Here is a 115,066-nt window from a genome sequence, read left to right as displayed (position 1 = left end):
ACGCAATTCATCATTTGTGAGATTCGGATGTTTTGATAGAATGACTGCCGCAGCACCAGCTACATGAGGTGATGCCATAGACGTTCCACTCTTATATCCATATTCGTTATGAGGAATGGTACTTAATGTTGAAACGCCTGGTGCTGATACTTCCACTTCCTCCCCAACAGAGGAATCAAAGGCTCTTTGCTTTCGTTGATCCACTGATGCGACTGCCATGACAGAGCTGTATTTGGCCGGGTAATCTATCGTATTAAGTGACCCGTAGCTCCCAGCATTTCCTGCAGATGCGACAATGAGAATCCCGTTGTCATATGCTCGATCGACCGCTTCTTTCAGCGCCTCCGATTCACTTGCTCCCCCCATACTAATATTGATGACATCCATCTCATTCTCAATCGCCCATTCAATGCCTTTAATGATCCAGCTATAGTAGCCGTCACCATTTTCATCTGCCACTTTCACCGCATAGATCGAAGCTTTTGGTGCCACACCAACGACGCCTACCTTATTATCTAATGCTGCGATCGTGCCTGCAACGTGGGTTCCGTGTTCATGCGGGTCAACGAGCGGATCGGACTCTGTTGGAACAAAGCTGACACCACCAGTTACATGTAAATCTTCATGCTTGCCGTCAATTCCACTGTCAAGAACGGCTACTTTGACATTTTGTCCGGCATATCCTCGTTTATGTACCTTCTGTGCTTTAATGCTTTTGATACCATAAGGGACGCTTTGACCGCTTGTTTTTGCTTTTTGGTCTTCCTCAATAAAAGTAACTTCTTTTGCTTGATGTAGTTTTTCTTTTGATGCTTCGTTCAACGAAACTTTCATCATATCTATTTTATCTATTGATTCTTTCACATGACCGCCAGCTTTTTCAACAAGCTGTTTTTGTGTTTTGTCTTGAACGGAAGAAGAAAAACCGATCATATACTCTTTTTTTGCTTGATCCTTTGCAGATACATCTGATGCGCCGAATGTCATCGATGCCAGCAGCATACTTGCCATACAAAGCCCTGCTCCAAATGATTTGACCTTCACGATACCCACTCTCCCTTTCATTTCTTTTTGTCATTTAACTACATTTTTAGACAAAAAGAAACGACCGTTTGTCCTATTTTTTAAAATTTTTCCAATTATTTGATCTACTTGTCACAAAAAAGCAAAATAAAAATGCTTATGATCCTGTTCATAGCGATCATAAGCATTCCTATCTTTATGCTTTTTCATCATATGCTGCAAGGCTTCTTGTTTTGTTTTTGTCTTTCTTTCGTGTGTACTAAAATGCGGCATATTTCCTCTCGATTGTTCTGGATTTCGACTGTGCTGCCTTTGAAGGTGTTCTCTCTTTTTCTTTGCTTTACTTTTTCCCATTTCGCAAAACCCCTTTCGTTGTCGTTATGATACATGAAAGCACCTAAAAAAGATAGACGTATACACGTCTATCTCAAATTGTTGACAAAAGGCTAAAATGTACTTGATTTTAGCCTTTTGTCTTCTTTTCAGCGTGATAGAAAACCTTTGCAGTCTAGGAAGGACGAGCACCGGAGCAGAGCGAATTTGACATTCGTGAGCACCGGAGCGCAGGACTGACAAAGAATGCGAGGGTTTGTCTACACGCTGAGATAGACGTATACACGCCTATCTTTCTTTTCTCACCATATCAAGATGCGGAATTCCATCCTCATCATAACAATCTGAGACAGCTTCAAAGCCAAACGATTCGTAGAACGATTTCAAATAAGCCTGTGCTTGGATTTTAATCTTTGTTTCGCCTAATTCACTGAGCTTTTTTATCGCCTGATCGAGCAGGATCTTCCCGTAACCTTTTTTCCGGCCGGTCTTCGTCACAAGGACACGGCCAATGGATGCCTCTTTGTACATGATCCCGCTTTGGAAAATGCGGCAATAAGCGACAATCGTGCCGTTCTCTTTGGCGATGACATGCAGCGCCTCTTGATCACGATGATCAATTTCAGGATAAGGACATGTTTGTTCTACAACAAACACATTTACCCTTTCCATTAAAATCAAGTAAAGGTCCTCTTTAGACAGTTGTTCAAATGTGTGACATGTCCATTTAAGTTGATTCATGATTGATATCCACCTTACCGTAGACCCCGCCTCCGCCAGCGATCAGTCCAACTTCACCTCTTCTTGCTTTGATGATGTAATCGGCTGTTTTCTCAGGCAGGACCGCTTTTAATTCTTGTTCTGTTGCTTGATGAAGAATATTCATCTCTGTATGAAAGACAGCTTTTAACTTTTCTAACGTTTTGGCTCCAACACCCGGAATAAAATGAAGGGGAAGCTGGTGAACATAAGGAGGCCTTATTCCTTTGTCACTTTCTTGGTCAGCAAGCTCCTTTAACCGCTCACTCACCCCTTTTGTCATTCGGGTATGGCCGCATGCTTGGCACTTTTCTTGATCCTGACTGTCAGGTCTTACCCCGCATTTCTCACAGGTCGTATGATAATACTTTCCGAGCCGCGGAGCGAGCCCATAATTTCCAGTGATGTTTCTGCCATCTTTTCCTTGAAGCGCTAGCTCAAATTCAGCAAAGGAGGCATGATCCATTCGGATCTTCGTATATTCCCGCGCAATTTTCCCTAAAGAATGGGCATCTGAATTTGTTAAAAAAGGATAACGGTTTAGCTCACTTAGCTGGGAGGCCATAGACGTATCACAGCTAAGGCCAAGCTCAACAGCATCAATGAGTTCTGGATCGAATACTTCGGTTAAAGACGTATTGACCCCTTTGCCGTATAAACTTTTATGCGGCGTAAAAATATGGGCAGGAATAAATAATCCCCCTAGTTCCTTCACCTTATGCTGAAGCGTTCTCCCATCCACATATAACCGCTGTGAACTCAAATGCACATTTTTCATATGAAGAGAAAGCCATGCGGAAAACTCAGACATTTTACGAAGCGTGGGCATAAAGGCAAGCACATGAATCGGACCTTTTGATTGGTCATCATTGATTTCTAGCTCACTGCCTAAAAGCAAAACGGTCTTTCCAAATGATAAACCGCCATCGCTTAGTTCAGTGTATATGCCTTCCTCTACACCTTCTATCAATTCTTCTAGGACTTCAGGAGATTGCGCATCAATCACACCAATCATCCCCATCCCTTTACTTTGAGACGCTTCAATGAGAATCTGGTCAATGGTCAGTGACCTTGCACCTGTAATTTTGACAGCCCTGCCTGTTCTTGTTCGACCAATATGAATATGGATATCTGCAAAAAATTCCCTCATTTTGTAGACTTAAGTACCTCTTGCAATTGTAAGTATTGAATGGCATAGGCTGTTTTCGCATCATAAATATGTTGTTTTTCGATGAGTTGCAGCGCTTCTTCTAGTGAAACTTCCATCACTTCAACAAATTCATCCTCATCCAACTCGCGTTTTTCTTCAAGCGGGACCAGCTGATCGGCAAGGTAGATATGAACAATTTCATCCGCAAACCCTGGTGATGTATAAAAGGCTGTTAGCTTTTGGAGCGCCTGAGTAGTATAGCCTGTCTCCTCTTCCAATTCTCTCAGTGCTGTATGTGCCGGCTCTTCTCCTTTTTCTAATTTTCCAGCCGGAATTTCAACGATGGCTCTCTCTAGTGCTTTACGGTATTGCTTGACCAAAATGATTTTATTCTCGTCTGTACGTGCAATGACTGCTACTGCACCTGGATGTTTAATGATTTCGCGTTTGCCTGGTTTTCCGTTCGGCAATTCTACATCTTCAAGAACCAAGTCAATGATTTTTCCGTTATATAATGTTTTTGACGATAATGTTTTTTCTTCAAAGTCCTTCAATTTTGTCAGCTCCTCGTTCTACTTTCACTTTTTACTTCATTCATTTTAACATAGATGTTTTAGGAGAAGCCAAAATGCGGATGCCTGCTTCAATGCGCCTTTTGAAATCACCTAGCTTGAATTCCAGAATTGTTTCACTTAATGTGAAAGGATAGGAGTGTGATTGAATTGAAAAAAAGACGAATTGGCACCTCTGATCTCTTGGTTAGTGAGGCGGCACTAGGATGTATGTCCCTCGGGACTGAAAAAGAAAAAGCGCTCTCTTTATTAGATGAAGCCATTGATCTTGGGATTAACTATTTGGATACAGCTGATTTATATGATTTTGGAACAAATGAGGAAATTGTCGGGGAAGCCATTAAAAACAGACGCCAAGATTTGATTTTGGCCACAAAAGGCGGCAACCGCTTTGAAAAAGGGAAATCTGGATGGGACTGGGATCCTTCAAAAGCATACATAAAAGAGGCAGTGAAACAAAGTCTGAAACGACTTCAAACAGATTATATTGATTTATATCAATTGCATGGCGGCACAATTGACGATCCAATTGACGAAACCATCGAGGCATTTGAAGAATTGGTTGAAGAAGGTGTCATTCGCTATTACGGCATATCGTCGATCCGTCCAAATGTCATTAAAGAATACGCCAAAAAATCAAACATCGTGAGTGTGATGATGCAATATAGTTTACTCGATCGCCGCCCAGAAGAATGGTTTTCTCTTCTTGAAGAACAAAGCATTAGTGTCGTGGCAAGAGGTCCTTTAGCAAAAGGATTATTAACTGAAAAACCCTTTCGCAAGCAAGTGCGGCGATTCAAAAGAACGGGTATCTTGACTATTCATTTGAAGAGCTCCAGCAAATCATTCCTTCGTTAATGAAAGTCGCTTATGACCTATCACTGACAGAGCTGTCCATTCAATACTTGCTCAAGCATTCTGCAGTCAGCTCTGTTGTTTTTGGCGCAAGCTCGGTGAAACAGTTAAAAGAAAATGTGGCAGCGGCAAATGCACGTTCATTAAGCGATCAAGAAGTAAAAGCTTTGTCATATTTCACAAAACAGTCTGTGTATGAGACGCATCGTTTGAATCAATAGAAGACAAATGGAAGAACAGCTTGCCACTTATGTTTTGTTTTAATGTACAACCCTATTGGTGGTGCGATTCTGAAATGAAGTGATACGAGGGAGTCAGACGTGTTTTCAGGCTCATGTAGTATGTTTTCATCTCAATGATATAACATAAAAAAGGGAGCATCGCAGCTCCCTTTTTTAACTTTTATACTTTCTCCAGTCTAAATGACTTTCATCTAGCAGCTCTGAGAAGCTTTTATTTTTTTCTTTTTCTTTCTGTTGCCGAAGGAGGTCTTGTCGTTTTTGTTCTTCTCTTTTTTTTGTCTCAGCGGCCAGGTTCTGCTTCATTTGAAGGAGCTGCTGTTTCACATCATCCTTTATGCCGTCCTTTAGCTTTACTTGATCTTGATTGGTCTTTTTCACTTTGCCTCTCTCCTTTTGTTTTAGTGTATCATCCGTTTTATTTGCTCAGCAAGAGTCACGCCAAACTCCCAACATGTGGTATGATCTTCATAGAAACCCTTCGGAAAGGAAGAATCAGCTTGAAGAAGAAATGGCTCGCTATACTCGCCTTGGTATTATTTCCACTCGCTGCAATCGGCATTTTTTTTACCAATAAAATGATGTATATACGAAAATTAACGGATGAAGAGCTCATGAAACGAGAATCAGATGAAGGGCACTATCATCACGAGGAGTTTCAACAGCTTCAAAAAGAGAAAGTTTGTATTCCTTCAGCATTTGGTTATGATCTTCATGGCTATTTTGTACCGCTCCCTCATACAACACGCACCATCGTTCTTTGTCACGGGGTTACAGTCAGTTTGATCAATTCCGTGAAGTATATGAAATTATTCCAAAAGCTTGGATGGAATGTGCTGCTTTATGATCATAGAAGACATGGGATGAGCGGCGGAAAAACAACGAGCTATGGATATTATGAAAAAGAAGATTTGGCTCAAGTCGTCAAGTGGCTGAGAAAAAAACTTGGGGAAAAAGCAATCATTGGGATACACGGAGAATCGATGGGCGCAGTCACAACTTTATTATATGCTGCAAAACCGGATGCAAGCGCCAATTTTTACATCGCTGATTGTCCTTTTGCTTCTTTTGAGGATCAGCTTCTGTATCGATTAAAAACGGATTTTCGTCTTTCAGGACAGTGGATTCTTCCACTAAGTAATCAAGTGTTGAAATGGCGGGACGGATACAGCATTCGGCAAGTTTCTCCACTTGATGTAATCGATCAGGTGAAAGAACCTATCCTTTTTATTCATAGCCTCCATGATGACTATATCCCTTGTGAGCAAAGCGAGCAGTTATACGCACGCAAAAAGGGTGATAAACGGCTATTTATTGCGCCACATGGTGCGCATGCGATGTCTTATAGTGACAATAAGGAAGTCTATGAACAAGAGGTCGAAGCATTTCTGGAAGCATTTCAATTCAATCAAAATGAAAGAGGAGAATGAACAGCCGTTCGTCTCCTCTTTTTGCTAACTTATACGATAGTCACCACTGTTGTATGGTGTCTGCCCGCCAGCTCCATATGGCTCTCTTCCGATTGCTGCTGACTCATGACCGATAATCCTGCAGTTGCTGCCAATAAAAGAACTATCAAACTCATTTTCATATAAATGACCTCCATTTTGAATTTTTGATATGGCTTGAATTTTCCTTTCGTAATACCGGGTAGAAACTTCAAATAATCCAAGCTCATTATAATAATGTGCCGCATCAAGTGCCAGTTCCTCAATATCTGGGTATAAGCGCTTGTCCTCCAACAAATCTAATGTATCGTCTATGATTTTTATTTCTGCATCAACGTATAATGCTTTTAAAAACTGAAACTTGCAGATGTAAATTTCATCTTCTAAATCACAGGCTTTCATAATACCTTGTTGATAGAGGGTTAACGACTCTTCTATTTGTTTTTGTTTAAACAGGATTTGGGTCAGCATAAATAGTGGGTCTAGAGAGCGATTCAGATGGGTTAAATTCTCCTTTTCAAACACTTCAAGAGAGTCTTTGAGATAGCGACTTGCTGCAGCAAGATCGTTCATTTGGTAATAGCAGTTACCTAAGTTGAAAAGGGCCGAACCTATGACTCGAGGGTTTCCAATTGAGCGTGCTCGCTTTAGAGCATTTTTAAAGTAGGGCAATGCATGTTCATAGCATTTCAAATCATCATAGTTTGCACCGATGACAAATTCACAGTGGATGATTCTCAGCGTGTACGTTCTGTAGGCAGAGTACGTATCTAACGCTTGCAAAGCATAGTGCATCGAAAAGTGGGTTTGTTTCATGTGGTAGTATATTTCTGCTAATTTAAAATAAAATTCTGCTCTTTCTATATCATCTGATATGAGATTGAGCTTTTTTTCTGCGGAACGGTAATAAGCAATGGCACTCAAATAGTTTCTCTGTTCAAATTCAAACATTCCTGTAAAAAAATGAACATAGTATTCAAGCATATCCGTTAATTTGGTCTGCGAATGTTCAATTGTTTCTAGAAGCTTCTTAATCTCCTCATCATTCGAGGCTTTTTTTGCCGGTTCAAAATATTCAAGCATGACCTTATGTCGAAAATCCATCAGCTGGTAAAAAAGCAGCAAGTTCTGATCTTGCTCCATCTCAAGGATTTCCTGCTCGATCTCGGCCTTTAGCTTCTCTGCTTTCATGACATGAAATCCGCAAATCTGCCTATACCATTCGTTTATTTTGATTCCAACCTGAGGCGATGACAGCTTGAGCTTCAATTCACCTTAGCACCTCCCTCCTCATATACGATACATGTTGTATTCTATCATATTTCCTCGAATGGAAGAAATATGAAATGTCGTTTTTCGTAAAGTTTTCGGTATCCCGCAATAACCGCTTCCATTGCCGGTTTTTCGGCATTTACAGCCTCTCCTTTTCTCTTTCTACTTTTCTCATTTTGTCGAAATGTTTGTTAAAAATGACTTTTTATCGTTGAAAAATCTCATTTTTCAAATTAGACAGTTCTCCTGTTTGATGAGATGATGATGGCACAAAAAAAGCCCTCTTCAGCAAAGGGCTTATAACACATCTGTTACGTGTTCCATATTCTCTTTTATCCAACTGACTGCTAATTCAAGCGTTGGAAATTCTTCCGTTTCAAATGTGACTTCATCTTGGAGAAGCCAGACGTCCTTTTTTACTGAATCCATTCCACCGATTGACCAGTGCAAAAGGCTATATGGATGATTATTATTTAAAAACGACACCCACGTTTTATTTTGTGCCGTATTTTGTATCACTTTCAGCTTTTGATCCACTACTTTTCCACCTTACTTTACAAGTATACCCATTCTCGGGCTGAGTATTTGTTGAGGACTTTTCAACATAAGTGTATTGGCTTTTTCATTAAAATCAATCGTCATTTCCTCGTCAAAAAACACCTTTTGTGCTGTGTGTATATATAGTTTTAAATCTTGGCTATTTTTAAGTGGTTCCCATTCACCTGTTCTTTCACTTGTTAACCAAAGCATCGGTACGCCACTCACTGCACAGCCACAACCTTCTGAATCGTAGCGAAGCAGTAACTCCTTCGTTTCGTTTCCTGTTTGCTGTTTTTCTATATATGTTTTAGCCAGTTCTGTGATGTGAATATACATGGCGAACATCCTTTTTAAATTGATGCTTACATTGTAACACATAAAACACCATAAAACATGACACACGACTAAATCCGAAAGTCACACTCTTTGAAATACACCCTCTTCTCACTAGGATTATATCTATCTATTGGCTCTTTCTGCATCCTGTTTTTTAGAATTATACTGATGACGCTATCCATTTTAAAAGAAGAAACAGGAGGTTTTAGATCGTGAAAAAAAGATTATCTCTCTGCTTCATCGGGGCGCTGATATTGATGTTGAGTTTCACTATGCCAAACATGAAAGCGGCATCTATCCTTGATGAAGTACGAGAAAGTTATGCGACTTATACGGGATCTGGTTACTCAGGGGCGCCGCTTTATTAGATCCTATTCCCTCTGACATGAAAATTACAGCTTTAAATCCCCATGACTATAACTATAAAGGGGTAAATGCGGCACTTGCAGGGGCTTACCTTGAAGTAACGGGGCCAAAAGGAAAAACCGTTGTGTATGTAACCGATAAATATCCAGAAGGAGCAAAAGGAGCTCTTGATCTTTCTCCTAATGCCTTTACCAAAATTGGCAATATGGAAGATGGGAAAATCCCGATTAGTTGGAAAATTATAAAAGCACCGATTAGCGGAAATGTAGCTTACAGAATAAAAGAAGGTAGCAGTGAGTGGTGGGCTGCGATTCAAGTGCGCAATCATAAATATCCGGTTATGAAAATGGAATATTACAAAGATGGACAATGGGTGAACATGGAAAAGACAGACTACAACCATTTCCTTGGCTTTCATATGGGGTCTACATCTCTTCCTGTTCGAATCACAGATATCCGCGGGGTCATAGTAAAGGATCAATTACCCGCTCTTCCGTCTACTGCTGCTTCACAGGCCTATATTGTAAAAGGCAATGTTCAGCTTCCTAATTAACGAGGAGAAGAGGCAGCTTATTTAAGAGCTTCCTCTCTTCCTTCTCTATCCCAGCGATATGCCTCATTTTCTATTTCTTTTATGATTTCATTCTTTCCTGCCATATAGCTTTGTATATCTTCCGGATACTGATTTGCTAATTGTTCCTTGACAGACGCATACGCTACAGCTCGTTCTGGGTGGACTCTTAAGTAATCTCGAAACAATAAATGTCTTTTCACATCAGGATGATTTCTTTCATAAACATGGACATGATGCGTACGATTCAAGCCACCCTTTTGAAAAAAACGTCTCCCTTTTATACCATTTTCACCGAGCACTTCGTATCCAAGGTGTTCAAATCTCTCTTTTTTCCTATCAATCTCTTCTATATCGCTTACTTCTATTAATATATCTATAATTGGTTTGGCAACAAGTCCTGTAACTGACGTGCTGCCAATATGGTATCCTTCTATCCAGCTCTTTTGAATGATTTGCTTGAGTCGCTGCTTTTCTTGACGGAATTCTTCATGCCATTCTTTTTTGAATTCGACAACCTCAACCTTGCGTCGCGGTGTCCATTTCATTTTTGATAGGGTGAGCTCTTTTGCCACATGAATCACATTTGTTTCAAAAAACCCCAATTTTTCATATAGCCTTTTTGCAGGGGTGTTTTCTTGCCCTGTGGTCAGTTCTATCGGGACATTCTTCTCCATAATTGTCGACATAAGTCTTGTTCCAATACCCTGCTTTAGCGCTTTTGGATGCACAGCCAATCGACTAATGATCAAACAATCTTTCAGCTCTTCATAAGAGGCTACACCTAATAAGAGATCATGTTGCTGAAAACCAATAAATTGCTCTTTTGCTTTCATGACATCTTGAATGGTCTCTTTTAATGGCGGAAGATCAGCATAACCAATTTGTTCAGCTTCTTGTTGGTATGCAGCTAGTTGAATATGTAAGATCTGCTTTGCTACATCACTTATTGTGTGATCTAAATGAACAATCATTTCATCGCCTCCAGCTTCTTCACAAATAACACACGGTCTTCATGAATGCCATCGTAATCTGAAAAGACTGAGATGCCATCTACTGTTTTATCTCCCTTTTCTATCTGAAACCCGAGTTTTGTATGATAAGCAATGGAGACTTTATTGATAGGAGCTGTGACAGCTTTAATTGTTGTTCTTCCTTCCTTTTCAGCCGCTTCATAAAAAGCTTGATAGAGAATTTTACCTATCTTTAATTTACGGTGATCTGGGTGGACGCCAACAAAGTGAATATAGGCTTCATCCGAATGAGATTGTGATAAAAAACCAACCAAAAAGCCGATCAGCTCTCCCTTTTCAACGACAACAAAACTTGTTTGCTGGAAATGTTCAAAAAAGAGCTTTGGCAATTTTGCACGCAAATCTCTGCCTCCCCACCAGCTTTGAATGACGGATGTGACTGCGTAAAAATCTGACGGTTTCACTTGACGTATCATGATGGCCTCGCCCCTTTTCCATTTTGGCTTTCCTTGCTTGAATCGTTTTTTTCTCAAAAATATGATTGTTTCAATAGTCTACCTGTCTGATCAAATGATTGTAAAGACAGTATGCCCGTCTTTTTTCATGTTCACTTGTTGGTTCTTCGTCTTTCAGCCGCCATCTCCTTTTAAATCTTCACACTTATTTCAAAAAGTTCACTTTTTGTGCGAAAGTTTCATTCATTTGTTATGTTAAGATGGTTCATATAGGAAATGGTACAAATGTTTATTGGAGATGATGAGATTGGTTTGGGTTGTTATTTCACTTGTTGTGTTTAGTCTTTTAAAGCTGCTTGTCACCTCTTTGCCTTCTGGTGTTGTTGAGCGCCTTTTTAGCCGCTACGCCGTACATGCTAAAGTAACAAGTGAGCAAACAAATATTACTTTTCAAGGTCGTTCGCTTGATAAGCAGCGAGCAGCTGAAGTCATTCAACATTTTAATGATGCGATCTTTATTGAACGCTATTATATTTACCCTGGTGATGAAGAACGCTTTCTTCATCCGAATGAAGGGCCAGCGCCGCTTACTATGCAAACAAAGCATGGGAAACATGATGTCACCCTTTATCTGTTCCATTATGATGACCATGTGGATGTGGTTCGGCAGTTTACACATAAGCCAAAGAAAAAGCTGATGGCTTATCGTCTGCGTTCTGAACCGCTCCAAACATTCCACAACATGGCACATGCCTAACAATCGTTGCAGCAGACGAGACGAAGTGTTCACCACTTCGTCTTTTTTGTATGGACAGCTTTTGAATGATTTACCAGTATGAATTTCACCTCATGTTGTTTACAATAGATATAGAACATACGTTCTAAGAGGTGAAGTACAATGAATGAACGAGCCATTCTGCTTGTGGATATGCAGTCATTTTATGCATCAGTTGAGAAGGTGGAGGCGCCTCATTTGAAGAATGTGCCGCTCATTGTCTCTGGAGATCCAGAACGAAGAAGCGGAGTCGTTCTTGCAGCCTGCCCTCTCGCTAAGAAACGTGGCGTACAAAATGCATCAAGGTTATGGGAAGCACAGGAGAAATGTCCTGAAGCAGTGGTCGTACGTCCACGTATGCAGCGCTATCTCGATGTCTCTGTCATGATTACAGAACTGCTTGAACAATACACAGACCTTGTCGAGCCATATTCAATTGATGAACAGTTTCTTGATATTACAGGCAGTCTTACACTCTTCGGCTCTCCACATGAGATCGCTCAACATATACAAACAACGATTATGAACCAGACTGGCATTTACGCACGTGTGGGCATCGGCCCTAATAAAGTGCTCGCTAAAATGGCCTGTGACCATTTTGCCAAAAAAAACACATCCGGCATCTATGAACTGAGTGCCGACCGGGTTGCCGCTGATTTATGGCCGCTTCCAATTGGGAAATTATTTGGCGTCGGCAAACGAATGGAGCATCATTTGAAACGAATGGGCATCAGTACCATTGGCACACTTGCTGCTTATCCGTTAGACCAATTAAAAAAACGCTGGGGAATCAATGGGGAACTTCTGCAGCGAACAGCTTTAGGACACGATCCCTCCCCAGTCACTATTCACACACATGATCAGCAAAAAGCCGTTGGGCATCATATGACCCTTCCCCGTGATTATGCATCTTTTGAGGAGATCAAAGTCGCTCTTCTTGAATTGAGTGAGGAAGTCGCTAGGCGGGCACGTTTTAAGCATTATCTCGGTCAAACGGTGTCTGTTGGTGTAAGAGGGGCCGATTTTTCACATCCAACAGGCTTTCATCGACAAATGAAGCTTCATTCACCGACACAGTATGGCTCAGATATTGCAGAGGCAGCGATTCAGCTATGCCAGCAGCACTGGGATGGCCAGCCCATTCGCAGTGTAGGCATTACCCTCTCACAGCTGCAGCCTGACAGCCACTATCAGCTGACTTTATTTGATCATCATTTGAAGAAAGATCAACTCAGCAAAGTATTTGATGAAATCCATCTGAAATATGGACCTGCGGCATTGCTGCATGCTTCGTCACTGACAAGCGCAGGGCAGGCATATCACCGCGCCGAAAAAATTGGCGGGCATTACAAATAACGGAGGCGAACAAGCATGAATCCCAATAAATTAACACCTGGATACAACATCATGTGGGAATCAAGCCGAATGATGCTACCAGAGCACCGGGAGCAACTACTTGCTCAAAAACGAAAGAAAAAAGAATATACACCTCTACCGCTCAGCTCCGATCAGCTAGAGGAAATGAATGTTTTGATCACACAGTCGATTACCGAGGATCAAGCGATTTGCGTGACATATGTCTCATCCGGCATGAAAGCACAGTTTTGGGGCTGGGTGAAAGCCATTCATTATGAAACACGCCAAATGACAATCGTGAATGACGAAGATGTTCTAAACCTTTCCTTACATCAAATTATTGCCATCGATCTCAATTGATTTTCGCAAAACGAAAACATGATCATTGAAAAACACGCTTCGTTTTTCTGAAAAAATTATGATCCATCAAGGCTTAAAACCTTGAAAACGAGGCATATGCTCTTCGAATGAACGGAACGGTTCAAGCTTCTCTGTCATTTGACGGATGACTCCTCCATCAAATTGTGTATTTAATTTGCACAATTTTTCATGTATGATTGGAACATCTTACAAACTCAGGGGAAACACAGCATGAAAAATAACTTACGCACTTTACATCCACTTAGTTGGACGATCATCATCGGCACGATATTTGGCCGAATGGCGACATCCATGAGCATTCCCTTTTTAGCCGTTTATTTGACACAAGTCAAAGGCGCCTCAGCCTCTTCAGCTGGATTGATCATTGCCGTCAGCTCTCTTATTGGGATTGTTGCGAGTTTTTACGGCGGCTATGTTTCCGACCGAATCGGCAGAAAAAAGGTCATGCTTTTATCCATCTTTGGCTGGACACTTGTCTTTGTTGGCTTTGCGTTTGCAGATGCCATTTGGGTCTTCTTTTTTATGAATGCTTTAAATGGACTGTGCCGGGCGCTGTTTGAACCAACGTCTAAAGCACTCTTATCCGATGTCACCCCATCGAGCATTCGGTTGTTTGTCTTTAACTTACGGTATACGGCCATTAACATTGGTGTCATTTTCGGCCCGCTGCTTGGCTTATATCTCGGGTCATCAAAAACGACTTTTCCATTTCTCGTCGCTGCCCTCATTTACTTGTTGTACGGGTTAACGCTGGCATGGCAATTTCAAAAGCACCCAGTGGCTGCTCCAGAAAGCACCAAACAAATCGGCGTTAAAAAAGCTCTTTCCATTATTCAGAAAGATACGGTCTTTAGCATCATCCTCATTGGCGTTACTTTATGTTCATTTGGCTATTCACACCTAAGCTCAACACTGCCTCAATATTTATCGGCATCCCCTATGATTGAGGATGGCCCTAAACTGTTTGGGTATCTTTTATCCTTAAACGCAGTGGTTGTCATTGTCGTTCAGTACCCGCTGATTATGATCGCTAAGCGCTATTCAACGATTTTGTCGTTAACGACTGGGAACGTGCTTCTAGCAGGCAGTTTGTTTGCCATTGCTTTTTCACAAAGTCTCGGTACGCTTGCTTTCATCATTGTCGTGTTTACGATTGGTGAAGTGCTGCTCTTTGCGATGATGGATCTGTTTGTAGACAATATTGCAAAACCTGAAGTGAAAGGGTCATACTTCGGCGCAATGGGGTTTTCTCAGCTCGGCAGCGTCGTCGGACCGTTTGTCGGAGGATTGTGTATTGACTTATTTGGCGCAGCCCATCCCCTTTCTATTTTTTCAGTCTTGGCGATTGTCACCGCTGCAGGCGTTCCATTTTTATTCATCGGATACTACCGCCTAAAAAAACGAACGGCGGCTGCCGTGGCTGTGAAAGTAAGAGGAGGTCATTAAAAAACCGCTCTCAATTGAGCGGTTTCAGCGTGTAGACAAACCCTCGCATTCTTTGTCAGTCCTGCGCGCTGGTACTCACGAATGTCAAATTCGCTCCGTAAAAGTAGCTGTCCTTCCTAGACTTCAAAGGTTTTCTATCACGCTGAAAAGAAGACAAAGGGCTAAAATAAAGTTCATTTTAGCCCTTTGTCAACAATCTAAAACCGCTCTCAATTGAGCGGTTTTCTTTATACCCTGCGGATGGCGATCTCTTCCACCTTATGCTGATCGCCTTTTTTTAAAATCAAATCGGCTCTATATTTTGTCGGCAAAATATTTTCATATAAATTTGGCCGGTTCACTGTATTCCAAATCGTGCTTGCCATCTGATCTGCTTCTTCATCCGTCAAATCTTTGTATTGATGAAAGAAGGATTCAGGGTCTTGGAAGGCTGTTTCCCGCAGCAAACGGAACCGTTCTTTATACCAGCATTGAATTTGCGTCTCAGCGGCATCTACATAAATCGAAAAATCGAAGTAATCTGATACAAACACGCGCGGCTCATCCTTCAGATCATCCAGTGCCGGTGATTGCAACACATTGATCCCTTCAATGATGACAATATCTGCATCTTCTACTGTTTCATACACCCCTTCAAGACGGTCATAGGTCAGATGTGAATATACAGGTGCATGCACAGTTTGTTTCCCTGATTTTAATTCATTTAAAAACGAAAGTAGCGCTTTAACATCATAGCTTTCCGGGAAGCCTTTCTTTTCCATCAGCCCCCGATCTTTTAACTCTTTTTGAGGATACAAAAAGCCGTCCGTTGTTACGAGACTCACCTTCAGCCCATCTCCAAGCCTAGATAAAAGCGTTTCAATAATACGTGCTGTCGTGCTTTTTCCGACGGCCACACTTCCTGCAATCCCAATTAAAAAAGGGATTTTCGCATGATGCGGGTAGTTTAAAAAAGCATTGACATGCTGATTTTTTTGTTTTTCTGCAAAGACATGTAATGTCAGAAACCGAATAAGCGGTATGTAAATATCTCGAACTTCTTCTAGCGATAAGTAGTCGTTTAATCCTTGAAGTGCTCTCACTTCTTCTTCTGAAACAGATACCGGCATATATTCTCCAAGAGCGGCCCATGCCTCTCTCGTATGGCGTGTATATAATGTATTAAAATCTAGTCGTTCGTCACCCAAAGTCTTTCCCACCAATCTAAACTAAACTCATAACCAAAAAGACGATAATCCGATTGTAGCTTAAAATGAAGGCGCTGTCTTTATTTTTCAACGAAAGTTTGCTTCTTTTGCGAAAAAAAAGCATTAAATAAAGGAAAATGAGGGTAAATAAGAGTATTCAGTTTGATAGATAGAAGGGAGCACACCAAATGAAATATGTGATGATTGGCGGAGATGCAGCAGGAATGAGCTGCGCTATGCAAATATATAGAGAGGATCCAGACGCGCAAATTGTAGCTTTTGAAAAAGGAGAGATTTTCTCATATGGACAGTGCGGACTCCCCTACTTGATCGGCGGTCTCATTGATCATCACAGAAAACTCATCGCACGCAGCGCTGACACTTTTCGTGACAAATACGGAATTGATGCCAGATGCTTACACGAAGTGATCTCAATTGACCCGGAGCAAAAAACAGTATCGGGTATTCATTCTAAAACAAAAGAACCCTTTACAGAAACGTATGACCGCCTGTTAATTGCGACAGGAGCAAGCCCCGTCACACTTGATCTAGACAGCCATTCATTAGAAGGTGTCCACGTATTAAAAACAATCCCGCATGCGCTGTCTATTTTAGACAATCTAAAAAAAGACGTCACACATATCACGATTATCGGCGGAGGATATATCGGTTTAGAAATGGCAGAAAATTTAAAAGGGCTAGGCAAAGACGTTCATATCATTCAGCGGGGTGCAACACTTGGCCCAGGCTTTGATCCCGATATGGCAAAATATCTGAAAGAAGAAGCGGACAATCAAGGCATTCAAGTAGTACTTGGTGAAACAGTGCAAAAGTTAAAGGGCAAGAGACATGTAACAGCTGTTCAAACAGACAAACAGACCATTGAAACAGATATGGTCATCATTGCCGTTGGCGTCACTCCGCAAACATCCTTTTTAGACAGCACAGGAATTCAGCGACTTCAAAATGGTGCAATTGTTGTGAATGAATACATGCAGACCAATGTACAAGATATCTATGCGGCGGGTGACTGCGCAGCAACCTACCACCGTATCAAAAAGGAACTGGACTATATTCCGCTCGGTACGACAGCAAATAAACAAGGAAGAATCGCAGGCTTTCATATGACAGGAACAAACCGTGCGTTTCAAGGTGTAACCGGCACAGCGGTGATGAAATTTATGGACGTGACAGCAGGGCGAACAGGTTTATCAGAGAAAGAAGCAAAAGACGCGGGCCTTCCTTTCTCCACCATCACCATCGACAGCACTGACCACGCTGGATATTACCCAAATGCAGAGAAGATGAAAGTGAAACTGATTTACAGAAGCGATGATCACACCTTGCTTGGCGCACAAATCATCGGTAAAGAAGGTGTTGATAAACGAATTGATGTCATGGCAACTGCTCTTTATCAAGGGCTGACTGTGACAGACCTTGAAGATTTAGATATTAGCTATGCCCCTCCTTTTAACAGTGTATGGGACCCACTTCAGCAAGCGGCAAGACGAATATAGAAAAAGGAGTGAAGCCATTGACCATTCAACAAATTGCTACTATTGAAATTCCTGTGACTAATATCCCCCGGGCTGTCTCTTGGTATGAACAGATTTTAGAGATGATCGTTCTACATCAATCAGAAGAAGCCGCCATGCTCACTTTTACTCATGGCGAGGGACCTTCTTTTTATCTCGTCAAAACAAAACACGAGAAACGAATCTACTTTATGAACTCTTTTACAGGAGTTCGGCATAGTATGATCGATTTATTTGTGAAGGATTTAAAAAACTTTCACCAGTATTTAAGCGAGCATGAAGTGACTGTATCGGATATTCAAATATTAGCTGACCCAGACTTAGGCGGTTTTAGCTTTGAAGATGTTGATGGCAATGTCTTTGGCGTCACCAATATTAAGCCCCATCAAACAAAAAAAGAAACCAGCCTGTGACCGGTTTCTTTTTTTGTTATTTTTTCATCATCGCTTTACGTGCTGCTTTTTCAAATAAAAACGGGAATAATTGATACAACTTACTGCCAGCATTCATCCATCCTGGTAAATTAATCTCTCTTTTTTTCGTCATCATGGCGGATACGACCTTCCCTGCTACCTTGTCAGCACTGAGCATCATAAAATCAACATTTTTCACATATTCACCACTGCGGTCTGCAATGGTAAAGAAGTCTGTGGCAATCGGTCCTGGATTGACGGTTGTGACATGAATTCCGCTGTCTGCCAGCTCCATTCTGAGGCTGTTTGAAAATCCGAGAACCGCATGCTTTGATGCGGAATAGATGGCGGATTTAGGGGTGGCAATTTTGCCTGCCTGTGACGCAATATTGATAATATGTCCCTTCCCTCTTTGTTTCATCTCAGGAAGGACCTTTTTTGTGCAGGCAATTAAACCAAAGACATTGACCTCAAACATCGACACCATTTCCTCAATGGATGCGTCCTCGACGAGATCGAACACACCAAAGCCGGCATTGTTCACCAAAATATCAACAGCACCCACTTGTTGATAGGCTTGATCAATGTCCTCAAGCTGACTGACATCAAGCTGAACGATGTGACATACGCCGCCAGCACTTATAATCTTTTCTTTTACACCTGTGAGCTTTTCAATTCGTCTTGCCGACACAATGATTTCTGCTCCTTCGGCTGCTGCCAAGTACGCCATCTTTTCACCAATACCGCCTGAAGCACCTGTAATCCATATTCTCTTTCCTGTTAGTCGCCCCATTTATTTCACTCCTTCAATTGCTCGATAGTAGAGGGTTCCGTCTTTTTGCACTTCTTCAATATGTCCAGCCGCTAAAAGCACATCAAGCTGCCCGACTGTCTCAGACATTGTCAGAAATAATGCTTCTTCATACAGGCCTGGAAATAAGGTGCGACAAAGATGAAAGGCGGTCATTTCCTTTCGTTGAAGCAGCTGATACATCGTATTTGCCCGTTTTTCCTGTTTTTTAAATCTTTCTTCGATCAATTCGTGATGAGAGGTAATGAGCTGGCCATGCCCTGGATAAATCGTCTGAATGGGCAAATGCAATAAACGCTTGAGTGATGCTTTATATTGAAGCAGCGATTTTTGACGTTCTGTTCCTTTCACCGGTGCTTCCATTAACGGATTGGAAGAAATGGTCGTAAGCAGCAGATCACCGCCGATGAAATTCCCTGTTGTTTCATCTAAAAAAGAAAGATGAGATTGTGCATGTCCTGGGGTCTCCAGCACTTGGAAATGCTCATGTCCCTTCAAACGATCACCTTCTTTTATGACGTCATCGACATGTGCCGTACATGAATATGTATAGGACTGCCTCACCATTCTTTCACACTCACCTTGACGAAGTGGGACACCTAACTGCTGAAAAAAATCATTCATAAAATGGATTTGACGCTGTTTAAACGCTGCATCCTGACTAATATAGGGCTCATTCAACTCGTGTCCGATGACACGGACATGAGGTTTCATCAGATCTAAAAGACCGACATGATCTGCATGATGATGTGTCAAAACCACTTGATCAATATCATCTATTGATAAATGATGTTCCTTTAATTGCGTGACAAAGGCATGCTGCGCCTCTTGTGTCATCGGTCCGCAATCGACTAAGGTCACGGCATCGCCTTTTAATACATATGCATGGACATCCCCAACCGCAAACGGTGTGGGGATGGATAATTGAATCATTTCTTCTTTCACTTTTAAACGTCATCTCCTGATTTTTGTCTCATAGATCATCTGAACTCACTCTTCTTTATTCATTGTATCTTGCAAAGGGCAGACTGTCATGCGGTTTAGATGGTCAATTTTTTTATCTCTCCCTATTGACACAAACTTGTCCATCGTTGCATAATGAACAACAAATATAAGATGCGCGATGACAAGGATTAGTAAGCAAAATAATGATGCAAGAGAGTGAGGTCCGCCGGCTGTAAGACTTCACCATCCTCTTATTTGCTGAACCTGCCCTTTGAGCTGTTAGGCAAACCTAAACGTTTCCCGCGTTAAGGGACTAGAGCTGAGTATGTATGATTGCATGCTAATTGAGGGTGGTACCGCGAAAAACCTTTCGTCCTTTGCAGACGAGAGGTTTTTTTATTTTCTACAAGGAGGAGCAGCTTATGAGTAAAATTGGATTTATTGGTGCAGGCTCAATGGCCGAGTCTATGATTAAAGGTCTTTTAAAGAGCGGCATTATGTCAAATGAAGATATCATTGTCACAAATAAAACAAATGAAAAACGATTAGAAGAATTACATGCACGTTATGGAGTCAAAACAGATTTCGCTCGTTCCTTTATTTATGAAGAAGCCGATATGCTGGTGTTTGCTTTAAAACCAAAAGATGCGGAAAGTGGCATTTCTGAAGTAAGGCCCCATTTAAATGGACAGCTGATTATTTCTATTTTAGCGGGCATTTCTATTGAAACCATTCAGCATTATGCTGGCGCAAAAACGGCGGTGGTTCGTGCCATGCCAAATACATCAGCGGCCATACAACAATCAGCTACTGGCATTGCTGTCAGTGATGAAGTCACAGAGGCGCAAAAGGAAAAAGCAGTTCAGCTGTTTGAAACGATCGGTCATGTGACGGTTTTAGATGAATCACAGCTGAATGCGGTCACAGCCATTGCCGGCAGCGGTCCTGCCTTTATTTATCATTTGATTGAAGGAATGGAGCGAGGTGCATCGGAACTTGGGATGGACCAAGAGACAGCGAAATTGCTCATTTGTCAAATGATTGCAGGCGCTGCAAATATGCTTCAGGATAGCGGTAAGGAACCTGCTGAATTGCGCAAAGAAATTACGAGCGAAGGTGGAACGACAGAAGCAGGACTTAATACCCTTGCTTCCTATCAATTTGAAGAAGCGATTGTCGATTGTGTGAAAACAGCGACAAAACGCGCAGCAGAATTAAACGACATGTTTTCAGCGAGTACGTATAAGTAAGTGAGTGAGAAAAGCACCTGCCTTGATGACAGGTGCTTTTCATCTATCACTCGATGCTCTCATGGACATGATGGCTTTGATTTGATCGAGGTGATGAATTTCATGTAAAGCAATGGTTTCAGCTAAAATTTGGACTGTCATCATCCCTTCTTCAGGATGGAGACCTGAAAAATCCCATGTATCCTTTTCTAATCGCTGTAGTGTTTTGTTTCTGCTCACTTTTAAGCGCTCGATCAATGCACTGACCTCTTGTGCGGTATACGTTTCATAAGCTCTTCCCTTCACATATATCTCTGGATCATATGATGCGAAAAGCGTGTGCTCATTTGATATTGCCTGCTCTATCCGCTCTGACCAGACTTCTTCTGTATCATACAAATGTCCAACAATTTGTTTAATCGACCACTTGCCTTCCCCAAAAGATTCATCTAATGTAGCCTCATCACATGTCCATACTAACTCCTCAAGCTTACGCAAACTCTCATGAAGTGATCTCATGATCTCTGTTTTTGTTAGTACTCCTGTTTTCACTCTCACAATCCCCCTTCAAATATATGTAAGTATTATTCTATATCATACTCTATTTCTTTAGACAGAAGGTGATTGATATCAAGAAAAGCCCTATCATGACGATAGAGCTTTCACTTAATTCTTTTCTAATAAAGCATGAATTGTTGATTGTAAGAGCGACGGCAAAACGCCAAAAGAGAATGGGACATGCAGCCGTTCTGTCCATTTGTGCGCATCCTTTCCTAATGGACCAACGTTGATGACAGGAACGTTAAGAGCTTCTTTTTCTCCTTGTGGTAACGAGTAGCCTTTTTGGTATAGCGGCATGTTGGCTGTATAATCGTCTATATCTTGATTTTCAAGCTGTAAGTAGCTTAAATCAGATAAACCAGGAAAATATTTGACTTCTTCTACTTCGATTCCATAGATCTCTTTTGCTTCTCTTTGAATCTTCTTTAAGGTCTTTTGAATATGCAGATCGCTTGTTGAAGAAACAGATGGGTAAAATGGCGGACTATAAAACAACACAATCAGTGCTCCATCTTCCTTACAAAGGGTCGTCAGTTCTGATACAATTTTGGTTGAAAAATCACGATCCCCTAGCTCACCCCGGTTGGCAAAGGCGTAGTTGACAATTCGCTCGACCTCCTGCTTGCCGGATCGTTCAGCAGCTTTTTCGTACAGCTCATGATACGTTAACACCGTGATGTTTGTATCGATGGGTGTAAAATGTTTAAAGCGTTGAAATGCAGCGGTTTTCTGTTTGAGATTGGCTTCGATTTGGGCTGCTGCTTGTTTCGCAGTTTCATAGAGGAGCCCGTGAAGCTCTTCACTAGAGCGGTTCATCATCAGCACATTAAATAAAGAAACAGCCGTGTGAGGCGTTTGAACAGAGTAAGCTTCTTTCAAATCCTTTTGCATCAAATTGGTCGGAGGCGGTGTCACTTCACCATCTACTTCCTCACAATAATCACTATTCAGTTCTAACAGCCTGTTTAATTCAGATACCATAAAATTTGCATTTAATCCTGAGAAGGGCTCACCTACATGTGTTTCAATTCCTTTGCAGAAAAATCCCGCAAGTACCTTCCCTATACTACCTGTATAGATGTATTGGTGCGCATCCCCGGGATACTTTTCAAACATCGGCTCACTGTTTAAACACGCGGTATACTCAAGGTCATACTTCTGCTTGAGCTCCTTTAGTTTCGGAACAGCCTCCAGCATTCCCTGTGAATTCACTTCTTCATCTGGCACTGTGACGAGCAGAATATTTCCTTCAAACCTCCCCGCCATCGCTCTTTCTAGCATGGAAAGCTGGACAGTCAGGCCTGCTTTCATATCCATGGACCCTCGTCCAAACAGCCAGTCACCTGAAGCTAAATCCTCTCTTGCCCTTTTTGGAAGAAGTGCACTTTTTTGAGAAAAGGACGCCATTAACTCTTCGGGCTTACACGCCATATTTTGAAATTCTCCGTAATCCTCTGTATCGACGACATCAAAATGACTGAGGAGTAAAACAGTACGTGGCAGCGTACTTCGTTTGACAAGTGCCGTTAAAAAATACCGGCCATCTTTCATTGGATGCAAAGCCAAGTGATCAGGATGCTGCTCAAAATATGGACGCTCCCTCAGCAAGTAATATAAATATTCCGCTAATGCGACTTCTCCCGTTGTACCAGATATGCTTTCATACTGCATAAGAGCTGTGAGTAGCTCCTTTAGTTCACTTTCCGTTTGCCATTTCATCCGTTTATCCCCCTTTGATGTCCATATCTTTCATTATACAAAATCATGTTCAAAAGCTATATGGTTTGAGCACCTTTTATGACGAATGTTTGAATGGCTGTTATAATCGGCTATACCATTCTATGAGGAGGCGAAGGTAATTGGAAACAAAGCTTTTTTCACCTTGGACATTAAAAGGTGTCACACTCAAAAACCGCATCGTCATGTCCCCGATGTGTATGTATTCATCCTATGACCGTGATGGAAAATTACAGCCTTTCCACTTTGCACATTATATTTCCCGTGCGCAAGGTCAGGCCGGATTAATTATGGTCGAGGCAAGTGCTGTTTCACCTGAGGGAAGAATTAGTGATCAGGACCTCGGAATTTGGAGTGATGAGCACATTGAAGGGTTTGCCTCATTAAACGAACAAATCAAAGCGTACGGAACAAAAACGGCCATCCAGCTAGCCCATGCAGGACGCAAGGCTGAGCTAGATGGTGACATTCTTGCTCCATCCAGCATTCCATTTGACGAGCAATCTAAAACACCTCTTGAGATGTCTATCGATCAAATAAAAGACACAGTTCAGGCGTTTCAAGATGCCGCTGTCCGCGCCAAGAAAGCTGGATTTGACATCATTGAGATTCATGGTGCGCATGGCTATTTGATTAACGAATTTCTCTCACCGCTTGCCAATCACCGGACAGATGAATATGGCGGTTCACCAGAAAATCGTTATCGCTTCTTGAGAGAAGTGGTTGATGCAGTCAATGAAGTGTGGGATGGACCATTATTTGTCCGTGTATCCGCTTCTGATTACACAACAAAAGGACTAGATATTGCAGATTATATTGGCATTGCCGCATGGCTGAAAGAGCAAGGAGTCGATCTAATTGATGTGAGCTCAGGTGCTGTGGTGCAAGCCAGTATTAACACATTCCCCGGCTACCAAGTCACCTTTGCTGAGAAAATAAGAGAAGGTGCCGGCATCCAAACAGCCGCTGTCGGTATGATCACATCTGGTATACAGGCCGAAGAAATTTTACAAAATCAGCGTGCTGACTTGATCTTTATCGGCAGAGAATTTTTACGGGATCCGTATTTCCCAAAAACAGCCGCTAAAGAGCTTCGTACATCCATCGAAAGCCCGCGCCAATACGATCGTGCTTGGTAACATCTTTAAGCAAAAAGGTGTCTATTTTTTGAAATAGGCATCTTTTTTGTTTTTAAGAGAAACATCTTTGCCTTTTGTGCCGTCTTTTAGCTAAAGAACCACTTAGAGGAGATGGAAGAATGAACTCGGCATTGATTGAAAGAACGTATCATATAGATGGACATCACTTTTATACAAGGCATCGTCAAGGGAAAAAGGAAGCCACCATTATTTTTGAAGCAGGATATGGAATTTCAGGCGATACGTGGGCGAATATCGCTCGTGATATTGACCCAGAGCTTGGTGTTTTCTTATATGACCGTTTAGGCAATGGAAAAAGCAGCGAAAGCAAAGAAGGAAGAACTTTGCATGATCTTGCGGATGATTTAGATACACTCTTACATCAAGCCAATATTCAGCCGCCATTTCTCATTGTGGCGCACTCATTTGGCTCTCTTGTCAGCCGCTTATGGGCAAGCCGCAGAAAAGAAGATGTTATCGGTATGGTCCTTCTAGACCCAGCAAGTGAGGAGCAAGAGCAGGTCATTCTGCCGCTCTTATCAAAGGAAGAACGCACTTCATATATGACGCAGTTCACAGCAGAATGTACACATGAGGACTTTGAGCAAATGCTGCGTACGACCAAAGAGGAGCAAACGCATTATGGGATGATGCCCCTTCTTGTCATTTCATCAGGCAAAAGCCGCTTGTTTCATCCAGCACATGAAGCTTGGCTCAGGCTTCATAAACGAATGCTCACATTGTCATCCCAAAGCGGATGGATTCAGGCGCAGAACAGCTCGCACTATATTCATCACGATGAACCACATATTGTGCAGCTTGCGATTTATGATGTATGGTGTGCAGCAAAACAGCCTGCCACTTATTATCAAACAGCCAACTAAAAACAAAAACTCCTTGACCGGACATCAGTCAAGGAGTTTTTTCATTATACCGTTGGTGCTGATTGACTTTTCTCAGACAGCAGCTTTTCAATGCTGACAAGCTGAACGCATAACGTAAAGATGTCAATCGCCTGCTCTAGTTCTTCAAGCGTTGGGAACGTTGGCGCAATACGGATGTTACGATCAAGCGGGTCGTTTCCATAAGGATATGTCGCCCCTGCACCTGTTAGTGTCACACCGGCTTCTTTCGCTTTTTGCACAACAGCTTTTGCACAATGATCGAGTGTATTTAAGCTAATAAAATATCCGCCATTTGGTTTGTGCCACTCAGCGATGCCTGTTCCACCAAGCTTTTCATCAAGGATCGAAAGAACGAGGTCAAATTTCGGCTTAATAATCGCTGCATGCTTTTTCATATGTTCCTTCAATCCTTCTGGATTCTTGAAGAAACGAAGGTGTCTTAATTGATTGATTTTATCTGGCCCAATGGTTTGAACTGATAACTGTTTTTGAATAAAGCTGACGTTGTCCTGACTAGATGCCATCAGTGCAACACCCGAGCCTGGGAACGTAATTTTAGAAGTAGAGGCGAACATAAACACACGGTTTGCATGTCCTGCTTTGTCTACTGCTTGAAAAATATCTTTTAACGTATCAGGCGTATCTGTTAGATGGTGGACTGCATAGGCATCATCCCAAAAAATACGGAAGTCGTCTGCTTTTGTCTGCATGGAAGCAAGACGGTCGACAACCTCATCTGAATACGTAATGCCGTCAGGGTTGCTATATTTCGGTACACACCAAATCCCTTTGATGGCTTCATCTTCTGCAACCAATTTTTCTACCTGATCCATGTCAGGTCCATCCGACTTCATATCTACCGTAATCATCTCTATGTTAAAATGCTCACAAATGGCAAAATGACGATCATACCCTGGGCTTGGTGCTAGGAATTTTACCTTTGGAAGCTTGCCCCAAGGTGTTTTGCTGCCATATACGCCGTGAGTCATGGCACGGGCAATTGTGTCATGCATCATATTTAGGCTAGAATTACCGCCAATGATGATTTGTTCTGGCTTCAGATTGAGCACACTTGCAAAAAAATTCTTTGTTTCAGGAAGGCCTGTCAAGCCGCCATAGTTTCGCACATCTGTACCATCCTCAGCTGTCATTGCATCCTTTGATGTCACGACATCGAGCATGCCCATAGATAAATCGAGCTGTTTTGGTGAAGGTTTCCCTCTAGACATGTCTAAGTGTAAGTTTTTACTTTTGTACGTTTCATACTCTTTTTGTCGTGCTGCATATAGGTCATTTAATTCTGCTTCACTTAACGCTGTAAAACCGCTCATCTTTGATTGTGCCTCCCGTATTCTTCATAGTGTAATTCGTCATTTGTTTTTTCTTCACCATTTTACCACTACCTGAAAAAGAGCGTCATCATAAATATCAAAAAAATCACACAACTATTTTTGACGATTCATCCAATTTTTACAGGGTACGGTCAATAGGAAAAGAAAAGAAATCATGTGCAGCTTCAGTCAGCGGGAATATATCGCGGGCTTCTTTGAGTAATTGTTTCATTGACTCTTCCCCTTGGTACCGTGCACTAATATGAGTCAAAATCAGTCTTTTTGCGCCTGCTTCCTGCGCTGTTTTTGCTGCCTGTTCTGTCGTACTGTGATAATAATTATAGGCTAGTTCTGCATCTTCTTTCCCAAATGTTGCTTCATGGACTAACACATCCGCATTCTTGGCAAGCCTTGTTATATTCTCGCACAAACGGGTATCTCCTGAAAATGCAACGATTCTCCCTTTTTTAGGGGGTTCCAAATAATCGGTTCCATCAATCATTCTTCCATCTTCGAGTGTAACGGTTTCCCCATTTTTCAACTTCTGATACAAAGGTCCAGGTTTTACACCGATTTTTTTTAGGTCTTCGGCTTTTAGTGCACCGGGTACATCTTTTTCCACGACCCGATAACCGTAAGCTGGGATCCCATGAGACACTCGTTTTGCTTCTACTTGAAAGGTATCATCTTCAAAAACGATCCCTTCCTCTATTTCTATGATATGCAGCGGATAAGTCAAATGCGTTTGCGTCGCTGAAAGTGCCGCGTTTACAAAAGCTTTAATGCCGCTTGGACCATATATCGTCAATTTATCCTCTCCGCCTTGAAAGGACCTGCTGCCAAGCAGACCTGGGAGACCATATACATGATCACCGTGCATATGCGTGATAAAGATCTTCTCAATTTTTCTTGGTTTAATCGTTGTATGTAATATTTGATGCTGCGTCGCTTCTCCGCAATCAAAAAGCCACACGGCTTTTCTCTCTTCTAAAAGCTTCAGCGCAGTGCAAGTGACGTTTCTTGTTTTTGCAGGAATGCCTGCACCTGTTCCTAAAAAGAGCAGTTCCATTACGATTTCCTCCTACAGCCGGTATACAATCTCTTCATTCATATAGAATACATGAAGACAGGATAAATGTGAATTCAGCGGAATTTTTGAAAAAAGTCAAACTTGGGCAGAAAAAGTCGAATCAAATGTTTGCTTTACGAACAATGAACCTTTAAAATAAAGAAAATGTACATACATTCTCGGTTTTTACAACAATGCTACGAATAAAGTGAGGTACTTTTCGTGAATACAGAAACTAACTATCCAAAAGCAGTCATTGTCATTTTTGGCGCAACAGGAGACCTTGCAAAACGCAAGCTCTACCCTTCTATACATAGACTTTATCATAGCGGAAAGCTTGGAGATCAATTCGCCGTTGTAGGTGTTGGACGTCGTCCTTGGTCTCATGAAGACCTAAGAGCTGTGGTAAAAGAATCAGTCTCTTCTGATGATGCAGAAGCAAAAGCAGAGGAATTTATTTCTCATTTCTATTACCATGATTTTGATGTTTCAAGTCCCGCTTCCTATCAAGCACTGAACACACTTCTTTCTGGTCTTGAAGATACATACAGTATCCCGAATAACCGGATGTTCTATTTAGCGATGGCACCAGAATTCTTCGGAACCATTGCGAAGTTTTTAAAAAGCGAAGGCGTATCAGAAACGACTGGATGGTCTCGACTTGTTATTGAAAAACCGTTTGGTCATGACCTGCCTAGTGCCAAAACATTAAATGAAGAGATCCGAGATGCATTTACAGAGGATCAAATTTATCGTATTGACCACTACCTCGGTAAACAGATGGTGCAAAACATTGAGGTGATTCGTTTTGCGAATGCGATCTTTGAACCGCTTTGGACAAACCGCTATATTTCAAACATTCAAATCACATCGAGTGAATCATTAGGTGTCGAAGACCGGGCGAGATATTACGAGAGTTCTGGTGCACTGAGAGATATGGTCCAAAACCATATGCTTCAAATGGTTGCACTACTAGCCATGGAGCCGCCGATTAAGCTCAATACAGAGGAAATCCGTAGCGAAAAACGGAAAGCATTGCGTGCGCTTCGTCCTTTCTCGAAAGATGAAGTGGATCAATTCTTTGTCCGCGGACAGTATGATGCAGGAACGATTGATGGCAATATGGTTCCTTCCTATCTTGAAGAGCAAAATGTGGACCCAAACTCCAACACAGAAACATTCGTTGCAGGAAAACTTCTCATCGATAACTTTAGATGGGCCGGGGTACCATTTTACATTCGTACAGGAAAACGTCTAGAAAAGAAATCCACTCAAATCGTGGTGCAATTTAAAGACATTCCGATGAACCTGTACTACGGAAACGGGAATTCCATGCATCCAAACTTACTTGTGATTCACATTCAGCCAGACGAAGGCATCACCCTTCACCTGAATGCTCGCAAGCTTGATGGCGGAACGTATGCTAAACCAATTAAGCTTGACTATCAAACAAATTACAACGACATCATGAATACACCAGAAGCGTATGAAAAGCTAATTCATGACTGTTTGCTAGGTGACGCAACAAACTTTGCCCACTGGGATGAAGTGGCACTGTCTTGGAACTTTGTTGATCCAATTTCAGAAAAATGGGCTGAAACCAAAACGTTAAAACCAAATTATCCTGCTGGTTCTATGGGACCAAAAGAAGCAGATCAGCTTCTTGAAAAAGATGGATATCACTGGTGGAATATATAAAATAACAAAAAAGAGCAGTCTCCCGATTGAGGGGGTTCTGCTCTTTTTTTAAAGTCGTGTTTTCGTAATTTCAACCGTTGAAAAATCAAATTTATCATAGCGATGATGGCTAAAGGAATATTCAAACGGCCGACCTGTGTTTAAATAAGCCACCTGCTCCACTTCTAGCACTGGATCCGTAGGGTCACAGCCTAAATATTGCTGATCAAGCTGATCTGATTTAGCCGCTCTAATTTTTTTGTGCGCTCCTGCCACTTTTAAATGAAGTGTGTTTGTAATGTAGCTATAGATAGACCCCAATAAAACCTCTTCATCTATTCCCTTAATGACATTGACAGGCATAAAGGTTTTTTCTAATACATATGGCTCTTCTTCCACCAAACGGAGCCGAATAATGTCATAGACGGGTGTGCTTGAGTCAATGGATAAATGAGCTGCCACCTCTTCACTTGGAAAATGCACATCAAAGCGAATGATTTGGCTCGTCACGTTTTTATCTGCCATCACTTTCGTGAACCCTTTATTTTCATGACCTGATACGTTGATCGCACCTTGATTTAGCGCTGCCTTCACAATAAATGTGCCATGACCTCTTTTTCTAAAGAGCAGACCTTCCGCCACTAAAAGATCGAGCGCACGCTTCATCGTCATTCTGCTGCATTTAAATTCAGCGGCAAGCGAGTTTTCATCTGGAATGGGTTGATCTTCTGGATAATATGCTGTTCCTATTCTTTTTCTAATTTCTTCTGAAATGAGTTCGTACTTTGTCATCTCACACCACCAACTGACTTGTTTTTTCATATCCTATTATAGCGCTTTCTAGCCTTCCTCTCATTCTACACTAAGCCTAGTGCGCTTAAAAGGTTCGAGCCACTTTCATTTCAACCCTTTCATCTTTACATAAGAAAAATACTTGCCCTTTTCAAGGAAAGAGCAAGTATCTTGATTAGAAACCATTATTCTCTGAAACCGATTGAAACCAATAGCCACTTTTTTTGATGGTACGTTTCCCGTCTTCCTCAAGGTCCACTGAGACAAATCCATAGCGATTTTTATAGGCATTCGACCATGACCAATTATCCATAAACGTCCACAGATGATAGCCTTTTACATGACTTCCTTCTTGAATGGCTTGATGCACCCATTTAAGATGCTCAGAAATAAAATCAATGCGGTAATCGTCATGAATCATTCCTTCTTCATCCTGAAACCGCTCTTCTCCTTCGACACCCATTCCATTTTCAGAAATAAAGCATTCAATATTCCCATAGTCTGTCTGGACTTTTTTCAATATATCGTAAATACCCTTTTCATAGATTTCCCAGCCGCGGTACACATTCATTTTTCTGCCCGGCATTTCAAAAGAATCGAAATAATGGTCTGGCATAAATGGTGCATCAGGGTGAGGCATATGTTCCTTTGCTTTCACTCTTCTTGGCTGATAATAGTTGATGCCGAGAAGGTCGATCGTGTTCTCTTGAATGAGTTCAAGGTCTCCTTCCTCCATAGCCGGCATCAATCCTTCTTTCTTTAACACGTCAACTAGCTTTTCAGGGAAATGTCCTTTCACAGCTGGATCTAGGAAGGACCGGTTAAAGAAGGCGTCAGCCATCTCAGCTGCTTCGACATCCCGCGGATTCTGGCTTCGCGGATACGAAGGAGTAAGGTTCAGGATAATGCCTATTTTCCCCTCCTGCTTCATCTCTTTATAAGCCGCAATGGCCTTAGCATTTGATAAAATCTCATGAAATCCAACTTGCACTGCCTTTTGGAAATCAACTTCGTTTGGATAATGGAAGCTATACATATATCCACCCTCTACAGGAACAATCGGCTCATTATGGGTAAACCATTTTTTCACCCGGTCGCCAAATAGCTGAAAACACAATGTCGCATAGCTGACATAATCGTCTACGACCTGCCTGTTTACCCATCCTCCCGTCTCCTGAAGCGCCATTGGCATATCAAAATGATACAAGTTCACAAACGGTTCAATGTCACTCGCTATCAGTTCATTGATCACATCATTATAAAAAGCCACAGCTTCTTCATTAACAGCCCCTTTTCCCTCAGGTAAAAGGCGTGACCATGAAATAGATAGACGAAACGAGTTGTGCCCAATCTCCTTCATGAGGCGGATATCCTCTTTGTATTTACGATAAAATTGCGAGGTTACACCTGGACCGACGCCCTGAAAAAAACGATTCGGCTCTTTTTCAAACCAGTGATCCCAAATGTTTGGTCCCTTTCCATCTCCTGGATAACTGCCTTCTGTTTGCGTAGCAGAGGCAGAAGATCCCCACCAGAAACCTTCTGGAAATGTATATGATTGACTGTTAGTTTCCATCGACATGTATTGAGTCTCCTTCACCTTTGATGTTTGTTTGTTTCGTTTTTTCTGTCGTGACTATTTTTTCATTTTTCACATTCATACGATCAATAAATTTTAGGAACGGGAACCAAATGACAAACACAATCATTAAATTAAACAGCTGAAGCAGACCGCCCGCTAATGAATTTGTTGCCATGACTCCGCTAATAAAGATCGGTACTGTCCATGGAATATTCACGCCTGTCGGAGGCGGCACAATACCTGCGGCCATCGCAAAATAAGAAATACAAGTAATCACCATTGGTGCCAAAATCCATGGAATGAGAATAAGCGGGTTCATCACAATCGGTAAACCGAAGATAATGGGTTCATTGACGTTAAATAAACCTGGTCCTAAGCCGAGCTTTGCTACTTGTTTCAATTGCTTACTTTTAAGAAAAATTAAAATCGTAAACACAACAGCTAGCGTCATACCGGTTCCACCCATACCCACTGTATAGATTTCGATAAACTGCTTGCTGATGATGTTCGGAACCTCACCTGTTTTTGTGTAGCTTTCTAGATTTTGAATGGACAATGTATTCCAAATCGGGTCCATGACAGAGTTGATAATAATTTGGCCGTGGAGCCCAAAGAACCAAAGAATTTGTATAAAGAAAATAGCGATCAAGGTCGGAATGATACCGCTTCCAAGTCCGACAAGCGGCGCCTGAATCGCATTGTAAATCAAGTCATGCATGTTGGTTTTGAACCCTTGTGTAATGATGATATTGATCAGTAAAAAGGTTGTGAGTGTCAAAGTAGCCGGGATGAGTGCAGCAAAAGACTTAGAAACAGCTGGCGGAACCCCTTGCGGCATATTGATGACAAATTTCTTTTGGACAAAATAGCGATAAATTTCAGCAGACAAAAAGCCTGTGATCATTCCAAGGAACATTCCCTTTGCGCCCAAACGATCGACTGGGATGACGCCTGCAATGGATGCACCGCCCTCTTGTTCTAGTAAAAATGGCGTAAGGAGCAGAAAAGAGGCTAAAGCGATCACACCGCCAAAGACAGCTTCCACATCATAGCTTTTCGATAAATAGTAGCCAATCCCAAATACAACAAACACACTCATAATGCTGATGGTCGCACTAGGTGCAATATTCAGTGCAGACTGAACACCTTCCAGTGCTGTTTGACTCATGATCTTATCTAAAAATGGCAGATTCATTAATACGACCATGATGGAACCAAAAATCGTTAATGGGAACGCAAGCATAAAGGCATCCCTTAATACCCCTAGATAGCGATTGTTGTTCAATCTCCCAGCAATCGGAACCAAAATCGCACTTATTTTATCAAACATTGGTTTCCCCCCTTGTTTACACCCTTTATTGTTTCAGTGATTGCAATATCGGTAAGAGCTCTCCCACAAGCTCTTTTATCGTCATCGTTGACATGAAATGATCTTCGGCATGCATGAGCAGCAAGGAGAATGAAATCGTTTCTCCGCTTGCCTCTTGCTGTACCATTTGAAAATGGATATCATGTGCATTCCGCAAATCATCTTCCGCTTCTTTGAGAAGGTCAGATGCTACTGTTTCATGACCTTCTCTAAATTGTTTAAGAGATTGAAGCAATTTGCTTCGTGCATTTCCGCTGTGTAAGATCAATTGAAAACTGATTTGTTCTTCCGTGAGTCCTTCGAGTGTTTTCTTTTCCATCCTTTAAGATTCCCCCATCAATGAAACCGCTTGTTCATACGCTTTTTGTCCATCTGCTAGCCCATACGCCTGCATATCAATGACCTCTACTTCAATCCCATATTTTTGAGCTTCTTTTTGAAGATCCCCTTTTAAAAAGCTCATTTGCGGTCCAATTAATACAACATCGGCATGTGCCATTTCTTTTCTCGCTTGGTCTTGTCCGACTGCCCAAATCTCTGCTTCTTCCCCTATAGACTCAGCATGTGCCTTCATCTTTGTGACTAGTAAACTCGTAGACATACCTGAACTGCATGCTAATAAAATACGTTTCATTTCTCTCACCCCATTGTTGTAATAAAAGCGCTTCCAGTTAATATTATATATTTTTATTTTTAAATGTCTAGACATTTAATTATATATGTCTGTATTTTATTTTAAAAATGACCGTACCAATACTCACAACAAGCTTTCAGAACAAAAAAGATCTCATCCAGATATGAACGAGACCCCTTTTCTTTTAAAAAATACTCTCCGAATGAACCATAAAGTAGCTTCTTCTTCAGAAGACAGTCTTTGAGAACTTTGTTAAAATAAGTGCGAATGACTTAGCTCATTCAAAAACTCAATTTTTCATCCCATAAATCATGAGAAGTAACTGCCCAGAGATGGAAACAGTTTCTATTCCCACTCAATTTGATGGATAGGTAAACGTCTTTTGCTGCTACTTTTCGAATCTATTCATATCTTTTCAATCAAAAGGAGTGGATATCATGGCAGTCACTCATTTGTGTGAAGCCTGTAAAAGAAACGAGATTGATGTTGTAAAAATTTCTGATGAACCAGCTCAGCCTTATCGATTATGCAATGATTGTCACAGGCGGCTCTTAACCTATTCTTTACGGCCAATTGAATGGTATCACTTAGCGATCATCCACTCTCCAAAGAAATTTTTATTGCACGATGATTTTTATGAAGAAGACGGAGAGGCTTGTCAGCCAGAAGAAGATGTATTGGTCACAGCAGAAGAGAAAATACCCACATTACAAGCGGTTCAACATGATTTGGAGTCTTTATTAGATTTCTCAATCACAAGATGGTTTCTTCAATACGATGTCATCAATGCCCTGAAAAAACACGATACACAAAAAATGTTGATGTCTGTAAAAGCTAGATTTTATGGAACGGAAAATCATGAAGTCAAATCAAGAATGCTGGAGATCGCAGCTGATGTTTTAGGTACTGCAGCTTCGGATTGGGTAAGAGAGCTTTGGGAGAATGATGCCGATAAATTTTTTCATCCGCTTTCTTGGGCAGCAACCAGTTGTTTACCAGCCGAGGAAGGAATGAGACGTATTTTTGATCAATTGACATGTGTAAGTGAAAAGGAATTGCCAATGATGGCTCTCTCCAGCCTATATCGTTTCCGTTCACATCACATACTTGATTGGATGGAGTCTCATTGCTCCTCTTTTAACGACAGTTGGGGCAGGTTGGCATCAGCATGCTTTCCAACATGGCTCAGAATGAAATCTTGGCTAAACAAAGGAAGACCTTTCAGTTTAATTGCACTCGATACAATGGCGAACTGTCTAGCAGTTAAAAACGATCCATTTATCGAGGAGTTATCTCCTAAAATACTTCGTACAGATATCAATGAAATAGAACCCATTTTATATGATTATCTTCAAAAAGATGGCGTTCCTAGTGTCAAAACGAAAGTAGGCATCATCGTGAAGAACAAAGAAGCCATATTTGAAAAAGGCGAATAAATGGATAAAAGCGTGTGCAATGTTTATGCTCACGCTTTTCACTAGCATGACAACATACTAGATCATAATTTGATGTTGTGTTATCCTCTGAGCCCAGCCCGTAATCAACATATGCACGATTATCCTTTTCCTGCTTGGAATCCCGGGTACTTGGTCATACCGCCGTCTACATATAACGTCAACCCTGTCACATAGCTCGCTTCTTTTGATGCAAGCCAGACAGCACATGCTGCCACTTCTTCAGGCTTTCCGATATAGCCAATTGGTATCAGCTCAATGACGCCCTTTTTCAATGCTGGATCATCAAATTTTTCGGCATTGATCGGGGTATCAATTGCGCCTGGTGCAATGCTGTTTACACGAATTTTTTTAGGGGCATATTCTAGTGCCAGCGTTTCCGTCAAAAGCTTGGCGCCTCCTTTACTTGCTGCATAATGGACAAAATGAGGCCACGGAATTTGCTGGTGGACCGACGACATATTAATAATCGACCCCTCGATCCCATGTTCTGTCATATACTTTAATGCATCACGGCAGCCTAAAAACATACCTGTTAAATTGGTAGACATCACTTTGTTCCAATTATCTAGCGTCATTTCTGTTGAAGGAACTTCATTTTCAATTCCTGCATTATTAATCATGACATCAAGACTGCCATATGTATTTACAGCTTGATCAATCATCGCCTTCATATCCTCTTCTTTTGATACATCCCTTGAATTTTGACAGCCTGTCCGCCACTTTTTTGAATCTCAGCAATCGTGTCGTCCGGGTTTTCTTTATCTGAGAAATAATTGATCACTACATTGGCTTTTTCTTGTCCAAACCGGCGCGCCATCGCCTGACCTATCCCTGTACCTGCTCCTGTGATGAGAACTGTTTTTCCTTCCAAATCTGGATACATTCGCTTAAAACCTCCTATTTTGTAAAACCTAGTAGCACACCACCTGCGATAATCATCAAGCAGCCTGCAATGACAAAGCTTGTTTTAGATGCTTTCTCTTTTAATAAATAAATACCGCCTAAAGTCGAAATGACAATTCCTGTTTGAGACATGGAAAAACTTACTGCTACGCCAATGAGTGGAATCGCCAAAAGAAGCCCTAGATTTCCTGTCGACCACACAAGACCAGCAATGATATTTCTGAACGTATATTTGCTAAACGGGTCTTGCTTTAGACTAATCGCTAACGATGAAAGCAGCATGCCGACAGATTGCGGAACGAGCGCAGACCAACCATCTATATGAAACCATCTTAAAATGACGACATATCCGACGTAGCCTACGGTTGAGATGAGCAAAATGATGATTCCCTTTTTAAAATTGCCGCCCTCGTTTCCGCCACTCTTTTTTTGACCGAGGGATGTCATGACAACGCCAGCAATAATAAATAAAATGGCACAAGAACCAATAAGTATGACCGTCATGGTCTGCCATTCTTTGAAGACAATGACACCAAATAATGTCGTGCTCACAAGCTGCATACCCGTTGATAAAGGAACAGCCTTTGACACCCCTAGAAAGGCGACACTTGAAAGCTGATTCATTTGCCCAATACTCCAAAAGATCCCAGAGATAACGGAAACCGCAAAAATAAGCGGTGTCAGTTCCGGCATTTTGATCAAATAGGCGCCGATTGAAAACAAAAAAGCGCCAAGGGTAATGCCGAGTGTTTGCTGATAGGCATTCCCGCCAAGTTTGACACTGATGAGAACAATACTTCCCCAAAATATCGCTGGGAGAAGTGCATATAAAATGCCCACTTCTATCCCTACTTTCTGTTCTTTTTTACTTAGCATCCCTCTTTTTCGGATTTTTAGCCGAATAGATGTAAACACAAAAAAGACCTTACCAAGGTAAGGTCTTTTGAGGTTTTATACTTATTTCATCCATTCAGTATGGAAGACGCCTTCTTTATCTGTGCGCTCATACGTATGTGCGCCGAAGTAGTCACGCTGTGCTTGAATTAAGTTAGCTGGAAGGACAGCTGTACGATAGCTATCAAAGTAAGCAAGTGCACTTGAGAATGAAGGAACAGGAACACCTTGTTCTACTGCAAGTGAAATCACTTTACGAAGTGATGATTGATAGCTTTCTACGATATCCTTGAAGTAAGGATCAAGCAATAGGTTTTTCAATTCAGGGTTACGGTCATATGCTTCTTTGATTTGCTGCAGGAAGGCTGCACGAATGATACATCCACCACGGAAGATCATCGCAATTTCACCGTATTTTAAATCCCAGTTATACTCTTCAGACGCTGCTTTCATTTGCGCAAAACCTTGTGCATATGAGCAGATTTTACTCATGAAGAGAGCTTTTCTAACAGCTTCGATTAATGCTTGTTTATCTTCAGCTGATTGAGTTGGCTCAGGCCCTTGAATTAATTGACTTGCTTCCACACGCTCATCTTTCATCGCAGAAATAAAACGTGCGAAAACAGATTCCGTAATGATTGGAAGCGGGACACCTAAATCAAGTGAGCTTTGGCTTGTCCATTTTCCAGTTCCTTTTTGGCCGGCTTTATCTAAGATGACATCTACTAGTGGCTGGTTCGTTTCCTCATCCACTTTTGTGAAAATGTCAGCTGTAATTTCAATTAAATAGCTGTCAAGCTCGCCTTTATTCCACTCTGAGAATACTTCATGAAGCTCCTCTGCTGATAATCCAGCGACATGCTTCAAGATAAAATATGATTCAGAGATCAATTGCATGTCTCCGTACTCGATACCGTTATGAACCATTTTGACATAATGTCCTGCTCCATCTGGACCGATATACGTTGTACAAGGCTCACCATCTACTTTCGCAGAGATGGCTTCTAAAATTGGTTTCACTAGCTCGTGCGCTTCTTTTTGACCGCCAGGCATGATAGAAGGACCTTTAAGTGCGCCTTCTTCACCGCCAGAAACACCTGTACCAATGAAGTGAATACCACTTTCCGCAAGCTCTTGGTTACGTCTTTGAGTATCCTTGTAATATGTATTTCCACCATCAATTAAAATGTCACCTTTCTCTAGGTGAGGAAGTAATGATTGAATGGTTGCATCTGTTGCTGCACCCGCTTTTACCATTAAAAGAATTTTACGCGGCGTTTCAAGCGATTGAACAAATTCTTCAATGCTGTATGTGCCTACAACGTTTTTCCCTTGTGATTCTTGAAGAAACTCTTCTGTTTTGCTGCTAGATCTGTTATAAACGGACACGGAGAAACCGCGGCTTTCAATATTTAGGGCAAGGTTTTTCCCCATAACGGCTAGTCCAACGACACCGATTTGTTGTTTTGACATAATTCTGACGTCCCTTCTAACACACTATATTGATTACTGCTGAAATGATGTACCCTTTGAAATTACCACAACATCACCTCTTTTATCAAGTTTTCAGGCTAGTCATTTCCTCTTTCGTCCTGAAAAAAGTCTTTATTAAAACTTGTACCACTTGTTTTGCTCTCTTTTTCCTTAATGGTCACCCCTCTTTGAATGAGTGGTTTACCGTATTTTTCTTTCAGTCCGTCTAAAAGAGATTGGAGCGGTTCGTCTTTTGCATCTTCTGTATAAGAGAATAAATCAAGCTGCTTGACGGCTGATTTTCGTTCCACAAGATCGGTCCCCGTCACACCTAAAAGTCTTACTGGCTGGTCATTCCAATGCTTTAGGAATAGCTGCTTTGCCGCCTCAAATAGATCTTCCTTTCGATCAGTTGGATTCGTGAGTGTGACGCTCCGTGTGATATTTTTCCAGCTTGCATACCGAATCATAATGAGCAGCCGGTTCGCCATCACTTCTTTTCTTCGTAATCTGGCACTCACCGATTGCGACAGTTTTTCTATTAATGAGACGAGTTCATCTGTATCATCAGAATCGTGAGGAAGAGTGGAAGAATTGCCGACAGATTTAAATTCGTATATTCTTTCTGGGTCGACAATGCCGTCATGCTCTCCGTTTGCTTTTTGCTTTAACCTCGGTCCATTGATGCCTAATAACTCTTTCAGCGCATATTCATTCGCTTTTGCTAAATCTTCAATAGTATGAATTCCGATGGTTTTCAGCTTATCTGCCGTTTTCTGTCCAACCCCATGCATGTCACCTGCAGGGAGCGGCCAGAGCATTGTCGGGACATCTCGTTTACGCAAAATGGTAATGCCCATTGGCTTTTTCCAATTAGACGCCATCTTCGCTAGAAATTTATTCGGTGCAATGCCAATACTCGATGGAAGCATGAGCTCTTCTACGAGCCTCGTTTGAATATCATGAGCGGTTTTTACGGCATGCTCAGCATAAGGTGTATCGGTTAAATCAATATAGCCTTCATCAATTGAAACGGGTTCAACTAAGTCACTATATTCTCTTAGTATGGTAAACATTTCTTGTGAGGAGCTGCGGTACCGGTCGAAGTTGGGTGTACGCACAATCAGTCCCGGACATAGCCGCTTCGCTTCCCAAAGTGGCATCGGCGGCTTCACCCCGAGTGCTCTTGCCTCGTAGCTGCAGGTTACAACTATGCCTTTGCGCTCTTTTGCATTTCCGCTAATGGCTAAAGGTTTCCCTCTCAAAGAAGGATCATACGCCATTTCTACCGATGCATAAAAACTATTCATATCAATATGAAAAATGATTCGCCCCTTCTTTTGAGAATCAGCCATTTGCTTGCCTCCTTAGGTGATCTACTTTCCTTCACTTCACCGTGATTTCACCTGTTTGTTCTATTAGACATTTCATATGGTGTATAGTACACTGTGAGTAATGAAATGGATGTGATAATCATGATTATTGATACATTCAATGAAGTCTTTTTCCTTGTTGAATTCTTTACGATTATTCTTCCAGCGCTGACCGCCATCGGTATTGCTTTCTTATTAAAAGACTGCCGAATGAACGAGCACCTCGGAGGACATCGTTTAGAAGAGTTGGACGCATCTTGTTTGAATCGAACAGACTTTCTGTTTATCATATATGATCGCATTACAACTTGGATTAGTAAAGTCATTCGAATGAAAAGATCATCAAATGATGATGAAGACCATTCGCTTCCTCTCTCTTATTAGATTTTATTATTGAGGAGGAAACGAATTGAAACGTTTATTGACTATTTGTACGACTTTATTTTTGATGATGGTAGCGTCACCGGCATTTGCTGCGAGTGCGCAAACAAATACAAGCTCTGATGGGTTTTTCCATCATTATTTTGTTCAGCCTTTTTCTGAGTTGATTATCTGGCTTGCGAACTTTTTCCATGATGACTACGGTTTATCCATTATGTTCGTGACATTGATTGTCCGGCTGCTTATTTTCCCGCTTTTTGCAAACCAATTTAAAAAGCAGAGAGTGATGCAAGAGAAAATGGCACTCGTTAAACCTCAGATTGACCAAATACAAAGCAAATTGAAAAAAACGAAAGAACCTGAAAAACAAAAAGAACTGCAAATGGAAATGATGAAAGTATATAAAGACAACAATGTGAACCCGCTGGCAATGGGCTGTCTGCCGATGCTGATTCAAATCCCAATTGTTCTTGGCTTTTACTCGGCAATTCGCTCAACACCTGAGATCGCAACGCATTCGTTCTTATGGTTTAACTTAGGACAAACTGATCTTTTGGTGGCAATCTTTGCAGGGGCCATGTATTTCTTGCAATTTTATGTCACACAAAAATTCGCAAAGCAATCAGGCACCCAAACAGAAGCTGCACTGAAACAAGCAAAAATCATGGGCATGATTTTCCCAGTCATGATGCTGTTTCTATCAATTAATGCTCCCGCTGCTCTTCCTTTATATTGGATGACAAGTGGACTTTTACTCACCATTCAAACGATTATTTTAAATGTGATGTACCAAAAATCAAAAACAAAAGCTGCGGCAAACGATTCAATTAACCCAGCAGCTGAATAAATTATAGCCCCCTTACCTAAACATGATAAGGGGGCTATATTTGTCTTCTGTAGAGCGCAACAAATAAAAGATTCGTGAGCTCCGGCACGCAAAATGACCCCTTATCCATGGATAAGGGGCCTTTGTTTATGCCAATTCCTCTTTCAATCGCTCAGGCAATTGATCAAGATCCTCAATTTTCCCTAGAAACTTATTAGGGTCCACTTGTAAAATCATCTTGTTCTCTCTCTCAACGACGCCGAAGAAATATTCAGATGCTTTTGTGTTCATATGAAATGGCTTGATCTCACTTAGCTCGATATCAATGATATCTTTTGCATCAGAAACAAGGCAGCCAATCATTTGATCGTTTAATTCAAATAGTAGAACCTTAGACTGTTCGGTTACATCCAGAGGTTTTCCGTGCAGCATGACACCTGTGTCACTGACTGGAATGACCTCTCCTCTTAACGACATGAGTCCTTTAATCTCTTTTGGAAGGTTCGATACTTCTTGTAAATAAGGGACCTTCTCAATCGAGCGTATATGCTCTACGCTGATACCAAAATCCTCTTGTCCCACTTGGAAAATAATGATCTTTTGCGTGCTCACAGAGTCTCCTGCCTTTACGATGGATTTGTCGTTTCTTCGATAATGGCGAGAACCATTTCAGCTGTCTTGACTAATTCTTCAATCGGCATTTTCTCATTTTTCGTATGAATATCTTCATATCCAACAGCTAGGTTGACGGTCGGGATGCCGTTTCCAGCAATGACGTTTGCATCACTGCCTCCCCCGCTTGTCTGTAGTTCTGAAGGACGGCCAATTTTCGCAGCCGCTTTTTTCGCCACTTCAACGACTTGATCGCCGTGTGAGAATTTAAAGCCTGGATACATGATGTCAATTTGTACATCGGCACTTCCGCCCATTTCTTTAGCGGTTTTTTCAAAGGCTTCTTTCATTTTCGCTACTTGCGCTTCCATTTTTGCCGGTTCTAAAGAACGTGCCTCTGCCAAAATATCCACTTGATCACAGACAATATTCGTTTGTGTTCCGCCTTCAAAGCGGCCGATATTCGCCGTTGTTTCTTCATCAATACGGCCAAGCGGCATGCTGGCGATCGCTTTTGATGCAATCGTAATCGCAGAGACGCCTTTTTCAGGTGCCACACCTGCGTGAGCTGTTTTTCCGTAAATGGTTGCGCGTACTTTCGCCTGTGTTGGCGCAGCCACGATAATGGTACCGACCTTGCCATCTGAATCAAGGGCATAACCATATTTTGCTGTCATCAGTTTCGGATCTAACGCTTTTGCTCCTACAAGTCCTGATTCTTCACCAGCTGTAATGACAAATTCAATCTTGCCATGCGGTACATTTTTCTCTTTTAGGACACGGATCGCTTCAAACATTGCAGCAAGCCCTGTTTTATCGTCAGCACCAAGAATGGTTGTGCCATCTGTCTTGACATAGCCGTCTTCAATGACTGGCTTAACACCATTACCTGGTACAACTGTATCCATATGAGAAGTAAAATAAATCGTATCTGCCTCTTGATTCCCTTCAAGTGTGCAAATAAGATTGCCTGCTCCGTGGCCGGTTGTCTCTTTTGAATCATCTTCAACTACAATAAGCCCTAAACCAGTAAATTTCTCTTTTAGGACTTCAACAATTTTTTCTTCATGTTTCGTTTCTGAATCGATTTGAACAAGTTCTAAAAATTCGTCTAATAAGCGTTTCTCATTGATCATGATGATGTTCCTCCTCTTATAGCGGCATGTTTCCATGCTTTTTTAACGGTCTATCTTCTTCCTTACTGCGAAGCAGGTCAAATGAGCGAATGAGCCGTTCTCTCGTTTCATCTGGCATTAAAATATCGTCGATTAATCCTAATTGTGCTGCCTTCATGACACTAGGTTCATTGTCCACCTCACGCAAAGCAGGATGAACAATTTCGTCTGCAAACGATTTTCCCATGACATCAATTTCTGCCTCTGGCCATGCATATACAAAGTCAGCACCTAATCCCTTACTATTCATCGCAACGTATGCACCGCCAAATGCCTTTCGCAAAATCACAGTGATCTTTGGAACGGTCGCCTCAGCGTACGCATACAGAAGCTTTGCGCCGTGGCGGATAATGCCTGCATGCTCAGCTTTCTCCCCTGGCAAAAAACCAGGAACGTCCACAAGGGTTAAAATGGGAATATGAAATGCATCGCAAAATCGAATAAACCGAGCCGCTTTATCAGCAGCATTGAGGTCAAGGCTTCCTGCCAGCACCTTAGGCTGATTGGCTACAAGACCAATGGAAGACCCTTGTAATCTGGCAAAACCTGTGACGATATTTTTGGAGAAACAACGCTGCGTTTCAAAAAATGAGCCGTGGTCGGTGATCGCTGTCACCACTTGTTTGACATCATAAGTACGTGATGGCTCCTTTGGCAAGATGTTCCCAAGATCGCTCGCATCATGCTTTTGCACCTTACGATGAATGACAGGCCGTCGTTTCGTTGGTATGTACGTTAAAAGCGTTCGAACTGCTTTTAACACGTCTTTCTCATCTTTCCCTGTATAGTGCACATTCCCACTTGTTTGATGCTGAACTGCTGCACCTCCAAGCCGGTCAGGACAGACCGTCTCTCCTGTTGCTTTTTCTATCACTTTCGGTCCAGTTAAAAACATATGAGCTGTTTGCTCCGTCATGAATACAAAATCCGTCAGTGCAGGTGAATAAACTGCACCTCCCGCACAGGAGCCTAAAATAACGGATATTTGTGGAATTTGACCAGAGTACAGCACATTCCGTTTAAAAATCTGACCGTATCCCTCTAATGATACCACACCCTCCTGAATTCTCGCACCACCTGAGTCTTTTAGACCGATAACAGGCATTTGATTTTTAGCAGCCAAATCCATTAAAGCCGCTATCTTTTTCGCATGCATGTCCCCTAGTGAACCCCCGTACACGGTCGCATCTTGTGCATATACGCCTACTTGTCTCCCATGAATCAGTCCCGTCCCAGTGACAACGCCATCCCCTAAATGTTCTGAGCGGCAGCCTTTAGCGAATGACTGAATTTCCATAAAGCTTCCTTCATCAAGAAGTTCATGAAGCCGCTGCCGAACAGTCAGCTTTCCTTTGTTTCGGTGAGCCGCTACTCGTTTTTCACCACCGCCCCTTAAAGCTTTCTCGCGCCATTCAGTCAAGTCATTGAACGATTCATGCATCTTCCTGTTTCTCTCCTTTCAAAGGCTCACACAATTCAATTAGCACACCTGACGTTTCTTTTGGTGAAATAAACGCAATGCGCTTTCCGTTCGCACCATTTTGTGCGCCCTTTTGAATGAGCTGCATGCCGAGCTCGTCAAGTTGACTGAGATCAGCCTGAATGTCACCTGACTTTAATGCAATATGATGAAGCCCCTCTCCTCTTTTTGTTAAGAAGGTATGTAATGTGCTGTGATTTGATATCGGTTCAATCAACTCAATGTGCAGATCACCTAGGGAAGCAAAAGATACTTTGACCCCTTGATTCGGAAGTACTTCTATGTCTGAAAATTCCCAGTTAAACAGCCTAGAGAACGTACGTGCTGTTTTTTGAATAGAAAAAACGGCAATGGCAATATGATCGATTTGATTCATCCGTTCACTTCCTTTGTACATCACTTGTCGCCTGCGTAAAAACGAGCTAGAATAAAGAAAGGTGCGCTCGTCGCAAAAACATTTGATTATAGGGGTGCGATATGTCTCAGAAATTCATGAAATTTATGGTATTGCTCATGATTAGCTTACTGTTAATTTCTTCACTTTTAGCAGGAGCGGCAGCCTTTTTATAAAGTGTTGATAAAAAAGCAGACAAGCAGGTGATTCGTTTTTTAACGAATGGCCTGTTTGTCTTTGGCCAGTTTTTCAAATGCATCGCTTGATTTCGTGATCCATACTTTTGTACCAACTGGAAGCTGATCAAATAGCCGTTCTACATCTTGATTATGAAGACGTACACAGCCTGCCGTAATAAATTTCCCTATCGATGTCTCATCACTTGTTCCATGAATTCCATAGATTCTCCCGTCGGTTCCTCGCGCATCAAATCCAATCCACCTTCGGCCGAGTGGGTTATTCTTTGCGCCGCCTTCAATATTTTTTCTTCTGTAATAAGGATCTTTCGCTTTGATCATAATTGTAAATTCACCTTCTGGCGTTAAATCAGCTGTTTTGCCAGTAGAAGCCGGGTAGACTTTTTGAATTTTCCCATGATCAATATACGCAAGCTCGTTCGTTTGTTTATTAATAATGACATACGGGTCTCCTGGAAGCGGGTTTTGCCCGAGCGGCCAGATGGGTGAAAGGGACATGGTCAGCACAGTATAAAATAAAAGACGCATAGGCTCCTCCTTTTTCATTAGATTGACCAATGAAGGAGGAACTCATGCGTCTTTATTCTTTCATCCCTTTAAAATAACTTTTCAGCACCAAATATTGTTCCATTTCCCCGAGAAAATGAAAGAGTGCGGCTCTAGCTTCAAATTCTTCACGTGTTTGCGGAAGCGGCAGTGCATCAAACTCTTCTTTCATATCAATCAGGCGTCTTAAGAACTTATGCGCCGTGTTCCCTGGGTGAATATGTTCTCGTAAATCTCTAATATATTCTGCAATGATTTGCCCATGCTCCGTTGTAACAGAAATGGACGTAATTTTCGGAAGCACCCGCTCAATGATTTCAAATTGCTTTTGTCTCATGTTGAAATAATGATAATACAGATTTTCATGTCTTAAGACATGGTTTTCAACATCACGGTATGCAAGAGCTTTCGCTTCTTTAATCAATTGATGCGTCTCTGGTATTTCTTTTCCTGTCCAGTCTTGTTTTCCGGTCATTAAATATTGCTCGATTTCTTCAAAGATTTTCGCAAAATTCGCTTCAATCTGTTCACTGTATTGTTTCAGCTTTTTATCAACGCTAGGCATATACAGGTTCATAATGAGTGCGACCCCTACACCAATGGTGATGAGTAAAAGCTCATTCAAGATGAGATGAAGCGTAATGCCTCCAGACATATACAAATGAAGGATAATCACTGAACTTGTGACAATCCCTTCTTTAATCCGAAGCAAGACCGTTGTTGGAATAAAGACGAGCAGCATCAGTCCAATGACGAAAGGATGATACCCAATCAGATCAAAAAACAAATAAGAAAATAAGATGGCAAGACTGCATGCGGCAAAGCGGGCCCCAGATGCGAGGAGTGACCTTTTTTTCGTCACCTGAATACATAGGATCGTAATAATGCCGGCAGCTGAATAGTTTTGCAGACCGAGCATTTGTGCAATGTAAATGGCTAGAGCTGTTCCTAATGCTGTTTTCAGCGTTCGGTAGCCGATTTTAAACATGATGTGATTCACTCTTTTCTGTCTACTTTTGTGAAATGATGAACTTTTTTTACTTTCCCCATTATAATCAAAAAAAGAAGGAGATGTTAAGTCTCCTCCTCGTTTTTTTCATTATAATATTTTTTGTAAGAAATCTTGAGCACGCTGTGAAGACGGAGATTCAAAGAATTCTACAGGATTGGCATCCTCTACAATTTTCCCATCATCCATAAAGATCACACGGTCTGCCACTTCTTTTGCAAAGCCCATTTCATGTGTGACGATCATCAGCGTCATCCCAGATTGAGCGAGCTCTTTCATGACCTCTAATACTTCCTTTACCATTTCTGGATCAAGAGCAGACGTCGGCTCGTCAAAAAGCATGATATCTGGTGTCATTGCAAGAGCACGTGCAATGGCGACACGCTGCTTTTGACCACCTGACAGCCGGTTCGGATAATCATTTTTTTTCTCTAAAAGTCCTACCTTTTTTAAAAGATCCTCTGCCTGCTTGATGCTGTCTTCCTTCGATTGGTTCTTTACATTCATTGGCGCATACGTAATATTTTCTAGCACTGTTTTGTGCGGGAATAAGTGAAAATGTTGAAACACCATACCAATATTTTCGCGCACTTTTAGTGCATTTGTTTTTGGATTGGTAATTTCCGTCCCCTGAATCGTAATCACTCCAGAAGTCGGTTTTTCAAGTAAGTTAATACAGCGAAGAAATGTTGATTTTCCTGAACCAGACGGCCCGATGACAGCTACCACTTCGCCTTCTTTAATCGTGGTATCAATCCCTTTCAACACTTCATTTTTACCGAAAGATTTTGTGAGTTTCTCTATTTTAATCATTTGATTTTAACTTCCTTTCCACCGATTTGCCGACGAAGGTAAGAATAAGCACGATGACATAATAGATGAGACCCGCAAAAATAAGCGGTTCAAGATAGTTATAGGTGACGGCACCTGCTTGATAGGCTCGTCTCATGACATCGCCAAGTCCAATGACTGTGACAATCGCTGATTCTTTTGTCAGTGTAATCGTTTCGTTCACAAGTGCTGGTGAAATATTTTTGAATGCTTGCGGAAGCAATAAGTCCTTCATCATTTTAGCATACGGGATACCTAAAGCAACGGCCGCTTCTTTTTGCCCTTTATCAATGGCATTGATTCCTGCACGAATGATCTCAGAAACGTACGCCGCCGAGTTTAGTGAAAAGGCGGCTACAGCTGCCCAGTATTGATCAATTTGAAAGCCGAGCAGCTGGGGAAGACCAAAATAAATAATCAAAAGCTGAAGCACAAGCGGTGTGCCTCGGAAGATTGACGTATAAAAATCGGCTAGCCAGATAAGCGGCTTAAATACACTAATTTTACAGAGCGTTAATAAGATTCCTAAAATAAAACCAAGGAACAATGATACCACAACAATAGAAAGCGTTACTTTAAGACCTTCTAAAATAAAGGGCATCTGAGGTATTACATCTTTAAAATCCATCATGATATTCTCCTTTTTTTCCTTCAGATAAAATCAAAGAATAAAACAGGAAAAAAGTTCAACACATGTTGAACTTTTCAGCGCTTTCTACTTGATTTTCATGAATGACGCTGATCCTTTTCCTGACTTACTTTTCATCAGCAAACCATTTTTTAATGAGTTTATCAAGTTCGCCATTATCCTTCATTTCTTTTAATGATTTATTGAATTTCGCTGTTAAGTCGCTATTTTTTTTGAATGCAATGGCTGAACCTTCGTTTGAGCTATTCAATCCAAACGCTTGGAAATCTTTTTCCTTTTTCAAGTAGCCAGCCGCTACTTTATCTTCAATAATGGCTGCATCAAAACGGCCTGCCTTAATTTCTTGAATGATATCAGAGATTTTATTACGATCTTCGACCGTTAAGTTATATTTCTTTTGCAATCCATTTGCTTCATCTTGCTGGATAGAACCTAATTGAACGCCAACCGTTTTGTCTTTTAAATCTTTCTCTGTTTTCATACCGCTAGATTTTTTTGATACAACCAAGTTTTCAGCATTGTAGTAAACATCTGAGAAATCAACTTGTTTTTTACGCTTTTCAGTAGGTGTCATACCTGCAAGCACAATATCAGCTTTATTTGTTTTAAGAGCTGACACGAGGCTTGCAAAGTCCATATCTTGAATTTCTAGCTTGTAGCCGTTCTTTTTCGCTAGAGCTGTAGCAAGGTCGACATCAAAACCGATAATTTTATCACCATCTTTTGATTCAAATGGCGGATAATCTGCTGAAGTCGCCATAATGAGTGTTTTGTCGTCTCCTGATGCGTTTGAATTATTAGAAGAAGTTCCGCATGCTGCTAATGCAGCTGCAAGACCAGCTGTCATAAGTAATAATAACCACTTTTTCATATGATAATGCCTCCTAGTATTTAAAATCATGAGTAGATTTGAATATTTATTCACTATAATGTATTTTAAACACTTTCTTTTTGATATGCAATAGTATTTTGCTAAAATTATTTTGATTCGTATGTCATATAAAACAAAAAAACAGACCGATCAAAAGACCGGACTGCCTCTAAATGATTCATTCAAAAGTAACATGTTACACTTCTTCGCAATACTCATCGAAAGCGGCTTGAAGTTTTGACACCACTTCCATCGGTTCATGTCCTTCGATTTCGTGACGTTCGACCATTTTAATGATCTTCCCGTCTTTTAATAGAGCAAATGATGGTGAAGATGGCGGGAAGCCTTCAAAGTATTCACGTGCTCTTGCGGTTGCTTCTTTGTCCTGTCCAGCAAACACTGTGAGCAATTGATCTGGACGCTTATCGTAATGAACAGAATAACCAGCCGCTGGTCTTGCAATACCGCCTGCACAGCCGCACACTGAATTCACCATAACAAGTGTCGTTCCTTTTTTCGTTAGCGCTTCATCAACTTCTTCAGCTGTTGTCAGCTCCGTATAGCCTGCCTGTTTAATTTCTTCTCGTGCTTGTTTCACGATATCATTCATAAATAAATTAAAATCAATATTCATAACCGTCCACTCCTTCTACGTACCAAACCATTTTAACTACATCATATCAAGGAAAACGCCGGCGGGCAAATGTCTTGTTTCGTCCCCTTCACTTTTTTCAAACGTCGTTTATGACCTGTGGAATTGGGGAAAAGTGATAATAAAGTGATGAAAGGGAGAACTGCGTGATGGCACAATTCAAAAAAGCGATACTCATTTATAACGGAAATGCTGGACAAAAAAACATGGAAAAAACACTAGGTCAAACAGTGCCTCTTCTTTCTTTACATATTGATGAACTCATCCTTAAGCCTACAAAACAGCCGAATGATGCCTATCATTTCTGCCGCGAGATGGATGAGTCGATTGAATTGTTGATTATACTAGGCGGAGACGGAACCGTCCATGAATGTATGAATGGAATTGGCGGTTTAGAAAAAAGGCCAGCTGTAGCGATCTTACCTGGCGGGACGTGCAATGACTTTTCTAGAACGCTGGGCATCCCTCAGCAGATGCCAAAGGCCGCTCAAATGGTGATAGATGGCACTGAAAAAAAGGTCGATTTAATCAAAGCAGAGGATCGATACCTTTTAAATTTTTGGGGGATTGGTCTCATCGCAGATACCTCAAACAATATTAATGATAAAGAAAAAGCTGTCCTCGGAAAAATCAGTTACTTCACGAGCGCTCTTCGAACCCTTCAGCAGACAGAACCTTTCTACGTACGCATTGAAACCGAAGAGGAAAACTGGGAAGAAGAAGCTGTGATTGTCCTTGTCATGAATGGGCACTTTATCGGTACAAATAAAATAGATCTGCCAAATGCTTCAATTGATGATGGAAAAGCCGAAATTTTAATTTGCAGAAATACGAGTTTCTCTGCTTTAAAAGAGATTTTTTCAATGAACCGCGAAGAGCTAGAAGATTTTAAAGGTGACCTGTCTCTTATTCAAGCATCCCGCATTCATATTCATACAAAAGAGGAAATGGATGCAGATACAGATGGTGAGGTATATATGACTGCTCCTTCTTCCCTTGAAGTATTAAAACAGCATTTGACCTTTATTGTTCCAGCAGAATAAAAAGCGCCTGCATCATTTCGATGCGGGCGTTTTTTTGATATAACGTCTGTATAAATATTCAAGTGCATACCCTAGCAGTGTACCTATAAGAAGGGAAATGCCTAATAAACTATTGGCGACTCCTTTAAATCCACCTATCATCAACAAGCAATAGGCGATTTGAAAGATTGAAACGATTGATATGATTAGCAGTAAGCGTTCAGGATGATTGCGTGATTTGGAAATATACCGAAGAAAAGCGAACGCAATGGCTGTGATAAACATCAGACCAATCGTAAGAAAAGCAAAGAAATCTAATCCAGACATCTCATCGCTCCTTTCTGATTGATATGGAAATCCCCCTCTCATTGTGAGAAGGGGACATATAAATGAGCTTAATAGACGGACGTCTCTTCGTCAATGCCTTCAAGAATTTGTTTAATTCTTTGCAGGAATCTACCGCATACAAGACCATCGAGTACTCTATGATCTAATGAAAGACAAAGATTCACCATATCTCTTGCGGCAATCATACCATTTACAATCATCGGGCGCTTTACAATAGATTCTACTTGTAAAATGGCTGCTTGCGGATAGTTAATGATCCCCATTGATTGAACCGAACCAAACGATCCTGTGTTGTTCACAGTGAAAGTGCCGCCTTCCATGTCACTTTGCTTCAGTTTGCCTTGTCTGACCTTGAAAGCAAGTTCATGAATTTCCTTGGCGATTCCCTTAATCGTTTTCTCATCCGCATCTTTAATCACTGGGACAAAAAGAGCGTCATCTGTCGCAACAGCAATGGAGACATTGATCGCTTTCTTTTGAACAATTTTATCACCAGCCCACATGCTGTTCATTTCAGGGAATTCCTTTAAGGCCTGAGCCACTGCTTTGACAAAGAACGCAAAGAACGTCAAATTAAAGCCTTCTTTTGCTTTGAATTGATCTTTTAGCTGATTTCTTCTTGTCACAAGGTTTGTCACATCCACTTCCATCATCGTCCAGGCATGTGGAATTTCATGCTTGCTTCTTAGCATGTTTGCGGCAATCGCCTGTCTAATCGGAGTGACCGGCAGTTCAACATCTCCAGGCATTGAAGGGATGGAAGGAGCTGCTTTTGCTTGTGACGGCTTTGCAGGTTCTGTTTGACCCGTACCTTCACTCACAGGTGCTGCCGTTTCTTGTGCGACTCCACTTTCGATAAGCTTCAGCAAATCTTTTCTTGTGATTCTGCCGCCAGCTCCCGTTCCATGAACAGCCGCTAAATCAATTCCGTGCTCATCTGCTAAACGCAGGACTGCCGGAGAGTATCGTTTCTTTTGACTCTGATCCACATTTGTTTGGTCAGGTTCTGGTGCTTCATCTTGCGCAGGCGCCTCTTCTGTTTTCGCACTCTGCTGCGCACTGCCTTCTACTTCAATTTCACAAAACACTTCTCCTACTTGAAGTGTATCACCCTCTGCAGCCGCTAGTTTAGTGATTGTTCCTGTATAGGATGACGGAACTTCTGCATTTACTTTATCTGTCATGACTTCCGCAATCGGATCGTATTTATTCACATGATCGCCAGGTGAAACGAGCCATTTGCTAATGGTTCCTTCTGTTACACTTTCACCAAGCTGAGGCATTTTCATTTGTTCAGTTGCCACTTTGAAACCCTCCTCTTTCTTAAAACGCCGCTAGTTCTCTCATTTCAGCTTCTACCTTATCCGGATTAACCATGAAGAATTTCTCCATTGTCGGTGCATAAGGCATTGCAGGGATATCAGGTCCTGCTAGACGTTTAATTGGCGCATCTAAATCAAACAAGCAGTGCTCTGAAATGATGGCCGCTACTTCACTCATGATGCTTCCTTCTTTTGTATCTTCTGTTAACAAGAGTACTTTCCCTGTTTTTGATGCCGCTTCAATAATCGCTTCTTGATCAAGCGGGTACACTGTACGTAAATCGAGAATATGAGCAGAAATTCCGTCCTTCGCAAGGCGCTCTGCTGCTTGGAGGGCAAAATGAACACAAAGGCCATATGTAATGACCGTAATGTCATCGCCTTCTCGTTTCACATCCGCTTTTCCAATAGGGAGCGTATAATCCTCTTCAGGCACTTCTCCTTTAATGAGACGGTATGCACGTTTGTGTTCAAAGAACAATACAGGATCTGGATCACGCACTGCGGCTTTTAACAACCCTTTGACATCATAAGGTGTAGAAGGCATCACAATCTTTAAGCCTGGCTGATTGGCAAAAATGGCTTCGACCGATTGTGAATGATAAAGCGCCCCGTGTACGCCGCCCCCGTAAGGAGCACGAATGACCATTGGGCAGCTCCAATCATTATTGGAACGATATCTAATTTTTGCAGCCTCTGAAATGATTTGGTTGATGGCTGGCATAATAAAATCCGCAAATTGCATCTCTGCGATCGGACGCATTCCATACATAGCAGCCCCAATACCTACACCTGCAATCGCTGATTCGGCAAGAGGTGTATCCATGACGCGCGCTTCTCCAAATTGCTCGTAAAGACCCGCTGTTGCTTTAAATACGCCGCCTTTTTTCCCGACATCCTCTCCGAGCACAAACACTTTCGGATCTCGCTCCATTTCTTCTTTCATCGCTAGTGTAATAGCGTCTATATATGACATAACAGGCATTTTTCTTCCCCTTACTCCGCATACACGTAACGAAGTGCGCTTTCTGCATCGGCATAAGCTGCATTTTCCGCTTCATCAGTGGCTTCGTTTACGATTTGCATGATTTCTTTGGTCATGTCTTCTTTCATTTCAGAAGTCATGACATTTCCTTCGATTAAGTACGTTTCATATTGAATGAGCGGATCTTTCTTTCTAGCTTCGAGCACTTCTTCTTTTTCTCGATAGCTAGAATCATCGTCATCACTTGAATGCGCAGTTAACCGGTAAGAAATGGTTTCGATCAATGTTGGGCCTTCGCCTCTTGCCGCACGGTCTCTCGCTTCTTTGACCGCTGCATACACTTCAAGCGGATCATTTCCATCAACCGTCACACCTGGCATTCCGTACCCTATTGCACGATCTGAAATACGCTCACATGCCACTTGTTTGTCATACGGGACAGAAATCGCATACTTATTGTTTTCACACATGAAAATAACAGGCAGCTTATGCACTGCAGCAAAGTTGGCGCCTTCGTGAAAGTCTCCTTGGTTTGAAGAGCCTTCACCGAACGTGACAAAGCTAACAAAATTCTTTTGCTCTAGACGCCCGGCAAGTGCGATGCCAACCGCATGAGGAACCTGTGTTGTCACAGGCGATGATCCAGTCACAATTCGGTTTGATCTTTGCCCAAAATGACCTGGCATCTGTCTCCCGCCTGAGTTTGGATCGTCTTTTTTCGCAAAACCAGACATCATTAAATCTTTCGCCGTCATCCCGAATGCAAGGACAACCCCCATATCACGGTAATAAGGTAAAACGTAATCCTCTTCCCTATTGAGGGCAAAAGCGGCACCGACTTGCTGCGCTTCCTGTCCTTGACAAGAGATGACGAATGGAATTTTTCCAGAACGGTTTAAAAGCCACATCCGTTCATCAATTTTTCTTGCTAAAAGCATGGTTCTATATATGTCAATCGCTTGTTCATCTGATAATCCTAATTCCTGATGACGCATGTTACTCATCATGTTTCCCTCCTTGATTAAAAATGGATCGCCTTTCCGTCAACAGCCAGTGCTGCCTCGCCAATTGCCTCTGACAAGGTTGGATGCGGGTGGATCGTCTGTCCCACTTCCCACGGAGTTGCATCTAATACTTTGGCTAATCCAGCTTCAGATATCATATCTGTTACATGAGGACCAATCATATGAATCCCTAAGATATCATCTGTCTTTTGGTCAGCAATGATTTTGACAAATCCATCAGACTCTCCAAATACAAGCGCTTTTCCGATGGCCATAAAGGGAAACTTCCCAATCTTGACTTCGTAGCCTTGCTCTTTTGCCGCCTGTTCAGTCAGTCCAACGCTAGCGGTTTCTGGGTGAGAGTACACACATTTAGACACGAGCGTTTCATCAAGCGGCTTTGGATCTTGACCAGCCATATGTTCTACTGCAATCATGCCTTCATGTGATGCGACATGCGCCAGCTGAAGACCGCCAATGACATCACCTATTGCGTAAATATGCGACTCTTTGGTTTGGTAATGCTCATTCACGACAATGCCATGATTTTCTGTCTGGATGTCCGTGTTTTCAAGACCTATGCTTTCCACGTTTGGCACTCGGCCAACTGAAAGAAGCAGTTTCTCTGCTTCAAACGACTGAGTGTCTCCACCTTGTTCCACTTGGATCTTGACCAGATTCTCATGCTTTTCTGCAGTATCTGGCAGAACCTTCGCATTTGTCACTAAGGTGATGCCCTTTTTCGTTAAAAGCTTTTCCATTTCTTTAGAAATATCTTGATCCTCTGTTGGCAAAATGCGATCTGCAAATTCGATCACTGTGACTTTTACGCCAAAATCGTTAAGCATGGAAGCCCATTCGATCCCAATCACGCCTCCGCCGACAATCAGCATGGACTGAGGGAGTTCTTGCAGTTCAAGTGCTTCGTCTGATGTAAGGATGTGTGTTCCATCCGCTTCAAGTCCGGGCAGGACGCGCGGTCTTGATCCAGTCGCAATGATGACCTGCTTAGGAATCAGCATTTCATTTTCATCGCCATTCGCCATTTCTACCGAGATGGTGCCTGGCATTGGCGAAAAAATCGAAGGGCCTAAGATACGGCCTATTCCTTCGTATACATCAATTTTCCCTTGTTTCATTAAATGTTTGACGCCGCCTGCTAATTTGTCGACAATCTCTGTTTTTCTTTTTTGTACGCTTGCAAATTGTAAGGCAATTCCGCTTGCTTCAACGCCAAAATCAGCGGCACGTTTGACCGTTTGATAGACTTCTGCACTTCTAAGCAGCGCTTTAGATGGGATACAGCCTTTATGAAGACATGTTCCACCGAGCTTTGATTTTTCTACGACTGCTGTTTTCAATCCAAGTTGAGAGGCACGAATGGCCGCTACATAGCCGCCTGTGCCTCCACCAAGAATGACGAGGTCATATTCAGTTGCCATGACTTGTCACTCCTTTCTCCGCCTTTTGATCATTTGGGTATTCTTTTGGTGATTCTTCTTCTTTTAAAATGCGAAGCGCCCCTTCTGCTAAGGATTGCAATTCATTTTCACCTGGGTACACAACAACATCTGAAATCCAGTCAATGTATCCTCTAATGCTTGACGTAATTTGTTTGCTGTAGGCAAGGCCGCCTGTTAACACAATGACGTCTACAGCTCCTTTTAAGACCGCACTAGCCGCACCAATTTCTTTGGCAATTTGATAGCACATCGCTTCATAAATAAGCGCCGCACGCTCATCGCCTGATTCAATCATTCGCTCTACTTTTACTGCATCTGTCGTGCCAAGATAGCCCGCAAGACCGCCTTCGCCAATAATGCGTTTGAGCATTTCCTCTTGCGAATATTCACCAGAAAAGCATAAATTAACAAGGTCACCTGTTGGGAGAGTACCTGCCCGCTCTGGGCTGAAAGGACCCTCACCATGAAGACCGTTATTCACATCAATGACTTTTCCTTTTTGATGTACACCAATCGTAATTCCGCCGCCCATATGGGTAATGATCATGTTCAAATCTTCATAACGTTTTCCAAACGAAGCAGCCGTTTTTCTTGCGACTGCTTTTTGATTTAACGCATGAAAAATGCTTTTCCGCTCAATTGTTGGCAGTCCTGAAATACGAGCAATTGGCTGTAGTTCATCTACGACTACGGGATCAACAATAAAAGCTGGGATGTTAAGACCAAGTGCAATTTCTCGGGCAATGATTCCGCCTAGATTAGAGGCGTGCTGGCCAGCATACCCTTCTTTTAGATCTTCAACCATTTGCTCATTTACTTCATATGTGCCACCTTCAATCGGGCGAAGCAGACCACCGCGTGCGCAAACTGCATCAAACTTTGAGATGTTCATCCCCTGTTCATGCAGTGTTTTTAAAATGGTTTCTTTACGGAATGAAAATTGATCAATGATATGAGGAAACTGCTTGATTTCCTCATCTGTATGTCTTAATGTCGTTTCAAAAATAGATCGTTCATTATGAAACACACCGATTTTTGTTGAGGTAGAGCCAGGATTAATCGTGAGTATACGCCATTCTTTTGTCAGCAAAAACAAAACCTCCGTTTCAACTCATTCATCCATTTAGCGACGACTTAAAATATGTTGACCATTTTGCAGGAATTGGCTTCTTGATTTGCGCATTCTTTCAATTCGCTCTTCAGCCAATCGGTCTGCCGCTTTATAAGTTGGAATGGCATCACGGTTAGAGATTTCAATCACTCGCTCAATGTTTTGGTAAATGCCTTCTACTTTTTTCATTGCACGATCGGCATTATAGCCATAAAGCTCATCTGCAACGTTAATCACACCGCCTGCATTGATCACATAATCCGGTGCGTACACAATGCCCATTTCATGAATAAGATCTCCATGATGTGTTTCTCTCAGCTGGTTATTCGCTGCACCTGCAATGACTTTTGCCTTTAATTTAGGAATCGTCACATCGTTAATGGTTGCACCGAGTGCACATGGTGCGTAAATATCACATTCTTGATCATAAATATCATCAGGGTCTACCGCTTTTGCACCGAAGTCTTCTACAGCTCGCTGAACTGAGTCTTTGTTGATATCAGTAACGATAAGCTGTGCGCCTTCTTCATGCAGGTGTTTACATAGGTTGTAAGCCACGTTTCCAACACCTTGAACGGCAATTGTTTTTCCTTCTAATGAATCTGTACCGAATGCTGCTTTTGCAGCTGCTTTCATGCCTTTATATACACCGTAAGCAGTCACTGGAGATGGGTTTCCTGAAGAACCAAATGCAGGAGAGATGCCTGTGACAAAGTCTGTTTCTTCATGGATAAGATCCATATCTTCTACCGTTGTACCGACATCTTCAGCGGTGATATAACGGCCATTTAATCCTTGAATGTAACGGCCAAAAGCACGGAACATTTCTTCATTCTTGTCTTTTCTCGGATCGCCAATGATGACCGTTTTACCGCCGCCAAGGTTAAGCCCTGCCGCCGCATTTTTATAAGTCATACCTCTTGCAAGACGCAAGGCATCTTCGATCGCTGCTTCTTCATTTTCATATGTCCACATTCTTGTTCCGCCGAGTGCTGGCCCAAGTGTTGTATCATGAATGGCAATGATGGCTTTTAAACCAGACTGTTCATCCTGACAAAATACAAGCTGTTCATAATCGTATTGTTCCATATATTTAAAAAGTTCCATTTTCTATTCCTCCTAATACTTTCACTTAATTTGATGTACAGATGGCAAGTGCAATTGAATAGAGCTTGCTTTCAGCTGAATCAGACCGGCTTGTTAAAGCAATCGGTGCTTTCGCTCCTGCCACCACAGCTCCCACTTTTGCATGAGCAAAGTAGATGAGAGATTTATAAAGAATGTTACCTGCTTCAATGGTTGGCACAAGCAAAATATCTGCATGACCAGCCACATCACTCGTAATATTTTTATGAGAAGCTGCCGTTTGAGAAATGGCATTATCTAAAGCAAGCGGCCCATCAATCAGACAGCCAGAAATTTGACCTCTTCGATTCATTTGCGCAAGGCTTGCAGCTGTGAGCGTCGAATCCATCGCTGGGTTTACGACTTCTACCGCTGATAATACCGCCACTTTGGGCATATCATTTCCGACAGCTTGTGCGACTTGAACGGAATTCACCGTAATTTCTTTCAGCATATTTAAATCAGGCGCAATGTTCATCGCAGAGTCCGTTACATAGATAAAACGGTCAAAGCCTGGTACTTCGAAAGCTGCAACATGTGAAAGGACACTCGCTGTCCGAAGCCCATACTCTTTATTTAGGACAGCTTTTAACAGTACGGCTGTCGGGACATGACCCTTCATGAGAATATCTGCATGATTTTCACTTACTGCCTGAACGGCAATTTTGGCAGATTCTTCGGGTGAATCTGAATGAATAATATCTATCCAGTCTTCATTGATCTCATGCTGTTTGACTAGCTCCTTTAGGTTGCGTTTGTTTCCAACCAGCAGGAAGCGAGCGACTTTTCGTTCGATTGCCATTTTGATGGCATGAAGCACTTCTTCGTCTTCTGCATGAGCCACAGCCGCTGTTTTATTCTGCAACTGCGAGGCTTTAATAATCAGATCGTCAAGCTTCATACTTGCCCACCTTTCCTTGTGCTCGGTTCCTCTTTTTATATGCAAGTTCCGTGCCAGCTTGAAATGTGTGAAAAATAAGCCTTTCCGCAAAGAAATTATGCAATTTCTTGCAGGTTACGTGCATGTTACTGCATGCTATCTTTTGCAAGATGATACTTATCCATTTTATAGTAAAGATTTCGAATGCTGATCCCTAACGTTTTCGCTGTTTTTGTGCGATTGAATTGATGTTTTTCAAGGGTTTGTTTGATCAGCTGCGCTTCAAATGCTTCTACAGCCTCTGAGAGCGTCTCCCCTCAAATTGACTAACAGCCAGTTCCTGCTGCTCTTTTTCCTCATGCTCGTCTGACTCCATGAAGGCGATATGCGCTTCATCGATCCATTCTTCTTGCGGATTCAAAAAGATCATCGCTCGTCCAAGCACATTTTCAAGCTCTCTCACGTTGCCTGGCCAGCTATATGATCGAAGTCTATGAAGCGCACGATCTGTTAAGCCGCTGACGTTTCGCCCATAGTCTAAATTGATCTTCTGGATGAGGCGTTTACTTAATGATTCAATATCTTCGAGACGCTGTCTGAGCGGTGGGATCGATATCGGGTATCTATTCATTCGATAATATAAATCCTCTCTGAACTTCCCTTCTGCCATCGCCTTTTCAATATTGACATTTGTCGCTGTGATCACACGCACATCGACCGGTATCGCTTTCGTTCCGCCTACCCGAACAATTTCTTTTTCTTGCATGACACGCAGCAATTTCGCTTGTGTACTTGGCGTCATTTCACCGATTTCATCTAAAAAGATGCTGCCTTGATTGGCTTCTTCAAACAGCCCTTTTTTCCCGCCTCGCCTTGCACCAGAAAACGCTCCTTCCTCGTAGCCAAACAGTTCTGACTCTAAAAGAGTTTCTGATAAGGCAGCACAGTTGACACGGACAAAGCGGTTGTACTTGCGATCACTTTCATTGTGAATGGCATGCGCAAACAGCTCTTTCCCAGTACCTGATTCTCCTCGGAGTAAAATGGTTGCCGGCGTTTTTGCACCCAGCTTTGCCTGCTCAAGCGCGACAAGCATTTGTTCACTTTCTCCAATAATGTCTTCAAATGTGTACTTTGCTTCAAGTGTTCGGATGAGCTGTCTTGCTTTATTTAATTCATTCGTCAATGATTGAATTTCGGATACATCGTGAATGACCCCGACACTGCCTTTTAGAATGCCGTCAACAATAACAGGTGCTACATTGACGATGACATCTTTTTTGTTTGGACCAACCTTCATTCTGACACCTCGAACAGGTCTTCTTGTTTCAAGCACCTTTAAGTGCATGCTTTCCCCTTCGGAAATATCAGCTCCTGCTGGTTTCCCCACGACCTCTTTATCCGATAAACCGGTCATTTTCGTATAAGCACGGTTGATCAAAATACCTTTCCCCTGCTCATCGACAACCGATATGGCTTCATCTGATGATTGAATAATCGCCTCAAGCATCGTTCTTACTTCTTTGAGGTTCGTTACTTCCTCCGCAAGCTCCACCGCATCTGTTATGTCTTTAAAGATCGATAAAGCACCTAACATTCTCCCCGCGTCATCAATAATCGGCAGACGGGTGGTCACAATTTGAATTTGCTGATTCAAAAATTGCTTTTGGTTAAATTCCGGCTCCCTTGACCTTAATATATCGGGAAGTTTCGTGTTCGGAATCACTTCTCGAATGTGACGGCCAATCGCATCCTTTTGCGAACACCCCACCATTTTGGCAGCCGATCGATTAAACAGGACCACTTCTTCATCCATATTAATAAAAATCATGCCATCATTCGTTGCATTAAAAATGCGGTCATGTTTATAGGTTTGTTCCTTCAATATTTGAATAAGCTGTTGTTTCTCTGCCATTAATTCTGACATGACATATGCCATCGAGCTTGGCACAATCACAGCATGCTCTGGTTTTTGTTCAATTAGTTCCTTCAGTACAGCAGAACTGCCTGTGGTTTCAATGATGATATCAATGTCATCTTTTATGTATTCTTTCCAATCCGTCGTCGTCTCAATTCCATTCTTTTTCGCTTCATCCATCCCCGGTGCCTCGAGATCAAGGTCGGCGATCGCAATGATTTGAACCGTATTTGTTTTCAGCAATGTTTCAAGCAGTGCTGATCCACCTTGTCCTGCACCGACAATCAAGACTCTCTGCATCCCGTTACCCCTTTATATGAAAAATTTTGCACACCATATTTTTCCGTTGCAAAAAATTGCACAACACCTATATTACCACGTTTTCCTTTCTTGACAAAATATTTTTTGAATTAGACAATGGAAGTAAATGACGTTTAAGGGGACATTTGATGGGGAGAATACTGGCATTAGTGATTATTTTAATACCTGGAGCCTTTGCAGCACTTGGCATTAAGCTGCTGCGTGACACTGTTTTCGGCATCATCATTGCACCATTTCCATATTTATGGCTGCAAGGAATTGCAGGGTTGTTATTTTTAGGGGAGGTCTTTATGTTGTTGCAGGATTTATTTTATATAGAGACCGTAAACGAAATAAAGTAACAACTCGTTTTAAGCAAAGGTAATCATGAAAAAGACCCGCTGTTGATAGCAGGTCTTTATTTCATTTCTTCTCTTATTTTGACGGCTCGATCAGGAAAATCAGTAAAGATTCCATCAACACCCAAGGTCAACATATTTTTTATTTGCTTCTCACTGTTTACAGTAAACGGTCTGATCACTTGTTGGTCCGCATGGAGAGCGGATACAACTTCTTTTGTCACCCCAGCACCCTTTATATTCGGATGGTACCCCTTTGCCGGGATTGTTTTTAAATACATCTCCGGCTGATGAATCACATCCATCGTGAGGACCGCCAGTTCAATGTGCGGCATCAGCTTGTGAAAAAGAGCTAAGCTGCCGTGATGAAATGATGAGACAAGCACTCGATCCTCTATTTGAAAGTGCTCAATTTGCTCTTTTACTTTTTCTTCAATCCCTGGATATCGATAAATAGAGTTTTTTAATTCAATGTTGATCATAAAGGATGATCTCTGCGTCACTAACTCTAATACTTCTTCTAAAAGAGGAATGGTGACCGCACCCGTTTCTTCATAGAAAGAATGACTGGCATCTCCTCTTTTTAACTCTTCATATGTATAGTCTTTCACTAACCCTTTCATATTGGTCGTTCGGTTCAGTTTTTCATCGTGAATAACAGCCAGCCTGCCGTCTTTGGTGAGCTGAACATCAAGCTCAATTCCATCCGCTCCAGAATGGAGTGCGTGCTCAAAGGCAATCATCGTGTTCTCTGGATAGTTTCCTTTAAAGCCTCTATGCGCAAAAATTTTCGTCATATGCCACCTCTAAATATGATGATTACCTATATTATGACGTGTCTTTTTTCGTTTTGCCAGTTTGAGCACATAAAAAAACCTCTTCTAATAAGAGAGAAGAGGTTGACAGGTAAATTCGATCACGTAATCGCTCTGATGGCTTGCTCTGTCGTCTCTGCGTCAAGAGCAAAAAGGGAAGAAACAACTGCGACTGCTGTAACGATTGTTACACCTAACAACAACTTTTTCATAAGATAACCTCCACTTTCTTTTGAAGTATTTGCGCATCGAATTTCTTTTCAAGAAAACGAATGGCATTTTGATAATCATTTCGTTCCTTGAAGTATTTCGATATTTGTTCAGACAAATCCTCAAGCTCCACATATAATCTATTTTTTTCTATGTAGTCTAATTTTTCAGAGAATACGTCTGCTGCTCCACTATTTTCGCACATCAAATCCAAAATTTCAAATTTTACTATATATTCATTATTTTGGATATCGCAGCTATATTGAATCCCCTCTTTAATATATTCTTTCGCCTCATGATCTCCTAAATGAACTAAGGCATTTGCGAGAACATATAAAGATTGGATGAAATAATGGCTATTGTCGCGATGAATTTGAATGCTCATCCCTTTTTTGGCGTATTGCGCACTTTTTTCATAATCAGGTTTTGCGTAATAAAGAACCGCTAAATTGTGATAGCACTTCCCAATCAGCACTTCATTGTTAATGCGCTTACTTTTCTCAAGTGCCTCTTGGTACTTTTCCTCAGCTTCATCAAACTGTAGTAAATCAATACAGTTGCTCGCATGTAAGATCAAGCTGTCAATCGCCTGTGCGGTATATTCTTCATGCGCTTTAAATGTATCAATGGCTTTTTTAATATGATTAATGGAAATGAAATTTTGCTTCAGTTCGTAATAAATGGAAGCGACTTTATGATGAAAAGTTCCGACTTCAAGATCTTCATTCACACGTTTTAGCCGCTGCTCAGCAATCTTATAAAAACTAATCGCCTCATCATATTTTTTGACATAGGCAGCATATTGGCCTTTATAAAAGTAAAAATAAAAATTAATAATGTCATCTGCTTTTTCATCCAGCGTTCCGACACTTTTCATAATCTTATTGGCTTTTTCAATATTTCCAAGTAACATTTCATGTCTGCCGTCGACTAGCTGATAATAAAGAAGAACTTCTCGATCCTCATCTGTATTTTTTAGCAAATTCTGAATTTTCTCTTTATAGACAGCAGATTTTTCTAGGTCATTCTGAGAAATGACCCTCGTCCACTTGCTAATTTCGTTCGCAACCTCAGCAGAGTGGATTTTCAGCTTTCCCATAACCTCACCCTCTTCTTTTCATTATTATAGCATAGTAAAAGAATGTGAAAATTATTAAATTCGACAATGGGAATATTCAGTTCAAATGGCACAATCTCTAAGAAGCCAGTGACTTTAAAACGCCAACCAATCAGGTCAATAGAAATAGAACTTTCGATCTCATTTACTTTATTTACTAATTACATAAGACCTTTTCCTCTCATCCTTTTTCTTACGAATGAGCGTTTTCTTCTTCTATAAGCCAATTGATTAGCGTAGCTGATTACCACTATTTTATGTCCTATTCATTTCTTTCATGCTTTATTTTTCATTTTATTCTGAAAATAAAGCGACCCGTTTGTCCAATTTAAACATTAAAGATGATTTTATCAACATAACCATTTTTTAGCAATATTTTACAAAAATAAAAAAACGCCTCATTGAAGAAACGTTTTTTTATGGACGTTGATTTTAGCTTGCTCTATGCTCTAAACGCAGACGATCAGCCACCATCGCAATAAATTCTGAATTGGTCGGTTTGGCTTTTGACATGCTGACTGTGTAGCCAAAGAGTGACGAAATGGAGTCAATATTCCCTCTGCTCCAAGCCACTTCAATGGCATGACGAATCGCTCGTTCTACCCTGCTGGCTGTCGTGTTAAATTTCTTTGCAATGTCTGGGTACAATACTTTTGTAATACTGCCGAGTAGTTCAATATCATTGTACACCATCGAAATGGCTTCTCTTAAGTATAAATAGCCTTTAATATGAGCTGGCACGCCAATCTCATGAATAATCGTCGTAATGCTCGCATCTAAGTTCTTACGTTTCGGTTCAGGTTTGCTGCGAAGGACACTGTTTTGGATAGATGAAGATCGATGGCTGACTTGTGTGCCGTTTCCACTGACTTGACGAATATGACCTACGAGGTTTTCCATATCGAATGGTTTCAAAATGAAATAGGATGCGCCCAAATCGACTGCTTTTTTCGTTACGTCTTCTTGTCCGAAAGCCGTCAGCATAATGACACTTGGCTGTTTAGTCATTTCATTGTTTTCACGGAGGCGTTCCAGTACAGCAAGACCGTCTAAATGAGGCATGATAATATCTAAGAGGAGAACGTCGGGCTCTTTATCTTTAAATAATGTCAGACATTCCTGACCATTATACGCCACGCCAAGTACTTCCATATCTTCCTGTCCCTCAATATACTCTGTCAAAAGGCCAACAAGTTCTCGATTGTCATCAGCTACACACACTTTAATTTTCTCCACGTTCTTTCCTCCCCAATGTCGATTCCTTAGTCTTTTGCATTTCTCTTCTGAGTGTTCAATTCGACAAAACCATGCTATCCCCTTTAAAAAAGTTTAATTTTCCGAATAATAGAGCATTATCTAGCTTTTTCTACGTTTTTCTTAATGAATCGACGATTATTGCAATTTGACAACACACTGTTTTCCATTTTGTCGAAAAATCTCTTTTTCCTTATTTTATAACATGATGGAAGAGAAAGAAAGGGTAGAAAAAAACTGCCGGAAGATTCGCGGCAGTTTTTCATCAGCTTGCTTTTTTGTTTTTTTGATAAAGGTCAATTCCTGCTTCTGACAGCATCCATTCAATGTGTACGCCGTATCCGCTTGTCGGGTCATTGACGAACACGTGAGTGACCGCTCCAATGACTTTGCCATTTTGGATGATCGGACTACCGCTCATTCCTTGAACGATCCCGCCCGTTTTGCTTAATAAGCGTTCATCTGTTACTTTAAGCACCATTCCTTTTGTTGCCGGGAATTTTTGTGGTGTTGTGCTGACGATTTTAATATCAAATTTCTCTACTTTATCATGGTCCACGACCGTTAATATTTCGGCTGGACCTTCTTTTACTTCATTTGATAATGCGACTGGAAGTGGTTTGTCTGCTACATGATTTTCAAGTTTTTCGGTTAACGTACCAAATATACCGAATGGACTGTTACGTGAAATATCACCTATCGTTTTTCTTTCGGAAGAAAACCTGGCCAATTTTTCTCCAGGGTTGCCTCCTGTCCCTTTTTCAATGGATGTGACAGTTGATCTGACAATTTCACCATTGTCGACCACGATTGGTTTTTTTGTATCCATGTCAGAAATCACATGCCCAAGGGCGCCATATTTTTTAGAAGATGGTTCAAAGAAGGTCATCGTCCCGATTCCTGCTGCGGAGTCACGAATATAAAGACCAATTCGATAAGTACCTTCACTTGAATCTTTAGCGGGTGTTAATGTCGTTTGAAAGGTTTTATGGTCTCTTTTTATGAGTAAATGAAGGGTTTCCCCCGTTTTTCCGGCTTTCTGAATAAATGGGGTGAGGTCATTCATCTTCTCCATTTTCTGACCATTGATCTCAATGATCATATCCCCTGATTGAATGCCTGCAGCTTCACCTGGTGATTTTTTGCCGTCTGCTGTTGTGATTTGATGAAAACCGACAACGAGAACTCCGACAGAGTGGAGTTTGACGCCAATGGATTGTCCTCCAGGAATGACTTTTAATTCGGGAAGAACATCGACTTTTGTTTTCTTAATAGGAAATCCTTTAAAATCATAAACAATTTCGGCTTTTCCCGCCTTTTGTCCCGTTACTTCAAGTTGATTCTTTTTCTCTGAAAGACTAAAGGCTGATGAAGAAGCATTGGCTGACGCTTCAATGGATGTATCAATCGAATGCTTCTCGTGTTCAAATACTGCGACAGTTGTTGGAATGCTGATATATTCCTTCACTATGCTCATAAACCCTGTACTTATTAAAGAAACAAGGAGAATCACACCAATGGCTTTTCTCATCTTTTCGGGCATTCATTTTTCACTCTCCTCGCTCCTTACCCACACCAGAACATTAATGTTTTGGCTACATCTTTACTTTTGCCTTCTTAGCGAGGATTTATAACCGACACCTTTAGAAAATGATTGGATAAATTGATAAAAGAAAAAGACAATTTCATGCGTATATACGGCGAATATGAGACAATATAAAAAAGGCAGCTGTTGTTTCAGCTACCCTGTCGTTTTGACATCATTTGCTTGGTGCAGTAATTCTTTTGCATGCTGTTTTGTGAGCTCAGTGACTTCTACACCAGCAATCATTCGGCCAATTTCACTCACTTTTTCATCATCACTGAGTGGTTTGACGTTCGTCATTGTTCTGCCAGCTTTAGCGCGTTTAGAAATAAAAAGATGTGTATCAGCCATTGCTGCGACTTGCGGCAGATGGGTAATACAGAGTACTTGTGAGCCTGCTGCTACTTTATAAATTTTTTCAGCAATGGCTTGTGCGACTCTGCCGCTAACGCCCGTATCCACTTCATCAAATATAATGGACGTCACTTCTTGTTTCGCTGAGAAAATACTTTTCACTGCCAGCATGACACGTGAAATTTCTCCTCCAGATGCTACTTTTGACAAAGATTTCATCGGTTCACCCGGATTTGTTGAAATGACAAATTGCGCTTGATCTATGCCGTTTTTCCCGAGCTGTACGGGTTTTCCATCTAAAAGCGGGCAGTCCGTACTGCCAAAAGGTGCATATCGAATCGAAAAAGCGGTATCAAAAGAAGACTTCTCCATATATAAATCCTTCAATTCAGCTTGAATGTGCTTCGCCAGTTTTTTCGCCCATTTTTTACGGAGCTCTGACACGTTAAGCGCTTCAAGCAATGCATCCCGGCTTATCGCATCAAGTTTGTTTTTAAGTGTCTGCAAATGGCTGTCTCGATTTTGGATTTGGTCTATCTCCTCTTCAATCTTAGCCGCATATTCTAAAATTTCCTCAACGGTTGTGCCGTATTTTCGCTTCAGCTGCTTCATCTCATTTAGTCTAGACTCAATAAAATCAAGACGGGCTGGGTCAAATTCTAATTGATCAAGCATGCTGCGCATTTGAAAAGTAGAATCTTCTAATAAATAATAGGAGTTTGACACTTGCTCAGAGAGCTTTTTCAGATCGTCGTTGATCTCAGAAACTTGCTCAAGCTCGCTTGAAGCCATCCCAACCCAATCAAGTCCTCCCTGCTCATTACGCAGAGCATTATATGCGTTTTGAAGTGAGGAAAAGATTTTTTCAAAATTGCTGATTTGATGACGTTCCTCTTGAAGCTTCTCATCTTCCCCAGGCTCTAATTGTGCCGCTTCAATCTCTTCCAGCTGAAATTGCAATAAGTCTAACCGGTGAACCATTTCCTGTTCATTTTCAGACAGCTGTTTGAGTTTTTGCGCCGTCTTCATATATTGATCATACGCTTCTTGATACTGCGAGAGAGCAGGTGCAATTTCTTCTGCTCCAAATTGATCAAGCAAATGTAAATGATTTTCATCTTCCATTAACAGCTGATTATCGTGCTGTCCATGTATATCAAGCAAAAGCCGGCCAACTTCTCTTAAAAGCGAGATGGTGACAAGCTTACCATTAATGCGGCAAATGCTTTTCCCGCTTTGATTGATATCACGGCGAAGAATCATCATTTCATCAGATGCATCAATTCCTTGCTCCTCGCAAAGAGCAAATACAGGATGATCTGCTGGTACAAGAAAAAGACCTTCCAGCTCTGCTTTTTTTTCACCATAACGGACAAATTCGGATGATCCTCTTCCCCCTACGAGAAGTGAGACAGCGTCAATCATGATTGATTTTCCGGCACCTGTTTCCCCTGTTAGAACTGTGAGTCCTTTTTCAAACGAAACCGTTAACTCCTCAATGATTGCAAAGTTTTTAATGGTTAGTTCTGCTAACACTCATTTGACACCTCTTTTTGTAAACCTGATCTCTTTATAGAAGTTCTAAAATTTTAGACGAAACGGTATCCGTATCATCTGGCGTGCGGCAAATGATTAAGATGGTATCATCCCCACAAATGGTTCCCATAATTTCTTCCCAATCTAAATTATCCATTAAAGCACCGATGGCTTGAGCGTTCCCAGGCATTGTTTTTAGAACGATTAAATGACTGGCAGCATCCATTTTAATAAATGCGTCCATTAAGGAACGCTTTAATTTTGATAGCGGGTTAAACCGCTGATCTGCAGGAAGGCTGTATTTATATGTTCCGTTATTTGTTGGCACTTTGACTAAATGCAGTTCTTTGATATCTCTTGATACGGTCGCCTGTGTGATGTTATATCCATCCGCTTTCAAAATATCGACTAATTCGTCTTGTGTTTCGATTTCTTGGCTTGCGATAATTTCTCTAATCTTAATATGTCTTTGACCTTTGTTCATTTTGACCCCCCTAGACGTTAGAATCTCAGTTTGTCTTTACGTTCTATGTTATATGATGCACACTTCAAAAAACAAGCATTACGTGAGAAACGGTCAATTCTGATCTTTTGACCATGTAAAAAGGAATAATAGCGAGCTATTATTCCTTTCAGCATGTAGACAAACCCTCGCATTCTTTGTCAGTCCTGCGCTCTGGTGCTCACGAATGCCAAATTCGCTCCGCGCCAGTACTCGTCCTTCCTAGGGCTGCAAAGGTTTTCTATCACGCTGAAAAGAAGACAAAGGGCTAAAATCAAGTTCATTTTAGCCCTTTGTCAACAATCTAAAAGGAATAATAGCGAGCTATTATTCCTTTTGTTTCAATAATTCATGTGTCAGCCGGCTCAGGACTGTTTTTCTTTTCTTTCAATACGGCATGGGCTTCTTTGACGACTTTTTCAAGTTCAGATACTGGAAGTGCCGTATTCTCTTCTTGATCGGGATGCAGGACCAAGTGGAGGAGAAATTCGATATTTCCATCTCCGCCTGTAATGGGTGAAAACGAAACATCCTTTACATCATAGCCTTCTTTTGCAGCAAATTGATTCATTTCTTCTAGCACACCAAGATGTACAGAAGGTTCTCGCACAATGCCTTTTTTTCCAACAAGCTCTCTGCCCGCTTCAAACTGCGGCTTCACTAGCGCAATACAGTCGCCGCCTGGGATAAGAATATGCTTTAATGCGGGCAGAATGAGTTTGAGCGAGATAAATGATACATCAATAGATGCAACCTCTGGTAATCCTTCGGTGAAATCTGCCGGAACAGAATGGCGGAAGTTGGTGCGTTCCATGACGATCACCCGATCATCCTGTCGTAATTTCCACGCAAGCTGATTGTAGCCAACATCCACAGCATAGGATTTGACTGCTCCATTTTGGAGTGCGCAATCTGTAAATCCCCCTGTTGATGAGCCGATATCAATTAAAAGCTTTCCTTCAACGGTTAAATCAAATTCTTGAAGTGCCTTTTCGAGCTTTAGCCCACCTCGGCTGACATATTTCAGCGGATTCCCCTTCACAGTCAGCGGGGTATCACGAGCGATTTTTTCTCCTGGCTTATCCAAACGGTTTTCATTTGAATAAACGATCCCTGCCATAATGGCGCGTTTTGCTTTCTCTCTCGTTTCCATTAGTCCTTGTTCGACTAATAAAACGTCAAGTCGTTCTTTCTTTGATGTCATGATCCAATTCCTTTTCTTGGTGCTGCGGGAAGCAGGTCACGTAACGTTTCAGCAACCTGCGTTTTCGTCAGTCCAATTTCCTCAAGTAGCGCATCGACACTTCCATGCTCAATAAATTCATCTGGAATGCCCATACGTTCTACTTTTATATGAGACGCTTTTTTGTCGTGAATATATTCTAATACGCTGCTGCCAAATCCACCTTGAAGCACCGCTTCTTCTATTGTTAAAATTGGCAAACCTTCAGACAGTATCTCATTTAACATGCCTTCATCAAGAGGCTTAATGAAACGTGCATTGACAACACGGATTGATTTACCTTCTTTTTGCAGTTCTTCTGCTGCCTGCAGCGCCATTTTAATGGTTGTACCGAATGTTAAAATGACAGCATCTTTCCCGGGACGAAGAACTTCCCAAGAACCAATTGGGATGGTTTTCAGCTGTTCATCCATTTTGACGCCTAGTCCATTTCCACGCGGGAAGCGCATGGCGATTGGACCATCATCATATTGAATGGCTGTGTTGACCATATGCTGTCCTTCATTTTCATCCTTTGGCATCATGAGAACCATATTCGGCATATGACGCATGAAAGCAATGTCAAACACACCTTGATGTGTTTCTCCATCTGCACCGACAAGACCTGCACGGTCAATTCCAATGAACACATTGAGATTTTGACGGCAAATATCATGCAGCACTTGATCATAGGCTCTTTGAAGGAACGTTGAATAAATCGCTAAAAATGGCTTCATGTCCTGTGTAGCAAGTCCGGCTGCCATTGTTGCAGCGTGCTGCTCTGCAATTCCAACATCAAACATTCGCTCAGGGAATTCTTTTGCAAATCCTTCAAGCTTTGAGCCAACGGGCATTGCAGGTGTAATCGCGACAATCCGCTCATCTTCCCGTGCAAGCTTTCTGACGGTTTCACTGACGAGACCACTCCATGACGGTGCAGCTGCTGTCGGTTTTACAAAGTCACCTGTGTCGATTTTGTATGGGCCTGTTCCGTGCCATGTGCCGATCTTATCAGATTCGGCCGGCTTATAGCCTTTTCCTTTTTTCGTGATGACATGAAGGAGAACCGGGCCTTTTGTTTTCTTTGCGTATTCAAGATTCTCAAACAAATCTTCATAGGAATGTCCATCTACTGGTCCTAAGTAAGTAAAGCCCATTTCCTCAAAGAACATACCAGAAACAAGCAAATATTTCAGACTGTCCTTGATACGTTCTGCTGTTGCAGCAAGCTTCCCACCTACTGCTGGGATACGCTTGAATAAATATTCAAGCTCGTCCTTTACCCATTGGTATTTACCAGCTGTACGTAGTCTGCCAAGCATTGTATGGATCGCACCAACGTTTGGCGCAATACTCATTTCATTGTCGTTTAAGATCACAATCATGTCTTTTTTTTCATCCCCGATATGGTTCAGTGCTTCTAACGCCATACCGCCGGTTAGTGCACCATCGCCGATAATCGGGAGAATGTATTCATCTGTTCCTTTAATGTCACGCGCTGCCGCCATTCCCATTGCACCAGATAATGAGGTTGAACTGTGTCCAGTCTCCCAAACATCATGTTCACTTTCATTTCGTTTGGGGAAACCGCAGAGCCCTTTATATTGACGAAGCGTATCAAACTCGGCGCCTCTTCCAGTTAACAGCTTGTGAACGTAAGACTGATGTCCAACATCCCAAAGAAATTTGTCTTTCGGGCTGTCAAATACTTTGTGAAGTGCAACAGTAAGTTCAACGACACCAAGGTTTGGACCAATGTGCCCACCAGAGTTCGCTAACGACTCAATTAAAAACGTGCGAATGTCCGCACTCAGCTCCTCTAATTCTGCATTTGACATTCCTTTTAGAAACGTTGGATTTTTTATTGATAAAAGATCCAATCAGGATCAACTCGCTTTCAACAAAATTTCTATCTACATATATAATGCCTTATTCCTATGAAAACCAATTCAGGAATAAGAGTTGTCTCATCATGATAAACTGTTTACAGTTTACCACAATTGCTCGAGGACCCTCAAATCTAGGCTGTTTTTAGTGATCTCGTGAGGCAATCAGATCGCATAAATCATGCAGCAAGTTTTGCTCCAACTCAAGATTTGAGACAATTTCTTTCGCACGAGTGATATGTTCATCCAGCTTTTCTTTTGCTCCTGAAAGCGTTAATAAAGAAGGATATGTCGACTTTTCATTTGCTGTATCGGAGCCAATCCGCTTTCCTATTTTCTCTTCGCTGCCTTCAAGATCTAAAATATCATCACGGATTTGAAAAGCAATGCCAATATGATAGCTGAATTCTCTCAGCTTTTCGATCTCATCATCAGGTGCACCTGCCAGTATCGCACCAGCAACCACACTAAAGGTGAGTAGCTTTCCTGTTTTGCGGGCATGAATCGATTCTAATTCAGAAAGAGGGATTTGTTTCTGTTCTGCTTCCATATCATCAAATTGCCCGCCAACCATTCCGAGTGCACCTGCTGATGTAACAAGTTCATCGATGATTCGAAGCTTTTGATCAGCAGGTACATCGTCAGATAATTGCGATGTGATCAGACGGAAGCTTTCAGTGAGCAGCGCATCACCTGCAAGAACGGCAGTTGCCTCGCCGTATACTTTATGGTTGGTCGGCTTTCCTCTGCGCAGATCATCATCGTCCATACAAGGAAGATCATCATGTATCAACGAATACGTATGAATCATTTCCACTGCACAGCCTACTGGTATACCGTCTTCTTCCTTTTTCCCATACGCATTTAAAAGAGCAAGAACAAGCACAGGACGCAGTCTTTTTCCGCCAGCCTTCAGAGAATAAAGCATAGAAGATTTCAGCTCTTCTGGAATAGACAATTCCTGCACATATGTAAATAAATAATCTTCAATTGCTTGTTTTCGTGTTGTTAAAAATTCGTTTAAGTTACTTGTCACCAGCATCTGCCTCCTTCACAGAAAAAGGAGCCAGTTCACCGTCCTCTTTCAAAATGAAATCCATTTGCTTTTCAACATGCTGTAATTTTTCATGGCAAAGTTTTGAGAGTGTCATACCCTCTTGGAAATAGTGGATGGCTTGTTCAAGCGGTACATCGCCTTCTTCGAGCTTTCCCACAATCTCTTCAAGTCCTTTCATGGCCTCTTCAAATGTCATTTGTTCTTCTTTTTGTTTATTTGATTCTGTCATGATGATTGCCCTCCTTCTCAATAACCTCACAAATCAGACGTCCATCCTTCATTGTAATCGTCAGTTGATCCTTCGTTTCTACTTGATTCACACTTTTAATGAGCTCATCTTCTTTATAGGCTAAACTATAGCCTCTTTCCATGACTTGAAGCGGATTTAATGCATTTAGTTTACCAAGAACCGATTGGAACTGCGAATGAATTGTTTTCATTTGCACATTCATGCTCCGAACGAGCTGTTCTGTTTCATTGGCGTGACGTTTTTTCGCCTGAAGCAGCTGCTCTTTTGGATGAAGCGGCTTCAGTCTATATGTTTGGCGGTCAAGTTGACTGCGTTTTTGTTCCATTTGTCTTGTCAGCTGTTTTTGAAAACGATCAAATACCATATCGAATTGCTGCTCTTTTTGCTCTTGTAATCGTTTTGGAAAACGGAAAGCATAGGAGGATTGAAGTGCCACAAGACGGTCTTTTGCTTGTGACGTTCGATTTTTTACCGCTCTTGTTAACCGAATGTCGATTGATTTGATTCGTTCGATTAAGTCGGAAGTGCTTGGAACAGCTAGTTCTGCTGCTCCTGTTGGTGTGGGTGCTCTCATGTCTGCAGTGAAATCACTAATGGTAAAGTCTGTTTCGTGCCCAACCGCAGAAATGATTGGAATGTCTGATGCGAAGATCGCTCTTGCGACTGCTTCTTCATTAAAGGCCCAAAGTTCTTCAATCGATCCTCCGCCTCTCCCGACAATCAAGACATCACAAAGCTGTTTTTCATTGGCTTCTTTAATCCGTTCCACAATCGAACGCGGAGCATTTTCTCCTTGGACTAATGCCGGAAGCACAATGATCTTGGCCTGCTGATAGCGCCGATTGATCGTGGTAATGACATCTCGAACAGCTGCTCCTGTTGGGGATGTAATAACACCAACAACCTCTGGAAATTCAGGAATTGTTTTTTTATAGCGCTCATCAAATAAGCCTTCACTTGCTAGTTTCTTCTTCAGCTCTTCATAGGCAAGATGAAGAGCACCAACACCATCAGGCTGCATTTCTTTTGCATATAATTGATAGCTTCCGCTCGGTTCGTAGACTTGAATTCCGCCTCGTACGAACACTTTCATCCCGCTCTTTGGTGAAAAAGGCAGCTTGGACGCGGAGCGCTGGAACATGACGGCTTGCATACGTGCATTTTCGTCCTTTAAGGTGAAATAAACATGCCCTCTTGAATGAATCTTCACATTTGATAACTCACCTTTGATCCAAATATCTTCTAAATGAGGGTCAACATCAAATTTTCTTTTTATGTATTTTGTAAGGGCTGTGACCGTCACAAAGGCTTTTTCACTCATGACGTATTCCTCCTCTTCAAAAACGCACATTCATCCACCGGCAGCACGCAGGTGGATGAATGGATCAAGCTTATGATAATGTACGTTTTGCTGATTTAACCGTATTGTGTGCAAGCATCGTAATTGTCATTGGACCCACTCCGCCAGGGACTGGTGTGATGTATGAAGCTTTTTCTTTTGCTGCTTCAAAGTCAACGTCCCCTACAAGTTTCCCTGTTTCTAGACGATTGACTCCTACATCAATGACAATAGCGCCTTCTTTAATTTGGTCAGCTTTAATAAAGTTTGCTCGACCGACGGCAACAACTAAAATGTCCGCTTTTAACGTATGTTCTGAAATGTTCGCCGTTCTTGAATGACAGTAGGTGACGGTTGCATTTTCGTTTAATAGCAATTGTCCAACTGGTTTGCCGACGATATTGCTTCGTCCTACAACGACCACTTCTTTGCCAGAGAGATCCACACCTGTTTTGTTCAATAATTCAACAATACCTGCTGGTGTGCAAGGGAGGAATGTGTCTTCTCCAAGTAGCATTTTCCCGATATTTAGCGGATGAAAACCATCTACGTCTTTCTCTGGTGAAATTCGTTCAATGACGGCTTTTTCAGAAATATGTTTTGGCAGTGGAAGCTGAACAAGAATTCCGTGGAATTGATCATTTGCATTGTACTGATCAATCATCTTTAGCAATTCCTCTTCTGTTAAAGAAGCATCTAAATGATCAAGCTGGAAATGCATGCCCATGGCTTCTGCTGCTTTTTTCTTCCCGCGTACGTAAGAAAGTGAAGCCGGATCATCACCGATTAGAATAACGGCAAGACCAGGTGTGACTCCTTTTTGTTTTAGCTCTTCTACTTCTTTTGCTAATTGTTCACGCTTTTCTTTTGCTGTTTCTTTCCCATCGATGATTGTTGCTGTCATGTCGAATCCTCCTATTACTGCTTTAGGTCGTTTTTAATGTTTGAAAGTACACCATTTACAAATTTCGGCGCCTTATCGTCACCGAACAATTTAGCAAGTTCAATGGCTTCATTCATTGAAACACTCACCGGGATATCTTCTTGATATACCATTTCGTACACAGACAGCCTTAAAATGGCTCTGTCTACGTTCGCAATACGATCAAGTTTCCAATTCACAAGATGCTGTGAAATCATGTCATCGAGTTTGTCCTTTTGTTCGAGCACACCGAAAACCAGTTCCTCGAAAAAAGGATCTGATTCTTGTTCATCCAGCGCATGTGTAATGGCCTCTTTCGGATCAATATTGCTGACATCAATTTGAAATAATGTTTGTAGCGCCTTTTCTCTTGCAGTTCTTCTTTTCATTATTTACTCCTTTAACCACTTTATCCGCTTGTCGTTAAGCCATACAGAGATCATAACATATTTTGACCGCAGTCGCACCAAGATCCATGCGAGCTGTGACGAAAAACGAATCACTCCATGCGTGACGTAATCATCATGTGGAATTTTCCCAAAAATGGGCTTTAAAAAACCAAAGAGGCAATGCCTCCTTGGTTTCACTTCAACCATTTTTACATTTCTTGATCAACTTCAGCTTCAGCTGTTTTTGTATCAAATTGAATGCCGACGACATGAATGTTGATTTCATTAATCGTTAAGGCCGTCATGTTTAAAAGGGTTTGACGGATATTTTCTTGAACAGCAGTGGATACCTTTGGAATGGATAGGCCAAATTCAACCACACAATACACATCAATTGTGATGCCTTCATCAGAGACATCTACTTTCACACCTTTACGGTGATTTTTCTTCCCAAAGCGTTCTGCCACATCAGCAGCGAAGTTGCCGCGCATTTCCGCAATTCCTTCGACCTCTGATGCAGCGATCCCAGCAATGACTTCAATCACTTCTGGCGCAATTTGCACTTTTCCCAATTGATCTTCATCAAGGTTCATTTCAAGCAAATTGTTTTCTGACACGATCATTCACCTCCGAAAGCTGTTATTATTTCATAATTTGATACGTTTCTAAAAACTTCGTATTAAAATTACCGCTCACAAATGTTTCGTGCTCTAGTAATCTGAGGTGGAATGGAATCGTTGTGTAGACTCCTTCAATGACGAATTCTTGAAGCGCACGTTTCATTCTTGCTATTGCTTCTTCTCTCGTTTTACCATATGTGATCACTTTCGCAATCATACTATCGTAATATGGCGGAATCACATAACCAGGATAAGCGGCAGAATCAATACGTACTCCTAAACCGCCTGGCGGAAGGTACATTTTAATTTCACCAGCAGAAGGCATGAAGTTTTTCTCAGGGTTCTCTGCGTTAATACGACATTCAATCGCCCAGCCTTCGTATACGACATCCTCTTGCGTAAGGGAAAGCTTTTCACCTGAAGCTACTTTGATCTGTTCTTTGATCAAATCAACACCAGTGACCATTTCCGTTACAGGATGCTCTACTTGGATACGTGTATTCATTTCCATGAAGTAAAACTTCTCTTCATTATAATCGTAAATGAATTCAACCGTTCCGGCACCTGTGTATTCAACAGCTTCGGCTGCTTTTACGGCAGCTTCACCCATTTGCTCACGAATATCTGCATTTAGTGCAGGTGATGGCGTTTCTTCCAGAAGCTTTTGCATTCTTCTTTGGATAGAACAATCACGTTCACCTAAGTGAATGGTATTCCCATGCTGATCAGCAAGGACTTGAATTTCAACGTGTCTAAAGTCTTCAATGAATTTCTCCAAATAGACACCTGGGTTCCCGAAGTTTTGTGCTGCTTCCTGCTGCGTGATGGTGACACCGTTAATGAGCTCTTCTTCTGTGCGAGCCACACGGATACCTTTACCACCGCCCCCTGCAGTTGCTTTAATAATGACAGGATACCCAATACCAGCTGCTGTTGAAACAGCATCATCAAGATCTTTTACAATTCCTTGAGAACCAGGGACAATTGGAACACCAGCTTGCTTCATTGTTTCTCTTGCCACATCTTTCGTTCCCATTTTGGAAATTGCTGACGCAGTTGGTCCAACAAAGATGACATTACATTCCTCGCAAAGCTCTGCAAAGTCTGCATTTTCAGCAAGGAAACCATATCCTGGATGGATGGCATCTGTACCTGTTAGTTTTGCCACACTGACAATATTTGTTACATTTAAATAACTATCTTTTGAAGCAGTCGGTCCGATGCAATATGCTTCATCAGCCATTTGAACATGCAGCGCATCACGATCCGCTTCAGAAAATACCGCAACTGTTTCAATTCCAAGCTCTTTACAAGCACGGATGATTCTAACTGCGATTTCTCCTCTGTTTGCAATTAATAGCTTTTTAATCATGATCGTACTCCTTACTCTGCTTTCACTAGAAAGAGGGGTTGTCCGAATTCTACAAGCTGACCGTTTTCAGCTAATACTTCGACGATTTCGCCTTTTACTTCTGCTTCGATTTCATTAAACAGTTTCATCGCTTCAACGATACATACAACTGAGTTTTCCTTCACTTTAGAACCTGTTGTCACATATGGATCTGCTTCTGGTGAAGAAGAAGCGTAAAATGTGCCAACCATTGGGGATGTGATTTTATGCAGGTTTTCAGACGCGGCTTTCTCTTGTGCAGGGGCTTCGGTCTGAGCTGGAGCTTGTGCTTTAGGAGCTTGTTGAGCTGGAGCTGCTTGGACAGGAGCCACTGGTGCTTGTGCCGCAACTTGCTGAACGACTTCTTTATTTTTCTTTAACTTGATTTTTGCACCTTCGTTTTCGTACGTAAATTCATCAATTGTTGATTCGTCAATTAATTTAATTAGTTCATGAATCTCTTCAATTTTTAACATGGATTTGCACCCCTATGTATGGATTTATCTTTTTTTATAGGCTAGTACTAAAAGTACATACTATAACCATCTTACAGGAGGATTTCGTTGAATTCAACTATTAATGTGATGAGACACCTCGCACAAGCACCTGAAAAAGGGCGTCAACCCGCATGAAAAAACGCCCTTTTCAGAAAAGGGCGCTTGTGCATTTTTTATTGATTCGATGGCTCAAAAGTGACGGCTACGTTATCAAGCCCTCTCATTTCTTTTGTGACCAAATCAATAATATCTGCTGCTTGGGACTTTGATTTTTTATCAGAACGAACCGTGATGTTCACTTTATCTCCTTCTGCACTGACGAGCGCATCTTTATATCCTTTTGTTTTGATTAATGTCTCCAGCTGACGCTCTGTTCCTTCTGCCTCACTAAGTGCTGTCATTTGATCATAAGCTTCACTTTTCTCTTGCGCTGTTGCATCATCGCTAGACACGATTTCGTTATACTCTTCACGCTGCTTGCTGCGCTTATCTTCCAGTTCAAGTCTGTAGGTTGTGAAAAGTTCATCGTCGGTCTGCTCTGAAACAGCCTTTCCTTCTTCTCCACTTGTTTCAACATCTTCTTGTTTCGCATTGGTTTCTTTGTCAGTTGATTTCTCTTCTGCGTTCTTTTCGGTTCCTTTGTCAGTCCCTTTTTCTGGCTCAGCCTTTTTCTCTTCCATTCCTTTTGATTTTGTATCTTCTACTGTCACAGCATTCTCACCTTGTGGAGACATGATATAGTACACACTTAATACGACAACTAAACTTAGCATCGTTAATAGCCAAACCGTTTGTTTTTTTAACATCATTCCGAATCCTCCTTGATTTTTTTAGGGGCAACAGCCACTCTATGGCTCGGTACATCAAGCACTCGTGTAACCGCTTCAATGATGGTTTTCTTTATTTGAACGTTGTCTACTCCTTGAGCAACAACGAGGACACCTCGAATGTCTGGCTTTTTCGTTTGGACAACAACAGGTGTTTCTTCATTGCCATTTTTAATAATGACAATCTCTTCTTCTTTTGTTTGATCCGTGACACTTCGCACGCCGCCTTCTTTGTCTGTTTCCTCGGTCGTAGTGCTTTTATTGGATTTGTTTTTTTCAAACACTTTTAAAGAAGTTGCGTCTACATTTACCACAATGGATACATCCTCAACACCAATGATCGTTTCTAAAATCTCTTTTAGCTGATTTTCGTATTCTTGTTCAACATCCTCTATCGAGTTGTTTGACTTACCTGAAGAGGATGGTTTGAACACCGCCTGCTCTTCTGAGGATGTTTTTTTAGACGCAGGAACAGCAGCCTCTTGTTTGCTTGATGGCGGTGACAGAATCTGACTGACTAACATGAATGACACGCCGATGATGAAGACAAGCAGTAAGTAATGGTGCTTCGTTAATTTTGGTTTCCCTTCACCTTTTTCAGGTGCTTGGAACATTGATTTCAGTTTTTGTCTCCAGTCTTTGTTATTCATGATCTGCTGCGTCACCTCCCTCAATGTTCAGCGCAATGTGTTCAGGCCGTGTATTCCATACATCTGCAAGCGTCTCTTTCACCCTCGCCATCTCTTTTGCTGACGCCCCGGCGCTTTCCTCCTTTTGCCTGGAGAGATCAATGTCGACCTTTGCCACCGTTTCTACAGCATCACCTGTGAGCGGGACAAGGACTGCTTTGATGCGAAATTGATCTGCCTCCATATTCTGATCAAGGTGCTCCTCATCTGCCAACACTTCTACGTGTTTCATTTCATAGCTCTCCTTCTCCAGTGGCTCCTTTGCGCTTTTTTCTAGTTGGACAGCCATTTGCTTTAAAATATATGCACGCTGTGAAGCTTGTATTTCTTTTTTTTCTAAATTCATCTGATTTTTTATTTCTTCTGATTGCGCTTGGTCCTTCCCTTTCATGATTTCTGAGAAAATTTGGTCAGGATCTGCCCGGAATAACGCAAAGATCGGATTGAGCATCACCACAATTAACAGTAAGCTGACGACCATTTTTGCATACTTCTGCATGCTTGAATTGGGAAGCAAAAGATCAATCACAATCGCAAATAAAATAAATAGAATAATACTTGTGATCCATTCTGTGAGAAAACTCAAATGGTGTCCCCTCCTTACTTCATCATCATGGTGAGGTTGCCAGCTGTGATGATAACGGTAATGCTTAAAAAGAACATAAGCGATACAACAGCTAATGCAGCAAATATATAAAGAACACTTTTTGAAATGACATCAAGGCAGCTAATAATCGGCCCGCCCCCTAAAGGCTGAAGAATCGCAGCGGCCAATTTATAAATCAGAGCGAGCGACAGCACTTTAATCGCTGGGAAAGCCGCAATTGAAATCAAAATGGCGACGCCTACAAGGCCAACCGTATTTTTCAGCAGCACAGAGGCGCTGATAACGGTATCTGTCGCATCAGTAAACATTCTGCCAAGGACAGGGATGAAATTTCCGGTAATAAACTTGGCTGTGCGAAGAGCGATGCCATCCGTGATAGCAGCAGATGCCCCCTGTACAGAAATGACGCCGAGGAATACAGTTAAAAAAACAGCGAGCCCGCCAATGGCGACATTTCTTAACAGCTGGGCAAGCTGGGTCACTTTGTATTGTTCGGTCAGCGTACTGACAATGCTCAATATCGCTGATAAAAAAATAAGCGGAAGAACGACATATTGAATAAAAACACCGCTCGTGTTCATTAAAAACAAAATCACAGGATGAAAGAATCCGGCTGAGACAAGCCCGCCTGATGAGGCAATAAGTGCTAATAAAAGAGGAATAAGAGCAAGAATAAAACTAGTCATCGTTTGAATGGCTTCTGTTGCATAAGAGATCGCAACATGAAAACTGTTTAATGCAATAATGATAAGCACCATATAAACAAGAGCGTATGCAACTTTACTAACAGTGCTTTGCTCAAACGCATTTTGCAAAAGCTGCAAAAGCGAACAAAAGATGGTGAGTAATATAAGTGTACCTAAGAGCTTTCCATTGGCAATCAGCTCATGAAACAGATAATGAACAAAAGCCTTCAGCCACGTTTGGGGAGACAGCTCTTTATCGCCATCGATCATTTCCTTCACTGTACCTTTTTGGCTTTCAGGCAGAAAGCCGCCATACTCGTCCAATATCGTTTCCCAAAAGTCACTGATAGAATGAAGCTCTAAGGCATCAGCCTGTCCACCCGCAACTTCTTCTGCGACCGGTTCTTCACTTGATAAAGGCACACTTTCTTCTGCACCTGCATACGGAACAATCATCCAAAAGAACATCATAAACCCTAGCACAGCTGTCACCCGTTTCATCATCATCACCTCTTTTCCATCAAGTCATGGACGGGATCATACCTAGGATCGTCTCAATGATGACCGTTAAAATCGGTACCGCCATGACCAAAATAAGAATTTTGCCGCCAAGCTCTATTTTTGAAGCGATGGCGCCTTGTCCCGCATCCTTTGTGAGCTGGGCACCAAATTCTGCAATATAGGCAATGCCAATGATTTTCAAAATGGTTTCAACGTATTTCATATTGACGCCTGCACTTGCTGCAATTTTTTCAATCATGGAGATAATGGCATAGATTTGATCGATTAAATAAAGGAAAATGACACACCCAGTAAACACAACAAGCATAAAGGCGAAGGTTGGCTTTTGTTCTTTGACGATTAATGCTAGAAAAGTAGCGATTAAACCAAGTCCAACAATTTGAATAATTTCGATTTGTAAGCCCTCCCCTATCCTTGAAATAGAAATACGGCTTTAATCTTCTTAAACAAATCATCCACAATGGTAGCAACCATAAATAAAATGTAGATAAATCCAAGCAGTGTCACCCACTGTGCGTACTCTTTTTTCCCCATTTGATCTAAAATCGTATGGAGAAAAGCCACGACGATACCCACTCCCGCAATTTGGAAAATGACGTTTACATCAACGCCCATGCTCTCGACTCCCTTCCTCTCACATCAATAACAGAATCAGTAGTAAACCACTTAGAAAACCAAGACTTCTCACCATTTTTTCATTTTTTGCTTGGGCAACTTCAGCTTCTTTTTCCTCTGATTCCAAATGGCCTAAAGCTAGCTTGATATATTTTTGCTGAGCCGTCACATCATGCTGACCAAGGGTTTCTCCAAAGTGCTTCAGCGCCTCATATTCGCCTTTTTTTAATACGGTTTTTTTCCATACATCCTCTAGACTTTCATTCCATGCATGCCTCGCAGAAAAGGTTCCAACGTTGAGTTTTTCTGCAAATTGTTCAAATAGCCGATTCACAGGCGGTCCTACTTGGGACGCAATTTGGTCAGCGGCTCTAGCTAAAGGTGTTTGACCATACATAATTTCAGCTTCAAGAGATTGGAGTGCAAACCGGAGCTGGCGGATTTGCTTTGGCCGATCACTGTACCGCTTCGCAAACTCGAATCCTCCCCATGTCGTAGCCGCAACAATGAAAATAGCACCAATAAGCTTTAACATACGTCCACTCCCCGCCTCCTCTTCAGCTCTTGTCCCTCTTGGTCAAATATCCGTCCGATTGTGCCAGGCCCTTTTTCTCTATTTAATTCCACATATCGATCAAACACACGAAGCTGCCATAACGGTTCAAATGATGGCCGTTTAGATAAGTCTTCAAGAGAATACCCATGAGCTGAGACGATAATGGTGACTCCAGCATGGATTGCTTCTAGCAGTGCCTGTACATCTTCACTTTTTCCGATTTCATCGACAATGATGACTTCTGGGCTCATGGACCTGATCATCATCATTAACCCTTCAGCCTTTGGGCACGCATCAAGTACATCAATCCGGTGTCCAAAAGAATGCTGCGGCACTCCTCTTATACAACCTGCGATTTCAGATCGTTCATCTACAATCCCTGTTTTTCTAGGAGAAATGGTTGTTGTTCCTGTACTGACAAGACGTGCTAGATCACGCAGCAATGTCGTTTTCCCGGTTTGCGGCGGACCTATAATCAGTGTGTTACACCAATGTTTTTCATATAAATAAGGGAGAAACGGCAGAGCAATTCCGATCTTCTCTTTTGCGATGCGAATATTAAATGAAGAAATATCTCTTAAGCCTTTGACGAATCCATTTTCGACGATGACCTTTCCAGCAAGCCCAACCCGATGTCCGCCAGATATGGTGATATAGCCCTGTTTTAACTCTTCCTCAAGTGTGTACATGCTGTAATTACTGAGCCTGCCTAATAGCTGAGCCGCCTCTTCACCTGTTGTATGATAGGAAAGAAAGCGTGGTTTTCCACCTTGCATCAGCTCAATCGGGCGATCGGTGCGAATGCGGATTTCTTCTATTTGCGCCCACTCTGCTTCTTTTAACATGCTGAGTTCTTGTCCAATTGAGTGCGGGAGAATATCCAACAAACTCCGCAACGAATTCCCCTCCTTTTTTTCTTCTCTAAAATGTATGATGTATGCCGTTAATTATGCCAAGCCATTTCACTTATAAATTCCAACAAGAATAAATACGACACCAATGAAAATAAACACAAGCTTCGCATAGGATAACTGCCCTGCAATTTGATAGATTCCAATCGTCATCGTGATAATAAAAATGAGCGGCCCGATGATCGCTAATATACTATTGATGACAACCGCTTTACGCACATCATTAGTCACTAAAATGAGGATGGCGGCCGTCAGTTCAATCGCGGCAGATAAAAACCTCATCCCTGCCATGGCAGCAACTGATGGGTGTATACCCGGGAGAAATTGTTTCATATAGAACCTCCAGCTTTTTTTACACTATATGCTTCACTAGCTAGAAGTAGTCTTGTTTTTCAAAAGGAAGAGAGATGGATGAGAGAATAGAGTAAGGGGTGTCATAACGAGGCGTCCTATTTTTCAAATAAAAAAAGACTGTAAACACGAGGTTTACAGTCTCTCTGTTCATTACGCTCTTGAAACGTATGAACCGTCAGATGTATTGATCACTAGTTTATCACCTTGGTTCACAAAGAAAGGAACGTTCACGATTAAACCAGTTTCTGTTTTTGCAGGTTTTGATCCACCTGATGTCGTATCACCTTTAATACCAGGCTCTGTTTCTACTACTTCTAGTTCTACAGTGTTTGGAAGTTCTACTCCAAGTGTTTCATCACCGTACATGACGATTTGAACCGACATATTTTCAAGCAAATATTTCAGCTCATCTTTGATTTGCGCTTCGCTTAGTTCAAGTTGTTCGTATGAACTTGTATCCATGAATACATGCTGATCGCCATTTGCATATAAATATTGCATTGTTTTTGTTTCAATTTGCGCTTTCGCTACTTTTTCACCTGCACGGAATGTTTTCTCTTGAATCGCACCTGTACGCAGGTTACGCAGTTTCGAACGGACAAACGCTGCGCCTTTTCCTGGTTTTACGTGTTGGAAATCCACTACACGCCAAATACCGCCGTCCACTTCAATTGTCAGGCCTGTACGAAAATCGTTTACTGAAATCATTTTGTCATCCTCCTACATTTCACCATCATAATATGATAAGTTCTTTCGGTGAGTGGGTCAATCGTTTATTGCCGTCAGCTGTCAGGACAATATCATCCTCAATTCTCACGCCGCCGACATCCGGCAAGTAAATGCCTGGTTCAACTGTCACAACCATTCCCTCTTCTAACACGACATCTGAGCGCGAGGAAAGGCCAGGTGCTTCATGTACTTCCATACCAAGACCATGTCCAGTCGAATGCCCGAAGTATTGACCGTAGCCATACTTTTCAATGATGTCTCGTGTGATGCGATCAGCTTCTTTTCCTGTTAAGCCTGGCTTGATTTTATCCACACCAGCGTTTTCTGCTTCTAATACGATATGATAAATTTCCTTTAATTTGTCGCTTGGTGTTCCTACAGCAATGGTTCTTGTCATGTCTGAACAATAGCCTTTATAATAGGCACCGAAATCCAGTGTCACCAAGTCGCCAGATTCAATCACCTTTTCGCTCGCTCTCCCGTGTGGCAGGCTTGAACGAACGCCAGAGGCAACAATCATATCGAATGAAGATCCTTCTGCCCCTTCTTTTCTCATGAAAAATTCAAGCTCGTTCATGACCGCAATTTCTGTCAGGCCCGGCTTGATGTACGTGAGAATATGATCAAAGGCATGATCTGCAATCTTCGCAGCTTCCTCTAATATCTTAATCTCTTCATTAGACTTAATCAAGCGCAACTTTTCAACTGATTCTGAGACTGGAACAAGCTCGATACCGCTTGCTTTCCCCGAGTACTGCTGGTAGGTGGCAAATGTCATATGGTTTTGTTCAAAACCAAGACGTTTCACCCCAAATTCGTTTGCCGTTTGGACAGCAGTTTCCACAATGTTTCCTTTATGTTCAATGATGTCATAGCCCTTTACTTGATCCTTTGCTTGCTCCGTGTAACGAAAATCCGTAATAAAGGCGGCTCGATCCTTTGAAACGATGGCAAGACCGGCTGATCCAGTAAAACTCGTCATATAATGTAAATTAAAGCTGCTCGTAATCACTAAACCATCTATGTCTAATTCGGCTAAAAGTTTTCTTAGTTTTTCAAGTTTCATGATACTGCTCCCCCTTCACTGACTAAATAACGAATCGCCAATTTATATCCTTCTAAACCAAGTCCAACGATTTGACCTTGACATACTGGAGCAAGAACCGAATGATGGCGGAATTCCTCTCTCTTATGAACATTTGTGATATGTACTTCGATGACAGGTAACGTAATACTTGCAATGGCATCTCTCAGTGCATAGCTATAGTGGGTAAAAGCACCCGGGTTAAACACGACGCCATCGTACTGATCTTCTGCTTCATGGAGCGCATCGACCAAATCTCCCTCGTGATTCGATTGAAAGAACGTCAATTGAATATTTGCTCTTTCTGCAAACTGAAACAAATCCGTTTCTAAATCTGTTAATGTTTTACTTCCATAAACTCCTGGCTCTCTCTTGCCGAGCCTATTTAAGTTGGGCCCATTCAGCACTAGAAAATGAGGCATATGACCACTCCTTCACCCTAATTCACTCTATATCGATGTCTGTTTCTTTTTCCTTAGAAACCTTTCGTTTCCAAAAATAATTTTATCATATGAAAGGTGGATTTACACTTTATTCTGTCTTTTTCCCGAGTGCTCTTGCAAGCTTCTGACTCGTTAATTCATTGTATTCAAATGAAATACTGTATCCGACAAACATGCCATATAAAATATATAGGCAAAATGTCGTCACAATGGTGCTTTGCTGCAAATCTTGCACTTGCTTCACATCGGGGAATATAGGATTAAATACATAAAAAACAAGCAGCCACAAAACCCCTCCATAAATCAGTCCCATCCAAAAACCTTTTATCCGTTTGAGCAGTCCATAATAAATAAAGGCTGCCCCAATAGATAAAATCCCTAAAAGAACAATACTCATAAATGTACCAAGTCCGCCTTTTTTCCATTCACCAAGCACAAATGGCTGCAACAGCATATTTGGACTCACCTCTGAAAAATGAAACATATGGGTCAGAAATCCGATAAAGCCCCAAAAAACTCCGCCGACAAAACCTGTGGCTGCTGCCCTTGCCACCATTGAAGACATTTGTACTGATTGATTTTTTTCTTCTTGGTTTTTCTTTTCATCACGTTTCATATGAACACCTCCAGCAAGTAGTATGTCCAAAATGTCATGAAAAAAAAGGATTTCCGTGCGAGAGTGTAAAATTTTTATAACAGGGTATACTGGCTAAAAAGAGGTAGATAGAATTCTAGTAGATAATCGACCTGTGAGCTAGTGATTTCCCCTCTTTTCCTGTACAATAAAGGTATAAGGAAATGCATGTAAATTACAGGAAACAGGCAGGTTGATGAAATATGTCCAATCAAACAAAACCTCCAGCATATGGAGGGCAGGCAGTTGTGGAAGGTGTGATGTTCGGAGGTAAAAAGAACTATGTGACAGCGATCCGGCGTAAGGATCAGACCATTGAGTTTTTAAAGCTTCCCCGGACCTCCAATAAACGAACCGCCTTTCTTAAGAAAATCCCTTTTGTCAGGGGTGTTGCTGCACTTGTTGAAGCAAGCGCAAACGGCAGTAAGCACTTAAACTTCTCCAGCGAGCGCTATGACTTAGATCCTTCTGAAGATCATTCTCTTGAAAAAGAACAAAAAAGCTCGAAATTATCAATGATCTTTGGCATTGCTGTGATCGGAGTTCTCTCTCTTCTTTTTAGTAAATTTGTCTTTACTTTAGTGCCTGTCTTTTTAGCCGAACTTGTGCGTCCGGTGTTTTCTGGAAACTTCGCACAAATTGCAGTGGAAACATTCTTTAAATTGATCCTGTTATTAGGCTATATTTACTTTATTTCCATGACCCCTTTAATTAAAAGGGTATTTCAATATCATGGGGCAGAACATAAAGTCATAAACTGCTATGAACAGAATCTTGACATCACAGTGGAAAATGTTCAAAGCCAATCTCGCCTGCATTATCGATGCGGCAGCAGCTTTATTTTATTCACTGTCATTGTCGGCATGTTCGTCTATTTACTCGTACCGACAGATCCTTTATGGGTGAGAGTTCTGAATCGCTTGGCGCTTATTCCGGTTGTTCTGGGCATTTCATTTGAAGTGCTTCAGCTCACAAACAAACTCCGTGACGTGCCAGTGCTTAAAGTGCTTGGCTATCCTGGCCTTTGGCTGCAATTGCTCACAACAAAAGAACCCTCTGATGATCAAGTCGAGGTAGCCATTGCAAGTTTTAATGAACTTCTTCGTTTAGAGGAAGCATCTGCGAAACAAGCATCAGATTCTGCTCATCAAGTGATCTAGTTTATAAATCCGGTAAATTCTTTCGGAGGTGGACAGTTATGAATCGCCGAGTACATCCTGCTTTTACCATTATTTTCGCTTTAGGTGTTTTGGGATTTGTGTATTTACTCACAACGAATCCAGGCAGACTCTTTACGATGCTGCTATCAGTTGTGATCATTGGAGCGGTTCTATTTTTCTTATTTAGATGGCTGATGAATCGAAGAACTGGAACAGAAGGAAATCTTTATCGTAAAGCAGTCAAACAATCAAAACGTCGCTACCAGCAGCCTAAACCAAAAACGAAAAGCCAGATGAAAAACCGGGTCACTCATTTGCGAAGCGTGCCGACTGACCACAAGTCTAAGCCCGTCCTTCTCAAAAAGAAAAGCCAAACACATTTGACAGTCATTGAAGGCAAGAAAAACAAAAAGAAAAATCGCGCCTTATTTTAAAATGTCCAGCTCTTTAAAAATTGCTCGGCCTTCTGTCTGCCTAGATCGACGAGCGCCTTTTTCTTTTCTGTCATCAGCTGAAAATCAGTGGCAATGATGTGTTCTACAGGAATAAAAATAATATGACGTTCGTGTTTTGTGGCAATATGTCTTTCGTCATGAGCACCACGCATCGTTTCAAATAGAGCGCCAAACAGTTCAAACGCATTGCGGATGGAATGTTGAGGGCGTTCTTTTTCGTTTGGGGTTAATGTGACACCGACAAACGGTCTTTTTTTCTCTTCAGCAAAAAGCCAAATCGGAAAGTTGCTGAGCACGCCGCCATCCACTATGGTACAAATTCCTTTTGAAGACCTCAGTTTGACAGGTTCGAAAAAATACGGCAAACTGCAGCTCATCCGAATGGCTCTGGCGACAGAAAACCGCTCTGGATTTAACCCATAGGAAGGAAGGTCATCTGGAAGGACAAGGATTTTGCCATTTGTTAAATCAGAAGCAACGATTTTGAGCGTATCTTTTTTCAGATCTCCGAATACGGTGACGCCTTTTCGTTTTAACACGTCTGTCAGCCATTTTTCTAGACGGTCACCTTTGTAAAGGCCAAGACGCCAATAAATAGACACCCACCTGAGCATTTTAAACGGGATGAATTGACACCTTCGGTCAAGCAATTGATGCTCATCCATTTCGTCTAACAGCTCCCGAATCTCCTGACTCGTAAAACCCGCTGCGATGAGTGAAGCAATGATTGCTCCCGCACTCGTTCCAGCGAGACGGACAAATTGAAATCCTCTTGCTTCAAGCGCTTCATAGGCGCCTGCAAGTGCTGCACCTTTAATGCCTCCACCTGAGAACACACCATCTATCTTCATCAAGGAGCCCCCTTTTCTGTCACACTATTAATAGTGTAGGAGCATTTGCCTTTCATTAGAACTATATTCAAAAAGGACACCCATGCTAAGGGTGTCCTTTCAGCGTGTAGACAAACCCTCGCATTCGGTGTCAGTCCTGCGCTCCGGTGCTTACGAATGTCAAATTCGCTCCGCTCCGATGCTCGTCCTTCCTAGACTGCAAAGGTTTTCTTTCACGCTGAAAAGAAGACAAAGAGCTAAAATAAAGTACATTTTACCCCTTTGTCAACAATTTAAAAGGACACCCTTCGACAGGTGTCCTTTTTCTTAAGATTCTTGATTTGTTTGTTCGTTTTTCTTTTGAATCGCTTTCAGCTGAACGGATCGCTCATCGTTTTCTTCAAAGAATTGGACAAGGTCGCCGATGCGGTCAATGCTGTTCCAGCTGAGATGATGCTCAATACCTTCTACATCATCATAAATTTTCTCTTCATCTACACCAATGATTCTTAAAAATTGCTCTAGCAGTTCATGTCTGTATACGAGACGTTTTCCAATTTTTTTGCCTTTCGGGGTTAAAATTAGACCACGATATTTCTCATAAATGAGGTATTCATCTTTATCTAGCTTCTGAACCATTTTTGTTACAGAGGAGGGATGGACAGCGAGGGCTTCTGCAATATCAGATACTCTTGCATATCCTTTTTCTTCTATCAGCATATAAATTTGTTCAATATAATCTTCCATACTAGGTGTAGTCATAAAACCCCTCCAAAATGCACCTTTACTTAATAATCATAACAATTCTACACCATCGCCCATTAAAAAACAAGAAGAGTCCTTCGTCTTAACGCTTGTAATTCCAATCATCTGTGGCGTATTTCGTTTTGGCGAGGTGATGAACAAATGCCAACTCTTCATCTGTCAGCTCATAAGGCACAAGCTCGATATTTAATCCTTTTTCAAACCCTCGTTTAAATGCAACACGCGCATCGTCTATCGTACATGTTCGATCTGAAATTTCATTGATCGCCACCGCTTTGTTTTTAAAGCTGCGCTGCATCCGCTCTCTCACCCGGTCATTTGGATACAGAAATAAATCAAACAATTTATCCTCATCAAGATCAATTAAAATCGAGCCATGCTGGAGGATCACACCTTTTTGCCTTGTTTGCGCACTGCCTGCTACTTTTCTGCCTTCTACAACAAGCTCGTACCATGAAGGCGCATCAAAACATACAGACGATCTTGGATTTTTTAAGCTTTCTTTTTCTTTTTCTGTACGAGGAATGGCAAAATACGCATCGAGTCCCAGTTCTTTAAAGCCCTCTAAAATCCCTTCTGAAATGACGCGGTATGCCTCTGTCACCGTCGCCGGCATCTCTGGGTGCTCTTCTGACACGATGACACTGTAGGTCAATTCCTGATCATGAAGAACGCCGCGGCCTCCTGTAGGCCTGCGAACAAATCCAAGACCATAGCGCTCAACCGCTTCCATGTTGATTTCTTTTTCAACATGTTGAAAATATCCAACAGATAATGTCGCTGGATTCCAACCATAAAAACGGATCACAGGCGGGATCAGCTTCTCGCTATGCCAATAAAGCAAGGCTTCGTCCATTGCCATGTTAAAGGCAGGGTCTTGGTTTCCTGTATCAATGAAACACCATTTCTCTTTTTGCATATAAAATCCCTTCTCTTTTACGTAGTCAATGTTAGATAATGGTGGTGACCACCGATTTTCTCTCTTCATCAGTCTATCAAATAGGGAAGGAATTGAAAATAATTCTTACCATTTATGATGACAAGTTTCTTTTGCTTTACTATAATAGTATTTGTCTAAAACGTACCATCAGACAGGTGACTGTGCTGATGCTCAAGAAGGAGTCGAGTCGTATTGCCAATATTCAACTATATCGTCCTCTCACTTTGTGGACTTTTCGTTCTTTATTCCATCGGCAGTTACATTTATCAGCAGCGCATAATGAAAACGCTGACGGAAGCAGAATTTATCAAAGGTTACCGCAAAGCCCAACTCATTGATGTGAGAGAACCAAATGAGTTTGAAGGTGGACATATTTTAGGCGCAAGAAACATTCCCCTTTCACAATTAAAGCAGCGCAAAAATGAAATACGCCCTGACAAGCCTGTTTATCTCTATTGCCAAAATAATTTGAGAAGCGGAAAGGCTGCTCAAACGTTACGTAAAAATGGCTGTCGTGAGATTTATAATTTAAAGGGCGGCTTTAAAAAATGGGGCGGCCGCATTAAAACAAAGAACTAACAAAAAAGACTCTGGGAGCTATTGCCCCATGAGTCTTTTTATTTTCTTTCAAAAACTAGCACTGGATTCCGTGCTGCCTTTGTTTCATCCATTCGTTTCACAACGGTTGTATGTGGTGCTTCCTGTACGATTTCTGGGTTCTCTTCCGCTTCTTTTGCGATTTGAATCATCGCTTCAATAAATGCATCGAGGGTTTCTTTTGATTCTGTTTCAGTTGGTTCAATCATGATACATTCCTCTACATTTAGCGGGAAGTAAATCGTTGGCGGATGATAGCCAAAATCAAGTAATCGTTTGGCAATATCAAGTGTCCGCACACCTAGTTTCTTTTGGCGTTTACCTGAAAGGACAAATTCATGCTTACAATGGCGGTCAAATGGCAGATCATAATGAGCACATAAGCGGCGCATCATATAGTTTGCATTCAACACCGCATGATCAGTTACAGCCTTTAAGCCGTCTGGTCCCATAGAGCGGATATACGCATACGCTCTGACATTGATACCAAAGTTCCCATAGAACGGTTTCACACGGCCGATGGATTCTGGACGATCGTAATCAAAGAAATAACGACCTTCTTTCTTCACAAGCACTGGCTTTGGCAAATATGGAATCAAATCCTTTTTCACGCCAACTGGACCTGAACCAGGGCCTCCTCCTCCGTGTGGACCTGTAAAGGTTTTATGAAGATTTAAGTGAACCACATCAAATCCCATATCCCCCGGTCTTGCTCTGCTTAATACGGCATTTAAGTTCGCTCCATCATAATAGAGCTTCCCGCCTGCTCCGTGGACGATTTCAGCCATTTCTAAAATATTTTCTTCAAAAAGGCCAAGTGTATTTGGATTTGTGAGCATGAGAGCCGCCGTTTCTTCATTGACAACACGGCGCAGGTCGTCTAAATCGACAAGCCCATGTTCATTAGATGCCACCGTAATCGTTTCAAATCCAGCCACTGTTGCAGATGCGGGATTTGTTCCATGAGCAGAATCAGGCACGATGACTTTTGTTCGTTTATGATCTCCTCTTGCTTCATGGTATGCACGAATCATCATGAGCCCCGTCCATTCGCCATGTGCTCCTGCCGCAGGCTGTAATGTCACGGCGTCCATTCCTGTAATTTCTTCTAAATGGTCGCCTAAATCATAAAGTAACTCTAATGCACCTTGCACAGTGTCTGCCTCTTGAAGTGGATGCACATGCGAGAAGCCTGCAAGACGTGCCACCTTTTCGTTAATCTTTGGATTATATTTCATCGTACAAGAGCCTAGAGGATAAAAGCCAGAATCGACCCCGTGATTACGCCTAGATAATGCTGTGTAGTGACGCATAATATCCAGCTCAGAAACCTCTGGCAGCTCCGCATCTTCATGGCGGATATACGTTTCATCAAATAAATCTGGGAGCTTCTCCTCAGGTACGTCTAAATCAGGCAGGCTGTAACCAATTCTTCCTTCTTTGGATAATTCAAAAATAAGCGGCTGATCTTGTTTATTCATGACGATCCCCCAATTCCTTGATGAACGTATCAATTTCTTCTTTTGTTCTTAGTTCTGTCACAGCGACGAGCATATGCTGCTGAAGCTCTGGATAATCCCGTCCCAAGTCATATCCGCCGATGATTCCTTTTTCAAGTAATCGTTTATTGGCTTCTTTCACAGGTTCATTCAGTTTCAACACAAATTCATTAAAATGAGCGCCCTCTATTTCAGCCTGTAACCCGTGTTTTTCTGCCTGCGTCTTGGCATAATGGGCTTTTTGTACGTTTTGATAGGCAATGTCTTTGATACCTGTTTTTCCAAGCGCCGTCATCGCAACAGAAGCGGCTAACGCATTTAATGCTTGGTTTGAACAAATATTTGAAGTCGCTTTGTCTCTTCGGATATGCTGCTCGCGCGCTTGAAGGGTCAGCACAAATCCTCGCACACCGTTCTCGTCTTCTGTTTGTCCGACTAAACGCCCCGGCACTTTCCGCATTAATTTTTTCGTCACAGCGAAATATCCACAATGAGGTCCGCCAAATGCAGCTGGAATGCCAAATGGCTGCGCATCACCAACGACAATATCTGCCCCAAGCTTTCCTGGAGGTGTCAGTAAACCAAGTGCAAGCGGGTTACTTGAGACGATGAACAGACTTTTCCCTTTATGTGCAATCGGTTCAATGTCTTTTAACGGTTCGACAACACCGAAGAAGTTTGGGTATTGTACAAGGACCGCTGCTGTTTCCTCGCAGACGGCTTCTTCTAATGCAGCTAGATCGGTCTGACCTTTTCGCGCAGGTACCTCGACGACTTCAATATGCTGTCCTTTCGCATATGTTTTCAGCACCGCTCTTGATTCAGGATGAACCGTCTCAGATACCACAATCTTTTTCTTTTTTGTATGTCCTGCAGCCAGCATCGCCGCTTCAGCTAATGCCGTTCCGCCATCATACATCGAGGAGTTGGCAAGATCCATACCGGTCAGCTCAGCAATCATTGTTTGAAATTCAAAGATTGCTTGCAATTCACCTTGAGAAATTTCAGGCTGATAAGGTGTGTACGCTGTATAAAATTCAGAACGTGAAATCACATGATCGACAATCACAGGCTGGTAATGATCATACACACCAGCACCTAAAAACGAGGCATAAGCCACTGTATCTTTATTTTTTGCAGCAAGACGAGACAATTCCCGCACTAGCTCTGTTTCTGATGCGGCTTCTTTAATGTTGTACGCACCTTTGAATCTGACTTTCTCTGGGATATCTGAGAAAAGCTCATCAATTGACTGAACACCGATGACATCCAGCATTTCTTTTTGATCTTGCTCTGTTTGCGGCAAATACCTGTGCTTCATCCTCTATTCCTCCTCGTTATTTGGCTCTTTTATAAAATGGTGTGGCGACAATTTTGGCTTTTAGACGTTTTTTGCGAACTTGCACTTCCACTTCTGTCCCAAGCTGCGCCTCTGATGTTTCAATCAAGGCAAGCCCAATATTTTTCTTTAATGTTGGAGATTGTGTACCGGTTGTGACTAAACCAATCTGCTTATCTCCTGAGAAGACTGGATAGTCTGTCCGCGGAATCCCCTTATCTATCATTTCAATCCCGACAAGCTTTCGCTTTGGTCCTTCTTCTTTTTGTTTTTTAAGTGCATCTTTTCCGATAAAATCTGCTTCTTTATCCGTTTTAACAGCAAAACCAATGCCGCCTTCTAAAGGAGAAATATCCTTCGTGAGCTCTTGGCCATAAAGCGGAAGTCTTGCTTCAAATCTTAAGGTGTCACGTGCACCGAGCCCACATGGGATCAGTCCTTTCGGCTGTCCGGCTTCTAATAAAGCGGTCCAAAGGTGAACAGCATCTTTTGACTGGCAGTAGATTTCAAAGCCATCTTCTCCTGTGTAGCCGGTTCTTGAAACAAGCACCTCTTTTTGCGCAATGATTGCTTTTGATAAAAACGTAAATGGCTTCAGTGATGTTACCTCTTCATCCGCAACATCTTTGATGATGTCAGCAGCATGAGGTCCTTGAAGGGCTAACAAGGCGGTTTGATCAGAGACATTTTTAATCGAAACATCTTCCTCACCTTGATGTTTCAGCAGCCACTCCACATCTTTTTCGATATTTGAAGCATTGATCACAAGCAAATAGTTGTTCTTTTCTTTTTGGTAGACAAGCAGATCATCCACCGTTCCGCCATCTTCATAACACATGGCTGTATATAGTGCCTTACCGTCTGTCAGCTTTGACAGATCATTGGTTAATAACCTTTGTAAAAAAGGAAGGGCTCCCTGACCTGTGACTTCCACCTCACCCATGTGAGACACGTCAAACAGCCCTGCTTTTGTTCGAACAGCTTCATGTTCTTCTTTAATGGAAGAAAATTGGACAGGTAATTCCCAGCCCCCGAAGTCAATGGTTTTTGCGCCAAACGTTTCATACGCATGAAAAAGCGGTGTTCGTTTCAACATCAATCGTTTCCCCCTTTTTTCTTACAGTGCACATTACAAGCTGAATTTTCAGAAAAAAATCACAGCAAAAAAGGACAGAGCGCTCCCTTTTATCAAAAAGAAGTCTCTGTCCTTGCACCTGAAAGTTTACAGCACAACATCATTGTGCGTTTTCCCCTTTGGTGGTTTGCTAAAAATCGCTGCGCAAACACTCTCCAGAGTTGCGTCCGGTAAGAGTACTTTTGCCTGAGAGATTCACTGAACCAATTCAGCTTGCTCCTTCGGCGCCTGTCAGTGCAAAATAACCGCTAGGTCTCTCCCCATACCATCATCCGCTCATATTCTTCACCTTTATTGGACATACTATCAAAATGGGTGACTTATTCTCTAGATCACTTACCAACATCCTACCATTAGAAATGGATGAAGAGCAACAGAAAAATCATTAACATTTTTAAAATAATTATTCATTATCGTTCGCTTTTATTGATATATAACATCTTTTAAATCGCTATCAAAAAATGAAGCGTTTAAAAACAGAACGATTTTATCATCACTCTACCAGAAAGGCAGGCGGTCACATTGAATATTCAAACGATCTTTGATCAAAAATGGGCAAGTGAATTTCAAAAGCGGCTTACAGCAGACGGTCCCTGGGCGAATTGGGATATGTACCGTTTAGCAGCACAGGTACAAAAAGTGACAGCCATTGATTCATTTGAAGGACTGCAAGCACCTGCGCACCTGCCTGCATTTACTCCTTTAAAACACCAGCTCGAAGTCGCTAGAAGAGTCGTAGAAGAGATGAATGGGAAAGCCATTTTAGCAGATGAAGTGGGTCTTGGAAAAACCGTTGAAGCAGGACTGATTATCAAAGAATACATGATTCGCGGACTTGCCAAGAAGATTCTCATTCTCGTACCCGCCTCCCTTGTGTCCCAATGGGTACAAGAACTGCGGACAAAATTTTATATAGATGCTGTCGAGCAAAAAAAGAGCTATGTGTGGGAGCAGTGCGATGTTGTGGTTTCCTCAATTGATACAGCCAAAAGACAGCCGCATCGAGACACGATCTTATCCATCTCCTACGATATGGTCATTATTGATGAAGCACACAAACTGAAAAACAATAAAACGAAAAACTATGAGTTTGTGAGAAATTTGAATAAAAAGTTCTGCCTACTGCTCACAGCCACACCTATCCAAAATCGGATAGGAGAAATTTTTAATCTCGTCTCTCTGTTGAAGCCAGGCCATTTAGGTAATGAAACACAATTTAAAGACCTCTTTGCCAAAAAAGACCTTCAACTTGAAGACCATGACCGGCTAAAACAGTTAGTCAATAAAGTCATGATTCGGAACCGGAGACAAGACACTGGCATCGAGTGGTCAAAGCGTCATGTGAAGACAATTTCTATTGATTTCTCCCCGACAGAACAAGCACTATATGATGAAATTTGTCAGTTAAAAGAAAACCCTTCCTATACGAAGCACATGTTTTCAATTATGACCTTAGAACGAGAATGCTGTTCGAGTCGTGAGGCCGTCTATATGACCATTAAAAAAATGCAAGAAGAGGAAAAACACATTCTAGGTGCTTCTGCGATGATGCACATCATGGAGAAAATTAACCAGGTAGAACAAAATTCTAAAGCACTTGAAGTCGTTAAACTCATTCAGCAATTAAATGAAAAAGTCATTATCTTCACTGAATACCGCGCGACACAAATTTATTTACAATGGTTTCTCCAGCAAAACGGCATCAGTTCGGTTCCTTTTCGAGGCGGGTTTAAACGGAGTAAAAAAGACTGGATGAAAGATTTATTTAGAGAGCGGGCGCAAGTGCTCATCGCAACAGAAGCAGGCGGCGAGGGGATCAACCTTCAATTTTGCAACCAAATCATCAACTACGACCTTCCGTGGAACCCAATGCGCTTGGAACAAAGAATTGGACGTATTCACCGGCTCGGTCAAGAGCGGGATGTCCACATTTACAATATGGCAACTAGCGGGACAGTCGAAGAACATATTTTAAAACTTTTATATGAAAAAATTCAGCTGTTTGAAAACGTCATTGGCGATCTAGATGATATTTTAACCCGAATTGATATCCAAGATGCTGAAACAGAATTGCATCAAATTCTCTTCCAGCACGAGTCTGACGTAGATATGAAAAAGAAATTAACCCAATTTGCTTCCTATTTAACAGAAGCACAAACACCGCTTTTAGAAGAAAGACAGCAAGGTTCATAAAGGAGAGTTGACCAATGGAGCAGCGCGAGATTCACACATTTCTTCTCCGTTTCTTTCAGGCAAATCAATGCGACATACTTGAAGAAAGTGCAGGGCACATGACCGTACAGCTGACAATCGAAATGGATAAATTGATCATGAACCGTCCTTTTTATTGGCATTGGCTCGAAAAAACGGGAGGCGTACCTGAGCCGCGGCAATTGACTTTGATCACCGATCAAAAAAAAGCTGATGACTCGGTCGAAGGAGAATTTGTCCACTTCGGCTCCCCTCGTTTATTCCAAATATTCGAGGTTGTGAAACAGCAAGGCCGTTTTATTCGGCTGTACGAAAAAGTCAGACCGCTCACAAACAGCCAGATCGCACTGGAGCCGTGGCTTGGTCTCAATGTCAAAATATCCTATCTGGCAGACCGTAAAAAAGACAAACTGCTGTCTCTTGGACTTCATCTAATACGCGGAGAAGTCATCGAACAATTTCAAGAGAAGCTAGAAGCACGTGAGCTATCGTCTCAAATTCCTGATTATTGCTTCACAATGAGTACGATGATTAAGCCAGAGAGCGGCGTCAAACGGCTTTACAGCCTGATGGAACGTTATGCCAATGAAGAGCCGGATGATTGGGCGGTAAGAGCTGTTCAAAAGTGGAAAGAAGACTCGGAACTTTTAAACCAATTTTATGAAGGGACTTCAGACACATCTGTAGAATATGAAATAGAAAGACAAGCACTTAAAACTTTATACGAACCAAAAATCAGTCTTACGATTGAAAATGGCGGACTTTTTTACTTACAGCAAAAAAGAGGGGGCTGACTTAGCATGTCTCCCTCCCTTTCATGTGATATCAAATTTTCGATCAATCAAAAGCAACGTTTGTCTGTTTGTATTGGGCGGAAACATGACGCAAGCAATCTATGAGGTCTTATCACCTGTGTTTTTCCATTTCATGCGTTAAGTGCCTGAAATACACGATTCAGTATTTTAGGAGGGTATTTGTATGGAAAAGAAAACGAAGTTATTAGACAGTGAATGGGTTCAATTATTACGCGAAGCGCGCAAAGCAGGACTAACAGTAGAAGAAGTCCGTCATTTTCTCAAATCACGCGAAAAGTCCTCTGAGTCTCCCCCTATGGCAAGAAGTCATTCTATCAAACCTTTCTGAATGTGCTATAATATCGAAAGGAAGGTGATGACATTGATTGGCCAGCGTATTAAACAATACCGCAATGAAAAAGGCTACTCACTATCAGAACTGGCCGAAAAGGCTGGGGTAGCGAAGTCTTATTTAAGTTCAATAGAAAGAAACTTGCAAACAAACCCCTCCATTCAATTTCTTGAAAAAGTCTCCGCTGTTCTGGACGTCTCGGTTCATACACTGTTAAACGAAAATGATGAAACCGAATACGATGGTCAATTAGATAGTGAATGGGAAAAACTAGTTCGAGATGCAATGACATCAGGGGTTTCGAAAAAGCAATTTCGTGAATTTTTAGATTATCAAATCTGGAAAAAAAAGCAAGAAGAGGAGTAATGCGCATATTTTAGCGCATACTCCTCCAATTGCTATGCAGATCTTGTTATCAGTCTAAAGACTGACTTTATTTTTTATCTTCGCTGTGTGCTTTTTCGTTTTCTTTCACGTAACCTTTTTCATCCGTATGCTTTTTTGGATTGATCGTTAAACCATTCCACTGAGTCGCTTCGAAGGAAAGATCAACTTGAATCGCATCGCCTTGGTATTTATTTTGGATATAGTTACCCGCTTTATCCTTCGTCTGGTCATTGACAAATTCAATGATCATTTCCATTTTATCGTAATCAAACGGATTCTTTGGAATGCCGTCATACTCTGGAGCTGTTGACCCATCAACGGTGGCAACATTAATTTTACCACTTTCATGTAAAAACTTCTCATCGACGGCATGACGAAGCTTTTCAAATGCGGTCTGATCCTGCTTTGACGTTAATAGATGCAGGTCAAGCAGGTTTGCATGGTCTAAAATAATATTTTTCGGGTATCCATTCCCACCTTCGGCTCCAACCGTTAGAACACTCACCTGAAATTGGCTGAGGAATTCTTCAGCTGTATTCTTCCCGCCATTTTTCGCTGATGTTCCATCTTGAAATTGGCTGTAATCAAGACTCATCAGGACTTGATTAATTGCAAGAGACCCTTTATTTTCAAAATTAAATTCCTTCTTTATACGGTCACCGGGTTTTATGTTCGCAAGGTTGATGGCGCCGGAATTCTCTTTTGCAGATAGATTCAGCTCTCCTGTAGAGTAGACCGCGTTTGCCGTCTCAACATCATTAAATGCAGCCCACGTTCCCCTCCAATTAAAGCAAGACCTAATGCTCCCGATAAAACACCTAAACGAATTGATTTTTTCATTGCCATGATTGAACCCCCTAATAAATTGTTTTATTGAAACCTGATTTAGGTTACAAACGAAAATTTATGCTTGTTCCTCTGACATATGTAACTCAGCCGTATGTCTTCGATGTTTGGCAGCACCAACAAAATGAATGGTTGAATAAACAAGCAGCATCACCCCTGGAATGATGAGCAAAAGAGCGGTCCCAGCAGAAGTTCCTGCATACGAAAGAAGCTTTCCTGCATAAGGAATGTTCACTCCCGTATACTGCGCAGTCACTTGATTCGCTTTGACCAGCGTGCCGTCTTGATACATATTGTGGTCTCCTTTTGTCTCAAAGGCTTTATTTACTCCTTTTCCTTTCACCCCAACAATGCGGTGAGTCACAAAGGATTGGTCTTGCTTCGTTTGAAACGTAATAATATCCCCTTTTTTGAGTGTTTCAGGTGAGGTGACATGTTTCACGACAATCAATGAACCAGTCGAAAATTCCGGTTCCATTGATCCAGATAATACTTGCTTGAACTCATAACCAAAAATCTGAGGATCTCCTCCTGTTGTTCTTGATGACAACACGACAATAATACACACAATCATCATCGTGAAGACCAGCGCGTAAAGAATACTCCCAGACATTTTCATCCATTTTTTCATAACCTTTCTCCCCTTTGCATATCATGTTTCATTCAGCAGGCAAACCCTATTTAGGACGCCTTTTCTTGACAGTTCGAAAGCTGCATATGTTGAGACGTAAAGAATGGCTTTTCAGAACCACCAAATCCTTTAGGATAATAGATTTTAAACACATAGATTCCATTTGTTTTTGCTTTAACTGACGTGACAGTCGTCGTTTCTTCTGATGAGAGGGACTGTATAGCACCTTTTTCAATAACATGGCCATCTTGTAATGGCATCTGAACACCCTCTACTTTATGTAGTTCCCACTTCCATTCAGAGTGCGCGATGGGTTGTCCAATATTTTTTAGTGACATGCTCAGCTTTTGAGGCGCACAGACTGTCCCCTCAATAATCGTTTGATCGATCAGTTTCAAATGACTTCTATCCCATTTCTTTGGCTGGCAATGCTGATCTGTCTCTTCGAAATTTTCACATGTTTCCATGACAAAATTCGAATGCTCGACATCGTTAAAAGAAGCATTAGTAGACGTAATAAAAAAAGAAGTGAAAATCAAACAAATAGCACAAAATAGTACAAAGAGCGGCTGTTTCATTGATTCTTTCAACTCCTTGAACAATTGTTCTTTAAAAAGAACGATTACACTCAGTATAAGGAATTACCTATAAAATCCAAAACGTCAAATTAGTCCATTTTGTTCTTAAACAAGAACATTACCGAGAAAATTCTTCCATTTTCTCATTCTTTCGCCATATTCAATATTTTTTTCTGTGACATTTGTACTTCTTAAAAATTTACATAAAAGTGCAGGATTTGGTCAGGATAATAATTGGTGAGGTGATGTTAGTTGAAATATGGAAGAATCATGATCATGCTCAGTTTACTGTTAAGCCCTTCGATCCAAAGCGCCCATCTAGCGGAGGCAAAAGGAATCACTGCTGCCGCAGATCAATGGGAAACAAGGGCAGTCAAAGAAGCAAAAAAACGGTATCCGTTAGCACATGTTTTATTCAAACAAAAAGTGTGGGATCGGCACCGGGAGAAAGAATCCGTGAAGCAATATCATATTACGTTGAAAGATCAGGCCAAAGAATTTGGGGTATATGTCACCATTTCCTATAACCCATACTCGAACAAGGTCAATAAAGTCATTGTTGTCGAAGAATACAGCTAAAATGACATTAAAAAAAACCGCCTTCTGGCGGCTTTTTACTTTTTTCGATGACGTTTTTTTAGCATCATTGAGAAGCCAAAAGGCAGAACACCAAATAAACGCTGAGAAAATGGTGGTTTTGTCTCCATTTTTTCCTGTTTATGTTCTTTCCGCTCATCACGTGGTGTATTCATGTATTTAATGATTTCCTGCGTCATATATTTTACGTAATCATTTGTCTTCAACGAACACTCACCTCTTCTTCCTTAAAGTGTTACCAAGAAGAGTATCGTTTTATACACTCGCTAATAAGTGCTGATCCATTGATTGATTTCTCCTGTCTCCTTATTCATCTCTAGTTCCCGCTCGTCAGTTACACCACCATTTGTTTCGATGTTAACCAAGAGGCGGACTATCTTTTTTCTGTGATCGCACCCAATTCGCTTCAATGTCACTCGGCCTTCTTCTGTGACAATTGGGCTCAATCGCTGATCACAAATCCGATTTAATTTATTTGCGGCTTCATTTAGACCCATTCGAAATAACTGCTGTTTTTGATAAAAAGAAATTGTGAGCTCTGCACTTTTCAACTCTTTTTGAAACCCAATGGTCATTGAGCCTAGAATCAATAAAAATAAAAGAATGACAGCAAGTACGTGAGGATAAATAAACCCGTCTTCTCTTTTCACGTTTTAGGAATCACTCCTTTGTAAGTGAAAAAAACAGCTTCATGTACTTGACCAAATACATCTGTGACTTGGAGAGTGGTGGTTTGCTCTTTTGTTCTTACATGGAATTGTTTCACCTTTTGTAATAAAGGAAGATGACCTGCCTGATCCGTTCGTTTACGAAGCATCTCTTGATACGGCTCAATCGTCACCACTCGCCCTTGACTTGAAATATACTCCAGAGCTGTTCCATTTTTCACCGCTCTTACAGCGACAGCACAATTTAGATCCTCCTCTAATTGCAGGACCGTTTGTTTCCACTCCAATTGTGAAAACTTATTGATTTCTGCAAACGGATGAGCTTTTTCAGTAATTGATAAAAGCAGCATGCAGCCAAAAGAAAGCAGCAAAAATAGCTGCAATTGCCATATTGCTTGTGCGAGTGTAAAGCCTTGTTCATCGCTCCAAATGCCAAAAGCAAATCGTCTGCTTTTTTTGTACTTTGTATGAAACACATCCCTTCTCCTGACCCCAAATGAATTCATATGTGATCTCGCCTCGTTTCTTTGTACTTGTTTTCTTTTGACCTTCTATAAAAGCTTTATTCATATACTCATGTAAAATTTGATAAGCTTCCAGTTTGGCTCTTAATTCTTCTTTCCCTATTGTCAGTTTTTCAAAGGATGGCACGAGCACAAGAGCAGCAAATAGAAAGAGCTGGCAAGAAAGGAGCATCTCAAACGTACTAAATCCTTTATTGTTTCTGAACATGAATCCGCCCGCTCCCTAAGTAAATCGTGAGTTTATATATTTGACTGCCAAATTGAACAATGAGAGAACCACCGCTATTTGGATGTCCGTTTTTATTAAAGTGAAGACCTTGTTGAAATGTGGATTGCTTGATGATGCCTTTTTTGTGTAGGTTAGAAGCAATGATCTGCTCACTATTCTGCTCGATGACTTGATAAGATACATTAGTTGGGTGAAACTCAACAGTCACTCGTGTTTTTTTAATAAATGCAGTATAAGATGCCAATTGAAGATCTTGTTTTAGCAAGTTCACTTGCTTTTTTGCTTCAGCACTTTCTAATACATTGGGCACTTTTCCACCTATTATCGATAATAAGATAGAGAAAATCATGACGATCAAGAGCTGCTCAATGAGTGTAAATCCTTTCTCCTGGAAAAGCGATTTATTCATTTTTCACATCCCCGTTTTGAATGAAAATTGCCTTTCCATTCGGACAAGTTAATCCTTTTTTGACATAGCCTTCTTTTTCTAATTCAGCTAAAGATGGCGTCTTGCCGTCATGCTCTAATTCATATGCCATTACCTGTGTACTCACCATTGATTTCAGCCCTTCACAGCCCTTTGCTTGAATGCTTTGATGATGCCGAGTGATATTTGGAATGGTGATCAATAAAAGAATGGAGATCACAAGCATGACAATTAACATTTCTAACAGTGTAAATCCTTTATCATTCATGCCTTAGTCCTCCTTTTCACACTTGTTCCATTAATTGATACATTGGTAAAAGAATAGATAAATACACAATGAGTATAAGAAATGCTGTTAAGCCATAGATGACAGGCTGCAGCCATGAAACCCATTTTTCAATTTTCAATTCTGCATTCTCTAAAAGAAATTGACTATATGTGTACATTTCTCTTGCTAGCATCCCACTTGCTTCCCCATGCTTAATGACAGCTGCAAAATGCCTTTCGAAAAAAGGAGACCGGCTTATTTGATGTTCCATACTCTCACCTTTTCTTAACTCTCCTATCATTTGTTCAGACATTTCTTGAAGGAAGGGTAAATAGGTCTGCTGTTTAAAAGCTTGCAAACTTTCGTAAATCGATAACCCAGCTTGGAGAAGTCCACTTAGCTGAAGAGAAAAAAGATACGTATGCATCAGCTGTACCCCTTTAAATACCACTGGCAGCCTGCTGATGACTTTCAATTTCTCAAGGGTCGATTTTTTCTTAAAAAAGAGCTCATAATATCCAAAAAGACAGATACATATACAACCGATCATGAGCAGCGAAGCGTGTAGGAATTGGAAGAGGCCAAACATCCCTTGAATGAGCCATGACATGCTTGTATTCATAGATGAATATAATAAAGTAAATTGAGGGACGATCATTTGCTGAACAATGATGAGCACAACAAAAACCGTAAACATAAGAAAAATCGGATATCGTAACATACGCTTGAATGTGTCTACCTGCATGGTTTTTTTCTCTAGAAAACGGGCGCTTTGTTCAAGAGCTCGCGCTAGGCTGCCATGTTTCTCTGAAAAACAAAGAATAGCGACGACTTCCCGCTGAAAATGAAGTCGCTCAAGTACAACGTAAAAAGGCTCCCCTTCAAGCAGCCACTGAATGCCTGGCGTTAATCGCTGCTGCTGTTTTTTTGATAACTGAATATTCACCATCGTTAGTGCATCAACCAATGTATATCCGGCTTGAATCAATTGAGCCAGTTTCGATAAGAATTCAGCTTGTTCTTTTTTAGACCAGGCTTTAGAGGCTCGCTTCTTCATAAACCCATCGATGATATGTGCTTTTTGATAAATAGCCGAGTGCCACTCCTTTCCGAATTAATCTTTGCAGTGTTTCGTATGACGAATGAGCGTATTCTCCTTTTGCCTCTTTGATACACTCACCAAGCTCCTTTCCGTAAAGCAATTCAAATACATTTGTTCGTCTGACTGGCCGATTTAGTTTGCAATAAAGCTCACACGTTTCGCCGCAAAATGGACATGCGAGTTCGATTAACCGCTGAGCAGCAATGGCAACCATTGTTTGTTCGAGTTCATTCATCGTCACTCCAAATTCCAGCATTCGATAAAGAGCTCCTTTTGCATTTTTTGCATGTAGTGTGCTCATGACTAAATGACCTGTCAAAGCTGCTCTAATAGCTGTTCTGGCTGTTTCCGCATCTCTTATTTCTCCAAGCACAATCATATCTGGATCATGTCTTAAAATAGCGCGTAAACCTGCCGCATAGGTGATACCAGCTTTTTCATTTACTTGAACCTGCAGCACTTCTTCATTTCTTGTTTCCACAGGATCTTCAAGGGTAATAATATTTCGATTAAAATGTTTTTTGGCAAACTGAATCAATGAATAAAGTGTTGTCGTTTTCCCTGAATTTGTTGGTCCAGTAAATAAAATGAGCCCATGCGAATGATTCAGAAACGATAATAATCTCGCTGAAGCCTTCGGGAACAGTGACAAATACTTTGTTTTCGGCACATGATCCTGCGGTAAAATCCGAATCACTAGACTTTCATCATTTACAGTCGGTAGTGTAGAGAGCCGAACAAACACTTGACCGCGTCTTAGCATCACAGCCAATGACCCATTTTGTGGTCTCCTTCTTTCACCAATATCCATAGAAGATAAAAATTTGAAATGAGCAATGAGCCGCTCTCCGCTCTTTTTGTCAATGATCCGCTGCTGAATGAGGTCAGCGTCTACACGAAAAGAGACTGAAGCTTCCTTTTCTCTCGGAACAATATGCACATCAGATGCTCTCATGCGGCATGCCTCTTCTAGCAGCTCTTGTCCCAAATATTCAATACCATACAAGTGGTTCACTCCTTTCAGTGACCCCATTGTATGATGGTAGAACGTACCTGACAAAAGCGTATTTTATGATTTTCATGACTGAAAAGATGTGAAAATGTTCAATTTGAGGTGTATTTCATCTATAAATAACAGAAGCGCACATCAAAAAACTTGACTTTCACAACAACGGGTTCCGTTCAGAGGAGAAAATAAAAAAGAAGTGCTATTGGCACCTCTTTTTATGATCATTTCATTTGGTTCTTTCATTATGGATGATCTGTTACAAGGAGGTGTCTCCAAATTTAATCCTCCTTAATAGGTTACTGATTTGAAGATAAAGAATATCCTTTCGTGTCTGATTTATGGATAAAAAAAAGAGACCAAATCTGTATGCGAATTGGTCATCTCATTCATATGCTCATTATCTTGTTTCTCCTTGTCAACGGACCCGTTACTTTTACTAGTAACATTTTTTGGTTCACGTTGCTTCTTGCTGTTCTTCAAAGATACGAAAGCCTCTTTTTTCTAAAGCTTTTGCAAGGCTGTGTTCAGTATTTACTTTTGAGAAATCAATGCCCAGTTTCACTACAGTTTGAGCGATTTCTGGGCGAATGCCTGATATAATCGTCTCAATTCCTAGCAACTTCGCACTATCAACCACTTTAAACAGCTGATAAGCAACCATCGTATCAACAACGGGAACGCCAGATATATCAATAAATAAATGGGTTAGACGCAGTCTAGATGCCTGTTCTAGCACTGATTCCAAAATGATTTTTGCCCTGTACGTATCAATTTCACCAATCAGCGGCAAAATACCGATCTCTTTTGAAACTGGAATAACAGGCGCACTAAGCTCTTGAATCATTTCTCTTTGTGCATTAAGCTGATTGATCGTCACGCGGTCATACTCTTCTGATAAACGCGCAATCATGTCATCAAACGTGGCGTGAAAATGCTGATTCCAATCGCACACATCTTTGAGTGTCACTTCAAGCTCTGTTTGTTGTGTAAAGGTCTCAATTCTGGAACAAAAAATGTGGCGGAACACCTTAAATTGTCCGATGATTTCATATAAAGGTACTTCATGAACAGCTCGATCGCGGGCAATATCAACTGACCACTTTTTTAGATGGTCTTCTACTTTATCTGATAGCGTGACTAACGTTGCTGCAATCGTTTGGATAAATGCTGTGTTTTGTTCTTTCAGCTTCTTTTCTGTCTCCTCTGAAGCATGTTTGGAATATAATGAGCCTTCTTCTGTTCTTGTTTTCAGCCATTCTTCGGTCATGACAGGGGCTTCTTTAAGAATAAATTCATATAATTGCTCAGATTTTTTATTTTTCATTTCTGTCGTTCGCTCCTTTTTCACTTACAACTAGTGACAACCAACTTTTTATGTATAAATGACCGCAGATGGTGAACAATAGCATTACACGTTTCATATTGGGCTATAGCCAAGTGGTAAGGCAATGGACTTTGACTCCGTGATCGTTGGTTCGAACCCAGCTAGCCCAGTTCAGCACAAAAACGAAGACGGCTGAAACATCATTCAGCTGATCTTCGTTTTTGATTAGGAAACCGATTGATGAATCGCTTTCTTTTTTGAAATTTTCATGAGTTCCCCTGGATTATAGCCGACCACTAATTTATTTCCATCAATGATGATGGGTCTCCGGAGCAGCTTTGGTTTTTCAATGAGAAGCTGAAGTACCTCATTCACTTTTAGATCATTAATATTTAAGTTTAAGCTTTTAAAAGCTTGGCTTCGAGTAGCTAAAATTTCATCCATTCCTTCTGTTGTTAAGGAAAGGATTTTTTTCAATTCGTCTAGAGTTGGCGTTTCTCTGAAAAGGTGACGCTCTTTAAAATCAATTTGATTCGCCTTTAACCAATGTTTTGTTTTGCGGCAAGACGTGCAGCTTGGGTATGAATAAAAAGTAATGTCACTCATTAGTCTTCCTCCTTAGGTCGTTAACCTTTTCTCTTATGGACTAAGTACCCTCATAAATTTAGGCATAAACACTTTTTCATCACTTTTTCAAAAAAATTTTTTCTAACGAAAGAATGAATGTTCACACGTTGTCAAAAATGTAAATGTTTACATAACAAGTGATCATCAGCTATAATATGAATCAAAGGGGTTTTTTAAGGGGAGGGAAAGAAATGAATCGCATGTTCCGCGTTCTTGGGTTTTGGACGGGTATTTTTGCTGTCATGTTCTATTTAGGACATATGAAAGATGCATCCTTGCTGTTCTTCGGTCAAACCGTTCTTTTTGTATTTTTATCCTACTTGAATTTATCCGAAAGAATGTATATTTACATTTTCGGAGCGTACTTGACGATTTTCTTTGCCGGATTTACATATTATTCGATTTTCATCATGGTTCCCGGTACCGGACATTAATAGAAAAAAGCATCTCTTTTGAAAGAGATGCTTTTTTCGTGCGTGCGATTATAAAGAAAACCCATTGATAAACGGATTTTGCTCCTGTTCTGTAAGCACAGTTGTTTCCTCGCCATGTCCACTTAACACAAGAGTTGATTCTGGCAATGACAACAATTTGTCATGTATCGATTGAAGTAGCACGTCTTGATTACCGCCCGTTAAATCAGTTCTCCCGATACCGCCTTGGAATAAAGTATCACCAGAAATCACAAATCCCTCTTCCGCTGAATAGTAAGACACACTGCCAGGTGAATGACCTGGTGTGTGGAACATTTCTAATGTAAACGATCCAATTTGAAGAGGTCCTTCTGACGTAATCAATTGTTCCGCTTCTTTGACCGTAATTCCGTTACCAATTAGTCGAGCTGAACCGTTTAGCTGAGCATTTGTCAGCCATTCTTTTTCCTTTTCATGGACATAAAGCGGAATTCCCCATTCTTGACGCACCTCATCTGCTGCACCAATATGATCAAAATGGGCATGTGTCAGTAAGACTGCAAGTGGTTTCAGCTGTTTTTCTTTCACATAAGAAATTAGCTTTTGCGCTTCGCCGCCTGGATCAAAAATTAAACATTCTCCCTGTTCATTTTTCCAAATATATGCGTTCGCTTGCACATAGCCTAGCGGCATTCTTCTCCAATTCATTTTCATCACCTACTACTTTTTTCATTCTTTTTTATTATGAAGGCTATTCAATAAAAATTCAAACAATCGTCAACTTGAATGTACTCGACAAGCTTTATGAAAACGGTTAAAATGAAAAGAAAGGAAATCAAGGGGATTGATGACAAAGGGGGACTTTCATATGATGCTCGTCATTATTTTTGGTCTAGTCACGATTTTAGCCGCTCTCGGCATCTATCGCTCACTCAAAAAAGTGAACGTACTGGCCATTGCTTTCGCTGGCGCCACATTTTTGGTTTTTGGATGGTTTACCGTCATGACCATCATCTATAGCGGTTATCCAACTGCACATTAAAAGCCTGCAATAAGCAGGCTTTTTCTATTGATTCAAATGTTTATTCACGCTTTCTAATTTGCTTGAAAGGGTGGTCGTTTGATCTCTTCTGTCATCTATGCGGATATTGGTTGCTACTCGGTGTAAACCCTTTTCAAATGGAGCCTCATGAATACGCTGAATGACCTCAAATAAAACGGATAGCTCCCCTTCAATTAAAGTATTCATTGGTGTGAGCTGATATTTGATTTTCCCTTCTTGTTGAAAGCCCTCTAACAGTCTTTGTACGTCTGCTACATATGCACTCACGCTTGGTGTCTCAGTGCCTATTGGAATGATGGTGACATCTGCTATCGCCATGGTTCTTGCTCCTTTCAATGACATCCTATTTCTTTCTCGTTATCATTGTAACCCATCGTGATTCAAAAATGCCATGATCATGTGGCGTTTAAGCTTGGTTTGTCCCGTTCTATCGTCAAATCTGCTCTCTCTACCTTCCCAATATTTGTGAAAAGGAGCAAGCATATACCTGAAATAGCCTCTATCAGTCCTCCTGCTGCAATGACATAACCTGAACCGAATAACGTCGCCATATAACCACCAATGAGAGCGCCTAACGGTATCATTAAATACGAGATCATGTTAATAATCGCATACACTTGCGGCTGATCCTCCGCTTTTACTGACAATTGAATCATCGTATGTTCAGGTACATTGACTGCACTGATGGCTGCACCTAAGGCAAATGCAGATATAAACACAAGTGGTAATAAAGCATTCATCCCTGTAATGAAAAATGCAATTCCATCAACGATCCCTGCCCCGATAAACAACAGACCGTATCGATTCACTTTCACCTTTGTTAAAATGAATCCCATCAAAAATGCACCTAATGCCGTGGTCACTTTGATGAATGAATATACTACTGGTCCACTATGTAAATCTTCTGTTAAATAAATAACCGACAATGCCTCCCACGGTGCCGCAGCAAAATTGGAGCAGACACAAAAAATGGCTAATGGAAACAAAATATGATGACTTTTCACAAGTGAAAATCCCCTTATTAATCGTTTTCCGTATGATAATCCTTTTTTTCCTTTATCCATGATCGCTTCCGTTTTATATGTAATCAGCAAAACCAGCAAAGCGGACATGAGGTAAAGAGGAATAATCACAAGCATTGTATATCCTACCCCTACAAATGCAATCATGACACCACAAATCGTCACAGTCACAAGCCTGACCACATGACTGGCTGATTGAATGGTTGCATTCGCCTTTTGTATCACATCTTCATGCACAAGCTTTGGAATAATAGACACCGAAGCTGGTTCATAGGAACCACCAGTCGCTGAATGCAGCAACATACCGCCAATGATGAGTGCTAAAGGAGAAAAATCATAAAAATAACTCACCACAATCACAAGTATAATCGCCGCCCGAGTTAAATCAGCAAAGCACATCCAAAATTTCAATTGATGCGGCTTCATCATTGGGGTAATAAACGGCCCAATAATGGCTTGAGGGACAAAACTAACGGCAATAAAAAATGCTGTTCCAATTGCTCCTTTTCCCCCTAGCACTAAAAGCCACAAAATGGTGTTAAAAGATAAACTATCAGCAGTAATTTTACACATTTTAGAAACAAATAGATAAGTAAAATTCCGTTTCCACAGGCTTTGAGCATTCAATCATCGACATCTCCCTAATTCATATCCTTTTTTTTACATCCACTCTTTCACAATAGCTTACAGGGATGCTCTCGTCAATCACATCAGCACGGTTTTTATTGACCATAAGAAATTGATTGGTTTGAACGTATTAAAAGATTGTTGACAAAGGGCGAAAATGAACTTGATTTTAGCCCTTTGTCTTCTTTTCAGCGTGATAAAAAACCTTTGCAGCCCTAGGAAGGACGAGTACTGGTGCGGAGCGAATTTCACCTTCGTGAGCACTGGCACGCAGGACTGACAAAGAATGCGAGGGTTTGTCTACACGCTGAAAGCACCAATTAGGTGCTTTTAATACTTACATGCTTCCCACAATAACCGCTTTGTTTTTTCATAGATCGAATCAAATTGACTCATAGAAAGCGGGTTCTTACCTCGCCCAAGTTCCACCGTATAGCCCTCACTTTTACATTGATAAATAAACCAATCTCGATAACCTGCATAGCTATCAAGATATTGAATCGCTTTGTAACCACTCACCCGTTCTAACCGTTCGACCGTCTCTTTTGAAATGGCCGGTTCGTGGCCAAGAAAACCCCAGTATATCTCTTCTCCTTGTGTATGAAGGGCAATTAGCCGGTCAAAGCGTTTTCGTAAGGCGAGATGTGCCATTGCTTTCGCTTCTGGTTCTGTTAACGGCTGATGCCCTGGGAAATCCCTATAAGACGGAGCTTTCGGCTTATTACGATAATATTCGATTTCCCAATAAGCAGGAAATTGATTGTTTAGATCAATTCCTCGAATATTCGCCTTCCATTCTCGATAATCGGAAAATCCACCATTTAGCGGCGCGAACTCCTCACCGCACAGCCCTAAAGATTCTGGACCATTGCGAACCAAATCAACACCGTCTGGATTTACCATCGGGACAATAGACAAAGCAGTAGTCTGCAATATACGAACCGCTTCATGATGTCTTGCTTGCACTGGGTCAGAGGCCGCTAAACAAAGTGATTTAAGCCATTTTAATAAAACAGAGGTCGTGATCCATTCATTTGCATGAAAAGAGGCATTAACATGTATGGAATGTAAATGTTGTACAGGCTCCGTACGGATTTCATAAATGGGCGTATCAAGCACTGATTGACCAATCACACTCATCTGAAGAAAAGGAAAAACAGCTTTTAAATATTGAAGCTCTCCTTCTAAGTGAGTGCTATCATATTCAAATGTTCCGCTGATCCAATCATCTGATTGCTGGAGCCGGTAAGGCGCAATGAAGCTTTTCACATCACCTACCGATTGAAATGAATGGGTCCCTTCTGGAAGTCTATACCCCGGTAAAAGGAGGTGCTCCGTATTTGACTGATTGGACAAATAGAAAGCTTCTTTCCCTATACCAAGCTGCTTTGCCACATCCTCCTTCCTTGCTTCACCCAGATGCCATTCAATTGTGCCAAACGACTTTTTCATTTACATCCCTCCCCTCTCACACTATATGAACCAGTAAGTAAAAAAAGAAAACCTCTGCATGTAAATAGCAGAGGTTTTCTTTTAAATTAAGACGCCTTTTTTAGCTCAGTGTCATCTTCTTTTTTAGATGGTGAATGGTCCGAGTTGTTTCGGTCATAAAATCTAAGGAGATCTCCATAGATAATTTGATCAGAGAATTGAAGCTCCTGCTTTGCCTTTTCTTCATAAGACTGACAACCAGACTCATCTTCTCTCGGCTCACCCGTTTCTTTGTTGTAGCACACACCAGCTGTGAAAACACTGTCCTTCGTAATAAAACTTCCATCTCGAAGCACTGTGAAGTCATTTGTATCTTTTGATAATAGGTCATGACCAAATTGAATTTGCTTACTTGTATCGATTCCTAGAAGGTTCATGACTGTTGGACGGATATCCACTTGGCCGCCAACTGTATCAATCTCTTTTGGATGTTTATCCGTGATACCAGGAATGTGTACAACAAATGGTACTTTTTGAAGCTGAACTTCTTCAAAAGGTGTAATGTCTTTGTTTAAGAATTGTCCCATTGCTTCGTTATGGTTTTCAGAAATCCCGTAGTGATCCCCATATAACACAAAAATGGAGTTATCGTATAACCCTGCTTCCTTCATTTTTTTAAAGAAAAGCTTGAGTGCCTCATCTTGATAACGCACTGTAGGGAAGTATTTGTTCAACGTTTTGCTCTTTGAGTCATATTCATCAATGAGCTTATCTTCTTCATCTAAGTCGAATGGAAAATGGTTCGTTAATGTAATCAATCTCGTATAGAACGGCTGCGGGATCGTTTTCATTAAATCCACTGACTGCTCAAAAAACGGACCATCTTTTAGTCCCCAGCCAACTGAATTTTCTTCATTTACATCGAATGATTTAATATCAAAAAATTTGTCGTAGCCAAAGCTGTCATAGATCAGGTCACGGTTCCAGAAACTTTTGTTATTCGCATGAATAACAGAAGAATGATAGCCTTCCTCTTTTAACAACTCAGGTGCGGCTTTGAACTCGTTGCTTGGATTTGTGAAAAATACAGCTCCTCTTCCAAGCGGATAGAGTGAATTATCAACAATAAACTCGGAGTCGGATGTTTTTCCTTGACCCGTTTGATGATAGAAATTACTGAAATTGTAGCTTTTCTTGATCAATTTGTTTAAGAACGGCGTGATCTCTTTCCCATTTAATTTTTCATTGATCACAAAGCTCTGGGTAGACTCAAGCGATACTAAAATGACATTTCGTCCTTTTGCTTGACCAAACGTCTTTTCATTACGGTCTGTTTGATTTGCGCTTACATAGTTTTCAATTTCCGTTAAGCTATTGCTGTCGGCAAGTGCTCGCTGAGCGGATTGCTTCGATTGCAGAACCCCATCATAAATATGGAAGTTATATAAGCTGATGTTTTTCACTAGCATCTCACGGTCAAATGAACGAGTTAACAGCTCTGGTCTTTCTGTTTCAGCCAGACCAAGGTTAAAGAAGAAAGTGGCTGCCACAAATAAATAATAAGCTGCACGTCCCTTACGTGAAATCATTACATCTGTTCTAAAGGAAGGCTGTTTTTTATAGAGCCAAATTAAAATGATGATATCAACAAACATCAGAAAATCAACTGGTTCAATTAAAGAGGTAATACTTGACCCGAGGTCACCCATATTGTTTGTTTGAAATAGGACGGGGATGGTTAGAAAATCACTGTAGAATCGATAAAATACAATGTTAGCTAACAAAATAAATGTCAGAACAAAACTCGTCACGATGATATATCGATTGCGATTTTTTTCTTTAAAGAATAAACCGATACCGAAGATAAACAAGAGAAAGCTAAGCGGATTAATAAACAGGATAAATTCCTGCATGAAATTTTCAATTTTGATATTAAAGCTAGATTTATAGATAACATAGGTTTTCACCCACATTAACAAAGTCGCAATCAGTAAAAATGACATCGCCTTTAATCTTTTCTTTCGCATTGTAACCTCCTTATGCTAAAAACGCACTCAGGTTAGGGACATCCCCAATTATTGGTGCTTCTTCAAAAATAACTAAAGTATATCTTATCCTGTCTATGCTGGAAAATCAATGTCTTTTTCCCCATGACAAACTTATGAATATGCTAAACATTCAATTTCATGCCTATCTATCGCTGATTTTAATAAAAATGACATCATTATGACATTTTTGTTCAAGACAGCCACTTGTTTTTTGCCATCCATGCACCGCCGATCACGCC

At 41.4% G+C, this 115,066-nt stretch carries 122 protein-coding genes, 1 tRNA gene, 7 pseudogenes, 1 riboswitch and 1 other annotated feature (2 of these 132 running past the window's edge); of the genes and pseudogenes, 30 read left to right on the top strand and 100 right to left on the bottom strand.

Annotated features, from left to right (window positions below; translation table 11 throughout):
• From KFQ09_RS18035 to KFQ09_RS18015, 5 genes are all read right to left on the bottom strand, one after another.
• A protein-coding gene (locus tag KFQ09_RS18035) for a S8 family peptidase (protein ID WP_024718936.1) crosses the window boundary here: on the bottom strand, positions 1-1,044 show its 5' portion. It extends 87 nt beyond the left edge of the window; only the first 1,044 of its 1,131 coding nucleotides appear in the window; the start codon lies at positions 1,042-1,044; its stop codon lies beyond the left edge, outside the window.
• Positions 1,045-1,155: 111 nt separating this feature from the next.
• The gene (locus tag KFQ09_RS18030; RefSeq protein WP_048003385.1) at positions 1,156-1,377 is read right to left on the bottom strand and encodes a hypothetical protein; all 222 of its coding nucleotides are present in this window, start codon (positions 1,375-1,377) and stop codon (positions 1,156-1,158) included.
• Positions 1,378-1,644: 267 nt separating this feature from the next.
• Positions 1,645-2,097 (bottom strand): GNAT family N-acetyltransferase, encoded by a 453-nt coding sequence (locus KFQ09_RS18025; RefSeq protein ID WP_008343848.1) that lies wholly within the window; start codon positions 2,095-2,097, stop codon positions 1,645-1,647.
• Positions 2,084-3,265 (bottom strand): TIGR00375 family protein, encoded by a 1,182-nt coding sequence (locus KFQ09_RS18020; RefSeq protein WP_050827375.1) that lies wholly within the window; start codon positions 3,263-3,265, stop codon positions 2,084-2,086. The genes KFQ09_RS18025 and KFQ09_RS18020 overlap by 14 nt, the downstream gene beginning before the upstream one ends.
• On the bottom strand, positions 3,262-3,819 hold the full coding sequence (locus KFQ09_RS18015) for an NUDIX hydrolase (RefSeq protein ID WP_017367536.1): 558 nt from the start codon (positions 3,817-3,819) through the stop codon (positions 3,262-3,264). The genes KFQ09_RS18020 and KFQ09_RS18015 overlap by 4 nt, the downstream gene beginning before the upstream one ends.
• A 168-nt stretch (positions 3,820-3,987) precedes the next feature.
• Between KFQ09_RS18015 and KFQ09_RS18010 the strand changes: the two are divergent.
• Positions 3,988-4,913 (top strand): annotated as a pseudogene (locus KFQ09_RS18010) (aldo/keto reductase).
• 174 nt (positions 4,914-5,087) lie between these two features.
• On the opposite strand, the gene KFQ09_RS18005 reads toward KFQ09_RS18010, so the two are convergent.
• Positions 5,088-5,312 carry a YqkE family protein gene (locus KFQ09_RS18005; protein ID WP_046343904.1) on the bottom strand — a complete coding sequence of 75 codons (225 nt, stop codon included), beginning with the start codon at positions 5,310-5,312 and terminating at the stop codon, positions 5,088-5,090.
• 119 nt (positions 5,313-5,431) lie between these two features.
• On the opposite strand from KFQ09_RS18005, the gene KFQ09_RS18000 reads away from it, so the two are divergent.
• Positions 5,432-6,361: an alpha/beta hydrolase gene (locus tag KFQ09_RS18000; RefSeq protein ID WP_255835863.1), complete on the top strand. Its 930-nt coding sequence runs from the start codon at positions 5,432-5,434 to the stop codon at positions 6,359-6,361.
• A 24-nt stretch (positions 6,362-6,385) separates the two neighbouring features.
• Here the strand turns inward: KFQ09_RS18000 and KFQ09_RS17995 are convergent, their stop codons facing one another.
• The 3 genes from KFQ09_RS17995 to KFQ09_RS17985 all read right to left on the bottom strand — a co-directional run bounded on the left by KFQ09_RS17995 (position 6,386) and on the right by KFQ09_RS17985 (position 8,527).
• On the bottom strand, positions 6,386-7,648 hold the full coding sequence (locus KFQ09_RS17995) for a response regulator aspartate phosphatase (protein WP_008343838.1): 1,263 nt from the start codon (positions 7,646-7,648) through the stop codon (positions 6,386-6,388).
• Positions 7,649-7,948: 300 nt separating this feature from the next.
• Positions 7,949-8,188, bottom strand: a complete 240-nt coding sequence (locus KFQ09_RS17990; protein WP_008343836.1) for a YqkC family protein — start codon at positions 8,186-8,188, stop codon at positions 7,949-7,951.
• Between the two features lie 12 nt (positions 8,189-8,200).
• A complete protein-coding gene (locus tag KFQ09_RS17985) occupies positions 8,201-8,527 on the bottom strand; it encodes an iron-sulfur cluster biosynthesis family protein (RefSeq protein WP_046343909.1) in 327 nt (108 codons plus the stop codon).
• Positions 8,528-8,739: 212 nt separating this feature from the next.
• On the opposite strand from KFQ09_RS17985, the pseudogene KFQ09_RS17980 reads away from it, so the two are divergent.
• Positions 8,740-9,446: pseudogene (locus KFQ09_RS17980) on the top strand (expansin EXLX1 family cellulose-binding protein).
• Between the two features lie 17 nt (positions 9,447-9,463).
• Here the strand turns inward: KFQ09_RS17980 and KFQ09_RS17975 are convergent.
• Together KFQ09_RS17975 and KFQ09_RS17970 are read right to left on the bottom strand one after the other, a co-directional pair.
• Positions 9,464-10,438 (bottom strand): bifunctional GNAT family N-acetyltransferase/GrpB family protein, encoded by a 975-nt coding sequence (locus KFQ09_RS17975; RefSeq protein WP_046343913.1) that lies wholly within the window; start codon positions 10,436-10,438, stop codon positions 9,464-9,466.
• Entirely contained in the window at positions 10,435-10,914 is a 480-nt protein-coding gene (locus KFQ09_RS17970) for a GNAT family N-acetyltransferase (protein ID WP_007501073.1), read from the bottom strand. Before KFQ09_RS17970 ends, KFQ09_RS17975 begins: the two co-directional genes overlap by 4 nt.
• A 286-nt stretch (positions 10,915-11,200) precedes the next feature.
• On the opposite strand from KFQ09_RS17970, the gene KFQ09_RS17965 reads away from it, so the two are divergent.
• The 4 genes from KFQ09_RS17965 to KFQ09_RS17950 all read left to right on the top strand — a co-directional run bounded on the left by KFQ09_RS17965 (position 11,201) and on the right by KFQ09_RS17950 (position 14,851).
• Entirely contained in the window at positions 11,201-11,650 is a 450-nt protein-coding gene (locus KFQ09_RS17965; RefSeq protein ID WP_046343915.1) for a YfmQ family protein, read from the top strand.
• 141 nt (positions 11,651-11,791) lie between these two features.
• The gene (locus KFQ09_RS17960; protein ID WP_046343917.1) at positions 11,792-13,024 is read left to right on the top strand and encodes a DNA polymerase IV; all 1,233 of its coding nucleotides are present in this window, start codon (positions 11,792-11,794) and stop codon (positions 13,022-13,024) included.
• A 15-nt stretch (positions 13,025-13,039) separates the two neighbouring features.
• The gene (locus tag KFQ09_RS17955) at positions 13,040-13,384 is read left to right on the top strand and encodes a YolD-like family protein (protein ID WP_035702843.1); all 345 of its coding nucleotides are present in this window, start codon (positions 13,040-13,042) and stop codon (positions 13,382-13,384) included.
• A 231-nt stretch (positions 13,385-13,615) separates the two neighbouring features.
• The gene (locus tag KFQ09_RS17950) at positions 13,616-14,851 is read left to right on the top strand and encodes an MDR family MFS transporter (protein WP_046343919.1); all 1,236 of its coding nucleotides are present in this window, start codon (positions 13,616-13,618) and stop codon (positions 14,849-14,851) included.
• 227 nt (positions 14,852-15,078) lie between these two features.
• On the opposite strand, the gene coaA is transcribed toward KFQ09_RS17950, so the two are convergent.
• Positions 15,079-16,038 carry a type I pantothenate kinase gene (gene coaA, locus KFQ09_RS17945; protein WP_008342294.1) on the bottom strand — a complete coding sequence of 320 codons (960 nt, stop codon included), beginning with the start codon at positions 16,036-16,038 and terminating at the stop codon, positions 15,079-15,081.
• Between the two features lie 188 nt (positions 16,039-16,226).
• On the opposite strand from coaA, the gene KFQ09_RS17940 reads away from it, so the two are divergent.
• The gene (locus tag KFQ09_RS17940; protein ID WP_255835862.1) at positions 16,227-17,555 is read left to right on the top strand and encodes a CoA-disulfide reductase; all 1,329 of its coding nucleotides are present in this window, start codon (positions 16,227-16,229) and stop codon (positions 17,553-17,555) included.
• 8 nt (positions 17,556-17,563) lie between these two features.
• Positions 17,564-17,986: a VOC family protein gene (locus tag KFQ09_RS17935; RefSeq protein ID WP_230680581.1), complete on the top strand. Its 423-nt coding sequence runs from the start codon at positions 17,564-17,566 to the stop codon at positions 17,984-17,986.
• Positions 17,987-18,002: 16 nt separating this feature from the next.
• Here KFQ09_RS17935 and KFQ09_RS17930 read toward each other — a convergent pair whose 3' ends face one another.
• On the bottom strand, positions 18,003-18,779 hold the full coding sequence (locus KFQ09_RS17930) for an SDR family NAD(P)-dependent oxidoreductase (RefSeq protein WP_007501086.1): 777 nt from the start codon (positions 18,777-18,779) through the stop codon (positions 18,003-18,005).
• Positions 18,780-19,742 carry an MBL fold metallo-hydrolase gene (locus KFQ09_RS17925; protein ID WP_041091953.1) on the bottom strand — a complete coding sequence of 321 codons (963 nt, stop codon included), beginning with the start codon at positions 19,740-19,742 and terminating at the stop codon, positions 18,780-18,782.
• 169 nt (positions 19,743-19,911) lie between these two features.
• Positions 19,912-20,123, top strand: a binding site (T-box leader).
• A 41-nt stretch (positions 20,124-20,164) separates the two neighbouring features.
• Here KFQ09_RS17925 and proC point away from each other — a divergent pair.
• Positions 20,165-20,992, top strand: coding sequence for a pyrroline-5-carboxylate reductase (gene proC, locus KFQ09_RS17920; protein ID WP_008342285.1), 828 nt, complete (start codon positions 20,165-20,167; stop codon positions 20,990-20,992).
• Between the two features lie 39 nt (positions 20,993-21,031).
• On the opposite strand, the gene KFQ09_RS17915 is transcribed toward proC, so the two are convergent.
• Together KFQ09_RS17915 and KFQ09_RS17910 are read right to left on the bottom strand one after the other, a co-directional pair.
• The gene (locus KFQ09_RS17915; protein WP_050827378.1) at positions 21,032-21,523 is read right to left on the bottom strand and encodes a DinB family protein; all 492 of its coding nucleotides are present in this window, start codon (positions 21,521-21,523) and stop codon (positions 21,032-21,034) included.
• Between the two features lie 114 nt (positions 21,524-21,637).
• A complete protein-coding gene (locus KFQ09_RS17910; protein ID WP_060832425.1) occupies positions 21,638-23,251 on the bottom strand; it encodes a M20/M25/M40 family metallo-hydrolase in 1,614 nt (537 codons plus the stop codon).
• Between the two features lie 140 nt (positions 23,252-23,391).
• Between KFQ09_RS17910 and namA the strand changes: the two genes are divergently transcribed.
• Positions 23,392-24,408, top strand: a complete 1,017-nt coding sequence (gene namA / locus KFQ09_RS17905) for an NADPH dehydrogenase NamA (protein ID WP_017367553.1) — start codon at positions 23,392-23,394, stop codon at positions 24,406-24,408.
• A gap of 119 nt (positions 24,409-24,527) precedes the next feature.
• Complete coding sequence (locus KFQ09_RS17900; RefSeq protein WP_046343924.1) at positions 24,528-25,292, top strand: alpha/beta fold hydrolase; 765 nt, start codon at positions 24,528-24,530, stop codon at positions 25,290-25,292.
• Between the two features lie 44 nt (positions 25,293-25,336).
• Here KFQ09_RS17900 and KFQ09_RS17895 read toward each other — a convergent pair whose 3' ends face one another.
• A complete protein-coding gene (locus KFQ09_RS17895) occupies positions 25,337-26,644 on the bottom strand; it encodes an aspartate aminotransferase type Ic (protein ID WP_035702826.1) in 1,308 nt (435 codons plus the stop codon).
• A gap of 139 nt (positions 26,645-26,783) precedes the next feature.
• Complete coding sequence (gene rnz / locus KFQ09_RS17890) at positions 26,784-27,713, bottom strand: ribonuclease Z (RefSeq protein ID WP_035702824.1); 930 nt, start codon at positions 27,711-27,713, stop codon at positions 26,784-26,786.
• Positions 27,714-27,935: 222 nt separating this feature from the next.
• Here rnz and zwf point away from each other — a divergent pair, with 222 nt between their 5' ends.
• Positions 27,936-29,411 carry a glucose-6-phosphate dehydrogenase gene (zwf, locus tag KFQ09_RS17885; protein ID WP_008342269.1) on the top strand — a complete coding sequence of 492 codons (1,476 nt, stop codon included), beginning with the start codon at positions 27,936-27,938 and terminating at the stop codon, positions 29,409-29,411.
• 48 nt (positions 29,412-29,459) lie between these two features.
• Here zwf and KFQ09_RS17880 read toward each other — a convergent pair whose 3' ends face one another.
• From KFQ09_RS17880 to KFQ09_RS17860, 5 genes are all read right to left on the bottom strand, one after another.
• A complete protein-coding gene (locus KFQ09_RS17880; protein ID WP_017357941.1) occupies positions 29,460-30,182 on the bottom strand; it encodes a GntR family transcriptional regulator in 723 nt (240 codons plus the stop codon).
• Positions 30,183-30,357: 175 nt separating this feature from the next.
• Positions 30,358-31,764, bottom strand: coding sequence for a glycoside hydrolase family 1 protein (locus KFQ09_RS17875; protein ID WP_255835861.1), 1,407 nt, complete (start codon positions 31,762-31,764; stop codon positions 30,358-30,360).
• Entirely contained in the window at positions 31,748-33,094 is a 1,347-nt protein-coding gene (gene celB, locus KFQ09_RS17870) for a PTS cellobiose transporter subunit IIC (RefSeq protein ID WP_007501108.1), read from the bottom strand. The genes KFQ09_RS17875 and celB overlap by 17 nt, the downstream gene beginning before the upstream one ends.
• Before the next feature lie 25 nt (positions 33,095-33,119).
• A complete protein-coding gene (locus tag KFQ09_RS17865) occupies positions 33,120-33,452 on the bottom strand; it encodes a PTS sugar transporter subunit IIA (protein ID WP_017357943.1) in 333 nt (110 codons plus the stop codon).
• A 3-nt stretch (positions 33,453-33,455) separates the two neighbouring features.
• Positions 33,456-33,767 (bottom strand): PTS sugar transporter subunit IIB, encoded by a 312-nt coding sequence (locus KFQ09_RS17860; RefSeq protein ID WP_008342261.1) that lies wholly within the window; start codon positions 33,765-33,767, stop codon positions 33,456-33,458.
• Positions 33,768-34,204: 437 nt separating this feature from the next.
• On the opposite strand from KFQ09_RS17860, the gene KFQ09_RS17855 reads away from it, so the two are divergent.
• On the top strand, positions 34,205-35,203 hold the full coding sequence (locus KFQ09_RS17855; protein WP_255835860.1) for a hypothetical protein: 999 nt from the start codon (positions 34,205-34,207) through the stop codon (positions 35,201-35,203).
• 119 nt (positions 35,204-35,322) lie between these two features.
• Here the strand turns inward: KFQ09_RS17855 and KFQ09_RS17850 are convergent.
• The 4 genes and pseudogenes from KFQ09_RS17850 to KFQ09_RS17835 form a co-directional block, all read right to left on the bottom strand.
• Positions 35,323-36,107, bottom strand: a pseudogene (locus KFQ09_RS17850) (SDR family oxidoreductase).
• Positions 36,108-36,121: 14 nt separating this feature from the next.
• On the bottom strand, positions 36,122-36,967 hold the full coding sequence (locus KFQ09_RS17845; RefSeq protein WP_024718904.1) for a GRP family sugar transporter: 846 nt from the start codon (positions 36,965-36,967) through the stop codon (positions 36,122-36,124).
• A 117-nt stretch (positions 36,968-37,084) separates the two neighbouring features.
• Positions 37,085-38,494 carry an NADP-dependent phosphogluconate dehydrogenase gene (gene gndA / locus KFQ09_RS17840; RefSeq protein ID WP_017367561.1) on the bottom strand — a complete coding sequence of 470 codons (1,410 nt, stop codon included), beginning with the start codon at positions 38,492-38,494 and terminating at the stop codon, positions 37,085-37,087.
• Positions 38,495-38,592: 98 nt separating this feature from the next.
• The gene (locus KFQ09_RS17835; RefSeq protein ID WP_007501120.1) at positions 38,593-39,849 is read right to left on the bottom strand and encodes a DNA polymerase IV; all 1,257 of its coding nucleotides are present in this window, start codon (positions 39,847-39,849) and stop codon (positions 38,593-38,595) included.
• 120 nt (positions 39,850-39,969) lie between these two features.
• Between KFQ09_RS17835 and KFQ09_RS17830 the strand changes: the two genes are divergently transcribed.
• Entirely contained in the window at positions 39,970-40,251 is a 282-nt protein-coding gene (locus tag KFQ09_RS17830; protein ID WP_008342247.1) for a hypothetical protein, read from the top strand.
• 25 nt (positions 40,252-40,276) lie between these two features.
• Positions 40,277-41,095 (top strand): membrane protein insertase YidC, encoded by an 819-nt coding sequence (locus KFQ09_RS17825; protein ID WP_007501121.1) that lies wholly within the window; start codon positions 40,277-40,279, stop codon positions 41,093-41,095.
• A 126-nt stretch (positions 41,096-41,221) separates the two neighbouring features.
• On the opposite strand, the gene KFQ09_RS17820 is transcribed toward KFQ09_RS17825, so the two are convergent.
• From KFQ09_RS17820 to mce, 4 genes are read right to left on the bottom strand one after another with little or no spacing between them, the layout of a single operon-like run.
• Entirely contained in the window at positions 41,222-41,686 is a 465-nt protein-coding gene (locus KFQ09_RS17820) for a chemotaxis protein CheW (protein ID WP_008342245.1), read from the bottom strand.
• A 14-nt stretch (positions 41,687-41,700) separates the two neighbouring features.
• Positions 41,701-42,822: a tripeptidase T gene (locus KFQ09_RS17815; RefSeq protein WP_255835859.1), complete on the bottom strand. Its 1,122-nt coding sequence runs from the start codon at positions 42,820-42,822 to the stop codon at positions 41,701-41,703.
• Between the two features lie 16 nt (positions 42,823-42,838).
• A complete protein-coding gene (locus KFQ09_RS17810) occupies positions 42,839-44,302 on the bottom strand; it encodes an acyl-CoA carboxylase subunit beta (RefSeq protein WP_255835858.1) in 1,464 nt (487 codons plus the stop codon).
• Complete coding sequence (gene mce / locus KFQ09_RS17805) at positions 44,295-44,717, bottom strand: methylmalonyl-CoA epimerase (RefSeq protein ID WP_255835857.1); 423 nt, start codon at positions 44,715-44,717, stop codon at positions 44,295-44,297. Before mce ends, KFQ09_RS17810 begins: the two co-directional genes overlap by 8 nt.
• A gap of 101 nt (positions 44,718-44,818) precedes the next feature.
• Between mce and prli42 the strand changes: the two genes are divergently transcribed.
• Entirely contained in the window at positions 44,819-44,911 is a 93-nt protein-coding gene (prli42, locus tag KFQ09_RS17800) for a stressosome-associated protein Prli42 (protein ID WP_017357951.1), read from the top strand.
• Between the two features lie 39 nt (positions 44,912-44,950).
• On the opposite strand, the gene KFQ09_RS17795 is transcribed toward prli42, so the two are convergent.
• From KFQ09_RS17795 to KFQ09_RS17770, 6 genes are all read right to left on the bottom strand, one after another.
• Positions 44,951-45,460 (bottom strand): L,D-transpeptidase, encoded by a 510-nt coding sequence (locus KFQ09_RS17795; protein WP_025207596.1) that lies wholly within the window; start codon positions 45,458-45,460, stop codon positions 44,951-44,953.
• Positions 45,461-45,512: 52 nt separating this feature from the next.
• Complete coding sequence (locus tag KFQ09_RS17790; RefSeq protein WP_255835856.1) at positions 45,513-46,466, bottom strand: aromatic acid exporter family protein; 954 nt, start codon at positions 46,464-46,466, stop codon at positions 45,513-45,515.
• Between the two features lie 111 nt (positions 46,467-46,577).
• Positions 46,578-47,300, bottom strand: a complete 723-nt coding sequence (locus tag KFQ09_RS17785; protein WP_058214162.1) for an arginine ABC transporter ATP-binding protein ArtM — start codon at positions 47,298-47,300, stop codon at positions 46,578-46,580.
• Positions 47,293-47,946, bottom strand: coding sequence for an arginine ABC transporter permease ArtQ (locus tag KFQ09_RS17780; protein ID WP_008342239.1), 654 nt, complete (start codon positions 47,944-47,946; stop codon positions 47,293-47,295). Before KFQ09_RS17780 ends, KFQ09_RS17785 begins: the two co-directional genes overlap by 8 nt.
• Positions 47,947-48,073: 127 nt before the next feature.
• Positions 48,074-48,838 (bottom strand): transporter substrate-binding domain-containing protein, encoded by a 765-nt coding sequence (locus KFQ09_RS17775; protein ID WP_017357953.1) that lies wholly within the window; start codon positions 48,836-48,838, stop codon positions 48,074-48,076.
• Between the two features lie 196 nt (positions 48,839-49,034).
• On the bottom strand, positions 49,035-49,472 hold the full coding sequence (locus tag KFQ09_RS17770; protein WP_007501138.1) for a BrxA/BrxB family bacilliredoxin: 438 nt from the start codon (positions 49,470-49,472) through the stop codon (positions 49,035-49,037).
• 167 nt (positions 49,473-49,639) lie between these two features.
• On the opposite strand from KFQ09_RS17770, the gene KFQ09_RS17765 reads away from it, so the two are divergent.
• Positions 49,640-50,533 (top strand): YegS/Rv2252/BmrU family lipid kinase, encoded by an 894-nt coding sequence (locus KFQ09_RS17765; protein WP_255835855.1) that lies wholly within the window; start codon positions 49,640-49,642, stop codon positions 50,531-50,533.
• 12 nt (positions 50,534-50,545) lie between these two features.
• Here the strand turns inward: KFQ09_RS17765 and KFQ09_RS17760 are convergent, their stop codons facing one another.
• The 9 genes and pseudogenes from KFQ09_RS17760 to KFQ09_RS17720 all read right to left on the bottom strand — a co-directional run bounded on the left by KFQ09_RS17760 (position 50,546) and on the right by KFQ09_RS17720 (position 60,968).
• Positions 50,546-50,839 (bottom strand): YesK family protein, encoded by a 294-nt coding sequence (locus tag KFQ09_RS17760; protein WP_046527197.1) that lies wholly within the window; start codon positions 50,837-50,839, stop codon positions 50,546-50,548.
• Positions 50,840-50,907: 68 nt separating this feature from the next.
• Positions 50,908-52,164 carry a dihydrolipoamide acetyltransferase family protein gene (locus tag KFQ09_RS17755; protein ID WP_255835854.1) on the bottom strand — a complete coding sequence of 419 codons (1,257 nt, stop codon included), beginning with the start codon at positions 52,162-52,164 and terminating at the stop codon, positions 50,908-50,910.
• 19 nt (positions 52,165-52,183) lie between these two features.
• Entirely contained in the window at positions 52,184-53,167 is a 984-nt protein-coding gene (locus KFQ09_RS17750) for an alpha-ketoacid dehydrogenase subunit beta (RefSeq protein ID WP_007501148.1), read from the bottom strand.
• Between the two features lie 11 nt (positions 53,168-53,178).
• Complete coding sequence (locus KFQ09_RS17745; protein ID WP_017357956.1) at positions 53,179-54,171, bottom strand: thiamine pyrophosphate-dependent dehydrogenase E1 component subunit alpha; 993 nt, start codon at positions 54,169-54,171, stop codon at positions 53,179-53,181.
• Between the two features lie 17 nt (positions 54,172-54,188).
• On the bottom strand, positions 54,189-55,613 hold the full coding sequence (lpdA, locus tag KFQ09_RS17740; protein WP_035390778.1) for a dihydrolipoyl dehydrogenase: 1,425 nt from the start codon (positions 55,611-55,613) through the stop codon (positions 54,189-54,191).
• Positions 55,603-56,724 carry a butyrate kinase gene (buk, locus tag KFQ09_RS17735; protein ID WP_370648306.1) on the bottom strand — a complete coding sequence of 374 codons (1,122 nt, stop codon included), beginning with the start codon at positions 56,722-56,724 and terminating at the stop codon, positions 55,603-55,605. Before buk ends, lpdA begins: the two co-directional genes overlap by 11 nt.
• Before the next feature lie 33 nt (positions 56,725-56,757).
• The gene (gene bcd, locus KFQ09_RS17730) at positions 56,758-57,852 is read right to left on the bottom strand and encodes a branched-chain amino acid dehydrogenase (RefSeq protein WP_035390779.1); all 1,095 of its coding nucleotides are present in this window, start codon (positions 57,850-57,852) and stop codon (positions 56,758-56,760) included.
• 25 nt (positions 57,853-57,877) lie between these two features.
• Entirely contained in the window at positions 57,878-58,771 is an 894-nt protein-coding gene (yqiS, locus tag KFQ09_RS17725; RefSeq protein WP_008342231.1) for a phosphate butyryltransferase, read from the bottom strand.
• Between the two features lie 125 nt (positions 58,772-58,896).
• Positions 58,897-60,968: pseudogene (locus KFQ09_RS17720) on the bottom strand (sigma 54-interacting transcriptional regulator).
• A 149-nt stretch (positions 60,969-61,117) separates the two neighbouring features.
• On the opposite strand from KFQ09_RS17720, the pseudogene KFQ09_RS17715 reads away from it, so the two are divergent.
• A pseudogene (locus KFQ09_RS17715) lies at positions 61,118-61,353 on the top strand (DUF2627 domain-containing protein).
• A 33-nt stretch (positions 61,354-61,386) separates the two neighbouring features.
• Here KFQ09_RS17715 and KFQ09_RS17710 read toward each other — a convergent pair.
• From KFQ09_RS17710 to KFQ09_RS17570, 29 genes are all read right to left on the bottom strand, one after another.
• Positions 61,387-62,124 (bottom strand): glycerophosphodiester phosphodiesterase, encoded by a 738-nt coding sequence (locus KFQ09_RS17710; RefSeq protein ID WP_035390781.1) that lies wholly within the window; start codon positions 62,122-62,124, stop codon positions 61,387-61,389.
• A 226-nt stretch (positions 62,125-62,350) separates the two neighbouring features.
• Positions 62,351-63,451: a Rap family tetratricopeptide repeat protein gene (locus KFQ09_RS17705; protein ID WP_255835852.1), complete on the bottom strand. Its 1,101-nt coding sequence runs from the start codon at positions 63,449-63,451 to the stop codon at positions 62,351-62,353.
• 450 nt (positions 63,452-63,901) lie between these two features.
• Positions 63,902-64,705, bottom strand: a complete 804-nt coding sequence (gene spo0A, locus KFQ09_RS17700; RefSeq protein WP_008342226.1) for a sporulation transcription factor Spo0A — start codon at positions 64,703-64,705, stop codon at positions 63,902-63,904.
• 283 nt (positions 64,706-64,988) lie between these two features.
• Positions 64,989-66,266, bottom strand: a complete 1,278-nt coding sequence (spoIVB, locus tag KFQ09_RS17695) for a SpoIVB peptidase (protein WP_255835851.1) — start codon at positions 66,264-66,266, stop codon at positions 64,989-64,991.
• Positions 66,267-66,464: 198 nt separating this feature from the next.
• Entirely contained in the window at positions 66,465-68,198 is a 1,734-nt protein-coding gene (gene recN, locus KFQ09_RS17690; protein ID WP_035390783.1) for a DNA repair protein RecN, read from the bottom strand.
• Between the two features lie 34 nt (positions 68,199-68,232).
• Positions 68,233-68,682, bottom strand: a complete 450-nt coding sequence (gene ahrC / locus KFQ09_RS17685; protein ID WP_007501163.1) for a transcriptional regulator AhrC/ArgR — start codon at positions 68,680-68,682, stop codon at positions 68,233-68,235.
• 367 nt (positions 68,683-69,049) lie between these two features.
• Entirely contained in the window at positions 69,050-69,904 is an 855-nt protein-coding gene (locus KFQ09_RS17680; protein ID WP_007501164.1) for a TlyA family RNA methyltransferase, read from the bottom strand.
• Positions 69,901-71,802, bottom strand: coding sequence for a 1-deoxy-D-xylulose-5-phosphate synthase (gene dxs / locus KFQ09_RS17675; RefSeq protein WP_007501165.1), 1,902 nt, complete (start codon positions 71,800-71,802; stop codon positions 69,901-69,903). The genes KFQ09_RS17680 and dxs overlap by 4 nt, the downstream gene beginning before the upstream one ends.
• 151 nt (positions 71,803-71,953) lie before the next feature.
• Positions 71,954-72,850 carry a polyprenyl synthetase family protein gene (locus KFQ09_RS17670; RefSeq protein ID WP_253207799.1) on the bottom strand — a complete coding sequence of 299 codons (897 nt, stop codon included), beginning with the start codon at positions 72,848-72,850 and terminating at the stop codon, positions 71,954-71,956.
• Positions 72,834-73,094, bottom strand: coding sequence for an exodeoxyribonuclease VII small subunit (locus KFQ09_RS17665; protein WP_003215880.1), 261 nt, complete (start codon positions 73,092-73,094; stop codon positions 72,834-72,836). Before KFQ09_RS17665 ends, KFQ09_RS17670 begins: the two co-directional genes overlap by 17 nt.
• Complete coding sequence (gene xseA, locus KFQ09_RS17660; protein ID WP_046343949.1) at positions 73,078-74,436, bottom strand: exodeoxyribonuclease VII large subunit; 1,359 nt, start codon at positions 74,434-74,436, stop codon at positions 73,078-73,080. Before xseA ends, KFQ09_RS17665 begins: the two co-directional genes overlap by 17 nt.
• A 70-nt stretch (positions 74,437-74,506) precedes the next feature.
• A complete protein-coding gene (folD, locus tag KFQ09_RS17655) occupies positions 74,507-75,358 on the bottom strand; it encodes a bifunctional methylenetetrahydrofolate dehydrogenase/methenyltetrahydrofolate cyclohydrolase FolD (protein ID WP_007501171.1) in 852 nt (283 codons plus the stop codon).
• A gap of 14 nt (positions 75,359-75,372) precedes the next feature.
• Entirely contained in the window at positions 75,373-75,765 is a 393-nt protein-coding gene (gene nusB, locus KFQ09_RS17650) for a transcription antitermination factor NusB (protein WP_008342218.1), read from the bottom strand.
• Between the two features lie 209 nt (positions 75,766-75,974).
• Complete coding sequence (locus tag KFQ09_RS17645; RefSeq protein ID WP_017357965.1) at positions 75,975-76,382, bottom strand: Asp23/Gls24 family envelope stress response protein; 408 nt, start codon at positions 76,380-76,382, stop codon at positions 75,975-75,977.
• Positions 76,383-76,407: 25 nt separating this feature from the next.
• Positions 76,408-77,757: an acetyl-CoA carboxylase biotin carboxylase subunit gene (gene accC, locus KFQ09_RS17640; protein ID WP_008342217.1), complete on the bottom strand. Its 1,350-nt coding sequence runs from the start codon at positions 77,755-77,757 to the stop codon at positions 76,408-76,410.
• Between the two features lie 11 nt (positions 77,758-77,768).
• The gene (accB, locus tag KFQ09_RS17635; protein WP_008342216.1) at positions 77,769-78,251 is read right to left on the bottom strand and encodes an acetyl-CoA carboxylase biotin carboxyl carrier protein; all 483 of its coding nucleotides are present in this window, start codon (positions 78,249-78,251) and stop codon (positions 77,769-77,771) included.
• A gap of 194 nt (positions 78,252-78,445) precedes the next feature.
• Positions 78,446-79,078, bottom strand: a complete 633-nt coding sequence (locus KFQ09_RS17630) for a SpoIIIAH-like family protein (protein WP_024718861.1) — start codon at positions 79,076-79,078, stop codon at positions 78,446-78,448.
• Positions 79,078-79,713 carry a stage III sporulation protein AG gene (spoIIIAG, locus tag KFQ09_RS17625; RefSeq protein WP_370539206.1) on the bottom strand — a complete coding sequence of 212 codons (636 nt, stop codon included), beginning with the start codon at positions 79,711-79,713 and terminating at the stop codon, positions 79,078-79,080. Before spoIIIAG ends, KFQ09_RS17630 begins: the two co-directional genes overlap by 1 nt.
• A gap of 28 nt (positions 79,714-79,741) precedes the next feature.
• On the bottom strand, positions 79,742-80,374 hold the full coding sequence (gene spoIIIAF / locus KFQ09_RS17620; RefSeq protein WP_007501185.1) for a stage III sporulation protein AF: 633 nt from the start codon (positions 80,372-80,374) through the stop codon (positions 79,742-79,744).
• A 14-nt stretch (positions 80,375-80,388) separates the two neighbouring features.
• Positions 80,389-81,582, bottom strand: coding sequence for a stage III sporulation protein AE (spoIIIAE, locus tag KFQ09_RS17615; RefSeq protein ID WP_017357967.1), 1,194 nt, complete (start codon positions 81,580-81,582; stop codon positions 80,389-80,391).
• Positions 81,583-81,601: 19 nt separating this feature from the next.
• Entirely contained in the window at positions 81,602-82,015 is a 414-nt protein-coding gene (gene spoIIIAD, locus KFQ09_RS17610) for a stage III sporulation protein AD (RefSeq protein ID WP_087978339.1), read from the bottom strand.
• Complete coding sequence (spoIIIAC, locus tag KFQ09_RS17605; RefSeq protein ID WP_003153142.1) at positions 82,012-82,218, bottom strand: stage III sporulation protein AC; 207 nt, start codon at positions 82,216-82,218, stop codon at positions 82,012-82,014. The genes spoIIIAD and spoIIIAC overlap by 4 nt, the downstream gene beginning before the upstream one ends.
• Before the next feature lie 19 nt (positions 82,219-82,237).
• Positions 82,238-82,753 (bottom strand): stage III sporulation protein SpoIIIAB, encoded by a 516-nt coding sequence (spoIIIAB, locus tag KFQ09_RS17600; RefSeq protein WP_007501189.1) that lies wholly within the window; start codon positions 82,751-82,753, stop codon positions 82,238-82,240.
• Positions 82,747-83,670, bottom strand: coding sequence for a stage III sporulation protein AA (spoIIIAA, locus tag KFQ09_RS17595; RefSeq protein ID WP_035390790.1), 924 nt, complete (start codon positions 83,668-83,670; stop codon positions 82,747-82,749). The genes spoIIIAB and spoIIIAA overlap by 7 nt, the downstream gene beginning before the upstream one ends.
• A 66-nt stretch (positions 83,671-83,736) precedes the next feature.
• Positions 83,737-84,018, bottom strand: a complete 282-nt coding sequence (locus KFQ09_RS17590) for a YqhV family protein (RefSeq protein ID WP_017367580.1) — start codon at positions 84,016-84,018, stop codon at positions 83,737-83,739.
• 171 nt (positions 84,019-84,189) lie between these two features.
• Complete coding sequence (gene efp / locus KFQ09_RS17585) at positions 84,190-84,747, bottom strand: elongation factor P (RefSeq protein WP_007501192.1); 558 nt, start codon at positions 84,745-84,747, stop codon at positions 84,190-84,192.
• Between the two features lie 25 nt (positions 84,748-84,772).
• Positions 84,773-85,834, bottom strand: coding sequence for a M24 family metallopeptidase (locus tag KFQ09_RS17580; RefSeq protein WP_007501193.1), 1,062 nt, complete (start codon positions 85,832-85,834; stop codon positions 84,773-84,775).
• Positions 85,831-86,274, bottom strand: coding sequence for a type II 3-dehydroquinate dehydratase (gene aroQ / locus KFQ09_RS17575; protein ID WP_007501195.1), 444 nt, complete (start codon positions 86,272-86,274; stop codon positions 85,831-85,833). Before aroQ ends, KFQ09_RS17580 begins: the two co-directional genes overlap by 4 nt.
• Before the next feature lie 109 nt (positions 86,275-86,383).
• Positions 86,384-86,911, bottom strand: coding sequence for a YqhR family membrane protein (locus KFQ09_RS17570; protein ID WP_035702799.1), 528 nt, complete (start codon positions 86,909-86,911; stop codon positions 86,384-86,386).
• A 221-nt stretch (positions 86,912-87,132) separates the two neighbouring features.
• On the opposite strand from KFQ09_RS17570, the gene KFQ09_RS17565 reads away from it, so the two are divergent.
• Both KFQ09_RS17565 and KFQ09_RS17560 read left to right on the top strand, forming a co-directional pair.
• The gene (locus KFQ09_RS17565; RefSeq protein ID WP_255835850.1) at positions 87,133-88,089 is read left to right on the top strand and encodes a DUF1385 domain-containing protein; all 957 of its coding nucleotides are present in this window, start codon (positions 87,133-87,135) and stop codon (positions 88,087-88,089) included.
• Positions 88,090-88,127: 38 nt separating this feature from the next.
• Positions 88,128-88,523 (top strand): SA1362 family protein, encoded by a 396-nt coding sequence (locus KFQ09_RS17560; RefSeq protein ID WP_024422959.1) that lies wholly within the window; start codon positions 88,128-88,130, stop codon positions 88,521-88,523.
• Here the strand turns inward: KFQ09_RS17560 and KFQ09_RS17555 are convergent.
• The 3 genes from KFQ09_RS17555 to KFQ09_RS17545 form a co-directional block, all read right to left on the bottom strand.
• On the bottom strand, positions 88,520-89,395 hold the full coding sequence (locus KFQ09_RS17555; RefSeq protein ID WP_255835849.1) for a patatin-like phospholipase family protein: 876 nt from the start codon (positions 89,393-89,395) through the stop codon (positions 88,520-88,522). The genes KFQ09_RS17560 and KFQ09_RS17555 overlap by 4 nt on opposite strands.
• A 306-nt stretch (positions 89,396-89,701) precedes the next feature.
• Positions 89,702-90,136: a transcriptional regulator MntR gene (mntR, locus tag KFQ09_RS17550; RefSeq protein WP_003215946.1), complete on the bottom strand. Its 435-nt coding sequence runs from the start codon at positions 90,134-90,136 to the stop codon at positions 89,702-89,704.
• An 85-nt stretch (positions 90,137-90,221) separates the two neighbouring features.
• Positions 90,222-91,058 carry a lipoate--protein ligase family protein gene (locus KFQ09_RS17545; protein ID WP_017357972.1) on the bottom strand — a complete coding sequence of 279 codons (837 nt, stop codon included), beginning with the start codon at positions 91,056-91,058 and terminating at the stop codon, positions 90,222-90,224.
• 219 nt (positions 91,059-91,277) lie between these two features.
• Here KFQ09_RS17545 and KFQ09_RS17540 point away from each other — a divergent pair, with 219 nt between their 5' ends.
• Entirely contained in the window at positions 91,278-91,658 is a 381-nt protein-coding gene (locus tag KFQ09_RS17540; protein ID WP_024718853.1) for a rhodanese-like domain-containing protein, read from the top strand.
• Between the two features lie 38 nt (positions 91,659-91,696).
• Here KFQ09_RS17540 and gcvPB read toward each other — a convergent pair whose 3' ends face one another.
• Genes gcvPB through gcvT form a run of 3 tightly spaced genes read right to left on the bottom strand, consistent with a single transcriptional unit; the run spans position 91,697 to position 95,610 of the window.
• Positions 91,697-93,157 carry an aminomethyl-transferring glycine dehydrogenase subunit GcvPB gene (gene gcvPB, locus KFQ09_RS17535; protein ID WP_017367585.1) on the bottom strand — a complete coding sequence of 487 codons (1,461 nt, stop codon included), beginning with the start codon at positions 93,155-93,157 and terminating at the stop codon, positions 91,697-91,699.
• Positions 93,150-94,496: an aminomethyl-transferring glycine dehydrogenase subunit GcvPA gene (gcvPA, locus tag KFQ09_RS17530; RefSeq protein ID WP_017357974.1), complete on the bottom strand. Its 1,347-nt coding sequence runs from the start codon at positions 94,494-94,496 to the stop codon at positions 93,150-93,152. The genes gcvPB and gcvPA overlap by 8 nt, the downstream gene beginning before the upstream one ends.
• 16 nt (positions 94,497-94,512) lie before the next feature.
• Complete coding sequence (gene gcvT / locus KFQ09_RS17525; RefSeq protein WP_255835848.1) at positions 94,513-95,610, bottom strand: glycine cleavage system aminomethyltransferase GcvT; 1,098 nt, start codon at positions 95,608-95,610, stop codon at positions 94,513-94,515.
• A gap of 203 nt (positions 95,611-95,813) precedes the next feature.
• A riboswitch (glycine riboswitch) is annotated at positions 95,814-95,921 on the bottom strand.
• A gap of 250 nt (positions 95,922-96,171) precedes the next feature.
• Here gcvT and KFQ09_RS17520 point away from each other — a divergent pair.
• From KFQ09_RS17520 to sinR, 4 genes are all read left to right on the top strand, one after another.
• Positions 96,172-97,842, top strand: coding sequence for a DEAD/DEAH box helicase (locus KFQ09_RS17520; protein WP_017367587.1), 1,671 nt, complete (start codon positions 96,172-96,174; stop codon positions 97,840-97,842).
• A gap of 14 nt (positions 97,843-97,856) precedes the next feature.
• Positions 97,857-98,654, top strand: coding sequence for a YqhG family protein (locus KFQ09_RS17515; protein ID WP_017367588.1), 798 nt, complete (start codon positions 97,857-97,859; stop codon positions 98,652-98,654).
• A 184-nt stretch (positions 98,655-98,838) separates the two neighbouring features.
• Positions 98,839-99,003, top strand: a complete 165-nt coding sequence (locus KFQ09_RS17510; protein ID WP_008342197.1) for an anti-repressor SinI family protein — start codon at positions 98,839-98,841, stop codon at positions 99,001-99,003.
• A 33-nt stretch (positions 99,004-99,036) separates the two neighbouring features.
• Positions 99,037-99,372, top strand: coding sequence for a transcriptional regulator SinR (gene sinR / locus KFQ09_RS17505; protein WP_017357978.1), 336 nt, complete (start codon positions 99,037-99,039; stop codon positions 99,370-99,372).
• Positions 99,373-99,439: 67 nt separating this feature from the next.
• On the opposite strand, the pseudogene tasA reads toward sinR, so the two are convergent.
• The 3 genes and pseudogenes from tasA to tapA form a co-directional block, all read right to left on the bottom strand.
• A pseudogene (gene tasA / locus KFQ09_RS17500) lies at positions 99,440-100,239 on the bottom strand (biofilm matrix protein TasA).
• A 58-nt stretch (positions 100,240-100,297) separates the two neighbouring features.
• On the bottom strand, positions 100,298-100,870 hold the full coding sequence (sipW, locus tag KFQ09_RS17495; protein WP_017357979.1) for a signal peptidase I SipW: 573 nt from the start codon (positions 100,868-100,870) through the stop codon (positions 100,298-100,300).
• Between the two features lie 50 nt (positions 100,871-100,920).
• Positions 100,921-101,448 (bottom strand): amyloid fiber anchoring/assembly protein TapA, encoded by a 528-nt coding sequence (tapA, locus tag KFQ09_RS17490; RefSeq protein WP_017367589.1) that lies wholly within the window; start codon positions 101,446-101,448, stop codon positions 100,921-100,923.
• Positions 101,449-101,700: 252 nt separating this feature from the next.
• Here tapA and KFQ09_RS17485 point away from each other — a divergent pair, with 252 nt between their 5' ends.
• Positions 101,701-102,027 (top strand): DUF3889 domain-containing protein, encoded by a 327-nt coding sequence (locus KFQ09_RS17485; RefSeq protein ID WP_017367590.1) that lies wholly within the window; start codon positions 101,701-101,703, stop codon positions 102,025-102,027.
• Positions 102,028-102,062: 35 nt separating this feature from the next.
• Here the strand turns inward: KFQ09_RS17485 and KFQ09_RS17480 are convergent, their stop codons facing one another.
• The 9 genes from KFQ09_RS17480 to KFQ09_RS17440 all read right to left on the bottom strand — a co-directional run bounded on the left by KFQ09_RS17480 (position 102,063) and on the right by KFQ09_RS17440 (position 107,596).
• On the bottom strand, positions 102,063-102,251 hold the full coding sequence (locus KFQ09_RS17480; protein WP_017367591.1) for a YqzE family protein: 189 nt from the start codon (positions 102,249-102,251) through the stop codon (positions 102,063-102,065).
• Between the two features lie 60 nt (positions 102,252-102,311).
• Positions 102,312-102,695 carry a competence type IV pilus minor pilin ComGG gene (gene comGG, locus KFQ09_RS17475; RefSeq protein ID WP_017357982.1) on the bottom strand — a complete coding sequence of 128 codons (384 nt, stop codon included), beginning with the start codon at positions 102,693-102,695 and terminating at the stop codon, positions 102,312-102,314.
• Positions 102,692-103,189 carry a competence type IV pilus minor pilin ComGF gene (gene comGF / locus KFQ09_RS17470; RefSeq protein ID WP_017367592.1) on the bottom strand — a complete coding sequence of 166 codons (498 nt, stop codon included), beginning with the start codon at positions 103,187-103,189 and terminating at the stop codon, positions 102,692-102,694. Before comGF ends, comGG begins: the two co-directional genes overlap by 4 nt.
• Positions 103,131-103,445: a competence type IV pilus minor pilin ComGE gene (comGE, locus tag KFQ09_RS17465; protein ID WP_017367593.1), complete on the bottom strand. Its 315-nt coding sequence runs from the start codon at positions 103,443-103,445 to the stop codon at positions 103,131-103,133. Before comGE ends, comGF begins: the two co-directional genes overlap by 59 nt.
• Entirely contained in the window at positions 103,429-103,875 is a 447-nt protein-coding gene (gene comGD / locus KFQ09_RS17460; protein ID WP_017367594.1) for a competence type IV pilus minor pilin ComGD, read from the bottom strand. The genes comGE and comGD overlap by 17 nt, the downstream gene beginning before the upstream one ends.
• Positions 103,868-104,161 (bottom strand): competence type IV pilus major pilin ComGC, encoded by a 294-nt coding sequence (gene comGC / locus KFQ09_RS17455; protein WP_008342186.1) that lies wholly within the window; start codon positions 104,159-104,161, stop codon positions 103,868-103,870. Before comGC ends, comGD begins: the two co-directional genes overlap by 8 nt.
• 16 nt (positions 104,162-104,177) lie before the next feature.
• Entirely contained in the window at positions 104,178-105,218 is a 1,041-nt protein-coding gene (comGB, locus tag KFQ09_RS17450) for a competence type IV pilus assembly protein ComGB (protein WP_255835847.1), read from the bottom strand.
• A complete protein-coding gene (gene comGA, locus KFQ09_RS17445) occupies positions 105,199-106,269 on the bottom strand; it encodes a competence type IV pilus ATPase ComGA (RefSeq protein ID WP_017357987.1) in 1,071 nt (356 codons plus the stop codon). Before comGA ends, comGB begins: the two co-directional genes overlap by 20 nt.
• A gap of 457 nt (positions 106,270-106,726) precedes the next feature.
• A complete protein-coding gene (locus KFQ09_RS17440; protein ID WP_017367596.1) occupies positions 106,727-107,596 on the bottom strand; it encodes an STAS domain-containing protein in 870 nt (289 codons plus the stop codon).
• Between the two features lie 99 nt (positions 107,597-107,695).
• Here KFQ09_RS17440 and KFQ09_RS17435 point away from each other — a divergent pair.
• Positions 107,696-107,766 (top strand) — tRNA-Gln (locus tag KFQ09_RS17435).
• Positions 107,767-107,821: 55 nt separating this feature from the next.
• On the opposite strand, the gene KFQ09_RS17430 is transcribed toward KFQ09_RS17435, so the two are convergent.
• The gene (locus tag KFQ09_RS17430; RefSeq protein WP_007501232.1) at positions 107,822-108,202 is read right to left on the bottom strand and encodes a Spx/MgsR family RNA polymerase-binding regulatory protein; all 381 of its coding nucleotides are present in this window, start codon (positions 108,200-108,202) and stop codon (positions 107,822-107,824) included.
• A 212-nt stretch (positions 108,203-108,414) separates the two neighbouring features.
• On the opposite strand from KFQ09_RS17430, the gene KFQ09_RS17425 reads away from it, so the two are divergent.
• Positions 108,415-108,657, top strand: coding sequence for a DUF2626 domain-containing protein (locus KFQ09_RS17425; protein ID WP_003217440.1), 243 nt, complete (start codon positions 108,415-108,417; stop codon positions 108,655-108,657).
• Positions 108,658-108,705: 48 nt separating this feature from the next.
• On the opposite strand, the gene KFQ09_RS17420 is transcribed toward KFQ09_RS17425, so the two are convergent.
• Positions 108,706-109,344, bottom strand: a complete 639-nt coding sequence (locus KFQ09_RS17420; protein ID WP_017357989.1) for an MBL fold metallo-hydrolase — start codon at positions 109,342-109,344, stop codon at positions 108,706-108,708.
• Between the two features lie 160 nt (positions 109,345-109,504).
• On the opposite strand from KFQ09_RS17420, the gene KFQ09_RS17415 reads away from it, so the two are divergent.
• Entirely contained in the window at positions 109,505-109,678 is a 174-nt protein-coding gene (locus KFQ09_RS17415) for a DUF2759 domain-containing protein (protein ID WP_003217333.1), read from the top strand.
• 24 nt (positions 109,679-109,702) lie between these two features.
• Here KFQ09_RS17415 and KFQ09_RS17410 read toward each other — a convergent pair whose 3' ends face one another.
• The 5 genes and pseudogenes from KFQ09_RS17410 to KFQ09_RS17390 all read right to left on the bottom strand — a co-directional run.
• Positions 109,703-110,017: an MTH1187 family thiamine-binding protein gene (locus tag KFQ09_RS17410; RefSeq protein ID WP_017367597.1), complete on the bottom strand. Its 315-nt coding sequence runs from the start codon at positions 110,015-110,017 to the stop codon at positions 109,703-109,705.
• Between the two features lie 77 nt (positions 110,018-110,094).
• Positions 110,095-111,348, bottom strand: coding sequence for an MFS transporter (locus tag KFQ09_RS17405; RefSeq protein WP_255835846.1), 1,254 nt, complete (start codon positions 111,346-111,348; stop codon positions 110,095-110,097).
• Positions 111,349-111,678: 330 nt separating this feature from the next.
• Positions 111,679-112,800 (bottom strand): M14 family metallopeptidase, encoded by a 1,122-nt coding sequence (locus tag KFQ09_RS17400; protein ID WP_017367599.1) that lies wholly within the window; start codon positions 112,798-112,800, stop codon positions 111,679-111,681.
• Between the two features lie 86 nt (positions 112,801-112,886).
• A complete protein-coding gene (locus tag KFQ09_RS17395) occupies positions 112,887-114,806 on the bottom strand; it encodes an LTA synthase family protein (RefSeq protein ID WP_017367600.1) in 1,920 nt (639 codons plus the stop codon).
• Positions 114,807-115,018: 212 nt separating this feature from the next.
• A pseudogene (locus tag KFQ09_RS17390) lies at positions 115,019-115,066 on the bottom strand (ROK family glucokinase); it runs 905 nt beyond the window's last position.

This window comes from Bacillus sp. FS02 (genome assembly GCF_024398395.1).
Classification (GTDB): domain Bacteria; phylum Bacillota; class Bacilli; order Bacillales; family Bacillaceae; genus Bacillus; species Bacillus altitudinis.
The sequence above is the reverse complement of the archived record's forward strand: the minus strand, read 5'-3'. Positions and strand labels throughout refer to the sequence as shown.

Excerpts from the sequence above, each read along its gene's own strand:
- KFQ09_RS17785 (WP_058214162.1), bottom strand. The coding sequence starts at position 47,300 with ATGATTAAAATAGAGAAACTCACAAAATCTTTCGGTAAAAATGAAGTG.
- yqiS (WP_008342231.1), bottom strand. The coding sequence starts at position 58,771 with ATGAAGCTTGACGATCTGATTATTAAAGCCTCGCAGTTGCAGAATAAA.
- ahrC (WP_007501163.1), bottom strand. The coding sequence starts at position 68,682 with ATGAACAAAGGTCAAAGACATATTAAGATTAGAGAAATTATCGCAAGC.
- KFQ09_RS17555 (WP_255835849.1), bottom strand. The coding sequence starts at position 89,395 with ATGAAGATAGATGGTGTGTTCTCAGGTGGAGGCATTAAAGGTGCAGCA.
- KFQ09_RS17580 (WP_007501193.1), bottom strand. The coding sequence starts at position 85,834 with ATGAAACTTGAAAAACTAAGAAAACTTTTAGCCGAATTAGACATAGAT.
- accC (WP_008342217.1), bottom strand. The coding sequence starts at position 77,757 with ATGATTAAAAAGCTATTAATTGCAAACAGAGGAGAAATCGCAGTTAGA.
- spoIIIAG (WP_370539206.1), bottom strand. The coding sequence starts at position 79,713 with ATGTTCCAAGCACCTGAAAAAGGTGAAGGGAAACCAAAATTAACGAAG.
- nusB (WP_008342218.1), bottom strand. The coding sequence starts at position 75,765 with ATGAAAAGAAGAACTGCAAGAGAAAAGGCGCTACAAACATTATTTCAA.
- KFQ09_RS17420 (WP_017357989.1), bottom strand. The coding sequence starts at position 109,344 with ATGAATTGGAGAAGAATGCCGCTAGGCTATGTGCAAGCGAACGCATAT.
- KFQ09_RS17705 (WP_255835852.1), bottom strand. The coding sequence starts at position 63,451 with ATGGGAAAGCTGAAAATCCACTCTGCTGAGGTTGCGAACGAAATTAGC.
- gcvT (WP_255835848.1), bottom strand. The coding sequence starts at position 95,610 with ATGTTGAAACGAACACCGCTTTTTCATGCGTATGAAACGTTTGGCGCA.
- KFQ09_RS17985 (WP_046343909.1), bottom strand. The coding sequence starts at position 8,527 with ATGTATATTCACATCACAGAACTGGCTAAAACATATATAGAAAAACAG.
- KFQ09_RS18020 (WP_050827375.1), bottom strand. The coding sequence starts at position 3,265 with ATGAGGGAATTTTTTGCAGATATCCATATTCATATTGGTCGAACAAGA.
- KFQ09_RS17940 (WP_255835862.1), top strand. The coding sequence starts at position 16,227 with ATGAAATATGTGATGATTGGCGGAGATGCAGCAGGAATGAGCTGCGCT.
- spoIIIAE (WP_017357967.1), bottom strand. The coding sequence starts at position 81,582 with ATGAAACGGGTGACAGCTGTGCTAGGGTTTATGATGTTCTTTTGGATG.
- spoIIIAC (WP_003153142.1), bottom strand. The coding sequence starts at position 82,218 with ATGGGCGTTGATGTAAACGTCATTTTCCAAATTGCGGGAGTGGGTATC.
- KFQ09_RS17950 (WP_046343919.1), top strand. The coding sequence starts at position 13,616 with ATGAAAAATAACTTACGCACTTTACATCCACTTAGTTGGACGATCATC.
- KFQ09_RS17860 (WP_008342261.1), bottom strand. The coding sequence starts at position 33,767 with ATGAAACGTATTTTATTAGCATGCAGTTCAGGTATGTCTACGAGTTTA.
- KFQ09_RS17895 (WP_035702826.1), bottom strand. The coding sequence starts at position 26,644 with ATGAGCGGTTTTACAGCGTTAAGTGAAGCAGAATTAAATGACCTATAT.
- KFQ09_RS17395 (WP_017367600.1), bottom strand. The coding sequence starts at position 114,806 with ATGCGAAAGAAAAGATTAAAGGCGATGTCATTTTTACTGATTGCGACT.
- KFQ09_RS17510 (WP_008342197.1), top strand. The coding sequence starts at position 98,839 with ATGGAAAAGAAAACGAAGTTATTAGACAGTGAATGGGTTCAATTATTA.
- proC (WP_008342285.1), top strand. The coding sequence starts at position 20,165 with ATGAGTAAAATTGGATTTATTGGTGCAGGCTCAATGGCCGAGTCTATG.
- efp (WP_007501192.1), bottom strand. The coding sequence starts at position 84,747 with ATGATTTCAGTAAACGATTTTCGTACAGGCCTGACAATTGAAGTGGAC.
- KFQ09_RS17630 (WP_024718861.1), bottom strand. The coding sequence starts at position 79,078 with ATGTTAAAAAAACAAACGGTTTGGCTATTAACGATGCTAAGTTTAGTT.
- KFQ09_RS17910 (WP_060832425.1), bottom strand. The coding sequence starts at position 23,251 with ATGAAATGGCAAACGGAAAGTGAACTAAAGGAGCTACTCACAGCTCTT.
- KFQ09_RS17795 (WP_025207596.1), bottom strand. The coding sequence starts at position 45,460 with ATGCGTCTTTTATTTTATACTGTGCTGACCATGTCCCTTTCACCCATC.
- bcd (WP_035390779.1), bottom strand. The coding sequence starts at position 57,852 with ATGGAACTTTTTAAATATATGGAACAATACGATTATGAACAGCTTGTA.
- xseA (WP_046343949.1), bottom strand. The coding sequence starts at position 74,436 with ATGAGTGAAAAAGCCTTTGTGACGGTCACAGCCCTTACAAAATACATA.
- KFQ09_RS17955 (WP_035702843.1), top strand. The coding sequence starts at position 13,040 with ATGAATCCCAATAAATTAACACCTGGATACAACATCATGTGGGAATCA.
- KFQ09_RS17790 (WP_255835856.1), bottom strand. The coding sequence starts at position 46,466 with ATGTTTAAAATCGGCTACCGAACGCTGAAAACAGCATTAGGAACAGCT.
- comGC (WP_008342186.1), bottom strand. The coding sequence starts at position 104,161 with ATGAATGATAAAGGATTTACACTGTTAGAAATGTTAATTGTCATGCTT.
- KFQ09_RS17440 (WP_017367596.1), bottom strand. The coding sequence starts at position 107,596 with ATGAAAAATAAAAAATCTGAGCAATTATATGAATTTATTCTTAAAGAA.
- lpdA (WP_035390778.1), bottom strand. The coding sequence starts at position 55,613 with ATGGCAACTGAATATGACCTCGTCATTCTTGGTGGAGGCACAGGCGGC.
- celB (WP_007501108.1), bottom strand. The coding sequence starts at position 33,094 with ATGTTTGATAAAATAAGTGCGATTTTGGTTCCGATTGCTGGGAGATTG.
- KFQ09_RS17815 (WP_255835859.1), bottom strand. The coding sequence starts at position 42,822 with ATGATCAATGAGAAACGCTTATTAGACGAATTTTTAGAACTTGTTCAA.
- spoIIIAB (WP_007501189.1), bottom strand. The coding sequence starts at position 82,753 with ATGTTAAAGCTTATTGGTGCTATTTTCATTGTTGCGGCTACGACATGG.
- KFQ09_RS17570 (WP_035702799.1), bottom strand. The coding sequence starts at position 86,911 with ATGAAACGTGATGAAAAGAAAAACCAAGAAGAAAAAAATCAATCAGTA.
- KFQ09_RS17745 (WP_017357956.1), bottom strand. The coding sequence starts at position 54,171 with ATGAGTAACATGCGTCATCAGGAATTAGGATTATCAGATGAACAAGCG.
- KFQ09_RS17865 (WP_017357943.1), bottom strand. The coding sequence starts at position 33,452 with ATGGAAAAGAAAACACTCGAAGGACTCACGGAAGAACAAATCAGTTTT.
- KFQ09_RS17970 (WP_007501073.1), bottom strand. The coding sequence starts at position 10,914 with ATGATACGTCAAGTGAAACCGTCAGATTTTTACGCAGTCACATCCGTC.
- gcvPB (WP_017367585.1), bottom strand. The coding sequence starts at position 93,157 with ATGAATAAACAAGATCAGCCGCTTATTTTTGAATTATCCAAAGAAGGA.
- KFQ09_RS17780 (WP_008342239.1), bottom strand. The coding sequence starts at position 47,946 with ATGGATTTTAAAGATGTAATACCTCAGATGCCCTTTATTTTAGAAGGT.
- KFQ09_RS17770 (WP_007501138.1), bottom strand. The coding sequence starts at position 49,472 with ATGAATATTGATTTTAATTTATTTATGAATGATATCGTGAAACAAGCA.
- rnz (WP_035702824.1), bottom strand. The coding sequence starts at position 27,713 with ATGGAACTGCTCTTTTTAGGAACAGGTGCAGGCATTCCTGCAAAAACA.
- KFQ09_RS17400 (WP_017367599.1), bottom strand. The coding sequence starts at position 112,800 with ATGAAAAAGTCGTTTGGCACAATTGAATGGCATCTGGGTGAAGCAAGG.
- KFQ09_RS17680 (WP_007501164.1), bottom strand. The coding sequence starts at position 69,904 with ATGACATCAAAGAAAGAACGACTTGACGTTTTATTAGTCGAACAAGGA.
- KFQ09_RS17750 (WP_007501148.1), bottom strand. The coding sequence starts at position 53,167 with ATGCCTGTTATGTCATATATAGACGCTATTACACTAGCGATGAAAGAA.
- KFQ09_RS17410 (WP_017367597.1), bottom strand. The coding sequence starts at position 110,017 with ATGGCGATAGCAGATGTCACCATCATTCCAATAGGCACTGAGACACCA.
- folD (WP_007501171.1), bottom strand. The coding sequence starts at position 75,358 with ATGACAGCAACAATCATCGATGGGAAAGAAACAGCAAAAGAAAAGCGT.
- KFQ09_RS17430 (WP_007501232.1), bottom strand. The coding sequence starts at position 108,202 with ATGAGTGACATTACTTTTTATTCATACCCAAGCTGCACGTCTTGCCGC.
- gndA (WP_017367561.1), bottom strand. The coding sequence starts at position 38,494 with ATGTCAAAACAACAAATCGGTGTCGTTGGACTAGCCGTTATGGGGAAA.
- KFQ09_RS17835 (WP_007501120.1), bottom strand. The coding sequence starts at position 39,849 with ATGGCTGATTCTCAAAAGAAGGGGCGAATCATTTTTCATATTGATATG.
- KFQ09_RS18025 (WP_008343848.1), bottom strand. The coding sequence starts at position 2,097 with ATGAATCAACTTAAATGGACATGTCACACATTTGAACAACTGTCTAAA.
- mntR (WP_003215946.1), bottom strand. The coding sequence starts at position 90,136 with ATGACTACACCTAGTATGGAAGATTATATTGAACAAATTTATATGCTG.
- comGB (WP_255835847.1), bottom strand. The coding sequence starts at position 105,218 with ATGAAGAAGCGAGCCTCTAAAGCCTGGTCTAAAAAAGAACAAGCTGAA.
- KFQ09_RS17960 (WP_046343917.1), top strand. The coding sequence starts at position 11,792 with ATGAATGAACGAGCCATTCTGCTTGTGGATATGCAGTCATTTTATGCA.
- KFQ09_RS17665 (WP_003215880.1), bottom strand. The coding sequence starts at position 73,094 with ATGACAGAATCAAATAAACAAAAAGAAGAACAAATGACATTTGAAGAG.
- KFQ09_RS17515 (WP_017367588.1), top strand. The coding sequence starts at position 97,857 with ATGGAGCAGCGCGAGATTCACACATTTCTTCTCCGTTTCTTTCAGGCA.
- comGD (WP_017367594.1), bottom strand. The coding sequence starts at position 103,875 with ATGAATAAATCGCTTTTCCAGGAGAAAGGATTTACACTCATTGAGCAG.
- KFQ09_RS17545 (WP_017357972.1), bottom strand. The coding sequence starts at position 91,058 with ATGCAAAAAGAGAAATGGTGTTTCATTGATACAGGAAACCAAGACCCT.
- KFQ09_RS17880 (WP_017357941.1), bottom strand. The coding sequence starts at position 30,182 with ATGACAAAGTACGAACTCATTTCAGAAGAAATTAGAAAAAGAATAGGA.
- KFQ09_RS17930 (WP_007501086.1), bottom strand. The coding sequence starts at position 18,779 with ATGGGGCGACTAACAGGAAAGAGAATATGGATTACAGGTGCTTCAGGC.
- KFQ09_RS17975 (WP_046343913.1), bottom strand. The coding sequence starts at position 10,438 with ATGATTGTTCATTTAGATCACACAATAAGTGATGTAGCAAAGCAGATC.
- prli42 (WP_017357951.1), top strand. The coding sequence starts at position 44,819 with ATGTCTCAGAAATTCATGAAATTTATGGTATTGCTCATGATTAGCTTA.
- KFQ09_RS17760 (WP_046527197.1), bottom strand. The coding sequence starts at position 50,839 with ATGTCTGGATTAGATTTCTTTGCTTTTCTTACGATTGGTCTGATGTTT.
- mce (WP_255835857.1), bottom strand. The coding sequence starts at position 44,717 with ATGAATCAAATCGATCATATTGCCATTGCCGTTTTTTCTATTCAAAAA.
- KFQ09_RS17425 (WP_003217440.1), top strand. The coding sequence starts at position 108,415 with ATGAATCGCATGTTCCGCGTTCTTGGGTTTTGGACGGGTATTTTTGCT.
- KFQ09_RS17855 (WP_255835860.1), top strand. The coding sequence starts at position 34,205 with ATGGCAGTCACTCATTTGTGTGAAGCCTGTAAAAGAAACGAGATTGAT.
- sipW (WP_017357979.1), bottom strand. The coding sequence starts at position 100,870 with ATGAAAAAATGGATGAAAATGTCTGGGAGTATTCTTTACGCGCTGGTC.
- KFQ09_RS17875 (WP_255835861.1), bottom strand. The coding sequence starts at position 31,764 with ATGTCGATGGAAACTAACAGTCAATCATATACATTTCCAGAAGGTTTC.
- KFQ09_RS17670 (WP_253207799.1), bottom strand. The coding sequence starts at position 72,850 with ATGCTGGTGACAAGTAACTTAAACGAATTTTTAACAACACGAAAACAA.
- KFQ09_RS17765 (WP_255835855.1), top strand. The coding sequence starts at position 49,640 with ATGGCACAATTCAAAAAAGCGATACTCATTTATAACGGAAATGCTGGA.
- KFQ09_RS17590 (WP_017367580.1), bottom strand. The coding sequence starts at position 84,018 with ATGAAACAATTTCTCCCGGGTATACACCCATCAGTTGCTGCCATGGCA.
- accB (WP_008342216.1), bottom strand. The coding sequence starts at position 78,251 with ATGTTAAAAATTGAAGAGATTCATGAACTAATTAAATTAATTGACGAA.
- gcvPA (WP_017357974.1), bottom strand. The coding sequence starts at position 94,496 with ATGAAGCACAGGTATTTGCCGCAAACAGAGCAAGATCAAAAAGAAATG.
- tapA (WP_017367589.1), bottom strand. The coding sequence starts at position 101,448 with ATGAAACAGCCGCTCTTTGTACTATTTTGTGCTATTTGTTTGATTTTC.
- KFQ09_RS17565 (WP_255835850.1), top strand. The coding sequence starts at position 87,133 with ATGTCCAATCAAACAAAACCTCCAGCATATGGAGGGCAGGCAGTTGTG.
- aroQ (WP_007501195.1), bottom strand. The coding sequence starts at position 86,274 with ATGCCTCATTTTCTAGTGCTGAATGGGCCCAACTTAAATAGGCTCGGC.
- comGE (WP_017367593.1), bottom strand. The coding sequence starts at position 103,445 with ATGTTCAGAAACAATAAAGGATTTAGTACGTTTGAGATGCTCCTTTCT.
- KFQ09_RS17560 (WP_024422959.1), top strand. The coding sequence starts at position 88,128 with ATGAATCGCCGAGTACATCCTGCTTTTACCATTATTTTCGCTTTAGGT.
- KFQ09_RS18030 (WP_048003385.1), bottom strand. The coding sequence starts at position 1,377 with ATGGGAAAAAGTAAAGCAAAGAAAAAGAGAGAACACCTTCAAAGGCAG.
- KFQ09_RS17710 (WP_035390781.1), bottom strand. The coding sequence starts at position 62,124 with ATGACGAAAATTTTTGCGCATAGAGGCTTTAAAGGAAACTATCCAGAG.
- KFQ09_RS17900 (WP_046343924.1), top strand. The coding sequence starts at position 24,528 with ATGAACTCGGCATTGATTGAAAGAACGTATCATATAGATGGACATCAC.
- KFQ09_RS17775 (WP_017357953.1), bottom strand. The coding sequence starts at position 48,838 with ATGAAAAAGTGGTTATTATTACTTATGACAGCTGGTCTTGCAGCTGCA.
- KFQ09_RS17830 (WP_008342247.1), top strand. The coding sequence starts at position 39,970 with ATGATTATTGATACATTCAATGAAGTCTTTTTCCTTGTTGAATTCTTT.
- KFQ09_RS17810 (WP_255835858.1), bottom strand. The coding sequence starts at position 44,302 with ATGCATGAATCGTTCAATGACTTGACTGAATGGCGCGAGAAAGCTTTA.
- KFQ09_RS17415 (WP_003217333.1), top strand. The coding sequence starts at position 109,505 with ATGATGCTCGTCATTATTTTTGGTCTAGTCACGATTTTAGCCGCTCTC.
- spoIVB (WP_255835851.1), bottom strand. The coding sequence starts at position 66,266 with ATGCCCGAAAAGATGAGAAAAGCCATTGGTGTGATTCTCCTTGTTTCT.